Source organism: Streptomyces sp. NPDC056231, from assembly GCF_048270745.1.
Classification (GTDB): Bacteria; Actinomycetota; Actinomycetes; order Streptomycetales; family Streptomycetaceae; genus Streptomyces.
Genome location: NZ_JBLVKW010000013.1, coordinates 1 through 95,299, shown reverse-complemented (window position 1 = coordinate 95,299; position 95,299 = coordinate 1). Strand labels below are relative to the sequence as shown.

The window sequence follows — 95,299 nt, the reverse complement described above, 5'->3', positions numbered from 1 at the left end:
CGTTGTCGGGGCGCCCCTAACCGCCGGTTATGGGGGCGACCCTCCGCCTTGCGATCGCACGCACCAGACGCCGCCCGGCCCGCCCTACGGGCGGACGACGCTCCTTTCGAAACACGCCCTAGCGCTGCGCCCCCGGCCACGGACCCGGCGTGGCCACCTCGGGCTCCAGCTCCACCTTCGTGTCGAAAAGCCGGAACCCGCGCCGCAGGTAGTTGTCCATCGCGTGCGGGCCGTCCTTGGAGCAGGTGTGCAGCCACACCCGCTTCGTCGGCGTCCGCTCCGGCCAGCGCTCCGCCAGGTCCCAGGCGCGCGCGGCCCCGTAGGCAAGCAGATGGCCCCCGATCCGGCGGCCGCGGAACGCCGGGATCAGTCCGAAGTACATGATCTCGACGACGCCCTCGTCCTGCGGGTCCAGTTCGATGTACCCGGCCGGGGTCCCGTTCTCGTACGCCACCCAGGTCTCCGCACCGGGCCTGTCCAGCGCCTCCTGCCACTGCGCGTACGTCATCGAGAGCCGGTCGGTCCACTGGATGTCGCCCCCGACCGCCGTGTACAGGAACCGGCTGAACTCGGGCAGCGGTACGGCCGACCGTACGATCCGGATGTCGCCCTCGGGGGCTGCGGCGGGCCGCAGGTCGTCGGGGGAGGTCTGTTCCAGGGACCAGACGGTCACTTCGGCGGCGGCTGTGCGTTCCGTGTTGCTCATGGCTGTCAGGGAATCATGCCGTGCAGCTCTGGCCAAAGCCTGTCCCGCGGTATGGGCTGGAGGACTCCGGTTCGCCGGTCACCCCGTCGTCCGGGCCCTGAACACCATCGGAGCCGTCGAGTGCGGCAGCAGATCGGCCGGATGCTCCGGGTGGATCACATGGCTCGGTGTGCACAGCACGGAGGGTGGTGCCGTGTCGGCGCAGCACCGCCCTCCGTCGCTTTTCCGGGCGGATCAGTGGGCGACGGGCCGTGCGCGCTCCACGATCGACGCCAGGTCCAGGCTGTGCGGCAGGGTCCCGAACGCCGCCCCCCAGTCCCCGCCCAGCCGCGACGCACAGAACGCGTCGGCGACCTCCGGCGGCGCCCAGCGGACCAGCAGCGAACCCTGCAGTACCAGCGCCATCCGTTCGACGAGCCGGCGGGCCCGCGCCTCGATCCCGTTCAGATCGGCGAGCTCGGTCAGCATGTCCTTGATCGCCCCGTCCAGCCGGTGATCGGCACCGCGCGCCCTGCCGACCTCCTGGAGGAACGCGTTCAGCGCCTGCGGTTCGCGCTGCAGCGCCCGCAGGACGTCCAGGGCCTGTACGTTCCCGGAGCCCTCCCAGATCGAGTTGAGCGGCGCCTCGCGCAGCAGCCGCGGCATCCCGGACTCCTCGACGTAACCGTTCCCGCCCAGGCACTCCAGTGCCTCGCCCACCATGGGGGTGCACCGCTTCGTCACCCAGTACTTCGCCGTGGGCACCGCGATCCGCAGGAACGCGGCCTCCGCCTCCGTACCGGCGTCGTACGCGGCGGCCAGCCGCAGTGCCAGCACCGTCGCCGCCTCGGACTCCAGCGCCAGGTCGGCCAGTACGTTCCGCATCAGCGGCTTCTCGATCAGCACCCCGCCGAACGCGCTGCGGTACGTGCAGTGGTGGACCGCCTGGGCGACCGCCTGCCGCATCAGCGCCGCCGAACCGGTCACACAGTCCAGCCGGGTCGCCGCCACCATCTCGATGATGGTGCGGACCCCGCGTCCCTCCTCGCCGACCCGGCGTGCCCACGTCCCGTCGAACTCGACCTCGCCCGACGCGTTGGACCGGTTGCCCAGCTTGTCCTTGAGGCGTTGGATCGCGAACACGTTGCGGGTGCCGTCGGGCAGCACCCGGGGCAGCAGGAAGCACGTCAGCCCGTCGGGTGCCTGCGCCAGCACCAGGAAGCCGTCGGACATCGGCGCCGAGCAGAACCACTTGTGCCCGGTGAGCAGATACTCGCCGTCGGCGGACAGCGGCTCGGCCCGTGTCGTGTTCGCCCGCACATCGGTGCCGCCCTGCTTCTCCGTCATGCCCATTCCGAAGAGCACACCGGCCTTCTGTGCGGCGGGCCGGAGCCCCCGCTCGTACACCGGCGACGTCAGGCGCGGCTCCCACTCGGCGGCCAGCTCCGGATCGGTCCGCAGCGCGGGCACCGCCGCGTGCGTCATCGAGAGCGGGCAGCCGTGCCCGCCCTCGGCCTGTGTCCACACCAGGAACCCGGCCGCGCGCCGCACATGCCCGCCGGGCCGCCCCCAGGCATCGGTCAGCCCGGCGGCGACCGCGTGCCCGAGCAGCCGGTGCCAGGACGGGTGGAACTCCACTTCGTCGATGCGATGCCCGTACCGGTCATGGGTGCGGAGCTTCGGCGGATTCTCGTTCGCCTGCGTGCCCCACTCCTGGACCTGCGCGGACCCCGCGGCCCGGCCCAGGTCGTGCAGTTCCTCGCGCACCCCCGCCAGCCGTTCGGGCGCGAGATGCCGCTCCACGGCCTCGGTGAGCGCGCGGTCGGCCGCGAAGACGTCGTAGCCGACCAGCGGCGGGACCTGATTGGACACGGTGTGGGTGGTGGCTGCCATGCGGATACGGTAAGGATGTGCAGGCAGCAAATGAAACACCCGAGCGGCCACCGGGTCGGCTCCACCGGGCCCGAGTCCTCTACCGCAACGTATCCAAGCGGCAGATGGTCTGGCAGTTGCTCAAGGACACCGTCAATTCGTGCATGGAGTACCGCATTCTGGGACTCGCGGCCGAGGCGGCGTTCTTCACCCTGCTGTCCCTGCCGCCCCTGCTGCTCGGCCTGATCGGACTGCTGGGGTACGTCGACGAGTGGACCAGTACCACCACGGTCGCCTCCATCGAGCGCAATATCCTCAGCGCGGCGCAGACGGTCCTGTCCGAGCGGGGTGTCAACGACTTCGCGAAACCGCTCCTGGCGGACGTCACGACCGGTGCCAGGCCCGATGTCATCTCGATCGGATTCGCGATCGCGCTCTGGTCCGGGTCCCGCGCCGTGAACGTCTTCATCGACACGATCACCGTGATGTACGGCCTCGACGGCCAGCGCGGCATCGTCAAGACGCGGCTGCTCTCCTTCCTGTTGTACATCGTCGCGCTGCTGCTCGGCGCGGTCGTGCTGCCGCTGCTGGTGGTCGGCCCCGACCGGGTCGTGGAGTTCATCCCGTGGGGCACGGAGGTCATCAGCGTCCTGTACTGGCCGCTGGTGATACTGCTGACGATCGCGTTCCTGACGACGCTCTACCACGTGTCCGTGCCGGTCCGGTCGCCGTGGATAGAGGACATGCCGGGCGCGCTGGTGGCGCTCGCCATGTGGGTGGTCGGCAGCTTCCTGCTGCGGATCTATCTGACGAGTACGGTCGAGGGGCCGACGATCTACGGGTCGCTGGCCGCCCCCATCGCCGTGCTGCTGTGGATCGGCATCTCCGCGTTCGCGGTACTGGTGGGGGCGGCGGTCAACGCTGCCATCGACCGGGTGTGGCCGTCGGTGGCGACGGCGGCGGCACGTGCGGCCAACGACCGGGCGCGGGCCGCGCAGGCCGCGGAGCTGGTGGCGCGGACGAAGGCGGAGTGCGACGAGGACGGTGACAGTCCCTATATGCCGTCCGAGTTCCCGGAGCGGTGGTCGCGGTTCCTGCCGCCGGACGATGTGAAGTCCCGGCTGCTGCAGCCGAGGGGTGAGAAGGACAGCGCCAAGGACCCGGCCAAGGACGCGGCCAAGGACGCGGAGCGGGAGACGAAGAGGTCCCGGGAGTCCCGTTCGTAGCGGGGACAGCCCTTGGAGGGGCTCACAGAATGGCCGACACGTACGAGGAGTGGGAGTCCCGGTTCGGCGGGGCGGTCGTCTGGACCCGGCAGGTCCCCGAGGGGCCTGTCCGACCGGTACTGCCCGATGGCTGCATGGACCTGCTCTGGATCGACGGCCGACTGCTCGTCGCCGGGCCCGACACCCATGCGTACGAGCCCGCCGGGGCGACCGGCCGGCGGTTCACCGGCATCCGGTTCGCCCCCGGCACCGCCCCGGCGCTCCTCGGCGTACCGGCGGACGAACTGCGTGACCAGCGGGTCGAGCTCGCCGATCTGTGGCGGGCCGCCCAGGTGCGGGTACTCGCCGAGCGCATCGCCGATGCCGCCGACCCCGCCGCAGCCCTGGAGTCCGTGGCACTGCGGCGGGCGGCCGAGACCGGACCGGCGGACCCGCTGATGCGGTACGTCGCTGTCCAGCTGGCGCGGGGCCGGTCCGTCGCCGACACCGCGCACACGGCCGGTCTCGGCGCCCGTCAACTGCACCGCCGTTCCCTGGCGGCCTTCGGCTACGGGCCCAAGACTCTGGCCCGGATCCTGCGACTGCAGCGCGCGCTCGTTCTCGTACGGTCCGGAGCGCCGTACGCCGAGGCGGCGCTCGCGGCGGGCTGCACCGACCAGGCGCATCTCGCGCGGGAGATGCGCGAACTGGCCGGCACGACCCTGACCGCCTACTGCGAGGCGTTGGCGAACAGCGACACCGCGCAGCCGTCCGGGTCGAGGACCACCGCGTAACGCTGCCCCCACACGGCGTCCCACGGCTTCAGATGGCCCTGGTACCCGGCGCCGGTCAGATCGTCATACACCGCGTCCACCTCCGCCGGACCGTCGCAGCGGAACGCGAGCCCAACCCGGTCGCCGCCCCGCGTACCGGACCACTCGGGGTCGTAGGAGCGGACGACGTCCTCGGTGTCCCACATGAGGCGCTGCCCGCCCGGCAGGGTCACTTCGACATGGGGTGCGGAATCCGCCCCGGCCGGAATGTCGAGCCCGAGCCGGCGATAGAAGGCGAGCGATGCGGCCAGATCCGCGGTCGTGATGCCGATCGCGTCGATTCGTGGAGTCATGGTCCGAACGTAGAACGGACACGCGCCACGGGTCTTGTACGAATCGGTCATCCCCTTGTCCGGCTGCTGGGGCGTCGGGGCGGGAGACCTGGATTCTCGGTGAGGACCAGGGGGCTCCTCGACGGCCGCGTCCGCTGATCCGCCCCGGTCCCGAACGGTTGTCACATACCCCTGAGAGCGGGTTCGAGGCTGGGCTCGACCACCGGCGGCTGGGGGGTGTCGTGATGCCTGAACAGTCTGCTGGGCCACCACATCCACCGACCCACGTCCAGGGTCAGCGCGGTGACCAGCACCGAGCGGACGATCATGGTGTCCAGCAGCACGCCGAACGCCACCGCGAACCCGAGCTCGGCCGCGAACACCAGTGGCAGCGAGGCCATGGCCGCGAATGTACCGGCCAGCACCAGACCCGCTGAGGTGATCACACCCCCGGTGGTGGACAGGCCCAGCAGCGCGCCGCGCCGGGTGCCCTGCAGCACTGTCACTTCGCGCACCCGGGTGACCAGGAAGATGTTGTAGTCGATGCCCAGGGCGACCAGGAACACGAACGTCAGAAGCGGGAAGGAGGCTTCCGCCCCGGCGAAGTGGAATACGTGGTTGAACATCAGGCTGCTCACGCCAAGGGCCGCTCCGAACGACAGCACCACCGTCGCCATGAGCAGCAGCGGGGCGACGATCGCCCGCAGCAGCAGCGTGAGGATCAGGAACACCACGACCAGCACGATGGGGATGATCACCTTGGAGTCACGGGCGGCTGCTTCTTGCGCGTCGAAAGCGATCGCCGTGTTGCCGCCGACGCGGGCATCCGCCCCCTCGATCCTGTGGACCGCGGTTCTGACCCGCTCGACGGTGCGCATCGCGGCCGTGCTGCTGGGATCGTCCTCGAGCTCCCCGAGCATGATGGCCTCACCGTCCTTGACCATCGGCGCCGAGACGTCAGCGACTCCTGGGACGCCGGACAGTGCGGTCTTCACCTGCTCCGCCGAGGCGGCCTCGGCCACGACGTAGATGGGGTCGCCCGACCCGGCCGGGAAGTGCCTGGACTGGATCTCCTCGCCGACGGCCATCTGCGGCTTGTTGGTGAACTGGTCCTGGGCGGAGAGCCCGTCGGCCTTGAGCCCGAACACCCCGATCGCCATGACGCCGAGGACGAGCGCGGTGCCGATCCACACGATCCGCGGTCGGCCGGAGACGGCGGTGCCGACCCGGGTCCAGAGGCCCGCGTCGGTCGCCACCGCCGATCCGTACGACGGCTTCACCGGCCAGAAGATCCAGCGGCCGCAGATGACCAGCAGGGCCGGCATCAGGGTGACCATGGCGAGCAGCCCGACGAGGATGCCCACGGCACAGGCCGGCCCGAGCCCCTTGGTGGAGTTGAGGGTGGCCAGCATCAGCAGCATCAGGCTGACCGCGACGGTCGCGGCGCTGGCGATGATCGCGGGACTGGAACGGTGCAGGGCCTCCGCCATCGCCTCGTGCCGGTCCTCGTGCCGCCCCAACTCCTCCCGGTATCGCGAGATGAGCAGGAGTGCGTAGTCGGTGGCGGCGCCGAACACCAGCACGGTCAGGATGAAGCTGGTCTGCTTGTTGACGGTGAGTCCGGCGTTCTTCGCCAGCAGGTAGATCACCGCTTCCGACGTGACCAGGGCTACGCCCACGGTCAGCAGTGGCAGCAGTGGCAGCAACGGGCTGCGGTACGTGAGCAGCAGGATCACGACCACCACCAACGCGGTGATCGTGGTCAGGCCGCCGCCTCCGCTGAAGGCCTTGATCGAGTCGGATGCGTAACCGGCCGGTCCGGTGACGTGGAACCCGAGACCGCCCGCGTTCGCTTCGCCGGCCTTGGTCATCGCGTCGACGACCTTGCCGATCCCGTCCCAGCCCGACTTGTCCTTGTGAACCTGGACCACGGTCTGGATGGCCTTGCCGTCCTGGGCCTTCAACGGGCCCTGTGGCTGCCCCACGACGTTTGCGATGCCCTTGAAGGCTTCGGCGTCGGCACGGGCCTTGGCCATGTCGGCATTGGTGATGCCCTCGGGCCGGTCGTAGACCACAATCGCGGGCAGGGTATCGGCAGGCTGGAACTTCTCGGCTCGGTCGACGACCTTGGTCGACTCCGCGTTACTGGGCAGCCAGGCCGAATTGTCGTTCTCCTCGACGTCGCCGAGCTTGCCGGCCAGCATGAGGGCCGGGACCAGCAGGGCCACCCAGAGGGCGAGGATGACCCATTTCGCCACCCTGCCACTGGGCAGGGCCGCCATTTTGCGCACCATGTGGATTCCTCGGCGTTTCAGTCGACGTGAGAGAGCTTGTCGGGATTGGCGACGACGTAGATCCCGCTCACCTGGTCGCCGTCCGGGGTGAGGTCGAGGACGAGGACGGCGTAGAGGGTGTCGCCGGCGAACAGCAGTGCTGACGGGTCGCCGTTGACGCTGCGGTAGGCGATGTCGAGGCCCTTGCCGGAGTGGGGGGCGGCTGCGGCGAGCAGGCGCGCGACCTTGTCCCGGCCGTGGAGCGGCCGCCGGCCCGCCGGTGCTCTGCCCTTGCCTCCGGCGTCACCCCACAGGGTCACGTCCGGCGCCAGGGTCTGCAGGAGGGCGTCCAGGTCGCCGCCGAGCGCGGCGGCCAGGAACCGTTCGGTCACCTGCTGCTGCACGTGCGGGTCGGGCTCGTAGCGGGGGCGTCGGGCATGGACGTGCTCTCGGGCGCGATGGGCGAGCTGGCGAATCGCCGAGGGGCTGCGGCCGAGGATTTCTGCGATCTCGGTGTGGGCGTAGCCGAACACCTCGTGCAGGACGAACACCCCGCGTTCCAGGGGAGTGAGGGTTTCCAGGATCACCAGCAGCGCCATCGACACCGACTCGGCGTGCAATGCCGCGTCAGCGGCATTGCCGGGGACGGACGTGTCGGTGAGGGGGCTGACGAGCGGTTCAGGCAGCCATGGCCCGACGTAGGTTTCACGGCGACGACTGATGGTGGCCTGGTGGGCCAGGGCCCGGTTCACCGCGATGCGCACCAGGTAGGCGCGCGGGTTGCCGATCGGCTCCGCGCTCGGCGCCTGGTTTCTGTCCGTCCACGACAGCCACGTCTCCTGCAACACGTCCTCGGTGTCGGCGACGCTGCCGAGCATGTTGTAGACGATGGAGAACAGCAGCTCACGGTGGTCGTGGAACATCTGTGTCGCGGTGCTCGCCACCGGATCTGACGCCGGCTCCTGCGGGCTGCCTTCGCATGAGGCGGCCTGTGGGTCCGGCGGGGGGTGGTACATCGAAGGGCCTTCCGTCGCGGGTGCATTCCGGAATGGGAGCGATGGCGGCACCCGGAGTGTGACACCCATCGCCGAAATGCGATCTACATCACATCGATGACTTGCAATGTCACCTGTGACGTCCTAACGACTGCCGTCCGTCGCGACCCCCGTGCTCCTCTGCTTGCGCGTGCGAGGCGTCGTCCCGCCGCGGCAGCAGTCATTGATTGCTGGCCAGTACCAAATTAAGGTCGCATTGAGACGGCCGATTAATGAATCGGGTCGTGGGGCGGGTGAGTGGAAGGTCGGGTATGGAGCTGCGTCATCTGTTCTCGTTTGTCGCCGTGGCCGAGGAGCTGCACTTCGGCCGGGCCGCCAAGCGGCTGCAGATGGCCCAACCGCCGCTGAGCCAGCAGATCCGCCAGCTGGAGAAGGAGCTGGGTGTCCAGCTCTTCGAGCGCAACACCCGGTCGGTACGGCTCACCAGCGCAGGGGAGTCCTTCCTGCAGCCGGTGCGGACCGTCCTCGACGACCTCGACACCGCGGTACGGGCCGTCAAGGCCGCCGGGCGCGGCGAGTACGGGCGGGTCCGCATCGGCTTCGCGGGCGCCTCCAGCCACGGGACGCTGCCGCTCCTCACGAGGGCCGTGCGCGCCGCCCACCCCGCACTCGAACTGGTCATGAAGGGGCAGACGTACGCCAATGTCGCCCTCGGCAAGGTCGCCGACGGATCGCTCGACCTGGGGTTCGTCCGGCTGCCGGTGACCCAGCCCGGCGTGGCGTACCGGGTGATCGACGAGGAGGAGCTGGTGTGCGCACTTCCCTCCGACCACCGGCTCGCCCAGCTGGACAGCGTCCCCATCGAGGTCCTCGCCGAAGAGCCCTTCGTCTCCTTCCCGGCCGACACCGGCTCCACCGTGCGGGACGCGATGGTCGGGGCCTGCGAGGCGGCCGGGTTCAATCCGCGTGTGGTGCAGGAGGCCCCCGACTCGTACACCATCCTGGCGCTCGTCGCCGCGGGCGTCGGCGTGACGCTCACGGTCACCTCCGTCCAGCACATCCAGCAGAACGGGCTCGTCTACCGGCCCCTCTGCGGGCCGTCCATCCGGCTCCAGGCGGCGCTGGCCTGGCGGGCCGACAACCCGTCCGCCGCTCTACGGGCGGTACTCGCGGTGGCGGAGGACGCCCTGCCCACGCCCGCGCCCCCGGCCGCAGCCGATTGAGACGCGGAGCGTCTTGAATCAGGGCGAAGTGGGTATTGGACCGACTCAGTCGTGGGGTGCGAAGGTCGGCACACACCCTCGCCACCGGAAGGTCCCGCCGTGCCCGACCAGCAGCTCGACATCGTCATATGTGAACCGCTGCGCACACCCATCGGCCGCTTCGGCGGGGCGTTCGCCCAGCAGACGCCGGCCGCACTCGCGGCACGCGTCATCACCGAGATCGTCGGCCGCACCGGCGTCGACCCGGCCGCCGTCGACGAGGTGATCCTCGGCCACGCCTACCCGTCCGCCGAAGCCCCCGCCATCGGCCGGGTCGCCGCCCTTGACGCCGGGCTTCCGGAATCGGTGACCGGTGCGCAGATCGACCGCCGCTGCGGCTCCGGGCTGCAGGCCGTGCTAGACGCGGCGATGCAGATCCGGGCCGGCTTCAGCGAGGTCGTGATCGCCGGAGGCGTCGACGTGATGAGTGCCGCCCCCTACTACACGCACGACGGCCGCTGGGGCATCAAGGGCCCCGGCCTGCAGCTCCACGACTCGCTGGCGCGCGGCCGGGTCACGGCGGGCGGCGTCAACCACCCGGTCCCCGGAGGGATGATCGAGACCGCGGAGAACCTGCGGCGGGAGTACGGCATCAGCCGCGCCGACCAGGACGCCCTCGCGCTTCGTTCGCAGCGCCGCGCCGCCCGCGCCGCGGCGGAGGGGTGGTACGACGCGGAGACCGTCCCCGTCACCGTACGCACCCGGCAGGGTGAGACCACCGTCACCGCGGACGAGCACCCCCGCCCCGACACCACCGCCGAACAGCTCGCCGCGCTGCGGCCGATCATGGTGAAGTCCGACCCGGACGCCACCGTCACCGCGGGGAACGCCAGCGGTCAGAACGACGCGGCCGCCGCCTGTCTGGTGACGAGTGCGGCGACCGCCGAACGCCTCGGGCTGAACCCGCTGGTCCGGCTGGTCTCCTTCGCGCGAGCCGGAGTCCCGGCCGCGACGATGGGCATCGGGCCCGTCCCGGCGACCCGTGCGGCCCTGGCCCGCGCCGGACTCACCCTGGCCGACCTGGACCTGATCGAGCTGAACGAGGCCTTCGCCGCCCAAGTGCTCGCCTGCACGCGTGAACTGGGACTCGGCGACATCGACCACGAGCAGCGGATCAACGTCAACGGCTCCGGAGTCTCCCTGGGACACCCCGTCGGCGCCACCGGCGCCCGCGTCCTCGCCACGCTGACCCGCGAGCTGCACCGGCGCGAGGCCCGGTACGGCCTGGAGACCATGTGCATCGGAGGCGGACAGGGCCTTGCCGCCGTCTTCGAACGCATCGCGGCCTGACACGCACGCACGGCCGCCGATCGGCCGTTCCGCGCCCCGATCACGACGAGCAGGCAACGGTGGCGGTCTCCGTACCGGGCACGGGTCCGGGAGCCGGTTCAGCCGTGCCGGTAGGTCGAACGCGACCAGCAGCACCACGATCGCCGTGCCCACGGACGTCAGCGCCCGCCGACCACCGGCGCCCGCGCCGCACCGGTCAGCTCCGCCATGTCGACGATCCGGTCCGCCGCCTCCGCCACTGCTGGATCGTGGGTCGCGACGACAGTGACGCAACGGTCCCGGCGGGTGCGGTCGGCGAGGAGAGCGGCCAGTTCGCCCGCCTGTGAGCGGTCGACGGCCGCGGTCGGTTCGTCGACCAGCAGCAGCTTCGGCGCGAGGAACAGGGCGCGGGCCAGAGCGACGCGCTGGCGTTCGCCGCCGGAGAGCTCCTCCGGGCGATGGCGCAGGCGGTGGCCGAGGCCGACCTCGGTCAGCGCTTCCTCGGCGCGGGCACGGTACGCGCGAGGGCGCCTGCCGCTGATGTACACGGCGGCCAGGAGCTGTTCGACGGCGGGCAGCCCGGAGAGCAGATTGCCGCTCTGGAACATGTAGCCGATCCGTTCGCGGCGGATCGCCGCACGCTGTGCGTCGGTGCGGGTCGCCAGGTCCTCGCCGTCCAGCAGGACCTGGCCGGCGGTGGGCCGCAGCAGGGCGCCCGCGACGGCGAGCAGGGTGGACTTGCCCGACCCGGACGGCCCGACGAGCGCGGTCGTACGGCCGGGCTCGAAGGTGACGTCGAGGCCGTCGAGGACGGTGGTACGGGCGTCGGCGCGACCGAATTCAACGGTGACGCCGGTCAGTTCGAGGCTCATCGGTTGGCTCCCAGCATGATCAGTGGGTCGGCGGAGGTGACCCGGCGCAGGGTCAGGGCGGTGCCCGCGAGGCCGACGGCGGCGACGGTGCACATGGTGAGGGCGAGCGTGGCGGCGGGCAGGCTGAACGGCACCTGCTCACCGACCAGCAGCCCGACTGTTGCGGCGAGGACGGCGCCCGCCGCGGTGCCGAGGACGACGACCAGCGCGGCCTGGAGCACGGTGTGGGCGAGCAGCCGCCTGCGGGAGGCGCCGAGGGCGCGGAGCAGGGCCAGTTCGGGCCGGCGCTGCACGGTCCACACGGCGAAGAACGCGCCGACGACCAGCGGGGCGATCAGGTAGAGAAAGACCTGGATCGAGTTCATCGTGACGCGTTCGCCGGTGTAGCCGGGGGCTGCCTCGTACGCCTTCTCCTTGGTGAGCGTCGTGGTGGAGAGCCGCTGGTCGAGGGCGGTGAACGAGGCGCCGCCGGCATCGCGTACGGCCAGGGCGCTGAACTGGTCGGGGATCGCGGCGGTGGCGGAGGCCGGGGCGCCCGGGGTGCTGAAGCGGATGCGCTGCCAGGTGGTCAACGGGACGTAGGCGGCGGGAACATGCCCGTAACTGGACCGGTCGGTGAGGCCGGTGACGAGCAGCCGGATGCCGAGACGGTCGATGACGAGGGTGTCCCCGACCCGCACCCCCTCGTCGGCGAGCTCGGCGGAGATCACGATGCTGTCGGCGGCGGCGCCGTCGAGGCCCTTGCCCGCGGTGACGGACGGGGCGAGGAAGGAGCCGGGTTCGACGCCGAAGGCGGCGAGGTCGACCTCGGTGCCGCGGTCCGTCGTACCGCGGGTGATGGAGACACCCAAGGGGGTCGTGTCGGCGTCGGCGTCCTGGTGCCACGCGGCGGCCGCCCGGTCGTCGAGGAGGCTACGGGCGAATTGGTCGGACCGGGCGTCGGAGGAGAACACCAGGTGCGAGGCCGGGAGGCGGCGCAGGGCCGAGACGGTGTCGTCGCCGAGGCCGGTGGTGAAGCCGGAGACGATGCCGACGAGCGCGGCGACGAGCACCACGACGGACCCCATGAGCAGAAAGCGGCCACGGGCTGCGCGCAGCTCCAGCAGTGCGAGGAACACAGCGGTTCCCTTCGAGGATCGATGTTAGGGACAGTGCGTCGCCAAGATAGATGATGGCGACGCACCGTCGCCAAGTGGGTCTCCTGGCGGCCGGACGGCCTTCTAGACTGGGCCGGTGCCCAAGATCAGCGCCGCGACGGTCGCCGAGCACCACGCCCAGCAGCGGCTGGCCCTGGTGCGGGCGGCACGTGCACTGCTGGAGGGCGGCGACGCGGAAGCGGTGACCTTCACGGCGGTCGCCAAGGCCACGGGCCTCGCCCGCAACAGCGTCTACAAGTACTTCCCGGGCCGCCCCGAGCTGCTCGCCGCGGTCGTCGAGGACGCGATGCCGCGCTGGACGTCCGCCATCAGGGCGGGCATGTCGGCGGCCACCACACCGGAGCAGAAGATCGCCGCCTATGTGACGTCGCAACTGGAGCTGGTGCGCAGCGGCGAGCACCGGATCGCCCAGGCGCTGGCCGGGGTCCGGGACGCGGCCGTGGTGAGGGAGAGCGCGGCGCAGGCGCACCGGGAGCTGCTCACTCCGCTGACAGGTGCGCTGGCGGAGCTGGGGGATGACGATCCGCGGCGAACGGCATTGCTGCTTCAGGGGATCGTCAATGCCGCCACGACGGCGATCGAGTCGGGGGACGACGCGGCGGCGGTGACGGGGCGGGCCGTGCGGATGGCGGTTGCCGCCGTGATGGGGGGCGCCGTCTCCGCGTGAGGGGCGCCGGTGACGGGGATGCGCGGCCTTCGCCACCGCCGCAGGCCTCGGTGCGTTCACGACGGCGCTGATGCTGTGCGGCATCACCATCCATGTGATGGGCCCGCCGATGCGCTGTCTGGACGCCGCGGAGACCGCGAGGATCGCCGCGTGCCTGGATCGCGCCGGGCTGTCCCACCTCTGACGGGCCCTCCTTACGGAAACAGGTCCGGTAGGACAGCCGAGGCTGACCTACCGGACCTGTTCGCGATCCAGCGGTTACGTCACTTCTGTCCGGCGCGGGCGCGACGCATCAGCACCGCGCCGCCGAGCAGCAGGGCAGCGCTGGCTCCGGCCGCCAGGCCGAGGTCGGCGGCGCCGGTGTGGGCCAGCTGCGAGCCGGGGACATGCGGGGTGCGCGGCACCGTCGTATCGGTGACGGGCACGGTGGTGGTCGGGGGGACGGTGGTGGTCGGCGGGGTGACGGGGGGCACCGTGGCGGGGGGCACGGTCACGGGCGGCACTGTGACAGGGGGCACGGTGACGGGCGGCACGGTGATGGGCGGGACCGTGACAGGGGGCACGGTGACGGGGGGCACCGTGACGGGCGGCACCGTGACGGGCGGCACGGTCACGGGGGGCACCGTGACGGGGGGAACGGTGGTGGGCGGCACTGGCGTTGACGGCCGGTGCGTATGGGCGCACCCGTTGCCGGACGCGGGGTTCAGTGCACCGACGACATCGACGGAGTTGCCGCAGGCATTGACCGGGATATCGACAGGGGCCTGGATCAGGTTCCCTGACAGCACCCCGGGGGAGTCGCTGGTTGAACCCTTGGCGCTCGCGCCCTGGGTCCCGTTGCCGTTCGGACCGCTGTCGGTGTTCTCGCACTCATTACCGAAGGCCGGGTTCAGCAGCCCGACCACATTGACTGTGTTGCCGCAGAGGTTGACGGGAACGTGCACCGGCACCTGTACGGCGTTGCCGGAGCCGACGCCCGGCGAATCGGTGGCCGTCCCGTCGGCCGAGGCATCCGCGAATGCGTAGCCGCCGGCCGCGGTCAGGATTCCTGACGCCGCCGCCATGACGATCATGCTTTTACTCAAGGCTTTTCGCATTAGTTGCCCCTTCTTAGGACATCGTGCGCGGGCGGAATGCCCGCATTTCTTTCACTAAGCGGTGGCAGTTACCGCCCGGGGCTGTCGCCCGGACGGTTCTCCATGTCCGTGTTCGGCGCGCGGTGGTCGCGCCGCGACGGAATCGGCGAATCTCTGTCGGGCGCGTTCCGGAAGTGTGCTTGCCGACAGTCGTAACGATGGGGAATTGGTGAAGGAAACTCGAAAGTCCACGGGAATTGTGTGACCACCCGGACGGGTGACGCACGCGTGTTCTCCAGCCGTTTGTTCAGGCGGAACCGCGGATTTCCGGGGGCGCTCTCGTACGGGTGAATGAACAGAACCAAACGCCCTGCGCCGAGTTGGGCAGGGTGCGCTCCGGCATGGAGCGTCAAGTGCGAGAAGGGTTCGTCGTGATCATGATGGTTCTGGCTACGGGCGCCGTCGCCGCCTCCACTGCCGGCATCTCGGCCACGCGCGCTCCGCAGGCGATGGTCTTCGGCGACGGCACCACTTCGGTCAACGGCAACGGCGCCTCGCAGCCGTTCGGTTGCTCCGGGACCCGTGGTGCCTGGAGCCCGCAGTTCGGCCTGGTCCAGGGCAACCTGAACAAGGCCTGCGTCGGCCTCCCGGTCAAGGTCGACGCCGGTTCGCTGCCCGGTGTCGCCCCGGTCGCGGTCCAGGACGTCAACGTCCTGTCCTTGCCGCAGAGCCGGCAGCGCACCGAGAACTCCACCCAGGCCAAGGGTGACGAGCCCCTGTCGCGCATTCGGGACACCGTCCCGGTGCTCTCCGGCGGCGGTGCGTCCCATTGATCCAGCCGCACCGAACTGGCCCGGGCCGCCGGCGTTCCTCCCCTGTGCGGCCCGGGCCTGCTGCTGCCCGCGGCTATCTCGGCGCATCGAGATTCCGGAAGATTCCGGCGGTGGCGCCGGGCGATCGGGGGATTACGTCATTCGGGCGGATTCCCGAGAATTCTCTCTCTGAAGAGTTTCGCGCACGGACTTACATCGTTACGAATTACAGTGGCGGAGTTACGAGCGATCAGGACAGCGCTCGTGCGGCACGAAAGTCGTGACCGCTCCGGACTCCGTCTAAAGAAAGGGATGAAAGTGAAGTACACCAAGGCTGCTGCCATCGCCGCCGGAACGCTGATGGCGATCGGTGCCGCTACGCCCGCCTTCGCCGACACCGGTGCCGATGGCTCCGCTCTCAACTCTCCGGGCGTTCTTTCCGGCAACGTCATCCAGGTTCCGATTCACATTCCGGTCAACGCCTGCGGCATCACCGTGAGCGTGATCGGTGCGCTCAACCCGGCCGCCGGCAACGCCTGCGCCAACAGCTGACCGCTGTCGGCCGAGCCCCGTGCTCATGTCCGGTTCGCCCCGGATCGCATCTCCTGCGATCCGGGGCGTTCCTCTTTTTCTGCGTGCACCGTCCCGGAGGTGCGCGGTACTGCCCGGATGCGGTGGAACGACCGGAGACATTCCACCGGCCCGGGGCGCGGAGCGCCGGCGGCTGGAGGCTGACACCCGGACAGCTGCGCAGAACGGAGCACCTGACAGTGCACCACTGATTCCGTCCCCCGGAACCCGCGCGACACCCGTTCCGGTGATTAGTCATGCAATCCATCGAGTGTTCCGGCAGAAAAAGGAGACCGCGCAGTTGCCCGCCCGGAACCGGATCGTTATCCAGGGCGAAAGCGGCAGAAGCCACAGGTAAAGAAGGCCTGTGCGGTGCGGGGACGCGACCGAAACAGATGCCGCCGTAGAAGGGAACCCGAAAAGTGAAGTACGCGAAGACAGCTGCGTTCGTGGCCGGTTCCGTGGTTGCTCTCGGAACGGCTGCTCCCGCCTTCGCCGTTACCACCGCCGCGGCCCCAGCTTTCAGCCTCGACAGCGGCGTCAACCAGGTGTTGGAGGCGGCGCCGCAGGGTGTCGACCCGGTCGTCGGCACAGTCAGCGGCGCCACCGGCCCGGTGCAGAAGAAGGGCACCGTCACCGAGGTCGCCGGTCAGGCCGCCGACGCGGCCCAGGACGCTGCGCCGCTGCTCGGCGGCGTGCCTCTCGGCGGCTGATCCGTCGTACGGCGGAAGTTCCGCCGCCCATGGGCAGCTGCACGAACCCCTCGTTGGAGGGGAGTACTGGGCCGGTTGCCGCAGTTGCGGCGGCCGTAACCCGTCGAACCGGGTACAGGCGTCCCATGGACCAGTACGACAGCCAACGCCCGTGGGGCCTGCACCGGCACACGGAGGACGACACCCCGATCTATGACCGCCTGCTCGCCGAATGGCAGGCGGCCCGGCGGGACCGGGACCGGGACCGGGCACCGCGTCCCGAGCCGGGTCCGCCCCGCGCGGACGGACTCGTGCCCGCCGCGCGCACCTCCTGCGAGGACCTCGGTGAATGACCTCCGGATAGAACCCATGTGAGTGGTGCTGCGGAACTGGTGCTTCCGTATCCGGTGGCAAGGCGCTGCCGCACATCGCGGACGACATCCCGGTGCTGTCGGGCAGTGGCCCCCTCAACCACTGACGCCTCGTGATGTGCGGGCAGCCGCGCCAGAGCCCCGGACCGCCCGAACTCCCGTGTCCGTACGGGACCGCACGCGTCGATGCCCACCGCTCCACAGGGGGTGGTGGGCATCGACGCGTGCGGATCAAAAATGTGTTGACGCCGTCGGGCGGTCCCGGGCTATCGTGTGCAGCGTTCCGGACGGCGGGCATGAACCGCCGGTGTCGGCCCCGTGCTTGGACCAGGAGGTGAGGACATTGATGACTGTCGCCGCGGTGGGCGCTGCCCACAACCCGAAGAGCATCGTTCTCACTCCCGTGGTCGCCGGCTGACCTTCTCCGTAACTTCCACGCGCCCGTGTGCGCGTCGCCGGGGCCACCCTTTGAAGGGTTTCCCTTGTCTTTCTCCTCGCTTTCCCCGCTCTCCTCCCTCGTCGGCCCGTCCGCGTCGCATCCGCTGGCACCGTACGGCTGGGACGACGACTGGGCCGCAGAGTTCGCTCCCCACGCCGAACAGGGGCTGCTGCCCGGACGGGTGGTGCGGGTGGACCGCGGTCAGTGCGATGTCGTCACCGCCGACGGCACCGTGCGCGCCGACACCGCGTTCGTGGTGCCGCGCGACCCGATGCGGATCGTCTGCACGGGTGACTGGGTCGCCGTCGATCCCGAAGGTGATCCGCAGTTCGTACGGACGCTGCTGCCACGGCGTACCGCCTTCGTGCGCTCGACGTCGTCGAAGCGGTCCGAGGGACAGGTCCTCGCCACCAACGTCGACCACATCGCCATCTGCGTCTCGCTCGCCGTGGAACTCGACCTGGGCCGGGTGGAACGCTTTCTGTCGCTCGCCATGTCCAGCTCCAGCGGAGACGCACTGCTGCGGGACGGGGCGTCCGCGCAGGACGGCGCCGCTCAGCCGCTGGTGGTGCTGACCAAGGCGGACCTGGTGCCGGACGCCGCCGCGCTGGCGTACCTCGTCCAGGACATCGAGACCGTCGCCCCCGGGGTGCAGGTGCTGCCCGTCAGCTCCGCCACCGGGGAGGGGCTCGACGTGCTCGGCGCCATTGTCTCCGGCGGTACGAGTGTGCTGCTCGGGGTGTCCGGCGCGGGCAAGTCCACGCTGGCCAACGCCCTGCTCGGCGACGACGTGATGGCTGTCCAGGCAGCCCGTGACGTCGACGGCAAGGGCCGGCACACCACCACGACGCGCAACCTGCTGGTCCTGCCCTCCGGGGGCGTCCTCATCGACACCCCAGGGCTGCGCGGGGTCGGTCTCTGGGACGCGGAGGCCGGTGTCGGGCAGGTCTTCTCGGACGTGGAGGACCTGGCCCGGGAGTGCCGCTTCCACGACTGCAACCATGAGTCCGAGCCCGGCTGCGCAGTGCTCGCGGCCATCGAGGACGGCGCGCTGCCCGAGCGGCGCCTCGACAGCTACCGCAAGCTGCTCCGCGAGAACCAGCGCATCGTCGCCAAGACCGATGCCCGGGTACGGTCCGAGATCCGCCGCGAGTGGAAGCGCAAGGGGGCCGAGGGCCGGGCGGCCATGGACGCCAAGCGGGGCCGGCTGCGGTAGTCCACGGGGGCCGGGTCCACGTCCGAAAACCGCGAGTGCGCCACTGAGGGGGTGGCGCACACTGGGCGGTGTGATGGACGAACAGACCAGGTACGAGGCGGTGAGCAGCCGCGACGCGCGTTTCGACGGGGAGTTCTTCTTCGCCGTCGAGACCACTGGCATCTACTGCCGGCCGAGCTGCCCTGCCGTCACCCCCAAGCGGAAGAACGTCCGCTTCTACCCGACCGCAGCGGCCGCCCAGGGGCAAGGCTTCCGGGCCTGCAGACGATGCCGTCCGGACGCCGTCCCGGGGTCCGCGGAATGGGATGTACGCGCCGATGTCGTCGGCCGCGCCATGCGGATGATCGGCGACGGTGTGGTCGACCGGGAAGGCGTTCCCGGTCTTGCCCACCGGCTCGGCTACAGCTCGCGCCAGGTGCAGCGGCAGCTCAACGCCGAACTGGGCGCCGGACCCGTCGCCCTCGCCCGTGCCCAGCGCGCGCACACCGCACGGGTGCTGCTCCAGACGACCGGGCTGCCCGTCACCGAGATTGCGTTCGCGTCGGGCTTCGCCAGCGTGCGCCAGTTCAACGACACGATCCGACAGATTTACGCCCGTACGCCGAGCGCACTGCGGGCCGAGGCCGGCACCGGGCTGGGCGCGGCGGTACGGGAGGCGCGCACGACCGGGGTCCCGCTCCGGCTCGCCCACCGCGGGCCGTACGCCGCCCGGGAGGTCTTCGATCTGCTGGCCGGTGAGACGGTCGCCCGGATCGAGGAGGTCAGCGGCAAGCCAGGCACCCGTACCTACCGGCGCACCCTGCGGCTGCCGTACGGGACGGGCCTTGTCGCCGTCGACGAGCGGTCCGCGGGGGCGTGGCTGGACGCCCGGATCCACCTCACGGATCTGCGCGACCTGACGACGGCGGTGCAGCGGCTGCGACGCCTCTTCGACCTGGACGCCGATCCGTATGCCGTCGACGAGCGGCTCGGCGCCGACCCGCTGCTGGCACCGCGCGTCGCTGCCCGCCCGGGGCTGCGGTCGCCGGGGGCGGCGGACCCGGAGGAGTTCGCGGTACGGACGCTGGTGGGCCGGGACGCGGCGGAGCGGCTCGTGGAGACGTACGGGAGGGTTCTGGACGTGCCCTGCGGAGGGCTGACTCATGTGTTCCCTGAGCCGGGAGTGCTGGCAGGAGAGGCGGAGACGCCGGCACTGCGGGCGCTGGCGGCCGCGCTGGCGGACGGGGACGTACGGCTCGACGCCGGGGCGGACCGCGAGGAGGCCGAGCGTGCGCTGATGCGGCTGCCGGGGATCGGCCCGGCAGCCGCGGCGCTGATCAGGATGCGGGCGCTCGGTGACCCCGATGTGGATCCGGACGGACGCCCCGAGGCGGAGCGGTGGCGGCCCTGGCGTTCGTACGCCGTGCGCCATCTGGAGCTTCGGGGACCGTCTTCGGATCATGCCGGTTCGGCCTGATCCGAACGCGACCGCCCTCAGGCCTCTTCTCGCGATCGCGCCGGCCTGCCCACCTGGCGGTCAGGCGCTCCAAGCAGTGGCCCGCACCCGCCGGCCGACCGACGCCGTCTTCGTGTGATCCCAGTCAATCGGCCTAGCCGGCCTGCCTGTTGACGTCGACTAGATACTGAGTGTAGACACTGAGGTATGACTGTCCCTCTGGCACTCCTCGGACTTCTCGAACGGGAGTCGAGCCACGGCTACGACCTCAAGCGCGACTACGACACCTACTTCGGCCGAGGCAAGCCGCTGCCCGCCGGGCAGGTCTACTCGACCTTGGGCCGCCTCGCCCGCGACGGGAAGGTCGAGGCAGGCGAGACCGAGCCCGGGTCGGGGCCGGACCGCAAGCGCTACGTGATCACCGAGCTGGGGGTCACGCAGGTCGAGACCTGGCTGACCGAGCCGGTCGCGGGTGAACCGCACCTGCAGACGGTGCTGTTCACCAAGGTCGTGCTGGCGCTGCTGCTGGAGCGCGACCCCCGCGCGTACCTCGACATCCAGCGCGCCGCCCACATGGAGCGGATGCGGGAGCTGACCGAACTGCGCCGGACCGGCAGCACGATCGACTCGCTGCTCGCCGACCACGGCGTGTACCACCTGGAGGCCGACCTGCGGTGGATCGACCAGACCGTGGCGCGGCTCGCCGCCCTGACAGCCGAGGTGCGCTCATGAGTTCGGACGAAGGCTTCCTCGTAGAAGCGCGGAACGCCGTCCTGTCGTTCGGGCAGACGCCCGCGCTGCAGGGTGCGAACCTCTCCGCCCGGGCCGGCGAGATCCTCGCCGTCACCGGTCCGAGCGGCTCCGGCAAGTCCACGCTGCTGCACTGCCTGGCCGGGATCCTCGTACCCGACTCCGGCGAGATCTGGTTCGACGGCCGCCGCGTCGACACCCGGCGCGAGCCCGAGCGCAGCGCGCTACGCCGGGATCACTTCGGCTTCGTCTTCCAGTTCGGTCAGCTCGTCCCCGAGCTGACCGCCGAGGAGAACGTCGCCCTGCCGCTGCTGCTCGCCAAGTCCCGCAGGGCGAGCGCGCTGGCCGAGGCCCGGCCGTGGTTCGGGCGGCTCGGCCTGGACGGTCTCGAGGGGCGCCGATCCGGTGAACTCTCCGGCGGGCAGGCACAGCGTGTCGCCCTGGCCCGCGCCCTGGTCTCCCGGCCCAAGGTGCTGTTCGCCGACGAGCCGACCGGGTCGCTCGACTCGCTCACCGGCGAGCACGTGATGGACCTGCTGGTCGCCTCCGTGCGCGAGGAGGGCACCACCGTCGTCCTCGTCACCCACGAGCCGCGGGTGGCCGCCTACGCGAACCGCGAAGTCATCGTCCGCGACGGCAAGGTCACGCCGCTCTTCGTCGAACGGCTCGCCTCGTGATCCGCCTCGGCCTGCGCCTCACCCTGAGCGGCGGCAGGGAGGCCGCCGCCCGCCTCGCCGTCATCGCGGCCGCCGTCGCCCTCGGCGTCGGCATGCTGCTGAGCATCCTGGCGGCCATCAACGCCACCGCCACCCAGAACAGCCGGAACGCCTGGCTCAACACCGGCACCGGAAAGAGCGCGTCGAGCCAGTCGGCGGCGAAGGCGGACACGGACCCGCTGTGGTGGCTGCTCAGGGCGGACCACTTCGACGGCAAGACCATCGGCCGCGTCGACCTCGCCGCCACCGGCCCGAACTCCCCGGTCCCACCGGGGCTCTCACGCGTTCCCGGACCGGGCGAGTTCTACGCCTCACCGGCCCTCAGCACGATCCTCCACTCCACCCCGGCCGCCGAACTCGCCGACCGCTACCCCGGCCACCAGGTCGGCACGGTCGGTAAGGCGGCGCTCCCGGGCCCGGACTCCCTGGTCGTCGTCATCGGCCACAGCCCCGACCAGCTCGCGAAACAGCACGACGCCACCCGGGTCACCTCGATCACCACCGTGACCCCCAGCAGCTGCAACGGCACGAACTGCACGGTCAGGACGGGCATCGACAACCGCGGCATCAAGCTCATCCTCTCCGTCGCGGGCACCGCCCTGATCTTCCCTGTGCTCATCCTCATCGGCACGGCCACCCGGCTGGCAGCCGCCCGCCGTGAGCAGCGTTTCGCCGCGATGCGCCTGGTGGGCGCCACACCGCGGCAGATCTCGATGATCTCGGCTGTCGAATCGACGGTCGCCGCGGTCATCGGCACGGCCGTCGGCTTCGGCCTCTTCCACCTGTTCCGTACGCAGCTGGCGGCGGTCAACCTCACGCGTACGCCGTACTTCGCCGGCGATCTCACGCTCGGGACCGGCAATGTCCTTCTCGTCTCCGTCGCCGTCCCCGTGGGGGCCGCGATCGCGGCCCGGATCGCCCTGCGCCGCGTGCAGGTCTCCCCGCTCGGGGTCACCCGGCGCGTCACGCCGCGCCCGCCGCGGGTCTACCGGGTGATCCCACTGGTCGCCGGTATCGCCGAACTCTCGTACACCATCGGCCGGGTGCCCAGGAGCACCAACGGTCAGATCTGGGTCTTCGTCCCAGGAATCCTGCTGGTCCTGACCGGACTTGTCATCGCCGGCCCCTGGCTGACCATGGCCGGAGCCCGCGTCCTGGCCCGGCTCACCAGCCGGCCGGCGCTGCTCCTCGCGGGCCGGCGGCTCGCGGACGACCCGAAGGCCGGCTTCCGCGCGGTCAGCGGGCTGGTCCTCGCCCTGTGCGTCACCAGCGCGGCCGTCGGGATCATCGGCTCGCTCAACGCCGAGCGCAGCATCCCGCAGGCCGGCCGGACGGCCGCCGACGCCCTGGACGCCCGCTACACCCACGACTTCAACCGCACTACCGGACGTCGGATCGGCAGCGTGCCCCCGCTCTCGAAGGCCGCGCTCGGCGACCTGAACTCCGTACCGGGCGTCAAAGGCGTGCTGATGATCCACACGAACCCGCTCGGCACCACGGACCCGGCCTATCGGGGCACCCAAGGCTCCGTGACACCGCCGGTGGCCGGCCTGGCCTCGTGCACGGAGCTCGCGAAGATGCCGGCCCACAGCGCATGCGCCTCCGGAGCCGAAGCGGCGTCGGTCACACAGAACTACGGCAACCTCGGCACGTACTACTGGCAGCACTGGCCCACGGAATGGCCCGCCGCCAGTATCTCCGCCCAGCGCCTCGCCCGCCTCCCGGTCCAGGAGATCGTCGTGGCCACCAACGGGTCGACGTCGGCGATCGAACGCGCGCGCACCATCCTCGCGAACACGTATCCCGACCAGGACGTCCCATGGACCGTCGGTGAGGACCACGCCGAAAGAGGCGCACAGCTCGCCGGATACCGGCAACTGGCCAATGTGGTCATCCTGGTCAGTTTCCCCATCGCCGGCTGCAGCCTGGCGGTGAGCGTGGCCGGGGGCCTGCGCGACCGCAAGCGCCCCTTCAGCCTGCTGCGGTTGACCGGCACACAGCTCGGGGTGCTGCGGCGGGTGGTGCTTCTGGAGAGCGCGGTCCCGCTCCTGGTGGTCGCCGTGGTGGCGATCGGGATGGGCTTCCTGGCTGCCCAGCTGTTCGTGCAGGCCCAGTTCAGGTACTCGATCCGGGCACCGGGGATCCAGTACTACGCGATCGTGCTCGCCGGGCTCATCGCCTCGCTGGGGGTCATCGCATCCACGATGCCGCTGCTCAGGCGCATCACGGGACCCGAAACGGCACGCAACGAGTAGCAGGAACGACGACGGCTCGGCCCGGCTGACTGCAGCCGGTCCGAGCCGTCCCTCATTCAGGGCCGGGGCCGGGCTCAGACCGGCAGGCCCCAGCGCGGCGCGGTGGCGTTCGGGGTGACCGGGCGGATCGTCAGGTCCGGGCGGTCGCCCTCGGCCGTGATGAGCGCCGAGTCGCCCTTGCGGAGCTCGATCCGGACCGTGCCGTCCGCCACCTCCTCGTACCGCAGCGGCCGTCCGTGACGGTCCCGGATCTCGATCGGTCCCTCGATGCCGTGGCGTACGACGCAGGGGGCGCCGGCCTCGCTGGTCAGCCGGACCCAGCGGGTGCGGCCTTCCTCCCGTACCGCGCTGAGCAGAAACGCGCCCTGGGTGCGGAAGTCATGGACCGTCAGCTCCCGCCAGGCGGCGGGCAGCGCGGGGAAGACCCTGACCGTTCCGCCCCAGGACTGGCACACCATGTCGTGCAGCGACTGGGCCGCGGAGAGCGGGGTCTCGATGACCGGGCCCGACTCCTTGTACATGGTGTTCGCCTGGATGAACCGGTTCATCAGCTGACCGAGGTACTTCAGCGCGTCCTCGCCCTTGCCGAGGAGGGCCGACATGGAGGCGGCGCCGGTGAAGGTGTAGCCCTGCAGGGCGCCCTCGAAGCCGACCCAGTGGGCGAGGGACTTCTCGATCAGGTCGCGCTCGTCGGCCGTCGCCCCCGTCAGCTCGTACAGCGGGTAGACGGCGAGCATGTGCGAGTAGTGGCGGTGCGACTTCGCGAACGGGACACCGGCGCCGATCATGAACCCGTTGGCGTCGACCGGGTACGGAGCGAGCTTGGCCAGTACCTCCTGCCAGCGCGCGGTCAGCGGGTCGTCGACGCCGAGCTGCTGCGCCGAGTCCAGCAGAGTGCGGCAGCCCCAGCGCAGCAGCATCAGGTCGTAGTTGCAGTCCGGTGCATTGACGCCGTACTCGGGCGAGAACGTCGCCGGGAGATGCAGCCTGCCGTCCGCGCCGGGCGTCAGGAAGTGCAGGTAGTAGTTGACGGCCTTGCGCAGGAGCGGGAACAGCGTGTCGCGCAGGATCGACTCGTCCATGGTGTGCCGGTAGGAGAGCCACACGTTGTGCAGCGCCCAGGTGAGATTGCCGACCTCGGGGGTGGGCGGGTCCTGGCCGGGGATGCCGACGCCGTAGCCGAGGACGGGGGCGGTGGCACCGCCGTTGATCAGGTGCGGGTCCGTGGTGCGTGGCAGTCCGGCCGAATCGGCTCGGTAGGGGGTGGCCACTTCCTTGGCGAGGTTGTCGCGGAATTCGCTCAGGGACCGGGTGATCGCGTCGAGCTCCAGGTGGTTGGAGCCATGGATCAGCCAGTACTCCAGCTGGGCGTTGAGGTTCCACCACGTGTTGGGCCAGGGAGTGGGTTCGAGCCAGGGACCGGAAGTGGCCATCACGGGCGCGTCCTTACGCGCCGCCGATGCCGTCTTGTACAGCTGGATCCAGTAGAAGCGCTGCATCCGGGCGTCCGGGAGCGACAGGAAGCTCTTTCGGTAGAACCGGTCCCACCAGAGGTGATGCGGTCCGACGAGCCGGTCGTACGGGAGGGCGGCCGCGGTCCTCACGTGACGCAGCGCACGGTCGCGGGCCGTCGCCCTCGGGTGGGAGTGCGTGACCGTGACGTACAGGGTGCGTGCCCCGCCGCGGGTGACCTCACGCCAGGCGGTGACATGCTCGCCGCCCGCCAGCAGCGGCTGGACGGCGGCCGATGATCCCCCGTGCTCCTCGACGGTGGCGGGCGGATTGCCGGTGTAGCCGGCGGGAGGCTTCTGGAAGCCGGCTCGCGGGCTGATGGCATCGGCCGGGTGGAAGACCCAGCGGAAGCCCTGCTCGCCCTCGCTCGGGGTGATTTCGACGGCCAGTAGATCGCTGGAGGAGTGGACGAAGGCGCGCAGCTTCAGGGTGCCCGCGGTGGTGGTGATCGTGCCTTCGAGTTCGGCGGTGCGCAGCCGCATCCACCACTCGATGCCGGTGATGGTGCCGGCCGGTTCCAGGGTGAAGTGCCCGATCGGCAGGCGGGCGAGGCCGAAGAGGGAGCCGAACTCGGGGCGGTGGTCCTGGACCTCGGAGTGCTGGACGTTGAAACGGACGGCCGTGGTCGTGGCGCCCGGTTCGGCGTAGATGCCGGAGCCGAGGCGTCCGTTGCCCAGATACGGGCCCTCGTACCAGGTGGTCGGCAGTTTCTGCCAGAGCAGGTCGGCGTCGTCGAGGACGGTGCGCCAGCTGTCAGTGGGGGAGTGCACGACGGGCGCGGGGGAGGCGGAAGACGCGGTGGCCGGGGCGGGGACGGCTGCGCCGCCCACCACCAGCGCGCCGCCGAGCGCGGTACCGGTGGCGAGAACAGTTCTTCGGGAGGGGGACGGCGACGAGGGGGCGGTGCCGGGCGTGCGGGAAGGATCCGGTGCAGTGGGCAAGGCGTCTCCTGGCGACTCGTACACAGGCGCATCAATTCATCCGAGCTATTCCTTCACGGAAGGTAAGCAAGGGGCTCCTGGGCGTCAATAGCCCGGGAGAGATCCGATGTGTTTCCGTCCATCTGGTTGGAATCCACGCTGGCGGTCAAGGGAAAGGGGGCGGTCGGGCGGTCAGCCCCAGAGCACCGTTCCCAGCCACGCCCCCGTCACCAGGAGACATGCGAACAGCTCGACGAGTACGGAGTAGCCGGTGGCCCGCATCACCGAACGGAGCGAGGCCCGCGCCGCTCCGCCGCTGCCGAGCCGCAGGCGTTCCGCGCCGTAGATCGCCCCGATGTATCCCAGGATCCCGCCCACCACGGGCACCACGAAAAAGCCCACGATCCCGGCGATCCCGCCCAGCATCAGCGTCTTGCGCGGCGCCCCGGCCTCGTGCGGGCGGCGTGGCCGCAACAGCGGTTTCAACGCCTGGTTCAGCAACAGCAGTGCGGTGGCGCCGATCAGTACGCCCCAGGCGGCCGGGCTCCTGTCGGTGAGCGCCCACCACAGCACGGCGGCCCAGACGATTGCCTGGCCGGGCACCCCGGGCACCAGCACGCCGACCAGACCGAGCAGCATGACCAGGCCAACGGCGATGAGCTGCCACACACCCATCTCACCAGCCTGCCGGAGCCCGGCAGGTTCTGCCCGTCAGCTAAGGGCTGTATGAGGACGCCCCTCCGCCTTGCGATGCACCGCACGCCGTGCGCCCGCCAGGGATGACGGGACAGCCCTTGGGCTCGGGGCGGACGCCGTCGACGCAGATCAGAGGGGTGATGAGGCGGTCCCGAAGCCGTCGCGGACCCGACTTGCTCAAGCCCGCGGCGTACGGGCCACCCAGCCTCGTTCGTACGCGTGCCAGCCCAGCTGCAGCCGTGTCGACACCCCGGTCAGCTCCATCAGGCCCTTCACCCGCCGCTGTACGGTCCGCAGTCCCAGCTCCAGCTGTTTCGCCACACTCGCGTCCGTGAGTCCGGCCAGCAGCAGCGACAGAATTTCCAGATCGGTCGGATCGGGGCCCACGGAGTCCTCGTGAGCCCAGCCGCTCTCGCCCAGCCGCAACGGCATGGCCTCGCGCCACACCGCCTCGAAGAGCCCCATCAGCGACTCCAGCAGCCCGGAGGCATGGACGACCAGCGCCGCAGGCTCGGCCCCCCGGCCGGTCAGCGGAACCATCGCCAGCGAGGCGTCGGCGACGACCAGCTTGGTCGGCACCCGGTCGACGACCCGGCACTGTTCGTTCCGGCTCAGGGCCGCCGACAGCTCCAGGATTCCGGACGGCAGGGCGAGCACCTCCCGCTCGACCACCACCCGGAAGGACACCCCGCGGGCCGCCGCCTGCTCCTCGGACTCGTTGTCCATGCCGCTGACGGCGATCGGCTTCCCGGTGACGAGCGCGCACACCTCGCTGGTCGCACCCAGTTGCAACTGGTGGAAGCGGTGCGCCACCGCGCTCGCACCCGTGACCACCTCGACCAGATCGTGCACGGCGGGCTCGGCCGCATCCGCCCGGTACTCCTCGGCGAGCAACGCCGCCGCCAGTTCCGCCTGCTCCAGTTCGTGGCGCTGCTGGGTCAGCAGCGCGCCCAGGGCGACCCCCGGCGGCGCCGCCACCCACCGCCCGGTGCGGGCGGACGACTGGGCGGCGAGGCCCTGTTGCTCCAGTCGGCGAAGCGCCCGCTCGGTCTCCGACTCGGGAAGTCCCAGCCGGTGTGCGAGGTCGGAGACCTCCGCTGCGCCCACCGCGACGAGCGCGCGATAGGCGGACTCCTGCCTCCCGTCGAGACCTATGGCTCCCAGCACCCTTGGACCCCTCCCCGGACGCGTCAATTCCGCATCGTTCCGCCCTCTTCGGCCGGCCGGTCGTGGCGGAAAACAGCCACGGCGTAAACCCGCCGTGTACATCATCCCTGCTGTGCCCGTCGCCGTGCCAATGTGGCGCCCACCGCAGCACCAATAGCCTCCGGAATCAGCCAGCTTGTGCTGTCCTGATCCATATTCATCTGGGGAGAGCGATGCGCCCGATATCGCGTACGGCACTGGGAGCGGCGACCGCCGCAGTCCTGGCCGTCACCGTGGTCGCACCGTCCGTGGCAGCGCCACCGACGGATTCCACTTCGAAGAGCCCGCTGACCGGCAGCGCGGCAGCCGGTGCCGACGCTGTCGCGAAGGGCGGCAAGCCGGTCACCGTCACCCTGGTCACCGGTGACAAGGTCCTGGTGAGCACGGACCGTTCGGGGGCCTCGTCGGTCACCGCGCTGCCCCGCGAGGACGGCACCGTACCCCTCGTACAGACCCGGCAGTCCGGCAAGGACCTGTACGTCTACCCGGACACCGCGACCGAGGCTCTCGCTGCGGGCACGGTCGACGAGGAGCTCTTCAACGTCACCGGACTGATCCGCCAGGGCTACGACGACGCGAGCACCACGTCGCTGCCGCTGATCGCGGTCTACGGCCAGGACCTGGCCCGTTCCGCGCCCGCCACTCCGCGCGGCGCGAAGCGCGGGGTCTCCCTCGATGCCATCGACGGCGTCGCGCTCAAGGCGGACAAGGCGAAGGCCGCCGACTTCTGGTCGGACGTCACGCAGAACCGCTCCCGCTCGGCCTCCGGTCTCAAGAAGCTCTGGCTCGACCGAAAGGTTCAGGCCACCCTCGACAAGTCGACGAAGCAGATCGGCGCCGACCTCGCCTGGGCCGCCGGATACGACGGCAAGGGCACCAAGGTCGCCGTCCTGGACACCGGTGCCGACGCCGAACACCCCGACCTCAAGGGCCGGATCACCGCATCGAAGAACTTCACCGACTCCGACTCGACCGACGACCGGCAGGGCCACGGCACCCACACCATCTCCACCGTGGGCGGCACCGGCGCGGCCAGCGACGGCAAGAAGAAGGGCGTCGCACCCGGCGCCGACCTGCTCGCCGGCAAGGTCCTCAACGACAGCGGCTTCGGTGCCGAGTCCTGGATCATCGCCGGCATGCAGTGGGCCGTCGACCAGAAGGCCGATGTCGTCTCCATGAGCCTCGGCAGCCCGATGCCGACCGACTGCACCGACCCGATGAGCATCGCCGCCGAAGAGCTCGCCCAGAGCAAGGACACCTTGTTCGTCGTCGCGGCGGGCAACTCCGGCCCGACGCTGAACACCGTCTCCTCCCCGGGCTGCGCCCCCAGCGTGCTGACCGTCGGCGCCGTCGACCGCGACGACTCCACGGCCCAGTTCTCCAGCCGCGGACCCGTGATCGACTCGCACACCCTCAAGCCCGAGATCGCCGCCCCCGGCGTCGCCATCTCGGCGGCGGCGGCCGGTGGCCGCGGTGTCTACGCGTACCGGACGATGTCCGGTACGTCGATGGCCACCCCGCATGTCGCGGGCGCCGCAGCGATCGTGAAGCAGCGTCACCCGGACTGGACCGCACAGCAGATCAAGGCGGCCCTCGTCTCGTCCGCGAAGAGCGAAATTCCCGGTGACGTACGGGAGACCGGCGGCGGCCGCCTCGATGTGAAGGCCGCCATCGACACCACCGTCGTCGGTGCCCCCGCCGTCCAGGGCGGCACGTTCGACTGGCCGCAGAACAAGGCCGACCGCACCACGGTCGACGTCCCGTACACCAACTCCGGCACCGAGCCGGTGAAGCTGTCGCTGAAGGTCCAGCGCGTCACCGGTAACGACGGCTCGGCCGTCCATTCCTCCGTCGCGAAGCTCGACGCGAGCAGTGTCACCGTCCCGGCCGGAGCCACCGTCAAGGTTCCGCTGCAGATCGACCCGACCGCGCAGCTGAAGGCCGCCCAGTACGGTGATGTCACCGGGCGCGTGCTGGCCACCGGCGCCGACGGCGTCGAGGTCTCCACCCCGTTCTCGCTGTACGTCGGCGCGGAGACCGTCACCCTGCGGGTCAAGCTCGTCGACCGCACCGGCAAGCCGGCCGCGGGCTCCTCCTCGCTGGACGTCATCGGCACCGACACCGCCAGTGGTGAGCGCCGCTTCAACGACGGCTCGGCCGACCAGGTGTACCAGGTGCGCCCCGGTGCCTACTTCGTCTCCAGCTTCATCATGTCGCCGGACCCGAAGGACGCCACCGGCAGGCTCGTCGAGTCCGTCGGATACCTGGCGCGCCCGCAGCTGAACGTCACCAAGGACACCACCCTGGTGCTGGATGCCCGCAAGGCTCACCAGATCCAGGTGAAGACGGAGGACCGCGCGTCCGAGAACCGTTCCACGACCCTCGCCTTCGGCCGCAGCTGGGACGACGTCTGGCTGCACTCGGGCTCGATCACCGGAAACCGCATCGTCAAGAACTACCTGGTCGACATCCAGGGCAGGGCGAGCGACGGTGACTTCGAGTTCGACAGCGCCTGGCGTGCGTACGCCCCGCAGCTCGAGAAGCTCTCGGTCGTCGGCGGCGCCGAACTGCACCCGCAGGTCGCGAGCACCGGCTCCGTCAACCTCGACGGTACCGGCGAGGCCGCGCTCGTCGACGCCGGCACCGGCACCCCCGCCGAGCTGAAGGCTGCCGATGTCACGGGCAAGATCGCCCTGGTGAAGGTCACCGACGACGGATCCATGAGCACCCAGGCGCGGAACGCCAAGGCCGCCGGGGCCAAGGCGATCATCGTGCACCGGCCGTCCGCGGGCCTCTGGCAGCCGAGCGTGGGCTATGGTTCGGCGCCGCTGCCGTCCCTTGCCATCGAAGCGAGTGAGGCCGCCGACCTGAACGCCGCCCTGGCCGCCGGCCCCGTGAAGCTGAGTTGGAAGGGCACTGCCGCCAGCCCGTTCGTCTACAACCTGAGCTTCCCCGAGACCGGCCCGGTCACCTCGGACCGCACGTACAAGGTCCGTGACAGCAAGCTCGGCGTGTCCACCGCCACGTACGAGGCCATGGGTGTCGCGGCCGACTACGTCGATTCGATGATCTTCGAGGCGCCGTACGGCGCACGTTTCTCCGTCGCGTTCGACACCGTCGCCGTCCCGGGCAAGCGCACCGAGTACTACTCGGCGGGCGACGCCGCCTGGGAGCGCTACGTCTCCTCCAGCTTCCCCTGGGGCGAGTTCATGGTCGACCCGGCCCGTAGCTACACGTCCGGCTCGAAGCGCACGGAGAACTGGTACCGGGGAATCGTCGGTCCGTCCACGCCGCGCGACGCCCAGGGCAAGGAAGTGCTCGCCGCCGAGCGTCAGGGCAACCTGATCGGCGTCGCCCCGGGCTTCTGGGCCGACAGCGAACACGCCGGTCTCCAGGGTTCCTTCGGGGATCTGGGCAGCATGAGGCTCACCAGCGGTGGCAAGGTGGTCGGCGAGTCGGGGTGGCCGTCCGGAGTGTTCACCGTCCCGGCCGAGGACGCGGCTTACGAGCTCACCATGCAGACCTTCAAGTTCGGTCAGCCCGCCGCCGTATGGAAGCGGTCCACCCAGACCGAGACCACCTGGAAGTTCCGTTCGAAGCAGGACGAGAACGTGTACTCGCAGGGAATCCCGCTGCTCTTCCCGGGCTACGACCTGGACACCGACGGGCTCAAGACCCTTGCGGCGAAGGACGGTCAGACGATCGGCCTGAGCGTCACCGGCCACGCCGGCTACACGCCCGGCAAGCTGACCTCGGCAAAGGTCTCGTACTCGTACGACGGTGGAACGACCTGGACCCAGGCCGCCACCGCACAGCAGGACGGGCGTTGGACCGCGACCGTGAACCACGCGGGTGCAGCCGGCAAGCCGGTCACTCTGAAGACCGAACTGACCGACGACAACGGCAACTCCGTCATTCAGACCGTGAACGACGCCTACGCCGTGCGTTGATCACGCCCTGACCGGTCCGCCGGGCGACCTTCCCGTGGGGGGTGGAGTCGCCCGGCGGACCTCTTTTTTCCTGATGACCCGTTTCCGTATGCCCCGCGGGTGGACAATAAGGGCATGAGCCAGCAGGGGGAGAGGCCCGCCGCCCACGAGGACGACTGGTGGCGCAGGCTGTACGACGAAACCGCCGCAGACGCCGGGGCGAGCAGGGCGGCCGACAGTCTCGACGACCGCTTCGACTCGGCTTCGGCGGCGGTGGGTCCGGCGGGGCCCGGCGCGGACGCCGCCTTCCCGGAGCCACCCCATGTGGCGCCCGCCGACGGTCCGCCCGTGTCGCCTCCGCCGCCGGCTGTACCTTCGTCTGCACCTCCGCCTCCGCCTTTGTCGGCACCGGAACCTCCGCCGCCTGCTCCCGTGCAATTCGTGCAGGCGCGTGCGCCGTGGGAACCGCCGGTCGGCCCCACGCGGCCGAGCACGTTCGTCACACCGCCGCCGGCCAAGCCGCCATCCGTTGCCGAAGCGTCGCCGGTCCCCGTCGAAGCGCCGACCACAGCCTCCGTTCCACCGCTCCCGCGACGGCAGGTCTCCGCGAAGCGGGAGGCGCCCGGGGCGCGACCGGCCACCCCGCTCCCGGCCGCACCCATCCCCGGGACGGCCTTCGAACCCCCTCCCGCCCCCGCGGCCCGCCCCGGCCTCTCGTACGTGGGCGACCGTCCGCCCACCTACGACGCCGAGCCGACCGCTCTCCCCGCCACCGTCCCCCAGGAACTGGACGGACTCGTCCCCGACACCGTGCTCGACGGCGCCCGGTACGGGACATACACGCTGCGCGCCGCCTCCGTGCGTGGCGACTCCGCCCGGTTCCGGGGAGAGCCCCGGCGCGACGCCCTGCTCACCGTGCGGTTCGGTGCCGCCGAGAGCGCCCTCGTGCTCGTCGCCGTCGCCAGCGGCGCCCGTGCCACCGAGGGTGCCCATCTTGCGGCCGCTGACGCCTGCCGCTGGATCGGCGAAGCCGTCGGCCGCAGCCACCTGCGGCTCTCCGAGGACATAAGAGCTGGTCGCCGCGGCGACCTCAAATCCGGTCTGCACCGACTCACCGACCGCAGTTACGGCAAACTCCGCGCCCGCGCCGTCGAGCGGGGGCTCGAACCGGAGGAGTACACCGCAGGGCTGCGGTGTCTGCTGCTGTCGGCCGATCCCGCCTGCCGGACCCGGGTCTTCTTCGGGGTGGGCGGCGGGGGGCTCTTCCGGCTGCGGGACGGCGTCTGGCAAGACCTGGAACCGGACGTCCCGGATGCCGGGGCCATGACCGGGCAGGCCGTCGTCGGCTTCGGGTCCGCGTCCCCCGAGAGCAGGCCGGACAGGGACCTGCTGACCATGGACCTGGGGATCGCGACGCCCCCGTCCCTGTACGTCGAGAGCCCGCCACCACCACCCGCGCCGCCGTTCCGGTTCCGCGCCTCGGTAGCCCGCCCGGGGGACACACTGCTCCTGTGCAGTACCGGTCTCGCCGAGCCGCTGCGCGGTGAACCCGCCCTCGCCGAGGAGCTCGCCGAACGCTGGACGCCCCAGGAGCCGCCCGGCCTGGCGGCGTTCCTCGCGGACACCCAGCTCAGGGTGAAGGGGTACGCCGGCGACCGTACGAGTGTCGGCGTCTGGGAGGCGTAAGCGCACGCGCCATGGGTTGATGGATTCCTAGCGCGGAGAGGATACGCACCCATGCCCAAGCAGAACGTGTCGGAGCAGTTCGTCGACATTCTCGTCCGGGCAGGCGTCAAGCGCCTGTACGGCGTCGTCGGCGACAGCCTCAACCCGGTCGTCGACGCCATTCGCCGCAACGCCGCCATCGAGTGGATCCAGGTCAGGCACGAGGAGACCGCCGCCTTCGCCGCCGGCGCCGAGGCCCAGATCACCGGGACCCTGGCCGCCTGCGCGGGTTCCTGCGGCCCCGGCAATCTGCACCTCATCAACGGTCTCTACGACGCCCATCGCTCGATGGCCCCCGTCCTCGCCCTTGCCTCGCACATCCCTTCGAGCGAGATCGGCCTCGGCTACTTCCAGGAGACCCATCCGGGGCTGCTCTTCCAGGAGTGCAGCCACTACAACGAGATGATCTCCAACCCGCAGCAGATGCCCAGGCTGCTCCAGACCGCGATCCAGCACGCGATCGGACGCGGCGGGGTCAGCGTCGTCTCGATGCCGGGGGATATCGCTTCCCAGCCGGCGCCGGAGAAGTCGATCGAGCACGCCCTGGTCACCGCGCGGCCGACGGTCCGGCCCGGTGACGAGGAGATCGAGAAGCTCTGCCGGATGGTCGACGCGGCGAAGCGGGTGACACTGTTCTGCGGGAGCGGCACGGCGGGCGCACACGCGGAGGTCATGGCGTTCGCCGAGCGGGTGAAGGCCCCCGTCGGTCATGCGCTGCGCGGCAAGGAATGGATCCAGTACGACAACCCGTACGACGTCGGTATGAGCGGACTGCTCGGCTACGGTGCCGCGTACGAGGCGACCAACGAGTGCGACCTGCTGATTCTGCTCGGCACCGACTTCCCGTACAACGCCTTTCTGCCTACCGATGTGAAGATCGTCCAGGTCGATGTGCGCCCCGAGAACCTCGGCCGCCGATCCAAGCTGGATCTGGCGATCTGGGGCGATGTCCGTGAGACGCTGCGCTGTCTGACGCCGCAGGTGAAGGTCAAGACCGACCGCAAGTTCCTCGACCGGATGCTGAAGAAGCACGCCGACGCGCTGGAGGGCGTGGTCAAGGCGTACACCCGCAAGGTTGAGAAGCACATCCCCATCCATCCCGAGTACGTCGCCTCGGTGCTCGACGAAATTGCCGACGACGACGCGGTGTTCACCGTCGACACCGGCATGTGCAATGTGTGGGCGGCCCGCTATCTCACCCCCAACGGCAAGCGTCGGGTGATCGGTTCGTTCAGCCACGGATCGATGGCCAACGCGCTGCCGCAGGCGATCGGCGCCCAGTTCGTCGACCGGAGCAGGCAGGTCGTGTCGATGTCCGGCGACGGCGGATTCACCATGCTGATGGGCGACTTCCTCACCCTCGTCCAGTACAACCTTCCAGTGAAAGTGGTCCTGTTCAACAACTCATCGCTCTCCATGGTCGAGTTGGAGATGCTGGTCGCGGGGCTGCCGTCGTTCGGCACGACCAACAAGAACCCGGACTTCGCGGCGATCGCCCGGGCCGCCGGGGCGTACGGCGTACGGGTGGAGAGGCCCAAGCAGCTCGAAAGCGCTCTCAAGGACGCCTTCAAGCACAAGGGGCCGGCCCTGGTCGATGTCGTCACCGACCCCAACGCGCTCTCCATCCCGCCGAAGATCAGCGCGGAGATGGTGACCGGATTCGCGCTCTCCGCAAGCAAGATCGTGCTGGACGGCGGCGTGGGCCGGATGCTTCAGATGGCCCGCTCCAACCTGCGGAACGTGCCCCGCCCCTGACGGCCTCCGGTCGCTCAGGCCGGGGTCAGCCGCACCGTCAGGATCTGGAACGGCCGCAGCGCCAGGACGAGGCCGTCCGCACCGATGGCTGCCTCGTTCAGGGGTCGTTCCAGCAGGTCGGTGATCTGTGCCCGCACGACGGGGAAGCCGACCCGGAGCGTGGCCTCCGCCCGGCCGCCTGCCGACTCGTACAGCCGGACGACCACATCGCCGCTTCGGTCCTCGGCGAGCTTCACCGACTCCACGGTCACCGCCGGATGCCCGGTGGTGACCAGCGACGGCACGGCCGGGGCCACCGCCGCGCGCAGCGGCAGATTGAGTGCGAGCCCCTCGCGTACCGCGTCCGAGATTTTTGCCCCGGGCGCCAGCGCGTACCGGAACCGGTGCGTGCCGAGGTCGGTCTCCGGATCCGGGCTGTGCGGGGCGCGCAGCAGCGTCAGCCGTACGGTCGTGGCGAGCCCCGACCCGTGCGGGGTCCGGGTCACGTCGTGCCCGTACGTGGAGTCGTTGAGCACTGCGATCCCGTATCCCGGTTCGGCGACCCGCAGCCAGCGGTGCGCACAGATCTCGAAACGCGCCGCGTCCCAGCCGGTGTTCTCGTGCGTTGCGCGGTGGATGTGCCCGAACTGGATCTCGGACGTGGACCGTTCGGCATGCACGTCGAGCGGGAATGCGGCCTTGAGGACCTTCTCCGACTCCTGCCAGTCCACCTCGGTGTCGATGTCGATCTGCCTGCTGCCCGCCGCCAGCCGGATTTCCTGCACGATCCGCGACCTGCCGAACGAGCGCACCACGCGTACGGCTGCGCGCAGCGGTCCTTCCTCGACCAGCTCGACCGAGTCGGCATCGGTCAGATCGGTGTGGGACCGGCGGTAGTGCCGGTCGATGTCCCAGGCATCCCAGTGGTTGGGGTGGTCCGGGTGCAGCTGAAGGAGGTTGGCCCGGTGACCGGGGGCGAGGACCCCACGTCGTGCGCCGAGGTCACGGACGGCGGCGATCAGCCCGTCGCGGTCGACGGTGCAGCGCAGCAGGCCGTTGTCGAGGACGATTCCGTCGTCCGACGCGCGGCCCGCCGTGACCTCGTGTTCGGGCACCGCAGACCCGTCGAGGAGTCCTGCGCCCAGTCCCGGCGCCTCGGCGAGTACGGCCGTGCGCCCGTCGGCCAGCTGCTGGACATGGGCACCGGACGGCAGCATCGCGCTCGCCTCCGCGTCCAGCTCCATCACCTGACGTCGGTCGTACGGGGAGGAGTTGAGCGCCACCAGCCCCTCCGCGGCGCCGAGCGCGGTCACCGCCTCGGCCACCAGGTCGGCCAGCTCCGCCCGCACCTGTTCGTAGGTGTCGCGGGCCTCGCGGTGCACCCAGGCGATCGACGAGCCTGGCAGGATGTCATGGAACTGATGCAGCAGGACCGTCTTCCACACCCGGTCCAGAGTCTGGTACGGACAGTCGTAACCGGGCGCCCGGAGTGCTGCCGCCGTTGCCCACAACTCCGCTTCCCGCAAGAGGTGTTCACTGCGACGGTTGCCCTGCTTGGTCTTGGCCTGGGTGGTGTACGTCGCCCGGTGCAGTTCCAGATACAGCTCGCCGGACCAGACCGGGGCCTGCTCGGCGTATTCCTCCGCCGCCGCCGCGAAGAACGCCGAAGGCCTCTCGATCGTGACCCGAGGAGAACCCTCCAGATCGCGGAGCCGGCGCGCCTTCTCCAGCATCTCGCGGGTCGGGCCGCCGCCGCCGTCACCCCAGCCGAACGGCACCAGCGAGCGGGTCGCCCGCCCCTTCTCGGCGAAGTTCTGCTCCGCATGGGCGAGTTCATGGGCGTGGAACTGCGCGTTGTACGTGTCGACGGGCGGGAAATGGGTGAAGACCCTGGTCCCGTCGATGCCCTCCCACCAGAAGGTGTGGTGCGGCATCTTGTTGGTCTGGTTCCAGGAGAGCTTCTGCGTCAGGAACCACTTCACCCCTGCCAGTGCGGCGAGTTGCGGGAATGCCGCCGTGTAGCCGAAGGAATCCGGCAACCAGATCTCCTCCGTCTCCACGCCCAGCTCTTCCTGGAAGAAACGCTTTCCGTGCACGATCTGCCGCGCCAGCGCCTCACCGCCCGGCATATTGGCGTCGGACTCCACCCACATCGAACCGACAGGCGCCCACTGTCCGTCCGCCACCGCCTGCTTGACCCGCTCCCAGATGTGCGGCTGATGGTCACGCACCCAGGCGTACTGCTGGGCCTGCGAGCAGGCGAAGATCAACTCCGGATAGTCCTGGGCGAGCGCGGTGACATTGGCGAACGTGCGCGAGGCCTTCCGTACCGTCTCGCGCAGCGGCCACAGCCACGCCGAGTCGATGTGTGCATGGCCGGCGGCCGAGATCCGGTGCGCGCTCGCCGACGCGGGGCGGGCGAGTGCCTCGGCGAGCTCGGCCCGTGCTCCGGACGCCGTGCCCGCCACATCGTGCAGATCCAGTGCGTCGAGCATCCGCTCCAGCGCCCGCAGGATCTCGTGCCGTCGTGACCGGTCGGCGGGCAGTTCGTGCATCAGTTCCGACAACACCTCGATGTCCAGGACGAGATGCCAGACCTCCTCGTCCAGTACGGCGAGGTCTGCGGAGACGAACCGGTACAGCGGCCGGTCGCCCGCCGTGAGGACGTCCCCGAGCGGGGTCGGCGCGAAGCCGTGCTCCAGAACGGCCGGGTTGGCGGCCGCCTCCAGCAGCAAGGAGACCGGCCCACCGCCCGACGCCGCGGTCGCGACCCTCAGATGGCGATTGCGGGGGTGGATGCCCTTGAGCGGTACGCCTTCCGTGTCGTAGAGCATCCCCTCCGCCTGGAATCCCGGACCCTGACCGGAGAATCCGGGGTCGACCACCACCTCGACGTGGCGCCCCGCCCACGCCTCGGGCACGGTGCCCTCCAGCCTGAACCAGCTGGTCGACCAGGGCCTGCCCCACTCCGTGCCGGCCCGGAACGGCTCGTACGTCCCCCTCATCGCCTCCGCCACCGGAACCGGTTCGCCCGGCGCGTGCCACACGGAGAGGGTGAGCGGGGACCGGTCCGCGTACTGGGCGGGGCGGATGAATTGCTGGAGGGCGCGCTCCAGGCGGCCCTCCACCAGTGTGCGGTCGTCGTGCATCACGGCTCCTCGCGATCAGCGCTTCACGGTGTCCATGGCTCCACTTCCCCGGCGGCGGAACCGGCACCCCTGCGAGCGGCGCGAGGGAGTGACAGCTGCTCAACCGGCCCTGTGCGCACCCTTGGCGCCCCTGAAGCAATGTGACATATTACTGCCGTGCTCATGAGGCAGACTCTGGATGTCGTCATCGTCGGGGCCGGAATGGTCGGTGCCGCCTGCGCCTACTACGCCTCCCGGTCCGGGCTGTCCGTAGCAGTGGTCGGCCGCGGGCCGGTCGCCGGAGGCAACACCGGAGCCGGGGAGGGAAATCTTCTGGTCTCCGACAAAGTTCCAGGCCCTGAACTCGAACTGGCCCTGTTCTCAGCATCGTTGTGGCGTCGGCTGGCGGAGGAACTGCCTGCGGGCATCGAGTACGAGCACAAGGGCGGCCTGGTCGTGGCGGCGTCCGGGGAATCCCTGGCCACCCTGTCCGCGACGGCCGCCGGCCAACGCCTGGCCGGGGTCGAGGCGTACCACGTCACATCCGACCGGCTCCGCGACATCGAGCCCCATCTCGCGCCGCACCTCGCCGGAGGCTGCCACTATCCGCAGGATGCGCAGGTACAACCAGACCTGGCGGCCGCCGAGTTGTTACGGTCAGCCGGCCGCTCCGGGGCGCGCCTGCGCCCGGGGGAGGAGGCCGTCGCGATCCTCAGAGACCGAGCCGGCGCGGTACGCGGGGTGCGCACCGCACGCGGCGAACTGCTCGCCCCGGAGGTCGTGAACGCGGCGGGCACCTGGGGCGGCGACCTGGCCGCACTGGCCGGAGTGGACCTGCCGGTCCTGCCGCGCAGGGGATTCGTACTCGTCACCGAGCCATTGCCCCGGTTGATCCGGCACAAGGTCTACGCGGCGGAGTACGTGGCCGATGTGTCGAGCGGGTCCGCCGCGCTGCAGACCTCGCCCGTGGTGGAGGGAACGCCCTCGGGGCCGGTGCTGATCGGGGCCAGCCGCGAACGCGTCGGCTTCGACCGGACGGTGGACGTACCCGGCTACGGACCGATGCGCTACGACCTCTCCTACGGCCGCAACTTCTACGCGATGCTGCATCTCTCCGACCTCGGCCTGCCCTTCGACCGGGCGCGCAAGGACGACATCCTCGCCGCCGGACTTGCCCTGATGGACGCGGTCAACGCCGCCGACCGCCCCGTCCATCCGGAAGATCCGGACATTCACGGCCTCAAGCACGGGCTGGTTCGACCGGTCGCCTTGTGGAACCGGCACATCGGCACGCATGGCCCAACTGCACGCACGCGGCGAACTTCCCCTGGACACCGACTTCGTGAACGAGTCCTTCATCGGAACGTCGTTCACCGGACGCCTCGTCGAGAAGACCACCGTGGGCGGGCTGCCCGCAGTCGTCCCCACCATCACCGGCCGGGCCTGGATCACCGGTACCGCACAATTCTTCCTGAACCCGTCCGACCCATTCCCCGAAGGCTTCCTGCTGTGAACCTTCCCCTGCTCGGCGCCGAGGGCGTCACCGGCAACCCGGCCGACCTGGTGACCGGTCGGATCCCCGACGAGAAAGCGGCTCCCTTGGCTGGTTGAGGAGGTCGGCAACCTGCGCAAGCGATCGCGTCTCTTCGGGTTGAACCGACTTGCTGCGCAAGGGCAGTTGGTCACATCGGCGGAGGAGCATCTGCAATTGCTCGATCTGCTGATCGCCGGTGACGCCCAGCGGGCCGAGACCTGCATGCTGGCCCATATGTCACATGTCAGGTCACTCTGGGCCGAGGAGGAGGACGACACGGGCGCGGGAGGTGTCCGGATCAGAAGGGTGTCGCTGCCGGTCGCAGAGGCCTGAGCCACCGGCCTGATCCTGGAGGCCCGGAAAGGCGCTCCGCTCCGGCTCATATCAGCCGTAGCGTGCCGGGCGCCGTTCCGCTCGTCAGAGCGTCCACGAGCAGGTCGAACAGTGTCGGTCCCCGCCCAGCCAGGGCGTCGTCGAGCCGCCGCTGGACCGCGGGCCGGTTGGTGGGGTGCACCCGGCTCAGGCTCTGTCGCAGATACCGCGCCGTCTCTTCGTGGCCCAGGGCCTGTGCGGAAAGAGCGTGGTCCCGCCACTCGAAGACGAAGTCGCCGTCGTCCGGAGTGCCCATCCCGCCGCTGAGACAGTCCGCGAAGGCGTCGAAGTTGCGGCCGAAGTAGCCGCCGGGACCGTTCACCGCCTCGCCGATCACCTGCCAGAATCGCTCCAGGCCGGTGACTTCGGAGCCGTCGATCACATAGGTCACGGTCATGGGCGCAGGGTAACTCCCCGGTGGTCCGGAGATCCGCGCCGCAGGTGGGGGGCTACGGCGCGGATCGGACCGGAGGGGCGGGTCTTGCCTGTGTGGGCCGCCGGGACTCAGCAGCCGTGGTCGACGAGGTCGAACGTCGCGTAGTGGTCGGCGGTGTAGTAGTCCTCCTGTGATGCCTCGCCCGTCACGATCCGCCGCGCGCCGCGGGTCGGGGAGCCCGGGGTGATGACCGTGTACTCGTGGTAGTAGCCGGTGCTCCGGCTGGGCAGCACGCCTTCACGGTTCCGGAAGACGACGCCGTCCTGCGAGTACGGGAAGGGTCCGTCCGCCTCGATCAGATCGAGGGTGTCGTGCGCCTGGGACGGCAGGTCCGAGTAGCAGATGCTGCCGACCGACGTGGCCGCGGCGGTGGGGGACGCCGTGACCGGACCGCCGACGAAGAGGACGGACAGGAGGGCGGCGACGCCGCCGAGCATGGTGATCCGTGGGGGGATTCGCATGTCCACCATGATGACGCGCGTAGACATGGTCACGTCAACGCCAACCCGTGTGAAGGTTTTGGAAGTTCACCGGATCGGAGCGAATGCAACAGCTGTGTGTCACGCGAGTCCGGAGTGCGCCTGCCCTCTGTGTACATATTGATGGGTCGACAAGCGTGGCAGCCCCTGTGCGGGGCATGCATCCCGGGAGGATGTTCGACGAGAAGGGGGCGATCGACTGTGCACGCGGGGGAGACGATGGAGCGTCAGTACGATGTCCGGCTGCACCGCAGACTTGCTCGCACCGACCTGTCGGCCGTGGCCGAAGTGCGGTGTGCACTGAGGGAGTTCCTGCGGTATCGATGGCAGGAGGATTCTGCCGAAGTGGCGGAGCTCCTGCTCAGCGAACTGGTGACCAACGCACTGGTCCACACGGATCACGGAGCGGTCGTCACCGTGAAGGTGGCACCGGCGACGCTCCGCGTCGAGGTCCGGGACTTTGTCACCGGACTGACCATGTCGTACATACCGAACGCCGACGACGGTACGCACGGCAGGGGGCTGGTCCTGGTGCATGCTCTCGCGGACGCCTGGGGAGTGACGGCGCACGCGCTGGGCAAGGTGGTCTGGTTCGAGCTGGACGGCGAAAAGCCCTGAGAGCCCGGAAGGGGCCGGGCCGTCAGGGCCTTTCGCGACGGATCAGCCGAACTGCTGCTCCAGATCCTTCAGTTTCCGCTCCAGCGAATCGAGCCGGGGCAGTGCCTGGGTGTCGTCCTCGGCGGTGAGGTCGACTGTGACCAGGTCATTGGAGTTCCGGTCCGAGGCGCTGGAGCCCGGACCCGTCACGGCCTGCAGGGATGGCCGGGGGAGCAAGGGCAGTTGTCCCGGCTCGGACAGGGCGGGCTCCATGGCGGACTGTGCAGAGACCGTCGAGGGGGCGATGGCCTGGACGTCCACCTGGGTGCCGCCCCGGCCGACCCGGCGCCAGGCCCGGTTCTGCCGGTTCAGTGCCTTGATGTGGGCCCGGTCCAGCTTCTCCTGGTCCTTCCTGCGGAGACGGCGCTGCTCCTTCTCGCGCCGGTCCTCACGCACCTCCTCGACCGCTTCGTCCAGGGTCCGCACGCCCTCCAGCAGCATCAGTGACCAGGCGCCGAAGGTCTCACGGGGGGCGCGCAGCCACCGTACGATCCGGATCTGCGGCAGCGGACGGGGCACCAGGCCCTGCTCGCGCAGTGCGGCCCGGCGGGTCTGCTTCAGCGCCCGGTCGAAGAGCACGGCTGCCGAGAGCGACATCCCCGCGAAGAAGTGCGGAGCGCCCGCGTGGTCGATTCCGCGGGGTGCGTGTACCCAGTTGAACCAGGCGGCCGCGCCGGCGAACGTCCATACGAGCAGCCGTGATCCGAGCGCCGCGTCACCGTGGCTGGCCTCGCGCACTGCGAGTACGGAACAGAACATCGCGGCCCCGTCGAGGCCGAACGGGACGAGATACTCCCAGCCCCCGGAGAGACCGAGGTTCTGCTCGCCGAAGCCGACGAGTCCATGGAAGGACAGGGCGGCGGCGACCGCCGCGCAGCAGAACAGCAGGACGTACGAGGCGGTGGCATACAGCGCCTCCTTGCGTCTGCGACGTTCCTCGCTGCGTTCCCAGCTGTCGTCGGCCGCGGAATTGTCAGTGGCGCGCTTGCCGCGTGCGACCACCGTCACCGCTGCCAGGACCCCCACGAGCAGCACGGCGCCCGGAAGCAGCCAATTCAGCGATATGTCGGTCAGTCTCATGCGCGGTCCCTTGCATCGCGTAGGGCATTTCGGGCGCCATGATTGCCGAAACGCCGTCATGCTCAGGGGGTTTCGGGGCAAGAGAACGCCATTGGGTTGGCAGGGCACACGGATAGCCGGGATCTGATCGAATATCCGTACACGGCCAGTGATCTGTGTTCGAATAGTACTACTCGTACGAGCCGCGTGGATCAGTGAGTGGACGTCAGTTTCCTTACCCGCTCCGTGTCGCAGGTGCGCGGGCAGGTGACGCAGGTGTCCTCGGGGCGCAGCGTGTAGAAGAGGCAGCAGCTCGCCCGGTCGCGGGTGGGCAGCGACTCGCCGTTCGGCCCGGTCAGTTCACGGAAGCCCGCCGAGCCGACGTACGGCTTCGTGGTGCCCGGCAGGAGCGCCTCCAGTTCGGTCATCGCGCGCCGCTCCTCGCCGAGCAGATGGGCGATGTACCAGAGGCCCTCGACGACCTCGTCCGTCGCCATGCCCCACAACGCCCGCCTGCCCCGCCGCATCCGTGGTCCGAAGCCGTCCAGTACCGGGCCGATGTGCTCGGCCACGGCGGCGAGCACTTCGGCCCGCAGAGCCGCCTCGTCCGGGACCACCCGGGCGCCCGGCAGCCCGGCCGCCGGATCGTCCGGAAGGCAGGCGAACTCCCTCACGCGGACGGTCAGATGGCCCAGTGCCCGCTGGAGCGCCACATCCTCGACGGGGATCCGGGGCACCCGCCGGTGCAGGAACCACGGCACCGTCACCAGTAGGCAGGCGGGCCAGGCGTACCGGTGCAGTCCGAAGCTGGCGACCACATCGGGCCGGGGCTGCTGCCCGTAGTCCCGCAGCACCTGCGCGTGGTCCCGGGCGAGGAAGGCGTCGAGGGCGGCACCACCCGCCGCGAGCTCGTCCGCACCCACCCAGCCGGCACCGCGAGGGGTGGCCTCGTCGTCCGCCAGCACCTGCGCGCGCAGTCCGGGGAAGACCTCGGCCAGACGTGCGTACGCGCCCGTCACGGCGGACGCGGTGGTGCCGGGAAGCAGGGTGGGGAGGGTCATGCAGGGACCACCGAATCGCGATCGTTTGCAGGTAAGGCTTACCTTACCCGAACCGTTCGGTGTTTGAGCTGCGGCGCCGTCCGCTTATCGTGCACACCGGGCATGGCGCGTGCGAGCCGGCCCACGGCCGGCCGAGGAGGTCCGAGTGGAGCAGGGCAGAGCGCGTGAGCAGGGGAGGGCGCCGTACACGTCCGCCGCGTCCTCGTCCGCGGCCATGCCGCCGTCGGTACCGTCCGTCCGGATGCCGGACCAGGCGCGTGGTAATCAGCCATGTGCCGAGCGGGTCGGTGCCGACCCGGTGCGTGGTGAGCACACCCACAGCGAGCCGCCCGCGCCCCGCGTCGTGGTGCAGCGGCACTCCGTGCGCGGCCAGATCCTGGACGCCCTGCGCGCCGCTCTCGTCGACGGCGAGCTGTTGCCCGGGCAGGTCTACTCCGCCCCGGTGCTCGGCGCCCGCTTCGGCGTGTCGGCGACGCCGGTCCGTGAGGCGATGCAGCAGCTGGCGGTCGAGGGCGCCGTCGAGGTCGTGCCGAACCGCGGCTTCCGGGTCGCCGAGCGCGGCCCGCAGCAGCTCGCCGAGCTGGCCGAGGTGCGGGCCCTGATCGAGGTGCCGGTCATGCTGCGGCTCGCCCGCACCGTGGAGCAGGCCAGCTGGGCCGCCCTGCGTCCGCTGGCCGAGGCCACCGTCGCGGCCGCCGCGGTGGGGGACCGGGCGAGCTACGCCGAGTCCGACCGCGCCTTCCACCGTGCGGTCCTCACGCTCTCCGGCAACCAGCAGCTCGTGATGGTCGCCGACGATCTGCACCGGCGCTCCCAGTGGCCCCTGGAGCACAACCCGGCCACCCGCCGCGCCGATCTGCTCGCCGACGCCGCGGAGCACACCGCGCTGCTCGACGCGCTGATCGCCCAGGATCTCGCCGTCGTGCAGTCGCTCGTACGCGAACACTTCGCGGGCGCGGACCGCTGACACCGCGGTCGGGGCCGCCGACGAGGAGGCCCGCACCGCCGAGGTCCCGGGTGGCACCGCCCCGGCGCGACAGCAGCGGGCAGAACGGAAAGCCCGCCGCCGCGGCGCCGCAGAACCCGAACCGTGGCCCGAACCCACCGCCCGCACCGCCGCGTCCGACGCCGACCCCCGAATGGAGCGACGCGGGATGGCAGCCCGGCGATCCGGTCGAGGACCGTGCCTGACGGACCATTGCGGCGGACCCGTGCTCAGTTCGCCTCGGCCGTTCCTGGGGCCGGCGGCTCCAGGTGCGGGGCCAGCCAGGTCGGTACGCCGCCCAGCAGGCGGAAGAGGCGCCCCGCCTCGGCACGCAGGCGCGCCGCCGCCTCCGGTTCCGGTTCGGTGTCCGCCAGAGCGATGAGCGCCGGGGCCGTGCCGACCAGAAAGCCCAGCTCCTCCCTTATCCGCAGCGATTCGGCGAACCCGCGCCGGGCCTCGGCCAGTTCGCCCTCGCGCAGCGACAGCTGCGCCAGCTGACGCCAGGTGGAGGAGAGCAGCAGCTCGTCACCCTGGGCCGTGGCGCCGGCGTGCGCCCTGCGGTACGCGGCGCGGGCGGCCTGCGGCGAGTCGGCGATGTTCTGCGCGATCAGGCCGCGGCGGAAGTCGAGCAGCGGGCGGCCCGGGGCCGCGGGGGAGAGCAGGGCGGCGGACCGGCTCAGCGCGACCCGAGCCTCGTCGGCCCGGTCCCGTACCCCGAGGAGGGTCGACGCGTACGCCAGATGGCCGCGTTCGCAGGCGGCGGCGCCGCGCTCGGCGTCGTCGTGGGCGAGGGCCTCGGCGGCTCGCAGGGCGTCCTCGGCGTCGGTCCAGCCGTCGCCGGTGTACAGACAGCGTTCGATCAGCAGAGCCGTCCGCTGGAGTGCCGCGGCCGGATCGGTCGTGGCGTCGCGTTCGAGCAGAGCGGCGGCGTCCGTCCAGCAGGCGCGTGACCGCAGCCGCCATACCGCTGTCTGGAGCGGCGGATCGTCATCTGCTGTCGTTCCGGAACCAGACATGGCGGTATGCGCCACATTGCCCTCCCCGAGCACGCCATTGAGCTGTTGAGGACCCGTCCTCGAACCGGGACCCGACCCGGGTTCGACGACAGGCATTGAGTCTGGCGGCATCTCAGCACGGAATGGCACGCCGGGCCAAGGGGTCAGGTGAATGAATTCACAATCGGCCGGTCGCGGGGAGGGCTGTGGTAGACGCGTGGAGTCAGCTCATACGCAGGGCGAGGAAGAAGTCGAGCTTGTCCTCGAGGCGCGAAAGGTCACGCCCCGTCAACTGCTCGATTCGCCCGACCCGGTAGCGCAAGGTGTTGACGTGCAGATGCAGTCGGGCCGCGCAGCGGGTCCAGGAACCGTCGCAGTCCAGGAACGCTTCCAGGGTCGGGATCAGTTCGGCCCGGTGGCGCCGGTCGTAGTCGCGCAGCGGGTCGAGCAGCCGTGCGGTGAACGCGCGGCGCACATCGTCCGGGACGAACGGCAGCAGCAGGACGTGCGAGGCGAGCTCGTGGTGGCCGGCCGCGCAGACCCGGCCCGGACGGGCCGCCGCCACCCGGCGGGCGTGCCGGGCCTCCTCCAGGGCGCCGCGCAGCCCCTCGGGGGAGTGCACCGCGGCGCTGACACCCAGTGTCAGGCGGCCGTCGTCGGCGAGGCCTGCGGACAGCGGTTCGCTGACGGCGGCGAGCAGCGCGTCGGCATGCAGCGCCGGATCGTCCTCGGCGCCGGCCGCGGCGTCCCCGGCGTCCGTGAGGTCCGGCACCGGTGCGGCGGCAGCAGGCAGCGGTACGAGGGCGACCGCCTCGTCGCCCGCGTGCGCGACCGCGATCCGGTCGGCGGAGTCGGGGCCGGTGACCGCCGGGTCGACCAGGATCTCCTCCAGCAGCGCCTGGGCGACGGGGCCGCCCGCGATGCCGGATGTGCCCGCGCCGCCCGTGGAGCCCGGTGCGCCCTCGACGTCCCAGTCGACCCGGGCGACGACGATCTGCCAGTGCGGGGCGGTGCCGAGGCCGGGCAGCAGGACCGGGGCTGCGACCCGCAGCCTGGCCGCGATCTCGGTGGGCGCGGCGCCCGTCTGGACCAGCTCCAGGACCTCCTGGGCGAGCCTGCGGCGTACCGTGCGGGCCGCGTCGCGCCGGTCCCGTTCGACCGCGATCAGCTGGGTGACGCCCTGGAGCAGATCCAGCCGGGCAGCCGGCCAGTCGCTCGCGTCGGCCTCCACTGCGAGCAGCCAGTCGGAGAGGAACGACTCGCGGACATCGCGGGACGCGGGAGCGGCACCCCTGCCGGTGTTCCGGATCGGGAACAGCGAATACGTGGTGCCGTCGACGGTGGCCCGGTGCGGACCCCGGCGGCCGGTGCGGGTGGCGGCCAGATGCCGGCCGGCCAGTACCGCGCCGACCGGGCCGGGCAGCGGCGCACCGGCGCCGGCGATCTGCCGGCCGGTGGGAGAGAGCACCCAGGCGTGCAGATCGAGGTCCGAGCCGAGCAGATCGAGGACCACCTCCGGGCCGCCGCCGGCCGGACCCGAGGTCATCAGCCTGCGGTGCCGGTCCACGACCGCCGCCAGGTCGCCCGCCCGCTCGCCGGACACCTGGCGCACCACATGCTCGGTGATCGTTGCGAACGCGACGGTCTCATGGACGGCGAAGAGGGGGAGTCGGTGCCGCGCGCACGCCTCGACCAGATCGTCGGGGATGTCACCGAGCTCCGCCTCTCCGGCCGCGAGTCCGGCGACCCCGGCGCCCGCCAGGATCCGTACGAACGGCTCCGAGTCCGCCGCGTCCCGGCGCCACGCCAGGCCCGTCAGGACCAGCTCCCCGCCGGCCAGGTAGCGGCTTGGGTCCCGCAGGTCGGTGGTCATGACGCCGCGGACGGACCGGTCGAGCTCGTCCTCGCCACCGAGCAGCCGCAGGCCCAGCGCGTCGGTTTCCAGCAGTGCGCGCAGCCGCATCTCGTTGCCGCCGATCTCTTTCGTTGGTGCGGGTGAAAACTGGGTATTGCGGTGAGGTTACTGATCCCCGCTATTCGTTCGAATCTACAAGACGAGGACGGAGACCAGCCAACTCCTTCATGGTTTCGGTGACTGCACCGTGTGGAGTCACGGCTGTGTACTGAGTCACACATTGCGTCAACAGCACATGAACAAGCCGATCGAGGGCCGGCCGTCCCCAGCCCCAGCGAACGACCCGAATGAGAAGAAGAGAGCCACTCATGGACTTCCTTCGCCCCGCCAGCTGGGAGGAGGCGCTCGCCGCCAAGGCCGAGCACCCGACGGCTGTGCCCATTGCGGGCGGCACCGATGTCATGGTCGAGATCAACTTCGACCACCGGCGGCCCGAGTACCTCCTGGACCTGAACCGCATCGGTGAGCTGACCGAGTGGGAGGTGGGCCAGGAGAACGTGCGGCTCGGCGCCTCCGTGCCGTACAGCCACATCATGGAGCACCTGCGGGCCGAGCTGCCCGGCCTGGCGCTCGCCTCGCACACCGTCGCATCCCCGCAGATCCGCAACCGCGGAGGCGTCGGCGGCAACCTGGGTACCGCGTCGCCCGCCGGTGACGCCCACCCGGCCCTGCTCGCCGCCGGCGCAGAGGTCGAGGCCGAGTCCGTACGCGGAACCCGGATGATCCCGATCGACGTCTTCTACACCGGCGTCAAGCGCAACGCCCTCGAACCGGACGAGCTGATCCGGGCCGTGCACATCAAGAAGGCCGACGGGCCGCAGCAGTACTCCAAGGTCGGCACCCGCAACGCGATGGTCATCGCAGTCTGTGCCTTCGGCCTGGCCCTGCACCCGGAGACCCGCACGGTCCGTACCGGCATCGGTTCCGCCGCCCCGACACCCATCCGGGCGAAGGAGGCCGAGGAATTTCTGAACGCCGCGCTCGAAGAGGGCGGGTTCTGGGACAGCCGCACGATCATCACACCGTCCATCGCCGCGCAGTTCGCCACGCTCGCCGCCGGCGCCTGCAACCCGATCGACGATGTGCGCGGCACCGCCAGCTACCGCAGGCACGCGGTGGGAATCATGGCCCGCCGCACCCTCGGCTGGACCTGGGAGTCGTACCGCGGCAACGGCCGCAGCACCGAAGGAGCTGCCTGATCATGCGCGTCAATTTCACGGTCAACGGCCGTAAGCAGGAGGCCGACGACGTCTGGGAGGGTGAGTCCCTCCTCTACGTGCTGCGCGAGCGGATGGGCCTGCCCGGCTCCAAGAACGCCTGCGAGCAGGGCGAATGCGGCTCCTGCACGGTCCGCCTGGACGGCGTCCCGGTCTGTTCCTGCCTGGTTGCCGCAGGTCAGGTGGAGGGCCGCGAGGTCGTCACCGTGGAGGGCCTCGCCGACTTCGCCGCCCACCGCTCCGAGGCGCACCCCGGCAGTGGCTGCGCCTCCGGCGCCTGCGGGACCACGCTCGACCAGGCCCGCCGGTGGGAGGCCAAGCCGACCGGTGAGCAGCTCCGCGACACCGGCGAACTCTCCCCGATCCAAAAGGCGTTCATCGACGCGGGGGCCGTCCAGTGCGGCTTCTGCACCCCCGGTCTGCTCGTCGCCGCCGATGAATTGCTGGAGCACAACCCGGAGCCGTCCGACGCGGATATCCGCGAGGCGCTCTCCGGCAACCTCTGCCGCTGCACCGGCTACGAGAAGATCCTCGACGCGGTCCGCCTCGCGGCCGCCCGCGCGGAAGAAACGGTCTGACGATGGGCGTTACCGGCTCCCCCACGAACATCAACCAGGGCACCCGGACCAAGGGCGGCATCGGCGAATCCACGCTCCGCCCCGACGGCATCCTGAAGGTCACCGGCGAGTTCGCCTACTCCTCGGACATGTGGCACGAGGACATGCTCTGGGGCCACACGCTGCGCTCCACGGTCGCGCACGCCGAGATCGTCTCGATCGACACCTCCGAGGCGCTCGCCACCCCCGGCGTCTATGCCGTGCTCACCCATGACGACCTGCCGACCTCGGTGAAGAACTACGGCCTGGAAATCCAGGACACCCCCGTTCTCGCCCACGGCAAGGTCCGTCACCACGGCGAACCGGTGGCGCTCGTCGCCGCCGACCACCCGGAGACCGCCCGCCGCGCCGCTGCGAAGATCAGGATCGATTACCGCGAGTTGCCCGTCATCACCGACGAGGCATCCGCCACCGCCCCCGACGCGATCCTCATCCACGAGGGCCGGACCGACCACCACGCCGGGCACGTCCCGCACCCGAACATCGTCCACCGCCAGCCCATCGTCCGCGGCGACGCGGACGCGGCAGCGGCCCGCGCCGATGTGATCGTCAGCGGCGAGTACGTCTTCGGCATGCAGGACCAGGCCTTCCTCGGCCCCGAGTCCGGCCTGGCGGTCCCCGCCGAGGACGGCGGCGTCGATCTGTACGTGGCCACGCAGTGGCTGCACTCCGACCTCCGCCAGATCGCCCCCGTCCTCGGCCTGCCCGAGGACAAGGTCCGCATGACGCTCTCCGGAGTCGGCGGCGCCTTCGGCGGCCGCGAGGACCTGTCGATGCAGATCCACGCCTGCCTGCTGGCGCTCCGCACCGGCAAGCCGGTCAAGATCGTCTACAACCGGTTCGAGTCCTTCTTCGGACACGTCCACCGCCACCCCGCGAAGCTCTGGTACGAGCACGGCGCGACCCGCGACGGCAAACTCACCCACATGAAGTGCCGTATCGTGCTGGACGGCGGCGCCTACGCCTCCGCCTCCCCGGCCGTCGTCGGTAACGCCTCCTCGCTCTCCGTCGGCCCGTACGTCATCGACGACGTCGACATCGAAGCGATCGCGCTGTACACCAACAACCCACCGTGCGGCGCCATGCGCGGCTTCGGCGCGGTCCAGGCGTGCTTCGCGTACGAGGCGCAGATGGACAAGCTCGCGGCCGAACTGGGCATGGATCCGGTCGAGTTCAGGCAGCTCAACGCCATGGAGCAGGGCACCCTCCTGCCCACCGGGCAGGTCGTCGACTCACCGGCCCCGGTCGCCGAGCTGCTGCGCCGGGTCAAAGCCAGGCCGCTGCCGCCCGAGCGCCAGTGGGAGGTCGCCGGCGAGCAGGCCGACGTGCGGGCGCTGCCCGGCGGCCTGTCCAACACCACCCACGGCGAAGGCGTCGTACGCGGCATCGGCTACGCGGTCGGCATCAAGAACGTCGGCTTCTCCGAGGGCTTCGACGACTACTCGACCGCCCGGGTCCGCATGGAGGTCGTCGGCGGCGAACCGGTCGCCACCGTGCACACTGCGATGGCCGAGGTCGGACAGGGCGGCGTCACCGTCCACGCCCAGATCGCCCGCACCGAGCTCGGCGTCTCCCAGGTCACCATCCACCCGGCCGACACTCAGGTCGGCTCGGCCGGATCCACCTCGGCCTCCCGGCAGACATACGTCACCGGTGGCGCCGTGAAGCACTCCTGCGAGGCCGTCCGCGAGAAGGTCCTGGAGATCGGCCGCCGCAAGTTCGGTACGTACCACCCCGCCTGGAGCACCGCCGAGCTGCTCCTCGAGGACGGCAAGGTCGTCACCGACGGCGGCGAGGTGCTGGCTGATCTGGTCGACGTACTGGAGGACGAGGCGGTCGACATCGAGCTGGAGTGGCGCCACCGGCCCACCGAGGCGTTCGACCTGCGCACCGGCCAGGGCAACGGCCACGTCCAGTACTCCTTCGCCGCGCACCGCGCGGTCGTCGAGGTCGACACCGAACTCGGCCTGGTCAAGGTCATCGAACTGGCCTGCGCCCAGGACGTCGGCAAGGCCCTCAACCCGCTGTCCGTCGAAGGACAGATCCAGGGCGGCACCACCCAGGGCCTGGGCGTCGCCGTCATGGAGGAGATCATCGTCGACCCGAAGACCGCGAAGGTGCGCAACCCGTCCTTCACGGACTACCTGATCCCCACCATCCTCGACACGCCGACCATCCCCGTCGATGTGCTCGAACTCGCCGACGACCACGCCCCGTACGGGCTCCGTGGCATCGGCGAGGCCCCGACCCTGTCGTCGACCCCGGCCGTTCTCGCGGCGATCCGGAACGCGACGGGTCTGGAGCTGAACAGGACACCGGTGCGCCCCGAGCACCTCACCGGCACCTGACCGACGGCTCCCGCCGAACTCTCCGGGCGGTGCGTGCCTCCCAGGAACGACACCCGTCCGCCGCCCGCAACGCCCGGAGAGCTCATGCACCGCACCGCTCGCGGTGCTCGGTACCACCGAGCGGTACCGCATCCGTGGTACCGCTCGGCCGGAATCACCCGCAAGACCCGCACATCCACTCTGCATGAACAGTTCGTCTCGGGCCGTCCCCCGGGTCGTGCAGCCAAGCAGTCATCCCAAATCCCGCAGCACGAGTCTCCATCGCGGGTGCCCCTGTGAACCTTGGGAGTCAGGCATCATGACCCAGCAGTCAGTGGAGTCCAGGACCACCGCGGAGGAGGCGGGCCCCGGCTCGCGCGTCCCCGCCGGCAGATCCTGGCTCGACCGGTACTTTCACATTTCCGAGCGTGGATCCACCGTGGCGCGCGAAGTGCGCGGCGGCGTCACGACCTTCATGGCCATGGCGTACATCCTCCTGCTCAACCCGCTCATCCTCGGCGGCAAGGACGTCGAAGGACATCTGCTCAGCCGGCCGGGACTGATCACCGCCACCGCGCTCGCCGCGGCCGCGACCACCCTGCTGATGGGCTTCGTCGGCAAGGTGCCCCTCGCCCTCGCGGCCGGGCTCAGTGTCTCCGGCGTCCTCTCGTCGCAGGTCGCCCCCGAAATGACCTGGCCGCAGGCCATGGGCCTGTGCGTGATGTACGGCCTGGTGATCTGCCTCCTGGTGGTCACCGGTCTGCGTGAGCTGATCATGAACGCGATCCCGCTCGCGCTGAAGCACGGCATCACGATGGGCATCGGTCTGTTCATCGCCCTGATCGGCCTCGTCAAGGCCGGATTCGTGCACGAGAACCCAGCCCCCGGCGGCGGTCCCGTCTCTCTCGGCCTGACCGGTGAACTGGCCGGCTGGCCGGTGCTGATCTTCTGCGTGACCCTGCTGCTGATCTTCATGCTGCAGGCGCGCAACATCCCCGGTGCGATCCTCATCGGCATCGTCGTCGGCACCGTGGTCGCCATGGTCATCAACGCGGTCGGTGCCGTCGATCCCAAGGCCTGGTACAGCGGTGCACCAGAGCTCAAGGGCAGCGCAGTCTCCTCGCCGGACTTCTCGCTCTTCGGAAACGTCGATTTCGGCGGCTGGGGCGACGTCGGGGCCATGACGGTCGGCTTCATCGTCTTCACGCTCGTGCTGGCCGGCTTCTTCGACGCGATGGCCACCATCATCGGCGTCGGCACGGAGGCCGGGCTCGCCGACGACAAGGGCCGGATGCCCGGCCTGTCCAAGGCGCTGTTCATCGACGGCGCAGGCGGCGCGATCGGCGGCGTGGCCGGAGGCTCCGGTCAGACCGTGTTCGTCGAGTCGGCGACCGGCGTCGGCGAAGGTGCCCGCACCGGCCTCGCCTCCGTCGTCACGGGACTCTTCTTCGCGGCCTGCCTGTTCTTCACGCCGCTCACCGCGATCGTGCCCGCCGAGGTGGCGTCCGCCGCCCTGGTCGTCATCGGCGCGATGATGATGCAGAACGCCCGTCATGTGGACTGGAGCGATCGCTCCGTTGCGATCCCGGTCTTCCTGACCGTGGTCCTGATGCCCTTCACCTACACCATCACCACCGGAGTCGCGGCCGGTGTCATCTCCTACGTGGCCATCAAGGTGGCTCAGGGCAGGGCCCGGGAGACAGGCGGCTTCATGTGGGGGCTCACGGTGATCTTCGTCATCTACTTCGCCCTGCACCCGATCGAGAGCTGGCTGGGCGTCAACTGACCACCCGCTCCACCCTCCGCACCTCGCTTAAGGAGACACGCCATGCTGGACATCGCCGAAGAGCTTCACCGGTGGGTCGGGCAGGGACGCGAGTTCGCCGTCGCCACGGTCGTGGCGGTCGACGGGAGCGCGCCCCGGCAGCCAGGGGCCGCCCTCGCCGTCGACCGCGACGGCAACGCGATCGGTTCGGTCTCCGGCGGGTGTGTGGAGGGTGCGGTGTACGAGCTGTGCCAACGGGCCCTCGACGACGGCATCACCGTACGGGAGGAGTTCGGCTACAGCGACGAGGACGCCTTCGCGGTCGGTCTGACCTGCGGCGGCATCATCGGCATCCTGGTGACACCGGTCCGCGCGGACCACCCCGCACGCCCGGTGTTCGCCGCCGCGCTCGCCGCCGCGGCGGCCGGGCAGGCGGCGGCGGTGGTACGGATCACCGACGGCCCCGCCGAACTCCTCGGTCGCCCCCAACTCGTCCACCCCGACGGTTCGTTCGAGGGTGGGCTCGGCGGACATCCGGAGCTGGACCGCACCGCCGCGGCCGAGGCCCGCGCCATGCTGGACGCGGGCCGCACCGGCCTCGTCACCATCGGCGCCGAAGGGTCACGCTGCGGCCGCGCCCTCGCCCTGCTCGTCGAATCGAGCGTCCCGCCGCCCCGGATGATCGTCTTCGGGGCCATCGACTTCGCCGCCGCCCTGGTCAAGGCCGGCAAATTCCTCGGGTACCACGTCACCGTGTGCGACGCCCGCCCCGTGTTCGCCACGGCGGCCCGCTTTCCCGACGCCGACGAGATCGTCGTCGACTGGCCGCACCGCTACCTTGCGGCGACCGCCATCGACGCGCGCACCGTGCTCTGCGTGCTCACCCATGACGCCAAGTTCGATGTTCCGCTGCTGGAAAGGGCATTGAGGCTTCCGGTCTCGTACGTCGGCGCGATGGGCTCGCGCCGCACCCATCTGGAACGCAACGACCGGCTGCGCGCGGTCGGCGTCACCGAACTCGAACTGGCTCGGCTGCACTCGCCGATCGGCCTCGACCTCGGAGCACGTACCCCCGAGGAGACCGCGCTCTCCATCGCCGCCGAGATCGTCGCCGACCGCCGCGGCGGCAGCGGCGTCCCGCTCACCGGCGCACACACCCCGATCCACCACGAGGCCGGCCGACCGGTGACGGGCCGCATCTCCTCGGGGGCCTGACCGGCCGCCCGAACGTTTCCGGCCCCCGCTCCCCTCCCATGCCTCCGGTCACCTCACCGGCAGGGGGCCGGTGCGCCCGTCGTACTGGCGGACGCCGCCCCCCGCTGCGCGGGTTCCGTCAGCGCATGATGGACGGGAGCAAGGCTGTGCCCCAGCGGGCGGACGAGCTCGAAGCGTGCCCGCGGGCGGGGGACCTCACCGGCGGGCCCTGCCGGCCGTGAACGCCGCGCAGAGCAGCACCGGTGCCGCGGCGAGGGCGAAGCATGCCGCGAGCGGCAGGTGCCCCAGCATCGGACCGACCACGGCTGTTCCGCCCGAGGACCCGGCATTGACCGCGGTGTTGACCCACGCGCCGGCCTGCGTACGGCTGCCCGCGCCGACGGACTCGTCCGCGATCAGATACGCCGTGGTCAGGGCCGGGGCGACGAAGAGTCCAGCGACGGCGACCGTGCCGACCAGCACGTACACGTTCGGTGACAGCCCGGCCGTGAGCAGGCACAGCCCCAGGGCGGCGGCAAGTGCCGTCAGTCGCAGCCGAGTCGACGCGCGCCAGGCGACGGCGCCATAGGCCAGGCCACCGACCGCGCTCCCCGCGGAGAGCGCCGCCAGCACCCATGCGACGGCCGCATCCTGGTCATGCCGGTCGGTGAAGGCCACCACCAGCAGATCCAGCGCCCCCAGGCACAGCCCGACGCCGGCCGCGACTGCCGCCGCGTCCCGCAACCCGGCCACGCCGAACAGTCGTTTCCTGGCCGGTGCCGCAGAAAGTGGCTTCGTCCTCGGTGGGCGGATGCCCGTACCGCGTACTGCCGGAGAGGTCACCAGGGCCAACGCCCCGACCAGTACCAGCGCGGCACTCACCGCCACCCCGGCCGCGGGTTCGGCGAACTTCACCAGCAGACCCACCAGCAACGGCCCGGTGACGAAGAGGAGTTCCTCGGCCACGCCGTCCAGGCTGTAGGCGCGCTGGAGCAGTTCCCGGTCGGGCATGAGGCTGCTCCACAGGGTTCGCATCACGGGCCCCAGTGGTGGTGTGCAGGCACCGGCGAGCACGGCCCAGACGCCCAGCCGGAAACCCGACGCACCGGGCTGCCAGGTGACGTGGGCCAGGACCGAGAGGAGCAGCGCATACGCCATGGCCATTGGCGGCAGTGCGCGTCGTGGCCCGTACCGGTCGACCAGCGCGGCACGGGCGGGGGAGAGGAAGACGCTGGTCGCTCCGAACAGGGCCATGACGGCGCCCGCCACGGAGTACGAACCGGTGGCGTCCTTGACCGCCAGCGTCAGGGAGAGGGAGATCATCCCGTACGACAGCCGCCCCAGCAGCGCGGCACCGAAGGTGCGGGAGGCATGACGGGTGCGCAGGACCGTTGCGTACGAGGGAGCGCGAGAGGGCGTGGGCGAAGGCGAAAGCATGAGGACCGTTCCTCGGAAAGGCAGCGCGGACCTGTCGCGCTGTGTGCGTCAGGGGACACCGGAGTGCCGCACCCGGCGTGACGGGCGCGGTCAGTACGGGGTCCTACGCACAGAGGAGGAACATACGAGCAATCCTAGTGCCCCTCATGGCAGGCTTCGCCCCGTCGCGCCGCCCAGCACGCACGCTCCTTCCGGGCAAACATTGCCGGTCACGGCGCCAACAGGAGGACGGCTAGCGGCACATGGCTCGGCCGACGTCCGCCGTGCGGCTGCTGTACCGGCTCACCCGGCGCTCGAACCGAACCCGTGCCGCTCCGCCCACGAGGTGAGTGCCATGGCGATCGCCTCCGGCTGGTCCTCCGGCGCCAGGTGACCGGCCGGACCGCAGTGCACGGTCTCCAGGCTCGCGATGTTCGCCGCGCACCGCGTCGCCGTCTCCTCCCTGAACCTGGACCACCATGCTCAGGCGGCGCGGCGGGCGTCAGGCGCACCGTCCGCCTGAGGCACTCTCCAGGATCTCCTCGGCGGTCCGTCGCAGCCGGGGCAGGAATCGGCCGACCTCCGCGCCGCGACGCAGGAGATCGCCGGTGGACGTGATGCCGAGATCGGCGACGGCGGCGCGGAAGGCCGGCATGCGCGCGGTGTGCAGCCCGGGCGCGTCCGCGGCCAGGACCGTGTGGCAGCGGGCGAAGGTAGCGATGATCCAGAAGACCGCTTCACGGTGGTCGCCCCGGTCGACGAGCAGCCGGCTTCCGTCGACGGCGATCGGCCGCGCCTGCGCGGTGAGGTCGTTGCTGAAGAAGAACGGCGTCCTCGCGACCGCGGCCGTGGCATCGAAGGTGCGGGTCAGCTCGGACAGGTGCTGCCGGACAGTGGGGGCGGAGAGCTGGGCGCAGCCCAGGAGTTCCAGGAGTTCCGGGTAGAGGGACGGGTGCCCGTACTCGGTCAGCACCTCGCGGGCGGCGAGGTAGCGCAGCCGGACGGTGGGATTGCGCACTGGGCCGCGAACAAGCCGTGGTTCGATGCCCCGGAGGCCGAGTCCGGCGCTGCGTAGCGCAGGTGTCGGACGGCGTCGGGCTGTACCTGTTCCGCGATGCGCCGCTTGGCCTCGGCCCAGGTGGCCGGCGGCTGCCCGACCGGACGGGCGGTGCGGGGCGACATCCGCGCCGCACCGCCCGTACCGGCGTCTGCTGCCGTTCTGCCGGGTCAGCGTCCTGCCTGCAGCGCCGTCCAGGTGCCGCTGCCGACGATCCCGTCCGGCGGCAGCCCGCGGTCGCTCTGATAGGTGCGCACCGCCGTCACCGTGTCCGGGCCGAAGGTCCCGTCGGCGTGCACGGTCGTGCCGAGCGCCGCGGTCAGCGAGCGCTGGAGCCGCTTCACGTCCGCACCCGAGCCGCCCTGCTGCAGCGTCGGCACGGTCCCGGCCGACAGCAGCGCCGTCCAGGTTCTCGCGCCGACGATGCCGGCGGCGTGCAGTCCGCGGGCCGTCTGGAACTTCTTGACCGCGGCCAGGGTGGCCGGGCCGAACTTTCCGTCCACTGCGTCCGCGTCGAAGCCCTGCGCGGTCAGCAGCTGCTGCACCGCCGTGACCTGGGCGCCCGTCGATCCGCTCTGCTGGGTGGCGTACGAGGCGAAGCTCAGCCTGTCACTGCTGCCGCCGCTGTCGGCGCCCCCGACGTAGCGCATGTAGCGGGCCCAGTCCCAGTACGGGCCCGGGTCGGTGTGGTCGTTGCCCGCTGCCTCGCTGTGGCCGATGATGTGCGCCCGGTCCTTCGGGATGCCGTACCTGTCGCACAGGGCGCTGGTCAGGGCGGCCGAGGAGCGGTACATCGTGTCCGTGAACCAGGACGGGTCGTCGATGAACCCCTCGTGCTCGATGCCGAGCGCCGAGGCGTTCTCACCCTTGACGTGGTACGCGGTGTCGCTGTTACGGACCATCTGGGTGATCTGCCCGTCGGAGGATCGGATCACGTAATGGGCGCTCACCTCGGCCGTGGGGTCCTGGAACCAGTTGATCGAGCCCGAGTACGAGCCCTGAGTGACATGGATGATCACCTTGCTGATCGGCGCCGACCGGCCCTTGGCGAAGTTGTTCGGGTCGGCCGGGACCCACAGCGCCGAGGGATAGTCGGGGCTATGGGTGCGTACCTCGCTGTCGGAGAGAGCTCCCTTCTCCGGGGCGACCGGGCGGGCGGTCACCGAGACCCGCTCGCCGCCGCGGACGGTGGTGACGATTCCGTTCTTGAGGAAGGTGTAGACGGCGTCGGCATAGAGGGCGGCGGCGCGGCCCGTCGTGCCGCTGTACCGCGCCACGGCCGGGTACCAGGCGTCGATGTCCTCGCGCTTGTTGCCGTCGAGGCCGATGCGGTCCGCGTACGCGCGCAGCACGGCCGCGCCGCCGAGGATGTTGGCCGCGGTGTCCCGACGGAGCTTCGACAGCGGCGTGCCGGTGAGTGCGGCCGCCTTCTCCAGCGTGTGGTTCCCGGGGTTGCTGACCAGGTGCATCACGCCGTACCCGTTCGCCTGACTGGGGCGCCCGGCGTGGCCGTCGAGGTGCGTCTCGCTGTAGCCGACGGCGGCGAGCAGATCGCGCGGTACGTCGAACTTCCGTGCCGCCTGCGCGAACGCCTGGTTCATGGAGGAGCCGGCGGCGACGGGAGAGGGTGCGGCGAGGACCGGCGTGCCGGTCGCGGCGAGCGCGGTGGCGGTGAGAGCCACCAGCACGGATGCACGGCCCCTCGTGTGGGCTGCGGCGCGTCTGGGCATACCTGCTCCTGCTGTGTGGGGGAGAAAGAACGGCCCCCGGACCCGAGTGGGGTGGGTCGAGGGCCGCGAAGCGGGCTCAGGTTATCCATGCGTCCAGAGCATGAAAGGCATTTGCCTGCGTGTCGAACTCCCCTTCACTCCAGCAGAGTTGACCAGCGAGACAGCAAGCAGCCCGGTGACGCGACCGGTCGCAGGACGGCGTGACTGGGTGTCAGATAAGTACCGTACCGCGCTCCCGCTCCACGAGGAGCTGCAGCGCGACGTCGATGACCACGTCATGGTCGAGCTCGTCGACGCCGGCCGGGCGGCCTCCGTGCGCCGCGAGCCGTGTGGTGCCGCGGCGCTGGTCACTTGTGCTCCGCGAGGAGGCCGGGCGCAAGCTCATGGAAGACGGCGGCCCGCTCCCACTGCGGCAGGTCAGACGCTACGGGAGAGTTCCTCGGCGGCGGCCAGCATGCCGGTGACCGAGGCGCGCGCCACCTCTTCCCGGGTGGTGATCAGGTTGACGCACAGCTGCATCGCCGGATCGGCCGAACGCAGCGGCACGGCCACCCCGAAGGCGCCCGGCTCCACCCGGCCGAACGTCATGGCGTAACCGCGCTCGCGCACCTCGGCGAGTTCGGCCGAATCGTCCGGCGACGGCGGCCGGAACGAGGCCAGCGCCAGACCGGCCGCGCCGACCCCGATCGGGTTGCGGCTGCCGACCCGGTAGGAGAGGCGGTAGTCCACCGACTGCGGCTCCGCCACCGCCACCGCCACCGCGTCGTCGCCCTCCGCGGCGATCAGCGCGACCGTGGCCCTCAGTTCGTCTGCGGTCCGTCGCAGTACCGGCAACGACGCCTCCCGGATCCCGGCCGCATAGCCACGCGCCAGCGCGGCCGTGCCGGACCCCGCCCGGTAGCGGCCGTCCGCGCCCCGGAACACCAGCCGGAACTCCGCCAGGGTGGTCAGGATGCGGTACGCGATGGTGCGATGGACGCCCAAGCGGTCAGCCACGTCCTGCACCGCGAGCCCGTGCGGCGTCCCGGCGACCACCCCGAGCGCGGTCAGGCCGCGGGCCAGGGTCTGGGACCCGGTGGTGTGGGAGGAGGTCTTGTCAGGGACCGGCTTGTCGCTCACCAGGGCAATCCTAAGGGCTGTCCCGTAATCCCTGGCGGGCGCACGACGACAGCTGCGGCACCTCGCTGCGTTGTCGGAACGCCCGCATACGCCCAGTATGAGGACGCCCCTCCGCCTTGCGATGCACCGCATCTGACGCCGCGCGCTGATCCACCAGGGATTACGGGGCAGCCCTTGGGGCGTGTTTCGAAAGGAGCGTCGTCCCCCGGAAGGGCGGGTGGCGGGGGCCGGCACGCACATCCTCCGGGGCGGCGGGCTGTCAGGAGGCGCACCTGATACCTGCCGATTCCTCGGGGCATGAGCGAGCGCGCCGTTCCTCGGTCAGATTCTGCCTCCGAGGTCGGCGCCTGGGGGGCGCGGGCGATTCGCCGTCGCACCCGCGTGTTCAGCCCGTCGTTGTCGTCGGAGGGTTCTGGACTGGGAGGTGGCCGTGCAGGAGGAGGCTGACGATCTGGTCCACCACCGCCTCGCCCGGCGGTTCACGGCTTACCGCGGCCAGGTAGACCACGGTTCCGGAGTAGATGTCGACCATCAGTGAGGTATCGGTGTCGGGCTGCAACCGGCCTTCGAGCCGGGCTCGCTCCAGCATTTCCACGACCGACGCGCGGCGGGGTTCGATGAGCTCGGCGAAGGCTCCGGTACCGGTGGGATCCTCGATCACATCGGCGAGCAGTGCCGGGAGGATCAGGCATGTGGGCATGGCGGAGACGAGCTCGATGGTCAGCCGGACGGCGGTTCGCAGGTCGGCTTCCAGGTTGCCGGTCTCATGGATGGGAGGAAGGGGGACGTCTCCGCTGAGGGCCTCGATCACCAGCGCGGCCTTGTTCGGCCACCACCGATAGATCGTCGCCTTGCTGACGCCGGCTCGCCGTGCGACGCCTTCGAAGGAAAGTCGCTGATATCCGACCTCGCCGAGCAAGGCTTTCGTGGCTCGGAGCACGGCTTCGTGAGACTCCCGGCGCCTCCGCCCGTAGCGAGGCACGATGCGGTCCCGCTGGGCGGCGTACTCAGGAGCCAAGGGGTCCTGACGGCCGTTCTGCTGCCTGGGAGTAACCACCGTGTGCCTCCTTTGTGAGCCACTGGTGCGCCCTTTGACTTTGCCCTATGTATGACCCTATCTTGGCGATACGAGGCGTTTCGTATCGTACGATCCCTCTTGTACTCAATAGTAAGATCCTGAGGCTCGCCGGAGAATCGCTGCCGGCAATTCCGGTGGGTGGATCACCGCGCACCAGACCCGCGCGCAGGATCTGGTGCGGATGGGCGTCCCCAGCGAACGCCCGAGATCTCTTTCTCGACCCCCCAGAAGGGGGGACATATCATGCGCGCGAATACGACCAGGATGCGGCGAATAGCCGCCGCAGTATGCGCGGCGCCCCTCCTCGCTATCGCGGCCGGAGCCGGCGCTGTCAGCGCGGCCGCTTCTCCCCCGTCGTCCGCCGTTGCCTCTGTACCGTCTCACGGCGGCGGCTGGGGTTGTGACGGCTGGGATTGGGGATTCAGCTGTCACGACTTCGACCATGGCTTCGGTTTCGACCATGGCTTCCGTTTCGACCATGGCTTCGGTTTCGACCATGGTTTCGGCGGTGACCATGGCTTCGGTTTCGATCATGGTTTCGGCGGTGACCACGGCTTCGGCGGTGACCACGGCGGCATGGGTGGTGACCACGGCGGCGGTGGCCATGGTCGCTGAGGCTCCAGCGTAGTGAGTTCGCGATCAACACGCGGCAGTTTGTGAGTGCCGCACCGGGTGCCCGAGCTGCTCGGGCATCCGGACGCGCTGGAGCGGAGGCGTTCGGCAACGGCGCTCTCGAGGCCGCCGTCAAGACCTCGCTCGGCTTCGGCGGCCACAACGCCGCACTCGTCCTCAGCGATACGACCGGTCGAACAGAGGGGGCCGCCCGTCGGCCGGGCGGCCCCCTCCGGCTTTACGCGATCACTTCGGTGCGTTCACGTCCACACGCACGACCTGCGGGTCGTGGTCGCTCGCCTGGTCGGCGAACTCCGCGTTGATGTGCACCACGTCGTAGTCGAAGCGGAGCACGCCGGGGCTGGTCAGGATGTGGTCCAGCGTCTGCGAGTTGCCCTCGTACACATAGCTGTACTGCTCGCCCGCCGGCAGCGTGGTGATCAGCGGCTTGAGCACCTGGCCGTCTGTCAGCGCGTCCATCGTCGGCGAGAACGCGAAGTCGTTGAGGTCCCCGAGGGTGATGACCTGCGCCGACTTGTCGGCCGCCAGCAGCGACTTGACGAAGGTGTTGACCTCCGTCGCCTGCTTGACGCGCTTCGTCTCCGAGCTGCGCTTCGGCTCCTGGTAGCGGCCGTGCAGGGGCTGGTCACCGCCCTTGGACGTGAAGTGGTTGCCGATGACGAACACCGGCTTCCCGTGGAAGCGGAACTCGCCGACCAGGGGCTTGCGACTGTCCGCCCATGCGTCGTTGGTGGGGGTGATGCGGCCGGGCGACGCCGAGAGAGCGACGCCCTTCTTCGTCTTGACGGCGGTCACGGCGGTGGTCGCATCGCCGCCCGCGCGGTCCACGAACTCGACGCGCTCGGGGTTGAAGAGGAAGACGTTACGGATGTTGCCGCCGGGCTCGCCGCCGTCCTTGCCGTCCACGGGGGCGATGTAGCGCCACGCGTACTGCGGACCGCCCGCCGCGACGATCGCGTCGGTGAACCGCTTGAGCGTCGCCTCGGAGCCGACCGTGCCGTCGTTCACCGCACCGTTGTCGTCCTGGATCTCCTCCAGCGACACGATGTCGGGGGAGGAGAGGTTGACTGCGACGCCTGCGGCGAGCGTGTCGAACTTGGCCTGCTCGTCGAGCGCGTCCAGGTTCTCCACGTTGTACGTGGCGACCGCGAGCTCCTTGTCCCGCTGCTTCCGGGTGACCTCGCGCTGCAGGTGGTGGTCGGTGAGCGTGCCCAGTTCGGTCGCCTGGAGGTTGTAGCCGCCGAAGGAGGCGTAGTCCATGACACCGGTGGTGGTGCCGGACAGCTCATCGCCCACGTTCGCGACGGGGAAGGGGCGGGTGGTGTCCAGCGACATCACCTTGATGCGACCGGTGTTCTGGTCGGTGTACGAGGAGTAGAGCGTGCCGCCGCGCCCCGTCGGGTTCTCGTTCGGCTTGACCGTCACCCAGACCTCGTTGTACGCGGTCGTCGCACCCGTGACCCGGGTGTCGGCGATCTGTACACGGGCGCCTTCGAGCGACTCGTACAGGTCGAGGGCGTACGCCGTCGGGTCGAGGGTCAGCCTGTCGACCGAACCGCCGCCTGCCGAGGGGGCGTATGCGTCGGGCACGGACGCCGCGTCGAGCACGACCGGCGCGGGCAGTGCGTTGCCCGACGACAGGACCGTGACTTTGGGGGCGGTGATCTCGGTGATCGACTGGGTGGTCGTCGACGGGTAGTACTCGTCCACCTTGCCGCTGACCAGCACGGAGTCGCCGACCGCGACGGTGGGTGCGGTGGAGCCGGTGTAGACGAAGACACCCTCGCTGGTACGGGCGTCCCCGTCCGGCGTGGTGTCCTGGATCCAGAAGCCGCGTGAGCCGGTGGTCCGCACGCCGGTGACGACGCCGGGGACCCCGGTCACCGACTGGCCGTTCAGCGGCGAGACGCGGGTGGTGCCCTGGATGTCGTGCACCCGCACGGTGCCGGGCTCGGTCGGGTTCCCGTCGCCGGGTTCCGTTCCGCCGGACGTCTGACCGGCCGCGTTGACCGGTGTCGGGGCGCCCGCGGCCAGGTCGGCGGCGTTGTTGTCGGTGTCGGCAAGCGACGCGCCGCGCGCCACGGAGGCGGTGGCGGAGGCGCCCGCAGCCGGGCCGCTGCCCTCCCGTACGACCGCGGAGCCGTAGCCGACGAGGTCCACGATGCGGGTGTCGGCGGCGCAGTCGGCCGCGGTCTTGCAGGTCAGCGGGGTGGTTCCGGAGACAAGGGCGACGGTTCCGCTGGTCGCGGACATCGCCACGGTGCCGGTCGCGTCAGGGGTGGGCAGGGCGACGGTGCCGCCGGTGCCCGCGGCCTGGGCGATCAGGTAGCGGCCGCCGGGCGCGATGGACCCGGTCAGCGCGGAGACCTGCCAGAGCGAACCTGCGGACGGTGTGCCGGGCAGGTACTGGACGCTGAAGCCCGAGAGGCCGTACGCGGACGAGCCTGCGTTGGCCAGTTCGATGAAGTCGTGGGTGAGCGTCGCACCCGAGTTGCCCCCGCCCCCGTACACCTCGGAGATCACGGCGGTCGAGGACGGGGCCGCGAAGGCGGCAGGCAGCGCGGTCGCGGAGAGGGTCACGGCGACCGCGCCGGCCAGCAGGATGGAACGAGGTCTGGATATGTGCACGGTGAGCTGCCCCTAGAAGTGTGATGAGAGGCCACAAGCTATGCGCGTAGACCTGGCTGTGACAAGGCATCAGAGGCTAATTCCAGAAAACGCTCCGACGATCCCCGGGCGTGCACTCGGACTACGGCCGGACCGCGGGTGCGCTGACCTTGGCGTCACTGGTCCTGATGTGGCTGAGGACGGTGCGGAACGCGGCGCTCCCGCCGGCGCCGGGTTCGGGGTCGCGGTGGTCGAAGACCGTACGGAGGGCATCCGCCCGTCACGGTCCTGCGTCGCTGCGGGCCCTCGCGTGGATCAGCTCCGGGCGCGCTCGGCGATCAGGACCTCCAGGCCGTCCAGGATGCGGTCAAGGCCGAACTCCAGGGCCTGGTCCTGCCCCTGGGTCCCGGAGCGCACCGAGGAGGCCGCCGCCGCGGCCAGGTGCGGGTAGTCCGCGCCGTGGTCCCGCAGCACCGTGCCGAGCGCGGCCAGGAGCTGGGCCTCCGGTGCGCCGGAGGGGGCGGCCGCGCGGCTGTGGAGCGTGATGCCCCGAACGTGGCTGGTGAGCAGCACCACCGCGTCCATGCGCTCCGCCCCCGTGAGCCCGGTGCCGTCCAGCGCGGAGAGGGCCCGCTCCGTCCAGCCGAGTTCCTTCGGGCCCATCAGACGCGGGCCGACCGTCGCCTCCAGTAGCCAGGGATGGCGGCGGAGTGTCTCGACCATGCCGTGCGACCAGGCCGTCAGGCGCGTTCGCCAGTCGCCCTCCCCGCTCTCCGGTGCGTCATCCAGTGCCGTTTCCACCATGACGGCGATCAGTTCCGCCTTGCCGGGCAGGTAGCGGTAGAGCGACATCTTCGTCTTGCCGAGCTGCTCCGCGACCCGCTGCATGGACACGGCTCCGAGGCCTTCCGCGTCCGCGATCTCGGTGCCGGTGCGGGCGATGCCGTCGAGGGTGAGTGCGGGCTTGGGGCCACGACGGGGCTGTGGTCCGGGTCCCCAGAGCAGACCCATCAGGTTCGTCGGGTCGTCCGTCACCGCTGCCTCCTTGCCGGGAACAGAAACTGTGTCTATCGTACACAACAAGAAAAACAGCGTCCATGGGACGCAATTCATGTGGATCGACGATCCCCGACACAGGAGCACCTGCCATGCCCCAGAAGGTTCTGATCTCCGGCGCGAGCATCGCGGGCCCCGCACTCGCCCATTGGCTCGGTGAGTACGGTTTCGACGTCACCGTCGTCGAGATCGCCCCGGCCCTCCGTGAGGGCGGACAGGCCGTCGACTTCCGCGGCGGGACCCATCTGACCGTCCTGGAGCGCATGGGCATCCTGGACGAGCTCCGGCGGCTGCGGACCGGCGGCAGCCCCATGCGCTTCGTCGACGAGACCGGCAGGCTCCGGCTCGAACTGCCCGCGGACTTCGCGGGCGGAGACATCGAGGTCCTGCGCGGCGACCTCGCCCGCGTCCTGTACGAGCGCAGCCTGCCCCGCGCCCGGTACCTCTTCGGGGAGTCGATCGCCGCGCTGCACGAGGACGACGACGGGGTGCGTGTCACCTTCCGCGGCGGCGCGACCCGCACCTTCGACCTCGTCATCGGTGCCGACGGGCTGCACTCCAACGTCAGGCGCCTCGCCTTCGGCCCCGAGGACGCGTACGTGCGCCATCTCGGCCACTACGCCGCCACCTGGAGCCTGCCCAACTACGCCGGCTTCGGCTTCGGTGAGGGCTCCATCGGCTGCAACACCCCGGGCCGCCTCGCCTCCGTCGGCACCGACAACCGCAGCCGGGACACCGCCCGCGCCTTCTTCGTCTTCGCCGCCGACCGCCTGGACTTCGACCGGCACGACCAGCAGGCGCAGAAGGCCCTCATCACCGAGGTGTTCGCCGGAATCGGCTGGGACGTGCCCCGGCTGCTCGCCACCCTGGACGACGCCGACGACCTGTACTTCGACTCCATCAGCCGCGCCGACGTGGACACCTGGTCCCGGGGCCGCGTCGCCCTCCTCGGTGACGCCGCCTGCGGGGCCACCATCGGCGGTATGGGCACCGGGACCGCGATCGTCGCCGCGTACGTGCTGGCAGGGGAGCTGGCCGCCCACCGCGGCGACCACGCCGCCGCCTTCGCCCGCTACGAGAGCCTGCTGCGTACCTACGCGCAGGGCTGCCAGAAGAGCGGCGACCGGACCGGCCCCTTCCTCGCCCCCGGCTCCGCGTTCGCGCTGCGCATGCGCAACTGGATGCTCAGCCGCACGTTCGTCCTCAACTGGATGCTGGAAGAGGGGAGGAAGGTCACGGGCATCGAACTGCCCGACTACCGGGCGCACCGAAAATCCGCACCGGTCACGCTCCGGGGACCCGGTCCAGGAAGCCGCTGACGGAGGTGATGCGCCCGTCCTCGTCGAGGGTGACGACGTCGGACCCGGCGACGGGCGCCGAGCCGTCGGAGGAGGAGACCAGGTCCCAGCTGAAGCGGACGATGTCGTGGTGTCCTTCGGGGGCGCCGGTCAGCTTGAACTCGAAGCCGGGGAACTGCTGATGGGCACCGCTGATCGTGGCCACCAGCTCGTCGTGGCCCCGCACGGAGGCCAGCGGGTCGGTGTACGTGGCGCCCTCGGTGAAGGCGGCGGCGACGGCCTTCGCCAGATCCTCGGGGGTGGCCGCGTTCCAGGCGGTGAAGTAGCGCTGAACGGCGTCCTCGTATGCGGTCATGGTGCTGTCCTCTCGGTCACGGTCCCGGCACTGCGGCCAGGCTCCTGTGCGGCTCGTGAGGAACACGATGTCCGACGGGGGAAGAAGCGTCGATTACCTCCCGGGTCATTGCCGGACGCCCCGGCGGCGTGCGGCGTTCAGGATGCTGTCCGGTTCAGGAACCCCATGAGAATCGCGTTGAGTTCCTCGGCGTGGGTCCAGCCGATGTTGTGCGGGCCACCCGGGATCTCGACGAGACGGCTGTTCTTGATCAGGCCGGGCAGCCGCCGACCGCAGGAGTCGATGGGCAGGATGCGGTCCTCGTTGCCCTGGACGATCAGCGTCTCCACGTCGATCCTGGGCAGGTCGTCGCGGAAGTCCGTCAGCCAGGCCGGCACGCAGGCCAGCGTGGCGTGGGCCGACGCACCGGCAGCCACCGTCCATTGGAGTTGCAGCGCCTGGTCACTGATCCGGGTGCCACCGAGCTTGTCGACGTTGTTGAAGTCATGGAGGAAGGTCGTCAGATACGCGGGACGGTCCGAGGCGATGGCACTCATGATGCCGTCGAAGACGCTCTGGTCGACCCCCTCGGGGTTGTCCCCGGTCTTCAGGAGGAACGGCGGGATCGGGGCGATCAGTGCCGCCCGGTCGACCCGCGCGGATCCGTAATTGCCCAGGTAACGGACGACCTCGCCGGTACCCATGGAGAACCCGACCAGGATGGTGTTCTGCAGGTCGAGCTTCTCCATGACGGCGTTGAGATCCGTGGCGAGCGTGTCGTAGTCGTACCCCGTGGTGGGCTGCGAGGAACGGCCGAAGCCGCGCCGGTCGTACGTGATCACCCGGTACCCGGCGCGCAGCAGGACCGGGAGCTGCTTCTCCCAGGACGCGCCGCTCAGCGGGAACCCGTGGATCAGGACGACGGGCTGCCCCATCCCGTGGTCCTCGTAGTACACATGGATGCCGGCAGAGTTCTCCTCGCCAACGATGATGTACGGCATGGCTCTCCCATCGCACCGCCCGGTCCCGTCGTGGTCCGGGCTCCTGGGGCCTCTCTTCGGAGCGTGCCCGGCTCGCCGGGTCCTGCCCGTACTCCTTGGTCGCAGCCTGTTCCGAAAAGAAGAGGTCCTAGCCCATTACGCCCCCATTCGATGATCCGCGCACTGCCGGCGGCCCTGAGCGGGTTCCTCGCACCGTTTCATGCGATTCTCACGGAGCGCCTCTACGGTGGGCGTCGTGACCGAGATGAGCCCTCCCGGCTGGCATACGGACCCCGGGTATACAGGAACAGGCCCTGTCCAGGAACGCTGGTGGGACGGGAGTCGGTGGACGGATCAGCTCCGGATGCCGCCCGCGGCCGTCCGACGCCGTCGGATCCGGATCGGCGTCGGCGTCACCGCTGGTGTGGTGGTGCTGGCCGCGATCGCGGGTGGCGCCGTCCTGCTGACCGATGGATCCGGCAGTTCCGAGAACGCCTCCCGCGGTGTCGAGTCGCCGGCGCCCAGTCCCCCCGACGGACAGAACGGCCAGGGCGGTCCTGGGGGTCCCGGTGGCCGGAGTCCGGCGCCCGACCAGCGGCAACCGCCGTCCGAGAAGGGGTATGCCACGGACGCCAGCACCGGTGTCAGCCTGCCGGTGCCCGACGGCTGGACCGGCCAGTCGGCCCTGATGGGTGCCTCGGTGAGCACGGGATCGTACACATGCCCGGCCGACGCGTCGCAGAAGTGCGAGCGCGGAGGGGTGTTCGTCGCCCCGGCCCAGGCGCTGAAGATCACGGCGAAGACGGCAGAGGCGGCGGCGAAGGCGGACATCTCCGTCAACGCCACGTCGTCGTACGGCGGCAAGGCCTACGGCGCCATCACCTCGCACGAGCAGCTCAAGTCCGAGGCGGTCACCGTCGCGGGCCACAAGGGCTATCTGGTGCGCTGGAAGGTGGTCACGAAGGAGGGCGACGACGGCTACGTCCAGTCGCTGGCCTTTGCCTCCCCGCACTCCGCGGACATGCTGGTGGTCGTACGATCCGGCTTCGACGCCAGCCCCAAGGCGCCCGCGCTCTCGGTGATGGACGAGATCACCAAGGGGATCAAGGCGGCGGCCTCGACCGGCTCGGGATCCGGGCAGACCGCCTGAGGCCTGCCGGAGACCGGTCGGCGCATGGGAGGCGGCCCGCGGGATTCCTTCCCCGGGCCGGTTCCGCGCGTCGGTCGAGCGTCGCAGGGGGCGGCGGCCGTAGGGCGTGTTTCGAAGCCCCGCTTGCCAGGCGACGGGCGTCGTCCGGGACCGTCCGGAACTTGCACTCTCCGCGTCGTGCCGGACTCAGCGGGCTCTCCGCCGAACAGGTGAGTACGGGGCAGGCCCACACCGCCACCGGGTGCACCGTCTGCCACCTCTTCGGCCCGATCGCCGTCGTGGCGTTCGCCGGCGTACCGGAACCCGGACGCCCGACCCCGGGGCCCGGTACGGGCCGTCACGCCACGCGGGTGCTGCGCCGCAGCCGTACGGCGTTCCCGGACGCCAGCGGCGAACGGGACAGTTCGATACAGCCCAGCGCGATGAGAGCGATCGCGACCAGCTCCGGCAGCAGCCACCAGCCCGTGCGCAGCTCCTCGCCGAACAGCGTCACCCCGTACAGGACGCTGATCAGCGCGTCGCCCAGCGTCAGCATCGGCTGGACGGCGACCAGGGTGCCCGCCTGGAGCGCGTTCTGAAGGAGGAACAGCGCGCCCACCCCGGCGGCGGCGGTGGCGTACAGCTGCCAGGACGTCATGAGCGCGGTCACCCCGTTGTCACCGAGTCGCCCCATGGCGTCCTTCATCAGGGCGGCGGTGAGCGAGTAACCACACGCGGCGGCGAGCCCGAGCAGCGCCGCCCGGGGGTTCCCGCGGGTCTTCATCGCGCCGGTGATCAGCGCGGCCTCGAAGATCCCCGTCAGGATCAGCGCCGGGACCCAGACCGCGCCCCGCACCGACGCGCTGCCGCCGCCCGGAGCGGCGGAGGTCATGCCGAGAGCCAGCCCGACGGTCACGGCAGCCACGCCGGACCAGACTCCGCCCGGCACCCGGACCCGGATCACGAACCCGGCCAACAGCAGCGTCGCCGGGAGTTCGATGACGAAGATCGGCTGGACCACCGAGATCGGCCCGGTGGCCAGCGCGACGGCCTGGCAGACGGCGGCGACGATCACCAGCCCGATTCCGGCCAGCCACACCTTCTGGCGCAGCAGATGCCCGATCAGCGACAGGTGCAACGCCTTCGTGTCGGGTGCAGCGAGGGCGGCACGGCGTTGCAGTACGGACGCGGCGCCGTTGCTGAGTGCGGTCAGGATGGCGAACATAACGCTGATCACCCGACCATGATGCGGGCGGCCCGCGCGCAATCCGGGGTCCTGCCGCGCTGCGGTGCGGCGGCCGCGGGAAAGAACGAGACAGTGCGATTGCGGACGGGAGTTGTCCGCAAAACCCCGTACCGTGCCGTTCATGGCCGCGAAGACGAACCCCGCCGCACGAACCGCATCCGCCCAGCCCTCGCTGCTCACGCCCCGCGCACTGGGCCGGGCCACCCTGGAGCGCCAACTGCTCCTGCGCCGGACCCCGATGTCCGCGAAGGAAGCCGTCGGGCATCTCGTCGGGCTCCAGGCACAGAACACCAAGCCGCCGTACTACCAGCTCTTCGCCCGGCTCGAAGGCTTCGACCCGGCCGAGCTCTCCGCGCTGATGGCGTCCCGGGAGCTGGTCCGCATGGTCACCCTCCGCTCCACCATCCACACCCACACCGCCGACGACGCGCTGACCCTGCGTCCGCTGGTCCAGCCGGCCCGCAGCCGGGAGCTGAAGATATTCCGGAAGGGGCTCGGCGGGGTGGACCTGGACCGGCTCGCGGCGACCGGCAGAGAGCTCGTCGAGGAGCGGCCGCGCACCCTGAAGGAACTCCGCGAGGCACTGGGCGCGCAGTGGCCGGACGCCGACCCGCAGGCCCTGACCGTGGCCGTCCGCTGCACCCTGCCCCTGGTCCAGGTCACCCCGCGCGGGCTCTGGGGGCGGAGCGGACAGGTCGCGCTGACCACCGTGGAGCACTGGCTCGGCCGGCCGTCGGAGCCGACACCCACGCCCGACGCAACTGTGCTGCGCTACCTCGGCGCCTTCGGACCCGCCTCCGTGAAGGACATGCAGATGTGGGCCGGACTGACCCGGCTGCGGGAGGTCTTCGAGCGGCTGCGGCCACGGCTGATCACCTTCCGCGACGAGCACGGAGTGGAACTCTTCGACCTGCCGGACGCCCCGCGTCCCGACCCGGACACCCCCGCCCCGCCACGCTTCCTGCCCGAGTTCGACAACGTCCTGCTCGGCCACGCGGACCGTACGCGCGTCATCCCGCCACGGTTCAAAGGGCGCAACGGGAACGGCAATCAGGCGTACGGATCCGTGCTCGTCGACGGCTTCCTCGCGGCGATCTGGCGGTTCGGTGCGCCCGGGCAGAAGGCCGGCGGCGAGGGGACCGTCACCGTGCAGGCGCTGGGGAGGCTGAGCCCGGCGGAGCGCGAAGCCGTCACGGAGGAGGGGCTGCGGATGCTCGCCACGATGGGACCTGCGGACCCGACCGCACACGACATCCGGTTCGCCCCGTTCGTCGACTTCGGGGACTGAGCGGGAGCGGAACTCGGACCGACCGGCTCACCCGGCCCCGCGACGCCGCCTCCCATGTGCCGGTCGGTCTCAGTCGGCGCGGCCCGTCGCCGCCACCGTCACGCCCAGACCGATCATCGCGAAGCCACCCGCCCCGCCGATCATCGACAGCCGCCTGTCCGACCGGGCGAACCAGCTCCGCGCCGCCGACGCGCCGAGCCCCCAGAGCGTGTCCGTCACCAGCCCGATCGCGATCGGCACCAGCCCCAACAGCAGCATCTGCACCGGGAGATGACCGGTCGACGGGTCCACGAACTGGGGGAGTACCGCGGCGAAGAAGACGATGCCCTTGGGGTTGGTGACGCCGACGACCACACCGTCCACCACCGTCCGCAGGTCACCGCGCGCGGGCCGCTCCGGCGACGCCTCGACGGCCCCGAGCCTCAGCTCCTTGCGGTGGCGGAACGCCTGCACTCCCAGGAGGACCAGATACGCCGCACCCGCCAGCTTCACCGCCATGAAGACCACCATCGAGCGTTCGACCAGCGAGCCGATGCCCAGCGCGACCGCCACGACCAGGACGTACGAACCGGCGACATTGCCCAGCACCGTGGTCAGCGCGGTGCGGCGGCCGTGGGCCAGCGCCCGGCCGATCACGAACAGGACGCTCGGCCCCGGGATCACGATCACCAGCAGGGACATCGCCGCGAAGGCAAGATATTGATGCGTGGACACCATGTCCGTCACCCCCTGGCCCCGACCGTACGGCACAGACCCCGGCGGACGTCAGGCGCGTGACCGAGGCGGATGCCCGGCGCGCACCTACGGCAGCAGACCCGCCCGGCGCGCCGCCACGACCGCTTCCAGCCGGGTGTGTGCCCCCAGCTTCCGCATCGCCGCGCGCAGATACCCCTTCACCGTCTCCGGCCGCAGCCCCAGCCGGTCGGCTGTCACCGCGTTCGTCGCGCCCGCGGCCACACAGGCGAGGACATCGATCTCGCGCGGCGCCAGCTGCACCCCCTGGGCGCCCGCCACCGTTGTCCCGGACGCCGAGGCCAGTCGACCGCACACCGAGAGGAGTTCCTCGCGAAGCGCCGGGTCGGTCACCCTCGGGACCAGCGCGCGCAGCTCGCGGTGCGCCTCGCGGACGTCCTCCCAAGCAGCCGGCGCCGCCCGCGGGTCCGCCACCTGGTCCCGGCTGAAGACCAGGAGCTGCTGCACCTCGTCGCGCACGGCGAGCGCCTGTTCCACGTCGCGGGCCGCCGCGACGGCCGCGTCGAACGTACGGTCCCCGAGGGTGAGGGGCTCGCGCAGCGCCCCGTACAGCACGCCCCGTACCTTGCGGCGTACGACGACGGGCACCGCGACCACCGAACGCAGCCCCTCCGCGGCGACCGCGGTGTCGTACTCGTGGCTGATGTGCCGGGACGACGGGTAGTCGGTCACCGCGCACGGCCGGGACAGGGCGATCGACTTGCCGCCGAGTCCGCTGCCCGCAGTGATGACAAGGCCGCGCAGCGCCGTGGTCTGCGCCCCGTTGAGCTCCGCGATCCTGGCGTGACGCGCATCCGACAGCAGTCCGCCGAACGCCACGGGCAGCCCGCTCGTCCGGCGCAACCGCAGCAGGGCCGCTTGCATCTCGAGCGCATCGACCGGTTCCGGCACGCTGTCGCCTCCCTGCCCGCCTGCGGTACCCCCGTTCGGGGGTGGTGAGACCTGGGTCACTGTTTACATGATGTTAAAGGACCGGTCCGGTCCGCAAAAAGGAGGGCACATGTCGGCAACCAACGCAACGGAAACGTTCCGGGCCGCCCGGGACTTTCTGCTGCAGCATCGCGAGGACTACGCGACGGCGTACGAGGGCTTCCGCTGGCCCCGGACCGACCATTTCAACTGGGCGCTGGACTGGTTCGACGCCATCGCCGAGAACAACGACCGCACCGCCCTGCACATCGTGGAGGAGGACGGCCGCCGCACCCAGGTGTCCTTCGCCGCGATGTCCGCCCGCTCCAACCAGGCCGCGAACTGGCTCCGCGCCCAAGGAGTGCGCGCCGGCGACCGGATCCTCGTCATGCTCGGCAACCAGGTCGAACTGTGGGAGACGGCCCTCGCCGCGATGAAACTGCGCGCCGTCGTCATCCCCGCCACCCCGCTCCTCGGCCCCGTCGACCTGCGCGACCGGGTGGAGCGCGGCCGGGTCCGGCACGTGATCGCGCGGGACGCCGACACCGCCAAGTTCGACGAGGTGCCCGGCGACTACACCCGGATCGCCGTCGGCGAGGACGTACCGGGCTGGCTCCCCTACACCGGCGCCGGCGAGCAGCCGGAGGGCTTCGAGGCGGACCGCGAGACCGACGCCGACGAGCCACTGATGCTGTACTTCACCTCCGGCACGACCGCCAGCCCCAAACTGGTCGAGCACACCTATGTCTCCTACCCCGTGGGTCACTTGGCGACGATGTACTGGATCGGCCTCAAGCCCGGGGACGTCCACCTCAACATCTCGTCACCGGGCTGGGCCAAGCACGCCTGGTCGAACCTCTTCGCGCCGTGGAGCGCCGAGGCAACCGTCTTCATCTTCAACTACACCCGGTTCGACGCGGGCCGCCTGATGGCCGAAATGGACCGCTCGGGCGTCACCAGCTTCTGCGCCCCGCCCACCGTCTGGCGGATGCTGATCCAGGCAGACCTCTCCCAGCTGAACACCCCGCCGCGCGAGGTCGTCGCCGCTGGAGAGCCGCTGAACCCCGAGGTCATCGAAACGGTCCGGCGCGAGTGGGGCGTCACGATCCGGGACGGCTTCGGCCAGACCGAGACCGCCGTCCAGGTCGCCAACACTCCCGGCCAGGTTCTGAAGACCGGTTCGATGGGACGGCCCAGTCCCGGCTTCAAGGTCGAACTCCTCGACCCGGTCACCGGTGAGCCCGGTGCGATCGAGGGCGAGATCTCCCTCGACCTTTCGTACCGCCCGGTCGGCCTGATGACCGGCTACCACGGCGACCCGGACCGTACCGCCGAGGCGATGGCCGGCGGCTACTACCGCACCGGCGACATCGGTTCCCGCGACGAGGACGGCTACATCACCTATGTCGGCCGCGCCGACGATGTGTTCAAGGCGTCCGACTACAAGATCTCGCCGTTCGAGCTGGAGAGCGCGCTGCTGGAGCACGAAGCGGTCGCCGAGGCCGCGGTCGTGCCCGCGCCGGACCCGGTCCGGCTCGCCGTACCGAAGGCGTACGTCGTCCTGGCGGAGGGCTGGGAGCCCGGCCCGGACGCGGCGAAGGTGCTGTTCGCGCACTCGCGGGCGGTTCTCGCCCAGTACAAGCGGATCCGCCGGCTGGAGTTCGCCGAGCTGCCGAAGACCGTCTCCGGAAAGATCCGCCGGATCGAGCTGCGCGAGCGCACGGCTCAGGGCGCCGGCACCGAGTACGAAGAGGGGGACCTGCGGTGACCGGGCGGACCGGGCTGTCCTACGCGCACGGCACCGGCACCACCGCTCTGCTCGGCGACACGATCGGGCGCAATCTCGACCGGGCTGTCGAGGCGTACCCGGAACGTGAGGCGCTGGTCGACGTCGCCTCGGGGCGGCGCTGGACATACGCCGAATTCGGCGCGGCGGTCGACGAGTTGGCGCGCGGACTGATGGGCTCCGGGGTGGCCAGGGGCGAGCGGGTCGGAATCTGGGCGATCAACTGCCCCGAGTGGGTGTTCGTCCAGTACGCCACCGCCCGGATCGGCGCCATCATGGTCAACATCAACCCGGCCTACCGGGCGCACGAGCTGCAGTACGTGCTCGGCCAGGCGGGGATCTCGGTCCTGATCTCATCGCTCTCCCACCGCACCAGCGACTACCGCGGCCTCGTCGGCCAGATCCGGGCGGAGTGCCCCGCCCTGCGGTCCGTGCACTACATCGGCGATCCGTCCTGGGACGAGCTGACGGCGGCTGCCGGGTCGGTCACGGCTGAGCAACTGGCAGCGCGGGAAGCCGAGTTGTCCTGCGACGACCCGATCAACATCCAGTTCACCTCGGGCACGACCGGCTTCCCCAAGGGGGCCACTCTCTCCCACCACAACATTCTCAACAATGGCTACTTCGTCGGGGAGTTGGTCGCCTACACCGAGCAGGACCGGGTCTGTCTGCCCGTCCCCTTCTATCATTGCTTCGGAATGGTGATGGGCAACCTCGGCATCACCTCGCACGGCGCCTGCATCGTGATTCCGGCCCCCGCCTTCGATCCCGCCGCCGTCCTCGCCGCCGTCCAGCAGGAGCGCTGCACCTCCCTCTACGGCGTTCCCACCATGTTCATCGCCGAGCTCGACCTTCCCGACTTCGCCTCGTACGATCTCTCCTCCCTGCGCACCGGGATCATGGCCGGATCGCCCTGCCCGGTCGAGGTGATGAAGCGGGTCGTCGCCGAGATGCACATGGACGAGGTGTCCATCTGTTACGGCATGACGGAGACCTCTCCGGTCTCCACCCAGACCCGCCGCGACGACGACCTGGAGCGCCGCACCGGCACGGTCGGCCGCGTCATGCCGCACATCGAGGTGAAGGTCGTCGACCCGGCGACCGGCGTGACCGTGGAGCGCGGGGAGGCGGGCGAGCTCTGCACCCGTGGCTACAGCGTGATGCTCGGCTACTGGGATCAGCCCGAGCGGACCGCCGAGGTGATCGACGCGGGGCGCTGGATGCACACCGGCGACCTCGCGGTGATGCGCGAGGACGGCTACGTACAGATCGTCGGCCGGATCAAAGACATGATCATCCGCGGTGGCGAGAACGTGTATCCGCGGGAGATCGAGGAATTCCTCTATGGCCACCCGAAGGTCGCGGACGTGCAGGTGGTGGGCGTACCGGACGCCACGCGCGGCGAGGAGATCCTGGCCTGTGTCATCCCCAGGGACCCGGCGGACCCGCCGAGCCTGGACGAGGTGACGGAGTACTGCCGCGAGCAGCTCGCGCACTACAAGATCCCGCGGAGGCTGCAGATCCTGGAGGCCTTCCCGATGACGGTCAGCGGGAAGGTCCGGAAGATCGAACTGCGGGAGAACTACGGATAGTCGGTGACGTGGGGGCGGTGCCCGGGGTGCGGTCAGGCGGCTTCGATGATGTCGCCGGTGCTGCCGCGGGTCGCCGCCGCCCACTCGATGAGCAGTACCTCGTACGCCGCGGACTCCACGGACGACCAGTCCTGCCCGGCCTGCGCGTCCACCAGCGCACGGATCGCCTCGTTCGCCTCGATGGCGGACGGGCGCGCCGGCTGTGCGGGGTGCAGCGGGTCGGAAGAGGGGGAATGCCGTGGAGTTAAGACCATGAGCGCCATCTTAGGGCCGCCCACTGACACAGCCCGAACAATTGTGGCCCCCAGGCGTGAACGTGACCGATTGCACTCGCTGTCGCCGACCGGTTCCGCTCCGGGGTCAGGGGATTGAGGCCCGGTCAGAGTTCGCGTCGCATGCAGACCCTCGGCCAGCGGTCCAGGCCGTGTTCCGCTTCCTCCGCCCTGATCTTCCGCAGCCCGTCGGTGAGTTCGGCCTCCGTGAGCGTACGGAAGCCGAGGCGCGTGTAGTACGGCGCGTTCCACGGGACATGGGAGAACGTCGTCAGAGTGAGGGCGGCGAGCTGCCGGTCGCCCGCCCAGCCGGCCACGTGATCGATGAGCGCGCGGCCCACGCCGCGCCGGGCGGCGGACGGATGGACCGAGACCTGCTCGACATGGGCCGCGCCGTCGACCTCGTCGGCGATCAGGTAACCGACGGGGCGATCGTCGGATTCGACGGCCACCCACGCGCGGCCGGCCCTGCGGTAGTCGTCCAATAGGTCGAGGGGTGGCGGCTCGTCGTCCGAGACGGCGGACATGCCGAGGGTGCGGAACGGTTCGCCGGCGGCGCGCTCGATGTCCTGGAGCAGCGGGAGATCGGAGCGGCGGGCGGGACGGATACGCATGCCGCCAGTATGGCGTCGGCGGCCGGTGCGCGGGGCAGGGGCCCTGGACTGCCGACGCGCGGGCGCCCGTTCGAGCACTGTTTCCCACGTCACTCGGTGTCCGCTCGGCCCGGAACACGCGACGCCTGCCGCGCACGGCGCATCAGGGGAAGGGGGCGACGGACATCAGGGATCACGGAATCCGGAGAGCCCGGTCTTGGGGGAGCCGGAACCGGCGATCGGGCTCGGCCTCGCGCGGCCCGGCTCCGTCGGGGACGGGCCGGACCGCGTAGGGCTCCTCGGCGGGCCGTCAAGCACAGCAAACGCCCCCCAAGGGTGATGCCGCTGGTACTGAGGGGGCGTGTGGAGGCGATTGTCGATTCCCGTGTGACCCCGATGTCATCTGTGGCCCATGCAGCCGATTGGCTACCTTCTGTAGCGAGTCGATTGCACATGGCGACATAGGGGTTGGTGTGTGCTGCGGCGGGATCGGAGAAGTGAACGTGAAAACTTGCAAGCGGTGGGCCGTGGGCCTGGCAGCCGTCGCGACCAGTGCCGCGCTGATGTCGGGCTCATTCAGTCCGGCCGTCGCCAGCGACTCCGCGGGGGCAGCCCCACGGTCCGTCGTCGCCAAGCAGCTGACCCTGAGGCTGGCCGCCGCTCCGGGCCAGCTCGCCAACGTACGGGGAGCGGCCCAGGGCAACGGCGTCCCGATCATCCAGTACCCGTGGTCCGACGCGCCCAACGAGCGCTGGGAAGCGAATGCGGTCGGGGGCGGCTACTACCGGTTCAGGTCCGTCAGCAGTGGCAAGTGCCTCAACGTCAACGGCGGCAGTAACGCCAACGGAGCCCAGATCATCCAGTACACCTGCGGCAACGCCGACAACGAACTGTGGAGGCTCGTGCCCAAGGGCATCGGTTACCAGATCGTCGTCAAGTCCAGCGACAAGTGCCTCAACGTCGCGGGGGGAGTAGGCGCCGGACGCCCCCTCATTCAGTACGACTGCGTCGCCCAGGGTGCGACCAACGACGTCTGGCTGACCGTCTGGGAATCCAACAGCCTCTGAGTCCTCGCGGGGGTCCGTGGGGCAGGCGTTGACCTGGTGTGGCTGGGCCCTCCTTCGGGGGACCCAGCCACGTTCGGTCGTGAACAGTGGCCAACGGGCAGCGCGACAATCTGGTACGTGGCTGGTCGCACGGACCGGTACGTCGGGCGGCCCGGCGGGGCGCCGCGGGCGACTGCCTACCGGCTGCTCCTCTGTGACGTGCCTGCCAGGCTGCCGATCCGGCTCCCCCCGCCTTCGCTCTGACGCCGCGCGCTGATCCACCAGAGATGACGGGACAGCCCATAGGCTGGCCGTGCCTATCGTGAAAAGAACCCCAGCGGCGGCGTCGAGGCAGGGCGGACGTGATGGAACCGGAGATCGATTACGCAGCGGTGTTCCAGGCCCTGCCCGGCGCGGTGGCGCTGCTGACCCCGCAGCTGGTCTACGCGGACGTCAACGAAGAGTTCCTGCGCGTGATGGGCCGCACCCGCAGCCAAGTCATCGGCCGCTATTTGCGCGACGATTTTGCCCACAGACCGAACGATGCCGGCGCGGCTGTGGTGCGCAACATCGAGGCGTCACTACGCCGGGCGGTGGAAACCGGTGAGCGCGACACCATGGAGCTGCAGCGCTACGACATGGAGGATCCCGACGGGCCCGGGATGCTGGGCGAACGCTACTGGACCATGATCAATATTCCCGTCCTCGGTTCGGACGGGCGGGTCACGCTGCTGATGCACCGCGTGGAGGAGGTCACCGAACTCATCCGCGCCCGCGTGGTGGCGCTGAGCCTGCAGGAGGCGATGCTGCCCGCCCTCCGTCCGGCCGGGCGCCACCCGGCGGCCGCACGCTACCGGCCCGCCATCGACGCGCTGGACGTGTGCGGTGACTGGTACGACCTGGTCGAACTGCCCGGCGACCGCGTCGCGGTCGCCGTCGGTGACGTCGTCGGCCACGGCCTGTCTGCGGCCCAGGTGATGGGGCAACTGCGCAGCGCGCTGAGTGCCGCCTCACGCGTCACCGAGGACCCCGCCCGTGCCCTGGAAGTTCTCGGGCTGTACGCCCGCTCGGTCGACGGCGCCGAGAACACCACCGTGGCCAACACGTTCATCGACTGGAACACCCACACCATCACCTACAGCAGCGCGGGCCACCCTCCGCCGGCTCTGCTGCACGGGGACGGAACCGTCGAGTTCCTGGACCAGGCCACCGACCCCCCGCTCGGCGCCCGCCTCGAACCCGCTCCCCGGCCCCAGGCCACCGTGCCCTTCAGTGAGGGGTCCGTCCTCGTGCTGTACACCGACGGCCTGATCGAGCGCCGCCGCGAAGACATCGACGCCGGCCTCGCACGGCTCGCGCGCTCCCTGGCCGGCCACCGGACAGCCGACCCCGAAACGCTCGCGGACGCCCTGCTGGCCGACCTGCTCCCGCTCGGTGGTGTCACCGACGACACCGCCCTGGTCGTCGTGCGGCTGTGACCCGGCCGCCGTGCCCGGACGCCCTCAGCCCCCGATGGAGAGCAGCTCGTCCGCCGGGCAGTTCACCGGCTGCGGGGTCCCGGTGAGGTCCATGACGAAGAGTGGGATACCGAGCCCGTCGGCGCGCCCCCTGGCGTCCTGCGCATACCCCGCCAGCGAGAAGAAGACGCTGGTCACCGATGCGTTGAGGGCGTTCAGCCAGAGACATTCGACGTCGCGCAGGGTGCTCGGCCGGGTGGTCGAGTCGACCTGGGCGATCAGTCCGGCGGCGCGCAGATCGATCCGGGACGAAGGCCGCTCCGCCGGTATGACGACGTCGCGGTAGCCCAGCCACCGCAGATACGTGGCGGCGGCTGTGACCGCGTCGCGGCCGGTGCGGATCGTCATCGGCCGGAACGGTGGGCGGGGCGCGGGCGCCGTGCGCGGCAGCGGGGTGCGGGTCGGCCGGACTTCGTCCGCCGGGTCGGTGTCGGCCGCTGTGACCGGTCCGACCGGGATCCGCAGCACCGTCCCGCACGGGCAGCAGAGCTCCGGCTGCGGCCACTCGTCGTGGCGCCCGCAGGCGCGGCAGCGCACGGTCACCCAGTCGTCGTTCCAGGTGCGGTGCGTGACCGGCTCGGGCGCGGCGCCGCGCAGCATCGGGGCGGCGGTGGGGGACCCGCACGGGCACGGGTGGACCGGTGTGAGGTACGTGTGCTCGCGGCGGCAGGCCGGACAGCATACCGGCACGGACTCCACCATGACCTTCCTCCGGCACTGCTGCCGCCCGGTGTCTGTCTTCGGGCGCGTCGGCGCTCCGTGGCCGTCACCGTCCGACCGCGCCCCGTGCCCCCATGTTCCACCACGAGCGAGGCGTGGGGGGAGCGACTTGGAGGATTCGCGGCTCTTCAGGCGGCGCGTGGCAGCGGCCTGGCGCCCTCTCTTGACGGCCGCCAGGCCTCCGTTTAGATTGCTTCCGTATAGTAGAAATGAATTTCCATAATGCGGAATTGGCGCTCTCAGGTGGCGCGACAGAGCCCGACTCCACCAGGTCTGAGCAGGAGTACTCAAATGCCTCGAATGACCGCTGCCCGAGCGGCAGTTGAGATCCTCAAGCTGGAAGGCGTCAGTCACGCGTTCGGCGTGCCGGGAGCGGCGATCAATCCCTTCTACGCGGCGCTCAAGGCCGGCGGTGGCATCGACCACACCCTGGCCCGCCATGTCGAGGGCGCATCCCACATGGCCGAGGGCTACACCCGGAGCAAGGCCGGCAATATCGGCGTCTGCATCGGTACGTCAGGACCCGCCGGCACGGACATGATCACCGGGCTCTACTCGGCGATCGCCGACTCCGTCCCGATTCTCTGCATCACCGGCCAGGCGCCGGTGGCCAAACTCCACAAGGAGGACTTCCAGGCCGTCGACATCGCGTCGATCGCCAAGCCGGTGACCAAGGCTGCGACGACCGTCCTGGAGGCCGCGCAGGTGCCCGGCGTCTTCCAGCAGGCCTTCCACCTGATGCGCTCGGGCCGCCCGGGTCCGGTCCTCATCGACCTGCCGATCGACATCCAGCTGACCGAGATCGAGTTCGACCCGGAGACGTACCAGCCGCTGCCCGTCTACAAGCCGGCCGCGTCCCGTGCCCAGATCGAGAAGGCGATCGGTTTTCTGCTCGCCGCCGAGCGCCCGGTGATCGTCGCCGGTGGCGGCATCATCAACGCCGACGCCTCCGAACTCCTCGTCGAGTTTGCCGAGCTGACCGGCACTCCGGTCATCCCGACGCTGATGGGCTGGGGCATCCTCGCCGACGACCACGAGCTCAACGCAGGGATGGTCGGCCTCCAGACATCGCACCGCTACGGCAACGCGAACTTCCTGGAGTCGGACTTCGTCCTCGGCATCGGCAACCGCTGGGCCAACCGCCACACCGGCGACCTGGCCGTCTACACCAAGGGCCGGAAGTTCGTCCACGTCGACATCGAGCCCACTCAGCTCGGCAAGATCTTCCCGCCGGACCTCGGTATCGCCTCGGACGCCCGGGCCGCGCTGGAGCTCTTCGTCGAGGTGGCCAAGGAGCTCAAGGCCGCGGGCAAGCTGCCGGACCGCAGCGCCTGGGCCGCCTCCACCCAGGAACGCAGGGCGAAGCTGCAGCGCCGCACCCACTTCGACCAAGTGCCGCTGAAGCCGCAGCGGGTGTATGAGGAGATGAACCGGGCCTTCGGGCCGGAGACCCGCTATGTCACCACGATCGGCCTCTCCCAGATCGCCGGCGCGCAGATGCTGCACGTCTACCGGCCGCGCCACTGGATCAACTGCGGCCAGGCCGGCCCGCTCGGCTGGACCATCCCGGCCGCGCTGGGGGTCGCCACCGCCGACCCCGAGGGCCAGGTCGTCGCGCTCTCCGGGGACTACGACTTCCAGTTCATGCTGGAGGAACTGGCGGTCGGTGCGCAGCACAACATCCCGTACGTCCATGTCCTGGTGAACAACTCCTACCTGGGGCTGATCCGCCAGGCGCAGCGCAACCTGGACATCAACTTCCAGGTCAACCTGGAGTTCGAGAACATCAACTCGCCGGAACTGGGCGTCTACGGCGTCGACCACGTCAAGGTTGTCGAGGGGCTGGGCTGCAAGGCGATCCGGGTCACCGGGCCGGACCAACTGCTGCCCGCGTTCGAGGAGGCCAAGAAGCTGGCCGCCGAATTCCGCGTCCCCGTGGTCGTCGAGGCGATCCTGGAGCGCATCACCAACATCTCGATGAGTGGCGCCGGGATCGACGCCGTCAACGAGTGGGAGGACATTGCCACCGAGCCGGGCCACGCCCCGACGGCGATCCGCCCGTTCGTCGCGAGTTGACGCAGCACTCCTCGGTACGTCTTCCAGGTGGGGGGGGGGGGTCCCCCCCCCCCGGTGAGCCCCCCCCCCACCCCCCCGCCCCCACCCCCACCCCCCCCGCCCCGCCCCCGGGGCCCCCCCCCCCCCGGCCCCCCGGCGTGGGCGTCGGCCCGGCGACGGTGACATGGGCGGGCCGCACGTGGTTTGCGCGCGGCCGGCCCGCGCGGAGTCACACGCGGCCGCGGCACAGCTCCAGCAGCGTCATGGCGAGCGAGGTGCCGGGCTTGCCGAGCGCCTTCCGGTACTGGCCGAGGATCTCCATCTCGCGGGAGAGGTTGACCCGGCGGCCGCCGGAAGTGATCCGCGCCTCCTGAATGACTGCCGAGACGGCCATCCGTTCCTGGACGAGCCCGATGATCCGGTCGTCGAGGGCGTCGATGCGCTCGCGGGCGTCACCGATCAGCCGAGCGGCCTCATTGGTGTTCGCACCGGTCTTCTCGATGAGGGTCTTCGCGGCGGCGGTGCTGTTGCTCATGGTGTGACTCCTGGGGGATGTGGTCCCCGGAGCGGTCGGGCCCCGAACGCAGAACGCCCCGGGCCTGTCGGCCCGGGGCGCCTGGAACGTTGCTTGTCAGTTGCTCAAGCAGCACGACCATGGCAGCCGGCGGGCCGGATGCCATAGGTAAAGACGAAGGTCGTGTGCTGACGCATGGCGCCAGTATGGACCCGCGCGGGGCGATGGGCCAACGCGCGGCCCGGATGCTGAGACGCCGCCGACGGTGCGGTCGCGCGCATCGCTCCGGCCGACGCCCGGAGGGTCATGGCCCGTACCCTGGAAGACGCAGAAATCCGTCTCCCTCGCAACCCCGGTAGAATCGGCATAACCGACCCCCCTTTCAACGCCGGAAGGCCGCCCCCGTGCCAGCAGCACCCCCCGCCGCCCCCGACACCACACCCGACGTGGTCCTTGTCGTCGACTTCGGCGCGCAGTACGCCCAGCTCATCGCCCGCCGCGTCCGTGAGGCCCGGGTCTACAGCGAGATCGTCCCGTCCACGATGCCGGTGGCCGAGATGCTGGCCAAGAACCCCCGGGCGATCATCCTGTCCGGCGGCCCCTCCTCGGTGTACGCGGACGGCGCGCCCAGTCTGGACCGCTCGCTGTTCGAGGCCGGGGTTCCGATCTTCGGTATGTGCTACGGCTTCCAGCTGATGGCCACCACGCTCGGCGGCACCGTGGACGACAACGGTGCCCGTGAGTACGGCCGCACCCCGCTGACGGTCTCCAAGACCGGCTCCACGCTCTTCGAGGGCACGCCCGCCGAGCAGTCCGTCTGGATGTCGCACGGCGATGCCTGCTCCGCCGCCCCCGAGGGCTTCACCGTCACCGCGTCCACGGACGTCGTACCGGTCGCTGCCTTCGAGAACGACGAGAAGAAGCTCTACGGCGTCCAGTACCACCCCGAGGTCCTGCACTCCACGTACGGCCAGCAGGTCCTGGAGCACTTCCTCTACCGCGGCGCGGGCATCGAGCCGACCTGGACCACGACGAACGTCGTCGAGGAGCAGATCGCGCTGATCCGTGAGCAGGTCGGCACCAAGCGCGCCATCTGCGGACTCTCCGGCGGTGTGGACTCCGCGGTCGCCGCAGCCCTCGTTCAGAAGGCCATCGGCTCCCAGCTGACCTGCGTGTACGTGGACCACGGCCTGATGCGCAAGGGCGAGACCGAGCAGGTCGAGAAGGACTTCGTGGCCGCCACCGGCGTCCAGCTGAAGGTCGTCGACGCCGAGGAGCGGTTCCTGAAGGCGCTGGCCGGGGTCTCCGATCCCGAGCAGAAGCGGAAGATCATCGGCCGCGAGTTCATCCGCGTCTTCGAGCAGGCCCAGGCCGAGCTCGTCGCCGAGGCGGGCGCGGCCGGCGAGGACGTCGCGTTCCTCGTGCAGGGCACGCTCTACCCGGACGTCGTCGAGTCCGGCGGCGGCACCGGCACCGCCAACATCAAGTCCCACCACAACGTGGGCGGCCTCCCCGACGACATCGAGTTCCAGCTCGTCGAGCCGCTGCGGCAGCTGTTCAAGGACGAGGTCCGGATGGTCGGCCAGGAGCTCGGCCTGCCGGAGGAGATCGTCCAGCGCCAGCCGTTCCCCGGCCCCGGTCTCGGTATCCGGATCGTCGGCGAGGTCACCAAGGAGCGGCTCGACCTGCTGCGCGAGGCCGACGCCATCGCCCGTGAGGAGCTGACCGAGGCCGGACTCGACCGCGACATCTGGCAGTGCCCGGTGGTCCTCCTGGCCGACGTCCGCTCGGTCGGCGTCCAGGGCGACGGCCGCACCTACGGTCACCCGATCGTGCTGCGCCCCGTCTCCTCCGAGGACGCGATGACGGCCGACTGGTCGCGTCTGCCGTACGAGGTCCTGGCGAAGATCTCCACCCGCATCACCAACGAGGTCGCCGACGTCAACCGCGTCGTCCTCGACGTGACGAGCAAGCCGCCGGGCACCATCGAGTGGGAGTGATCCCACCGCGGGGCCGATGCCGATGCCGTCGCTCGTTCATTCGGGCGGCGGCATCGCCGTGTCCGGGGCCGCCACTCCGGCGAATCGATGCGTGATCGCTCTGGCCACCTGCGGTGACCGGCGGTAGCTTCCGTCCGAATGCCCTGGGAGTCCCGAGGAGTCGTCATGCCCGAGCCCACGCCGATCCCCGTCGAACAGCTGCAGTTCGCGATGCCGCCCGTCCACGAGTCGCTCGGCGAGGAACGCGCGCACCGCAAGAAGCGGCTGGCCGGGGCGTTGCGGCTGTTCGGTGAGTACGGGTACGAGGACGGGGTCTCCGGTCACCTCACCGCGCGGGACCCGGAGTTCGCCGACTGCTTCTGGGTCAACCCGTTCGGCGCCCCCTTCGACGGGATGAGCCCGGAGGATCTGATCCTGGCCAACGGCGACGGTCAGGTCGTCGAGGGGCGCCACCACGTCAATCAGGCGGCGTTCGCCGTCCATGCCCAGGTGCACCGGGCGCGCCCGGACGTCGTCGCCGTCGCGCACACCCACTCCCTGCACGGCCGGGCGCTGTCCGCGCTCGGTGAGTTCATCGAGCCGATCACCCAGGAATCCTGCGCGTTCTACGAGGATCACGCGGTCTACCAGGCCTTCACGGGGGTCGTGGTCGACGAGGACGAGGGGCGCCGGATCGCGGCCGCGCTCGGCACCCGCAAGGCGATCATTCTGCGCAACCACGGACTGCTGACCGTCGGTGACTCGGTGGACGCGGCCGCCTGGTGGTTCCTCACCATGGAGCGCTCCTGCCAGGTGCAGCTGACCGCGCGGGCGGCCGGGAAGCCAGTGCTGATCGAGCACCGGGACGCCGTCGCCACCCGCGAACAGCTCGGCAGCGACCTGGTGGCCTGGATCAATTACCAGCCGCTGTGGAAGCGGATTGCTCGAACGTTCTGACGATCTGCGCGTCCGGACCGCCCCGATGCGGCATCTGACCGTCCCGTACGGCACAATTCGCAGAAATCGATGGTCAGTTGGCAGTATCGGGGCAGGAAAGGGCGGCGTTCTCCGTGGCGTTGGACGAGGCACGACAAGGCGCGCACGGCGGTGGCTGTACGTGCGGCGACTGCCCGCACGGAGCGCGCGAGGGGCACCGGCGCGCGGTGGCCGCCTTCCTGGCCAAACGGGACGGACTCGCTGAGGGCCAGGGCCTGCCGACCGGCGTCGCCCAGTCCGCGTCCGCGACCCGTCAGTGGGTCTCCGACGAGCTGACCGAGTCGGCCCGCACGGTCGCCGAACGCAGCCGGGAGGAGGGCGACGCCTGGCTCCACCGGGTCTGGCAGCGCACCCTGGCCGTCGTCTGGGGGAGCGTCGCCGTGCTCGTCATCGGCGAGTCGGTCACCGCGATCGGCGCGGGCTGGTCGACCGCCCGCACCGCCGGTCTGCTCGCCGGGGTCGTCACCGCGGCGCTGCTGACCGGCGCCGCCCGCTTCCACCGGGCCCGCGGCGGCGTTCTCGCCCCGCTGATCGGCGAGGACAACCGGCTCTCCACCTCCCGTGCGGTCGCCGTCGCCTGGGTGCTGCTCGCCGTCTTCTCCGTACTCGTCCTCGCGCTGCAGCTGGCAGGGGCCTCCGGCCACGCGGAGCGCGACGCGCTGATCGACGGTCTGGAACTGGCGCGTGGCGCCGGGGTGCTGACGGTGCTGGCGCTGGTGTGCGCCGTCGCCGTGCTCGTGCGCCGGGTGGTGACCGTACGCGTCCTCGCGCAGCGCCTCCAGAAGCTGCGGGCGGACCGGCCGCGCGCCGCCGATCTGCTCACCGACGACTCCGGGCGCGGCAGTTTCACGGATGTGCAGTACGTGCTGGTGAGCGCCGTAGCCGTCCTCTTCTCCGCGGTCCGGCTGGCCCGCCGGCCCGAGCAGCTTCCCGATCTGCCCTGGGGGCTGGCCCTGCTGGTGGCGGTCTCCGCGGCGACGTACTTCGTGGGGAAGCACGCGGAGGGCGGGCGCCCGGTTGTGCTGTCCGTCGTACGGGCCCGGGAGGCCGGTGACCTGGACGCGCCGATCCGTACCGGCGACGACATCGAGATCCGCGGCGCGGGCTTCGTGCCGCCCGGTGCCGGGGCTCCGGACCGGCTGGCCCGCATGGTGGTCCGGATCGGCCGGGTCCATGTCCATGTCCCGCTGGTCCCGGTCACCGGAGGCTTCGCCAACCCGACCGACACCGTGCTCACCGTGCCGGTCCCGGTGGAGGTGGAACCCGGGCGGGTGGACGTCCAGGTCGTGACAGCCGCCGGCGTGGAGACGAACCGGGTCGAGATCGACGTCACGGACTGAGGCCGACCGGCACATGGGAGGCGGCGTCGCGGGGCCGGTTGCGCACATCTGCGGCGTGGTCGTCGGTCAACAATGCTCCGCGTTGCCTCCCTCCTCCGAATTGCAGCCGCACGCACCCAGCCCCGCTCCTTCACCCACCCCCCATGTGCCGGTCGGCCTGAGGCCGGCCTGAGACCGACCGTCCTTCCTCCGGCCGCCGCTTGGGTCTGACCGAACCGCGGGGTAGCTGAGCAGCCCGTTCACCGCGTACGTATGGTCTGGTGACGGGTCGACGGAAGGGCGGGGTCTTATGTATGGGTATGGCGCGAATTCGCGAGGTCTGGGCGAGGCGATAAGCATCCGGGAGCTGGCGCGGGAGCATGCCATGCTGCCGCTGCGGATCTTTCTCGGTGCCACCTTTCTCTATGCCGGGCTCGACAAACTGACGGACAGTGGTTTCTTCAATGCCACGGGCCCCGGCTCCATTGGCGAGACGATGCACGCGGTGCGCGACTCCGCCGCGATCCCGGCCCTCGTCGACCTCGCACTGAAGAGCCCGGGAGCCTTCGGGTACGCCATCGCCCTCGGTGAGATCGCCGTCGGCATCGGCACGCTGATCGGGCTGCGGGCCCGGCTCGCCGCACTCGGCGGAGCGCTGATCTCGCTGAGTCTGTGGCTGACCGTGAGCTGGCAGGTCAAGCCGTACTACTTCGGCAACGACCTGGCCTACCTCATGGCCTGGCTGCCGCTGGTGCTCTGCGGCGCCACGTCGTTCTCCGTGGACGCCTTCCTCGCGTCGCGACGGCGGCGGATACGGTAGCCGATCCACGTCGTGGTCGCGGCCAGCCAGAGGCCGCCGAAGAACACTGGGAAGAAGAAGACCCAGGGGGCGTCCCAGGTGCCGGCCGCGTCCGCCGCGTAACCGGCGGCGAGGGCGAGCATCGCGATCCCCGCGACCGCCCGGCCCGGCCGGATCTCATGACGCAGCACGAATGACCTCCACCTGTCCGATACCGACTTCCAGATCCAGCTCGACCGTGCCCGCCGGGGTGACGCCCGCGGGCGGGGCGATCGTGCGGTGTTCCTTCTGCGACGGGCTGACGTCCACATTCCCCGGCGGATCGCCCGGCAGCCGGATGTCGCCGACCCCGGCGTGCGCCCGCACCTGGAGCGTCACCGCCTTCGGTACGACGACGACCGCCCGGCCCGCGCCGACCCCCAGCCGCGTACGGACCGTCTCACCCTTCAAGGCCGGCACCTTCGACAGGTCGAGTCTGCCGACACCGCTGCCCAGCTGGTATCGCGGCTGGACCGCGGCGACCGACGCCGGGTGCCATTCCTCCCGTACCCAATGGGTGCTGATGTCCTTCGGCAGCGCGGCCGAGCCCGCCAGCAGCGCCGCCGTGATCATTGCCAGCAGGACGGTGCCGAACCCGGTCCTGCCGAGAAAGGTGCTGACCAGCATCCCCGCACCGAACACGGCGAGTGCCGCGGCCAGGCCGAACTGCAGGCTCGTACCGAACGGATGCGTGTGCCAGCTGAGCCCCGTGCCCAGACCGCCCGCGATCAGGGCGAGCAGAAAGACCAGGCCGCCGATCGAGCGCGGCCCCCGGTTGGGCCGGGCCGGCGCGGGTGCGCGGTACGGGGAGTCCGCCGCCCTGCGGGGTACCGGCGGGCTGTCGGCCACCGCACCCGCCGGGCCCCACAGATATCCCGGTCCCGCCGGCCCGGACGTGCCGTCCTTGATGATCGGATCCCGCCACCAGGACGGGCTGCCCGGCGACGGCGGTGCTTTCACCTCCGGCGGGGCGTCCGCCACCGCCTGCGCGGCGGCCGTCGGGTGCAGCGGGTCCTCGGGCGCGGCGGTCCTGCGGTGCTGCGTCCACACGCTGAAACCGATGACCGCGAGCGTGAGCATCGCGGAGAACGCCAGCGTGCCCCCGTTGCCCAGCATGGACAGGAAGAGCCCGCAGCCGATCAGCGCGAACAACGCCGCGATCAGCGACGCCCCCTCGACCCGGCCGGACAGCAGCCTGCGTGCCTCGTTCTCCTCCTCGCCCTCCAGCGGGAGCAGCAGCCACGCGAAGCCGTAGAAGATCAGGCCGACCCCACCGGTGACCGACAGCACACCGATCACGATCCGGAAGATCACCGGGTCCACGTCGCAGTACCGGCCGAGTCCGCCGCACACCCCGGCCACTACTTTCTGCCGCGAGCTGCGCTGCAGCTGCGGTCTCGGTGCGGGCGGCGGTGCGACGCCGGGCGCGGCGTCCTGGGGAACGGTCATGGCTCCATGGTGACGGGCGGCCGGCGCCGACGGGACCCGGGCCGACCCTGGCCGGTCCCTGATATTCGTACCCCGGACCCTGAAGGGCGCCGTCGCGGCGTGCGGTGGGTGCGACTGCCCGTCTCAGGGTCGAAGTGGGGGCAGACCCTGATACCGCCGCTTACGCCGTCCATGTGACGATCGGGGCATGCCGACCGCCACACCCCGAGCCGCAAGCTCCCTCAGCGCCGACCCGGAGGAGCCACCGCTGCGCAAGCTGTACCGCAGCGCCGACGGACGGCAGCTCGGCGGTGTCGCGCGCGGTCTCGCCGGACATCTCGGGCTGCCCGTCGTCTGGGTGCGGTTCGTCTTCCTCGGACTGTTCTTCGCGGACGGCCTCGGGGCTCTGCTCTACGCCGTGTTCTGGATCGTCGTCCCGCTCGGCGTCGGCGGTGTCGAGGCGCCGCGCTCCGTCTTCGAGACGGCTCCCGACGGCCGGCGCCGGCTCCGCAAGCCCGACAAGGGGCAGGTGTTCGCTCTCCTCGCGCTCCTCATCGGCGCCGTCATCTTCGTCGGCAACGTCGACATGGGCAGCGAGGCCGACCGATACATCTGGCCGACGCTGCTGATCGGAGCGGGCTCCGTCCTGGTGTGGCGGCAGGCCGACAACGCCCGCCGGGCCCGCTGGATGGAGGTCGGAAGCCGTCGCCGGGTGCTGCATCTGGCGCGGGCGCTGGCCGGGGTCGCCCTGGTCGGCCTGGGGCTCGCCGTGTTCATGGTGGTACGCGGCTCCGCGGCCCAGCTCGGCAATGTCCTGACCGCGGCGATCGCCGTCCTCACCGGTATCGCGCTGCTGGCGGGTCCCTATCTCGTCCGCATGACCCAGGACCTGTCCGAGGAGCGCCTGATGCGCATCAGGGCCCAGGAACGCGCCGAGGTCGCGGCTCATGTCCACGACTCCGTGCTGCACACTCTCACCCTGATCCAGCGCAACGCGGACGACAGCAACGAGGTCCGCAGACTGGCCCGCGCGCAGGAACGCGAGCTGCGCAACTGGCTGTACAACCCCGAGGGCACCGGCAAGGACGAGGGTGACGAACCGGAGACCCTCGCCGAAGCGGTCAAACGCGCCGCCGCCGAGGTCGAGGACAAGCACGGCGTCCCGCTGGAGGTCGTCGTCGTCGGCGACTGCCCGCTCGACGAGAAGCTCGCCGCGCAGATGCAGGCCGCACGCGAGGCGATGGTCAATGCCGCGAAGTACGGTGGCGAGGGCGGCGCCGTGCAGGTCTACGCGGAGGTCGAGGGCCGCACGGTCTTCGTCTCCGTACGGGACCGTGGACCGGGATTCGATCCGGATGCCGTACCGGGGGACAGAATGGGCGTACGAGAATCAATCATCGGCCGGATGCAGCGCAACGGCGGTACGGCGCGGCTGCGTTCGGTGCCCGGCGGGGGCACGGAAGTCGAGCTGGAGATGGAGAGGGCGAGCGAATGACGGAGACCACCGAAACGGCCGGGGGCCCGGAGCGCCGGGTACGGGTCGTGCTCGTCGACGACCACCGGATGTTCCGCACCGGAGTCCAGGCCGAGATCGGCCGCACCGAGGAGACCGGTGTCGAGGTCGTCGGCGAGGCCGCAGACGTCGACCAGGCGGTCACCGTCATCACGGCGACCCGTCCTGAGGTCGTCCTCCTCGACGTGCACCTGCCGGGCGGCGGCGGCGTCGAGGTGCTGCGCCGCTGCACCCCGCTGATGGGCGCGGTCGAGAACCCGGTGCGGTTCCTTGCGCTGTCCGTCTCCGACGCCGCGGAGGATGTCATCGGTGTCATCCGCGGCGGCGCCCGCGGCTACGTCACCAAGACGATCACCGGCACTGACCTCGTCGATTCGGTCTTCCGGGTGCAGGAAGGCGACGCGGTGTTCTCGCCCCGGCTGGCCGGCTTCGTCCTCGACGCGTTCGCCTCGACGGACGCACCGCCGGTCGACGAGGACCTGGACCGGCTGACGCAGCGCGAGCGCGAGGTGCTGCGGCTGATCGCACGCGGCTATGCGTACAAGGAGATCGCCAAGCAGCTGTTCATCTCGGTGAAGACGGTCGAGTCGCATGTCTCGGCGGTGCTGCGGAAGCTCCAGCTGTCGAACCGGCACGAGCTGACGCGGTGGGCGACGGCCCGACGACTGGTCTGAGACCGACCGGTCCGAGTCAGCTGTTCTCCCTTTCGGGGTCGACGGAGATGTTGAGTTTTTCGCCGACCCTGCGGTAGCCGATGCCCGCGTAGATCCGTTCCACAGCGGCGTCGGCCGGCTCCAGCCACACCACCCGGCAGCCCCGCGCGAACGCGGCCGCGGTCAGATGGGCGGAGAGTGCGGCGCCGATGCCGCGGCGGCGGAAGGCGTCGGCGACGGCGAGACCGGTCAGTTCGGTGAGGCCGTCGACCGGGACCGAGCAGCCGCCCGCGCCCGCCGGGGTGCCGTCGAGGGTGGCGAGCGCCGCCACTCCGCCGTCCGCGACCGCGTCGCGCAGCAATGCGGCTTGGCCGCCCTCGGGCTCCCCGGTCCCGCCGTACCCGTGGTGCTGTACGCGGGCGGCGGCGTCGAACTCGGCGTCGGTGGCCGGTTCGGCCAGCACGAGGGTGTCGACGGGCTTCGGCGGCAGGAGGTCGCCGGGTGTGCACACGAGGATCGGCGGACGGTCCTCGACGGTGAACCCGGCGGCGAGAAGGGCGGGTTCGACCGCGGGTGCCCAGTCAGGCAGATACTCCAGGCGCGGCATCCGGTCGCGTTCGCGAAATGCGGCGATCAGCTTCTGCACGTCGGTCGCGGTCGGTTCGGAGTCCCGGTCCGGGATCGCGTAATTGGCGTACTTCAGCGACCAGTTCGGGTTGTGGCGGACAGTGAACGGGCCGACCCGGAAGTGGCCGGGTGAGCGGAGGGCGAGTGTCTGGGCGTAGGTCTGGACGTCGGTGTCCATGGGCATACGGGGGTCCCCCTTCGACCGGTCCGGTGGGGGCTCCGGACTCAGGACCGCGAACTGTGCAGCAAGGGAGCCTATGCGACCCGGGTCGCTCCCGCGAAGGGCATGCCGTCGATCGGCGCGATGCGGACCGGCGCTCCGGGGTGCGGCGCGTGGATCATCTGTCCGTCGCCGATGTAGAGACCGACATGGCTGATCCCGGAGTAGAAGAACACCAGGTCGCCAGGGGCGAGTTCGGAGCGGGGAATGTTCCGGCCGGCGTTGATCTGGGTGTATGTGGTGCGGGGGAGTGAGACGCCGGCGGAGCGCCAGGCGGCCTGGGTCAGCCCGGAGCAGTCGAACGAGGACGGTCCGGTCGCGCCCCAGACGTACGGCTTGCCGAGCGCTCCGTAGGCGAACGCGATGGCCTCCGCTGCGCGGGCGTTGGGGGCCTCGGCGGTGCCTAAGCGCGGGGCGCTGCGATCCGCGCGGGCGGCGGCGCGGGCGGTGTCCGAGCGCTCGAACTCGGCGCGCTCCGCGGGTGAGAGGGTGTCGAGGAGCTTCTGGGCCTCCGCCAGTCTGGCCCTGACCGTCGTCCGGTGCTTCTTCAGGTCGGCCCGGCGGGCGGTGAGGTCCGCCAGCTCGTCCTTCGCCTCCGCGCGCAGCTGGGCGATCTCGGTGACCTGACGCCGCACGTTGGAGACCTCGGCCGCCTGGCGGTCGGCGGCCCGGTCCACGTACGAGGCCCGTTGCAGATACTGGTCGGGGTCCGAGGACAGCGCCAGCTGCACGGCGGGGTCGAGGCCGCCGGTGCGGTACTCCGCGGCGGCGAGCGAACCGAGTTCGTTGCGGGAGGCGTTGAGGCGTTCGGTCCTGCGGGCGGCCTCGTCGCGCAGTGCGTTCAGGGACTTGGCGGCGGCGGCCGCCTTCTCCTTCGCGCCGTTGTACTGCTCGGTGGCGACCTCGGCGTCGTGGTACAGCCGGTCCACCGCGGCCTTGATCCGGGCGGGGGTGGGGTGTGGTCCGGCGTGGGCGGAGCCCGGCAGGGCGGCGGCGGTCGCCGCCGCGGCGAAGGCGAGGGTGGCTGCGGTGCGGGCGGCGGAGCCGGGATGCTGGCGCTGCCTGGGTTTCCGATGCGCTGCCACAGGGGCGGGGCTCCTTGCGTCGACTGCCCGTCGGGGCCTACCGGCGGGCCGCTGAGATCCGGTGGCGGGACGCCAACAGGGGGAGCGGCCCGCCGCCGGATTTCTCGGCTGGGTGACCGGGCCGCCGTCCGGGTGCGGAGCAGTGGTGAAGCCGGCCACCTGGACAGGGACGCTAAGCCCGGGGCGCGGGGAAGAGTCGCAATGACGGTTATTGCCCGAATTTGGCGATGCGTTGTCGTTGAGCGACTGGGAAATTGCACCAGAGTCAGGCAATTGGTGCAGATGTAAGCGAAATGCCGAGGAACCTCCCACCTCGCCGAAGAGGGGTGATATGGCCCCGGCTAGGCTGCTGCCTCATGGACGTACTCATCAATGTCTTCGTCGCGCTGCACATCATCGGCATCGCCTCCCTCCTGGGCGGCTTCCTGACCCAGATGAAGGCGATGGGCGCGGGAACGGCACGCTTCGTTCCGGCGATGCTGCACGGCGCGCTGACCATGCTGGTCACCGGCGTTGCGCTGGTCGGGCTCAACCAGGCCGACGGCCACTCGGTCAACAACATCAAGATCGGCGTGAAGCTGGCGGTCCTGGTGGTGATCCTCGCGCTGGTCTACATCAAGCGGGACGAGGAGAAGGCCGAGAAGGGCGTGTTCGCGACGGTCGGCGGACTGACGGTCGCCAACATCTTCATCGCGATGCTCTGGACCTGAGCCGGACCGCCCTCATGCGCGAGTGAGCCCCTGCCGGATCCGGCAG

The 95,299-nt window shown here is 70.6% G+C and carries 78 protein-coding genes and 3 pseudogenes; 42 read left to right on the top strand and 39 right to left on the bottom strand.

Annotated features, from left to right (window positions below):
• Positions 1 to 118: 118 nt before the first annotated feature.
• Entirely contained in the window at positions 119 to 706 is a 588-nt protein-coding gene (locus tag ACNPQM_RS13775) for a GNAT family N-acetyltransferase (RefSeq protein WP_358857136.1), read from the bottom strand.
• Between the two features lie 234 nt (positions 707 to 940).
• The gene (locus ACNPQM_RS13770; RefSeq protein WP_418084204.1) at positions 941 to 2,578 is read right to left on the bottom strand and encodes an acyl-CoA dehydrogenase family protein; all 1,638 of its coding nucleotides are present in this window, start codon (positions 2,576 to 2,578) and stop codon (positions 941 to 943) included.
• Positions 2,579 to 2,595: 17 nt separating this feature from the next.
• Here ACNPQM_RS13770 and ACNPQM_RS13765 point away from each other — a divergent pair, with 17 nt between their 5' ends.
• Complete coding sequence (locus ACNPQM_RS13765; protein ID WP_418084203.1) at positions 2,596 to 3,783, top strand: YihY/virulence factor BrkB family protein; 1,188 nt, start codon at positions 2,596 to 2,598, stop codon at positions 3,781 to 3,783.
• Between the two features lie 29 nt (positions 3,784 to 3,812).
• Positions 3,813 to 4,556 carry a helix-turn-helix domain-containing protein gene (locus ACNPQM_RS13760; RefSeq protein WP_418084202.1) on the top strand — a complete coding sequence of 248 codons (744 nt, stop codon included), beginning with the start codon at positions 3,813 to 3,815 and terminating at the stop codon, positions 4,554 to 4,556.
• Here the strand turns inward: ACNPQM_RS13760 and ACNPQM_RS13755 are convergent.
• The 3 genes from ACNPQM_RS13755 to sigJ form a co-directional block, all read right to left on the bottom strand.
• Positions 4,493 to 4,888: a VOC family protein gene (locus ACNPQM_RS13755; protein ID WP_358857140.1), complete on the bottom strand. Its 396-nt coding sequence runs from the start codon at positions 4,886 to 4,888 to the stop codon at positions 4,493 to 4,495. The genes ACNPQM_RS13760 and ACNPQM_RS13755 overlap by 64 nt on opposite strands.
• A gap of 161 nt (positions 4,889 to 5,049) precedes the next feature.
• Positions 5,050 to 7,161, bottom strand: a complete 2,112-nt coding sequence (locus ACNPQM_RS13750; RefSeq protein WP_418084201.1) for an MMPL family transporter — start codon at positions 7,159 to 7,161, stop codon at positions 5,050 to 5,052.
• 17 nt (positions 7,162 to 7,178) lie between these two features.
• Positions 7,179 to 8,156, bottom strand: coding sequence for an RNA polymerase sigma factor SigJ (gene sigJ, locus ACNPQM_RS13745; protein ID WP_418084200.1), 978 nt, complete (start codon positions 8,154 to 8,156; stop codon positions 7,179 to 7,181).
• A 290-nt stretch (positions 8,157 to 8,446) separates the two neighbouring features.
• Between sigJ and ACNPQM_RS13740 the strand changes: the two genes are divergently transcribed.
• Positions 8,447 to 9,358 carry a LysR family transcriptional regulator gene (locus ACNPQM_RS13740; RefSeq protein ID WP_358857143.1) on the top strand — a complete coding sequence of 304 codons (912 nt, stop codon included), beginning with the start codon at positions 8,447 to 8,449 and terminating at the stop codon, positions 9,356 to 9,358.
• Positions 9,359 to 9,457: 99 nt separating this feature from the next.
• Positions 9,458 to 10,687 carry an acetyl-CoA C-acetyltransferase gene (locus ACNPQM_RS13735; protein WP_358857144.1) on the top strand — a complete coding sequence of 410 codons (1,230 nt, stop codon included), beginning with the start codon at positions 9,458 to 9,460 and terminating at the stop codon, positions 10,685 to 10,687.
• Positions 10,688 to 10,845: 158 nt separating this feature from the next.
• On the opposite strand, the gene ACNPQM_RS13730 is transcribed toward ACNPQM_RS13735, so the two are convergent.
• Both ACNPQM_RS13730 and ACNPQM_RS13725 read right to left on the bottom strand, forming a co-directional pair.
• Positions 10,846 to 11,538, bottom strand: coding sequence for an ABC transporter ATP-binding protein (locus tag ACNPQM_RS13730; protein ID WP_418084199.1), 693 nt, complete (start codon positions 11,536 to 11,538; stop codon positions 10,846 to 10,848).
• On the bottom strand, positions 11,535 to 12,656 hold the full coding sequence (locus ACNPQM_RS13725) for an ABC transporter permease (protein ID WP_418084198.1): 1,122 nt from the start codon (positions 12,654 to 12,656) through the stop codon (positions 11,535 to 11,537). The genes ACNPQM_RS13730 and ACNPQM_RS13725 overlap by 4 nt, the downstream gene beginning before the upstream one ends.
• A gap of 115 nt (positions 12,657 to 12,771) precedes the next feature.
• Here ACNPQM_RS13725 and ACNPQM_RS13720 point away from each other — a divergent pair, with 115 nt between their 5' ends.
• Both ACNPQM_RS13720 and ACNPQM_RS13715 read left to right on the top strand, forming a co-directional pair.
• Positions 12,772 to 13,362, top strand: coding sequence for a TetR/AcrR family transcriptional regulator (locus ACNPQM_RS13720; protein WP_418084197.1), 591 nt, complete (start codon positions 12,772 to 12,774; stop codon positions 13,360 to 13,362).
• A 25-nt stretch (positions 13,363 to 13,387) separates the two neighbouring features.
• Positions 13,388 to 13,546, top strand: a pseudogene (locus tag ACNPQM_RS13715) (dihydrodipicolinate synthase family protein); the annotation flags it as partial.
• Positions 13,547 to 13,625: 79 nt separating this feature from the next.
• Here ACNPQM_RS13715 and ACNPQM_RS13710 read toward each other — a convergent pair.
• A complete protein-coding gene (locus ACNPQM_RS13710; protein ID WP_418084196.1) occupies positions 13,626 to 14,435 on the bottom strand; it encodes a chaplin in 810 nt (269 codons plus the stop codon).
• 434 nt (positions 14,436 to 14,869) lie between these two features.
• On the opposite strand from ACNPQM_RS13710, the gene ACNPQM_RS13705 reads away from it, so the two are divergent.
• The 9 genes from ACNPQM_RS13705 (at position 14,870) to ACNPQM_RS13665 (ending at position 23,694) form a co-directional block, all read left to right on the top strand.
• The gene (locus ACNPQM_RS13705; RefSeq protein WP_418084242.1) at positions 14,870 to 15,271 is read left to right on the top strand and encodes a rodlin; all 402 of its coding nucleotides are present in this window, start codon (positions 14,870 to 14,872) and stop codon (positions 15,269 to 15,271) included.
• Positions 15,272 to 15,568: 297 nt separating this feature from the next.
• Positions 15,569 to 15,802 carry a chaplin gene (locus tag ACNPQM_RS13700; protein ID WP_358857353.1) on the top strand — a complete coding sequence of 78 codons (234 nt, stop codon included), beginning with the start codon at positions 15,569 to 15,571 and terminating at the stop codon, positions 15,800 to 15,802.
• Positions 15,803 to 16,242: 440 nt separating this feature from the next.
• The gene (locus tag ACNPQM_RS13695; protein ID WP_358857150.1) at positions 16,243 to 16,533 is read left to right on the top strand and encodes a hypothetical protein; all 291 of its coding nucleotides are present in this window, start codon (positions 16,243 to 16,245) and stop codon (positions 16,531 to 16,533) included.
• A gap of 125 nt (positions 16,534 to 16,658) precedes the next feature.
• Positions 16,659 to 16,865: a hypothetical protein gene (locus ACNPQM_RS13690; protein WP_358857151.1), complete on the top strand. Its 207-nt coding sequence runs from the start codon at positions 16,659 to 16,661 to the stop codon at positions 16,863 to 16,865.
• Between the two features lie 500 nt (positions 16,866 to 17,365).
• Positions 17,366 to 18,538, top strand: coding sequence for a ribosome small subunit-dependent GTPase A (rsgA, locus tag ACNPQM_RS13685; RefSeq protein WP_418084195.1), 1,173 nt, complete (start codon positions 17,366 to 17,368; stop codon positions 18,536 to 18,538).
• A 73-nt stretch (positions 18,539 to 18,611) separates the two neighbouring features.
• A complete protein-coding gene (locus tag ACNPQM_RS13680) occupies positions 18,612 to 19,994 on the top strand; it encodes a DNA-3-methyladenine glycosylase 2 family protein (protein WP_418084241.1) in 1,383 nt (460 codons plus the stop codon).
• Positions 19,995 to 20,180: 186 nt separating this feature from the next.
• The gene (locus ACNPQM_RS13675; RefSeq protein WP_358857154.1) at positions 20,181 to 20,705 is read left to right on the top strand and encodes a PadR family transcriptional regulator; all 525 of its coding nucleotides are present in this window, start codon (positions 20,181 to 20,183) and stop codon (positions 20,703 to 20,705) included.
• The gene (locus ACNPQM_RS13670) at positions 20,702 to 21,400 is read left to right on the top strand and encodes an ABC transporter ATP-binding protein (RefSeq protein WP_358857155.1); all 699 of its coding nucleotides are present in this window, start codon (positions 20,702 to 20,704) and stop codon (positions 21,398 to 21,400) included. Before ACNPQM_RS13675 ends, ACNPQM_RS13670 begins: the two co-directional genes overlap by 4 nt.
• On the top strand, positions 21,397 to 23,694 hold the full coding sequence (locus ACNPQM_RS13665; RefSeq protein ID WP_418084194.1) for an FtsX-like permease family protein: 2,298 nt from the start codon (positions 21,397 to 21,399) through the stop codon (positions 23,692 to 23,694). The genes ACNPQM_RS13670 and ACNPQM_RS13665 overlap by 4 nt, the downstream gene beginning before the upstream one ends.
• 74 nt (positions 23,695 to 23,768) lie before the next feature.
• On the opposite strand, the gene ACNPQM_RS13660 is transcribed toward ACNPQM_RS13665, so the two are convergent.
• The 3 genes from ACNPQM_RS13660 to ACNPQM_RS13650 form a co-directional block, all read right to left on the bottom strand.
• Positions 23,769 to 26,147: a glycosyl hydrolase family 95 catalytic domain-containing protein gene (locus ACNPQM_RS13660; protein ID WP_418084193.1), complete on the bottom strand. Its 2,379-nt coding sequence runs from the start codon at positions 26,145 to 26,147 to the stop codon at positions 23,769 to 23,771.
• A 171-nt stretch (positions 26,148 to 26,318) separates the two neighbouring features.
• Entirely contained in the window at positions 26,319 to 26,801 is a 483-nt protein-coding gene (locus tag ACNPQM_RS13655; RefSeq protein WP_358857158.1) for a DUF456 domain-containing protein, read from the bottom strand.
• Positions 26,802 to 26,999: 198 nt separating this feature from the next.
• Entirely contained in the window at positions 27,000 to 27,989 is a 990-nt protein-coding gene (locus tag ACNPQM_RS13650) for a helix-turn-helix domain-containing protein (protein WP_418084192.1), read from the bottom strand.
• 212 nt (positions 27,990 to 28,201) lie between these two features.
• Here ACNPQM_RS13650 and ACNPQM_RS13645 point away from each other — a divergent pair, with 212 nt between their 5' ends.
• From ACNPQM_RS13645 to ACNPQM_RS13635, 3 genes are all read left to right on the top strand, one after another.
• Entirely contained in the window at positions 28,202 to 31,978 is a 3,777-nt protein-coding gene (locus tag ACNPQM_RS13645; protein ID WP_418084191.1) for a S8 family peptidase, read from the top strand.
• A gap of 114 nt (positions 31,979 to 32,092) precedes the next feature.
• Complete coding sequence (locus tag ACNPQM_RS13640; protein WP_418084190.1) at positions 32,093 to 33,643, top strand: protein phosphatase 2C domain-containing protein; 1,551 nt, start codon at positions 32,093 to 32,095, stop codon at positions 33,641 to 33,643.
• A 51-nt stretch (positions 33,644 to 33,694) separates the two neighbouring features.
• Entirely contained in the window at positions 33,695 to 35,437 is a 1,743-nt protein-coding gene (locus tag ACNPQM_RS13635; RefSeq protein ID WP_358857162.1) for a pyruvate dehydrogenase, read from the top strand.
• 14 nt (positions 35,438 to 35,451) lie between these two features.
• On the opposite strand, the gene ACNPQM_RS13630 is transcribed toward ACNPQM_RS13635, so the two are convergent.
• On the bottom strand, positions 35,452 to 38,565 hold the full coding sequence (locus ACNPQM_RS13630) for an alpha-mannosidase (RefSeq protein ID WP_418084189.1): 3,114 nt from the start codon (positions 38,563 to 38,565) through the stop codon (positions 35,452 to 35,454).
• A 162-nt stretch (positions 38,566 to 38,727) separates the two neighbouring features.
• On the opposite strand from ACNPQM_RS13630, the pseudogene ACNPQM_RS13625 reads away from it, so the two are divergent.
• Positions 38,728 to 40,057, top strand: a pseudogene (locus tag ACNPQM_RS13625) (FAD-dependent oxidoreductase).
• 90 nt (positions 40,058 to 40,147) lie between these two features.
• Positions 40,148 to 40,411 (top strand): annotated as a pseudogene (locus tag ACNPQM_RS13620) (FCD domain-containing protein); the annotation flags it as partial.
• A 46-nt stretch (positions 40,412 to 40,457) separates the two neighbouring features.
• On the opposite strand, the gene ACNPQM_RS13615 reads toward ACNPQM_RS13620, so the two are convergent.
• Together ACNPQM_RS13615 and ACNPQM_RS13610 are read right to left on the bottom strand one after the other, a co-directional pair.
• Positions 40,458 to 40,847 carry a barstar family protein gene (locus tag ACNPQM_RS13615; protein WP_418084188.1) on the bottom strand — a complete coding sequence of 130 codons (390 nt, stop codon included), beginning with the start codon at positions 40,845 to 40,847 and terminating at the stop codon, positions 40,458 to 40,460.
• A gap of 107 nt (positions 40,848 to 40,954) precedes the next feature.
• Positions 40,955 to 41,347: a ribonuclease domain-containing protein gene (locus tag ACNPQM_RS13610; protein ID WP_418084187.1), complete on the bottom strand. Its 393-nt coding sequence runs from the start codon at positions 41,345 to 41,347 to the stop codon at positions 40,955 to 40,957.
• 237 nt (positions 41,348 to 41,584) lie between these two features.
• On the opposite strand from ACNPQM_RS13610, the gene ACNPQM_RS13605 reads away from it, so the two are divergent.
• Positions 41,585 to 41,983, top strand: a complete 399-nt coding sequence (locus tag ACNPQM_RS13605) for an ATP-binding protein (RefSeq protein ID WP_358857167.1) — start codon at positions 41,585 to 41,587, stop codon at positions 41,981 to 41,983.
• 42 nt (positions 41,984 to 42,025) lie between these two features.
• Here the strand turns inward: ACNPQM_RS13605 and ACNPQM_RS13600 are convergent, their stop codons facing one another.
• Together ACNPQM_RS13600 and ACNPQM_RS13595 are read right to left on the bottom strand one after the other, a co-directional pair.
• The gene (locus tag ACNPQM_RS13600) at positions 42,026 to 43,102 is read right to left on the bottom strand and encodes a DUF2637 domain-containing protein (RefSeq protein ID WP_418084186.1); all 1,077 of its coding nucleotides are present in this window, start codon (positions 43,100 to 43,102) and stop codon (positions 42,026 to 42,028) included.
• Positions 43,103 to 43,293: 191 nt separating this feature from the next.
• Complete coding sequence (locus ACNPQM_RS13595; protein WP_418084185.1) at positions 43,294 to 44,142, bottom strand: (2Fe-2S)-binding protein; 849 nt, start codon at positions 44,140 to 44,142, stop codon at positions 43,294 to 43,296.
• A gap of 145 nt (positions 44,143 to 44,287) precedes the next feature.
• Between ACNPQM_RS13595 and ACNPQM_RS13590 the strand changes: the two genes are divergently transcribed.
• A complete protein-coding gene (locus ACNPQM_RS13590; RefSeq protein ID WP_418084184.1) occupies positions 44,288 to 45,109 on the top strand; it encodes a GntR family transcriptional regulator in 822 nt (273 codons plus the stop codon).
• Between the two features lie 248 nt (positions 45,110 to 45,357).
• Here the strand turns inward: ACNPQM_RS13590 and ACNPQM_RS13585 are convergent, their stop codons facing one another.
• Complete coding sequence (locus ACNPQM_RS13585) at positions 45,358 to 46,143, bottom strand: hypothetical protein (protein ID WP_418084183.1); 786 nt, start codon at positions 46,141 to 46,143, stop codon at positions 45,358 to 45,360.
• Between the two features lie 202 nt (positions 46,144 to 46,345).
• Positions 46,346 to 48,085 carry a PucR family transcriptional regulator gene (locus ACNPQM_RS13580; RefSeq protein ID WP_418084182.1) on the bottom strand — a complete coding sequence of 580 codons (1,740 nt, stop codon included), beginning with the start codon at positions 48,083 to 48,085 and terminating at the stop codon, positions 46,346 to 46,348.
• Between the two features lie 260 nt (positions 48,086 to 48,345).
• On the opposite strand from ACNPQM_RS13580, the gene ACNPQM_RS13575 reads away from it, so the two are divergent.
• The 5 genes from ACNPQM_RS13575 to ACNPQM_RS13555 all read left to right on the top strand — a co-directional run bounded on the left by ACNPQM_RS13575 (position 48,346) and on the right by ACNPQM_RS13555 (position 55,178).
• A complete protein-coding gene (locus ACNPQM_RS13575) occupies positions 48,346 to 49,236 on the top strand; it encodes an FAD binding domain-containing protein (protein ID WP_418084181.1) in 891 nt (296 codons plus the stop codon).
• Between the two features lie 2 nt (positions 49,237 to 49,238).
• Entirely contained in the window at positions 49,239 to 49,832 is a 594-nt protein-coding gene (locus tag ACNPQM_RS13570) for a (2Fe-2S)-binding protein (RefSeq protein WP_418084180.1), read from the top strand.
• A gap of 2 nt (positions 49,833 to 49,834) precedes the next feature.
• Positions 49,835 to 52,219 carry a xanthine dehydrogenase subunit D gene (pucD, locus tag ACNPQM_RS13565; protein ID WP_418084179.1) on the top strand — a complete coding sequence of 795 codons (2,385 nt, stop codon included), beginning with the start codon at positions 49,835 to 49,837 and terminating at the stop codon, positions 52,217 to 52,219.
• 298 nt (positions 52,220 to 52,517) lie between these two features.
• Positions 52,518 to 53,984, top strand: coding sequence for an NCS2 family permease (locus ACNPQM_RS13560; RefSeq protein ID WP_418084178.1), 1,467 nt, complete (start codon positions 52,518 to 52,520; stop codon positions 53,982 to 53,984).
• Positions 53,985 to 54,026: 42 nt separating this feature from the next.
• The gene (locus ACNPQM_RS13555; protein WP_418084177.1) at positions 54,027 to 55,178 is read left to right on the top strand and encodes an XdhC family protein; all 1,152 of its coding nucleotides are present in this window, start codon (positions 54,027 to 54,029) and stop codon (positions 55,176 to 55,178) included.
• A 195-nt stretch (positions 55,179 to 55,373) separates the two neighbouring features.
• On the opposite strand, the gene ACNPQM_RS13550 is transcribed toward ACNPQM_RS13555, so the two are convergent.
• From ACNPQM_RS13550 to ACNPQM_RS13510, 9 genes are all read right to left on the bottom strand, one after another.
• Positions 55,374 to 56,594 (bottom strand): MFS transporter, encoded by a 1,221-nt coding sequence (locus tag ACNPQM_RS13550; protein ID WP_418084176.1) that lies wholly within the window; start codon positions 56,592 to 56,594, stop codon positions 55,374 to 55,376.
• Positions 56,595 to 57,075: 481 nt separating this feature from the next.
• Positions 57,076 to 57,591, bottom strand: coding sequence for a hypothetical protein (locus ACNPQM_RS13545; protein ID WP_418084175.1), 516 nt, complete (start codon positions 57,589 to 57,591; stop codon positions 57,076 to 57,078).
• A gap of 209 nt (positions 57,592 to 57,800) precedes the next feature.
• Positions 57,801 to 59,360 carry a peptidoglycan-binding protein gene (locus ACNPQM_RS13540; protein ID WP_418084174.1) on the bottom strand — a complete coding sequence of 520 codons (1,560 nt, stop codon included), beginning with the start codon at positions 59,358 to 59,360 and terminating at the stop codon, positions 57,801 to 57,803.
• Positions 59,361 to 59,571: 211 nt separating this feature from the next.
• Positions 59,572 to 59,745: a hypothetical protein gene (locus ACNPQM_RS13535; RefSeq protein WP_418084173.1), complete on the bottom strand. Its 174-nt coding sequence runs from the start codon at positions 59,743 to 59,745 to the stop codon at positions 59,572 to 59,574.
• Positions 59,746 to 59,777: 32 nt separating this feature from the next.
• Positions 59,778 to 60,479: an IclR family transcriptional regulator gene (locus tag ACNPQM_RS13530; protein WP_418084172.1), complete on the bottom strand. Its 702-nt coding sequence runs from the start codon at positions 60,477 to 60,479 to the stop codon at positions 59,778 to 59,780.
• 385 nt (positions 60,480 to 60,864) lie between these two features.
• Positions 60,865 to 61,536 (bottom strand): TetR/AcrR family transcriptional regulator, encoded by a 672-nt coding sequence (locus ACNPQM_RS13525; protein ID WP_358857183.1) that lies wholly within the window; start codon positions 61,534 to 61,536, stop codon positions 60,865 to 60,867.
• 105 nt (positions 61,537 to 61,641) lie between these two features.
• Entirely contained in the window at positions 61,642 to 62,163 is a 522-nt protein-coding gene (locus tag ACNPQM_RS13520) for a hypothetical protein (RefSeq protein WP_358857184.1), read from the bottom strand.
• Between the two features lie 252 nt (positions 62,164 to 62,415).
• Positions 62,416 to 64,818 carry an endonuclease/exonuclease/phosphatase family protein gene (locus tag ACNPQM_RS13515; protein WP_418084171.1) on the bottom strand — a complete coding sequence of 801 codons (2,403 nt, stop codon included), beginning with the start codon at positions 64,816 to 64,818 and terminating at the stop codon, positions 62,416 to 62,418.
• Between the two features lie 294 nt (positions 64,819 to 65,112).
• Positions 65,113 to 65,832: a TetR/AcrR family transcriptional regulator gene (locus tag ACNPQM_RS13510; RefSeq protein WP_418084170.1), complete on the bottom strand. Its 720-nt coding sequence runs from the start codon at positions 65,830 to 65,832 to the stop codon at positions 65,113 to 65,115.
• 113 nt (positions 65,833 to 65,945) lie between these two features.
• Between ACNPQM_RS13510 and ACNPQM_RS13505 the strand changes: the two genes are divergently transcribed.
• A complete protein-coding gene (locus tag ACNPQM_RS13505) occupies positions 65,946 to 67,172 on the top strand; it encodes an FAD-dependent monooxygenase (RefSeq protein ID WP_418084169.1) in 1,227 nt (408 codons plus the stop codon).
• Here ACNPQM_RS13505 and ACNPQM_RS13500 read toward each other — a convergent pair.
• Positions 67,138 to 67,506: a nuclear transport factor 2 family protein gene (locus ACNPQM_RS13500; RefSeq protein ID WP_358857188.1), complete on the bottom strand. Its 369-nt coding sequence runs from the start codon at positions 67,504 to 67,506 to the stop codon at positions 67,138 to 67,140. The two genes, ACNPQM_RS13505 and ACNPQM_RS13500, sit on opposite strands and share 35 nt — an antisense overlap.
• Positions 67,507 to 67,643: 137 nt before the next feature.
• Complete coding sequence (locus ACNPQM_RS13495; protein WP_418084168.1) at positions 67,644 to 68,486, bottom strand: alpha/beta fold hydrolase; 843 nt, start codon at positions 68,484 to 68,486, stop codon at positions 67,644 to 67,646.
• A gap of 235 nt (positions 68,487 to 68,721) precedes the next feature.
• On the opposite strand from ACNPQM_RS13495, the gene ACNPQM_RS13490 reads away from it, so the two are divergent.
• Positions 68,722 to 69,615 (top strand): DUF2510 domain-containing protein, encoded by an 894-nt coding sequence (locus tag ACNPQM_RS13490; protein WP_418084167.1) that lies wholly within the window; start codon positions 68,722 to 68,724, stop codon positions 69,613 to 69,615.
• Between the two features lie 337 nt (positions 69,616 to 69,952).
• Here ACNPQM_RS13490 and ACNPQM_RS13485 read toward each other — a convergent pair whose 3' ends face one another.
• Positions 69,953 to 70,831 carry a DMT family transporter gene (locus tag ACNPQM_RS13485; RefSeq protein ID WP_418084166.1) on the bottom strand — a complete coding sequence of 293 codons (879 nt, stop codon included), beginning with the start codon at positions 70,829 to 70,831 and terminating at the stop codon, positions 69,953 to 69,955.
• A 130-nt stretch (positions 70,832 to 70,961) separates the two neighbouring features.
• Here ACNPQM_RS13485 and ACNPQM_RS13480 point away from each other — a divergent pair, with 130 nt between their 5' ends.
• Positions 70,962 to 72,128: a winged helix DNA-binding domain-containing protein gene (locus ACNPQM_RS13480; RefSeq protein ID WP_418084165.1), complete on the top strand. Its 1,167-nt coding sequence runs from the start codon at positions 70,962 to 70,964 to the stop codon at positions 72,126 to 72,128.
• A 69-nt stretch (positions 72,129 to 72,197) separates the two neighbouring features.
• Here the strand turns inward: ACNPQM_RS13480 and ACNPQM_RS13475 are convergent, their stop codons facing one another.
• Together ACNPQM_RS13475 and ACNPQM_RS13470 are read right to left on the bottom strand one after the other, a co-directional pair.
• Positions 72,198 to 72,845, bottom strand: a complete 648-nt coding sequence (locus tag ACNPQM_RS13475) for a LysE family translocator (protein WP_418084164.1) — start codon at positions 72,843 to 72,845, stop codon at positions 72,198 to 72,200.
• Positions 72,846 to 72,929: 84 nt separating this feature from the next.
• Positions 72,930 to 73,772 carry a response regulator transcription factor gene (locus ACNPQM_RS13470; RefSeq protein WP_418084163.1) on the bottom strand — a complete coding sequence of 281 codons (843 nt, stop codon included), beginning with the start codon at positions 73,770 to 73,772 and terminating at the stop codon, positions 72,930 to 72,932.
• A 109-nt stretch (positions 73,773 to 73,881) separates the two neighbouring features.
• Between ACNPQM_RS13470 and ACNPQM_RS13465 the strand changes: the two genes are divergently transcribed.
• The gene (locus tag ACNPQM_RS13465; RefSeq protein ID WP_418084162.1) at positions 73,882 to 75,558 is read left to right on the top strand and encodes an AMP-binding protein; all 1,677 of its coding nucleotides are present in this window, start codon (positions 73,882 to 73,884) and stop codon (positions 75,556 to 75,558) included.
• On the top strand, positions 75,555 to 77,168 hold the full coding sequence (locus tag ACNPQM_RS13460; protein ID WP_418084161.1) for an AMP-binding protein: 1,614 nt from the start codon (positions 75,555 to 75,557) through the stop codon (positions 77,166 to 77,168). The genes ACNPQM_RS13465 and ACNPQM_RS13460 overlap by 4 nt, the downstream gene beginning before the upstream one ends.
• Positions 77,169 to 77,200: 32 nt before the next feature.
• Here ACNPQM_RS13460 and ACNPQM_RS13455 read toward each other — a convergent pair whose 3' ends face one another.
• On the bottom strand, positions 77,201 to 77,422 hold the full coding sequence (locus tag ACNPQM_RS13455; RefSeq protein ID WP_358857197.1) for a hypothetical protein: 222 nt from the start codon (positions 77,420 to 77,422) through the stop codon (positions 77,201 to 77,203).
• A 125-nt stretch (positions 77,423 to 77,547) separates the two neighbouring features.
• Positions 77,548 to 78,054, bottom strand: a complete 507-nt coding sequence (locus tag ACNPQM_RS13450) for a GNAT family N-acetyltransferase (RefSeq protein WP_418084160.1) — start codon at positions 78,052 to 78,054, stop codon at positions 77,548 to 77,550.
• 482 nt (positions 78,055 to 78,536) lie between these two features.
• On the opposite strand from ACNPQM_RS13450, the gene ACNPQM_RS13445 reads away from it, so the two are divergent.
• Both ACNPQM_RS13445 and ACNPQM_RS13440 read left to right on the top strand, forming a co-directional pair.
• A complete protein-coding gene (locus ACNPQM_RS13445) occupies positions 78,537 to 79,100 on the top strand; it encodes an RICIN domain-containing protein (protein WP_418084159.1) in 564 nt (187 codons plus the stop codon).
• A 341-nt stretch (positions 79,101 to 79,441) separates the two neighbouring features.
• Entirely contained in the window at positions 79,442 to 80,557 is a 1,116-nt protein-coding gene (locus tag ACNPQM_RS13440) for a PP2C family protein-serine/threonine phosphatase (RefSeq protein ID WP_418084158.1), read from the top strand.
• Positions 80,558 to 80,581: 24 nt separating this feature from the next.
• Here the strand turns inward: ACNPQM_RS13440 and ACNPQM_RS13435 are convergent, their stop codons facing one another.
• Positions 80,582 to 81,295, bottom strand: coding sequence for a hypothetical protein (locus ACNPQM_RS13435; protein ID WP_418084240.1), 714 nt, complete (start codon positions 81,293 to 81,295; stop codon positions 80,582 to 80,584).
• Between the two features lie 312 nt (positions 81,296 to 81,607).
• Here ACNPQM_RS13435 and gcl point away from each other — a divergent pair, with 312 nt between their 5' ends.
• Positions 81,608 to 83,392, top strand: a complete 1,785-nt coding sequence (gcl, locus tag ACNPQM_RS13430; RefSeq protein WP_418084157.1) for a glyoxylate carboligase — start codon at positions 81,608 to 81,610, stop codon at positions 83,390 to 83,392.
• Between the two features lie 208 nt (positions 83,393 to 83,600).
• Here gcl and ACNPQM_RS13425 read toward each other — a convergent pair whose 3' ends face one another.
• Positions 83,601 to 83,906 carry a chorismate mutase gene (locus ACNPQM_RS13425; protein WP_418084156.1) on the bottom strand — a complete coding sequence of 102 codons (306 nt, stop codon included), beginning with the start codon at positions 83,904 to 83,906 and terminating at the stop codon, positions 83,601 to 83,603.
• 383 nt (positions 83,907 to 84,289) lie between these two features.
• Between ACNPQM_RS13425 and guaA the strand changes: the two genes are divergently transcribed.
• The 4 genes from guaA to ACNPQM_RS13405 all read left to right on the top strand — a co-directional run bounded on the left by guaA (position 84,290) and on the right by ACNPQM_RS13405 (position 88,999).
• Positions 84,290 to 85,885: a glutamine-hydrolyzing GMP synthase gene (guaA, locus tag ACNPQM_RS13420; RefSeq protein ID WP_358860533.1), complete on the top strand. Its 1,596-nt coding sequence runs from the start codon at positions 84,290 to 84,292 to the stop codon at positions 85,883 to 85,885.
• A gap of 165 nt (positions 85,886 to 86,050) precedes the next feature.
• Positions 86,051 to 86,821, top strand: coding sequence for a class II aldolase/adducin family protein (locus tag ACNPQM_RS13415; RefSeq protein ID WP_418084155.1), 771 nt, complete (start codon positions 86,051 to 86,053; stop codon positions 86,819 to 86,821).
• A 113-nt stretch (positions 86,822 to 86,934) separates the two neighbouring features.
• Positions 86,935 to 88,200: a hypothetical protein gene (locus tag ACNPQM_RS13410; RefSeq protein WP_418084239.1), complete on the top strand. Its 1,266-nt coding sequence runs from the start codon at positions 86,935 to 86,937 to the stop codon at positions 88,198 to 88,200.
• A 289-nt stretch (positions 88,201 to 88,489) separates the two neighbouring features.
• The gene (locus ACNPQM_RS13405) at positions 88,490 to 88,999 is read left to right on the top strand and encodes a DoxX family protein (protein ID WP_418084154.1); all 510 of its coding nucleotides are present in this window, start codon (positions 88,490 to 88,492) and stop codon (positions 88,997 to 88,999) included.
• A gap of 156 nt (positions 89,000 to 89,155) precedes the next feature.
• On the opposite strand, the gene ACNPQM_RS13400 is transcribed toward ACNPQM_RS13405, so the two are convergent.
• Positions 89,156 to 90,466, bottom strand: a complete 1,311-nt coding sequence (locus ACNPQM_RS13400; RefSeq protein WP_418084153.1) for a PspC domain-containing protein — start codon at positions 90,464 to 90,466, stop codon at positions 89,156 to 89,158.
• A gap of 187 nt (positions 90,467 to 90,653) precedes the next feature.
• Here ACNPQM_RS13400 and ACNPQM_RS13395 point away from each other — a divergent pair, with 187 nt between their 5' ends.
• Both ACNPQM_RS13395 and ACNPQM_RS13390 read left to right on the top strand, forming a co-directional pair.
• Positions 90,654 to 91,940, top strand: a complete 1,287-nt coding sequence (locus ACNPQM_RS13395; protein WP_358860529.1) for a PspC domain-containing protein — start codon at positions 90,654 to 90,656, stop codon at positions 91,938 to 91,940.
• Positions 91,937 to 92,632, top strand: coding sequence for a response regulator transcription factor (locus tag ACNPQM_RS13390; RefSeq protein WP_358860528.1), 696 nt, complete (start codon positions 91,937 to 91,939; stop codon positions 92,630 to 92,632). Before ACNPQM_RS13395 ends, ACNPQM_RS13390 begins: the two co-directional genes overlap by 4 nt.
• Positions 92,633 to 92,648: 16 nt before the next feature.
• Here the strand turns inward: ACNPQM_RS13390 and ACNPQM_RS13385 are convergent, their stop codons facing one another.
• Together ACNPQM_RS13385 and ACNPQM_RS13380 are read right to left on the bottom strand one after the other, a co-directional pair.
• Positions 92,649 to 93,422, bottom strand: a complete 774-nt coding sequence (locus tag ACNPQM_RS13385; RefSeq protein ID WP_418084152.1) for a GNAT family N-acetyltransferase — start codon at positions 93,420 to 93,422, stop codon at positions 92,649 to 92,651.
• A 71-nt stretch (positions 93,423 to 93,493) separates the two neighbouring features.
• Positions 93,494 to 94,543: an NlpC/P60 family protein gene (locus tag ACNPQM_RS13380; RefSeq protein WP_418084151.1), complete on the bottom strand. Its 1,050-nt coding sequence runs from the start codon at positions 94,541 to 94,543 to the stop codon at positions 93,494 to 93,496.
• Positions 94,544 to 94,899: 356 nt separating this feature from the next.
• Between ACNPQM_RS13380 and ACNPQM_RS13375 the strand changes: the two genes are divergently transcribed.
• Positions 94,900 to 95,253, top strand: a complete 354-nt coding sequence (locus tag ACNPQM_RS13375; protein ID WP_358860525.1) for a hypothetical protein — start codon at positions 94,900 to 94,902, stop codon at positions 95,251 to 95,253.
• Positions 95,254 to 95,299 lie beyond the last annotated feature (46 nt).

Bases quoted from the DNA above. Each gene is read 5' to 3' on its own strand.
- ACNPQM_RS13775 (WP_358857136.1), bottom strand. From the start codon at position 706: ATGAGCAACACGGAACGCACAGCCGCCGCCGAAGTGACCGTCTGGTCC.
- ACNPQM_RS13770 (WP_418084204.1), bottom strand. From the start codon at position 2,578: ATGGCAGCCACCACCCACACCGTGTCCAATCAGGTCCCGCCGCTGGTC.
- ACNPQM_RS13760 (WP_418084202.1), top strand. From the start codon at position 3,813: ATGGCCGACACGTACGAGGAGTGGGAGTCCCGGTTCGGCGGGGCGGTC.
- ACNPQM_RS13755 (WP_358857140.1), bottom strand. From the start codon at position 4,888: ATGACTCCACGAATCGACGCGATCGGCATCACGACCGCGGATCTGGCC.
- ACNPQM_RS13750 (WP_418084201.1), bottom strand. From the start codon at position 7,161: ATGGTGCGCAAAATGGCGGCCCTGCCCAGTGGCAGGGTGGCGAAATGG.
- sigJ (WP_418084200.1), bottom strand. From the start codon at position 8,156: ATGTACCACCCCCCGCCGGACCCACAGGCCGCCTCATGCGAAGGCAGC.
- ACNPQM_RS13740 (WP_358857143.1), top strand. From the start codon at position 8,447: ATGGAGCTGCGTCATCTGTTCTCGTTTGTCGCCGTGGCCGAGGAGCTG.
- ACNPQM_RS13730 (WP_418084199.1), bottom strand. From the start codon at position 11,538: ATGAGCCTCGAACTGACCGGCGTCACCGTTGAATTCGGTCGCGCCGAC.
- ACNPQM_RS13710 (WP_418084196.1), bottom strand. From the start codon at position 14,435: ATGATCGTCATGGCGGCGGCGTCAGGAATCCTGACCGCGGCCGGCGGC.
- ACNPQM_RS13690 (WP_358857151.1), top strand. From the start codon at position 16,659: ATGGACCAGTACGACAGCCAACGCCCGTGGGGCCTGCACCGGCACACG.
- ACNPQM_RS13680 (WP_418084241.1), top strand. From the start codon at position 18,612: ATGGACGAACAGACCAGGTACGAGGCGGTGAGCAGCCGCGACGCGCGT.
- ACNPQM_RS13675 (WP_358857154.1), top strand. From the start codon at position 20,181: ATGACTGTCCCTCTGGCACTCCTCGGACTTCTCGAACGGGAGTCGAGC.
- ACNPQM_RS13670 (WP_358857155.1), top strand. From the start codon at position 20,702: ATGAGTTCGGACGAAGGCTTCCTCGTAGAAGCGCGGAACGCCGTCCTG.
- ACNPQM_RS13655 (WP_358857158.1), bottom strand. From the start codon at position 26,801: ATGGGTGTGTGGCAGCTCATCGCCGTTGGCCTGGTCATGCTGCTCGGT.
- ACNPQM_RS13645 (WP_418084191.1), top strand. From the start codon at position 28,202: ATGCGCCCGATATCGCGTACGGCACTGGGAGCGGCGACCGCCGCAGTC.
- ACNPQM_RS13640 (WP_418084190.1), top strand. From the start codon at position 32,093: ATGAGCCAGCAGGGGGAGAGGCCCGCCGCCCACGAGGACGACTGGTGG.
- ACNPQM_RS13635 (WP_358857162.1), top strand. From the start codon at position 33,695: ATGCCCAAGCAGAACGTGTCGGAGCAGTTCGTCGACATTCTCGTCCGG.
- ACNPQM_RS13630 (WP_418084189.1), bottom strand. From the start codon at position 38,565: ATGCACGACGACCGCACACTGGTGGAGGGCCGCCTGGAGCGCGCCCTC.
- ACNPQM_RS13615 (WP_418084188.1), bottom strand. From the start codon at position 40,847: ATGACCGTGACCTATGTGATCGACGGCTCCGAAGTCACCGGCCTGGAG.
- ACNPQM_RS13610 (WP_418084187.1), bottom strand. From the start codon at position 41,347: ATGCGAATCCCCCCACGGATCACCATGCTCGGCGGCGTCGCCGCCCTC.
- ACNPQM_RS13605 (WP_358857167.1), top strand. From the start codon at position 41,585: ATGGAGCGTCAGTACGATGTCCGGCTGCACCGCAGACTTGCTCGCACC.
- ACNPQM_RS13600 (WP_418084186.1), bottom strand. From the start codon at position 43,102: ATGAGACTGACCGACATATCGCTGAATTGGCTGCTTCCGGGCGCCGTG.
- ACNPQM_RS13595 (WP_418084185.1), bottom strand. From the start codon at position 44,142: ATGACCCTCCCCACCCTGCTTCCCGGCACCACCGCGTCCGCCGTGACG.
- ACNPQM_RS13585 (WP_418084183.1), bottom strand. From the start codon at position 46,143: ATGTCTGGTTCCGGAACGACAGCAGATGACGATCCGCCGCTCCAGACA.
- ACNPQM_RS13580 (WP_418084182.1), bottom strand. From the start codon at position 48,085: ATGCGGCTGCGCGCACTGCTGGAAACCGACGCGCTGGGCCTGCGGCTG.
- ACNPQM_RS13575 (WP_418084181.1), top strand. From the start codon at position 48,346: ATGGACTTCCTTCGCCCCGCCAGCTGGGAGGAGGCGCTCGCCGCCAAG.
- ACNPQM_RS13570 (WP_418084180.1), top strand. From the start codon at position 49,239: ATGCGCGTCAATTTCACGGTCAACGGCCGTAAGCAGGAGGCCGACGAC.
- pucD (WP_418084179.1), top strand. From the start codon at position 49,835: ATGGGCGTTACCGGCTCCCCCACGAACATCAACCAGGGCACCCGGACC.
- ACNPQM_RS13560 (WP_418084178.1), top strand. From the start codon at position 52,518: ATGACCCAGCAGTCAGTGGAGTCCAGGACCACCGCGGAGGAGGCGGGC.
- ACNPQM_RS13555 (WP_418084177.1), top strand. From the start codon at position 54,027: ATGCTGGACATCGCCGAAGAGCTTCACCGGTGGGTCGGGCAGGGACGC.
- ACNPQM_RS13550 (WP_418084176.1), bottom strand. From the start codon at position 56,594: ATGCTTTCGCCTTCGCCCACGCCCTCTCGCGCTCCCTCGTACGCAACG.
- ACNPQM_RS13540 (WP_418084174.1), bottom strand. From the start codon at position 59,360: ATGCCCAGACGCGCCGCAGCCCACACGAGGGGCCGTGCATCCGTGCTG.
- ACNPQM_RS13535 (WP_418084173.1), bottom strand. From the start codon at position 59,745: ATGAGCTTGCGCCCGGCCTCCTCGCGGAGCACAAGTGACCAGCGCCGC.
- ACNPQM_RS13520 (WP_358857184.1), bottom strand. From the start codon at position 62,163: ATGGCCACCGCCGCCGTGGTCACCACCCATGCCGCCGTGGTCACCGCC.
- ACNPQM_RS13505 (WP_418084169.1), top strand. From the start codon at position 65,946: ATGCCCCAGAAGGTTCTGATCTCCGGCGCGAGCATCGCGGGCCCCGCA.
- ACNPQM_RS13500 (WP_358857188.1), bottom strand. From the start codon at position 67,506: ATGACCGCATACGAGGACGCCGTTCAGCGCTACTTCACCGCCTGGAAC.
- ACNPQM_RS13495 (WP_418084168.1), bottom strand. From the start codon at position 68,486: ATGCCGTACATCATCGTTGGCGAGGAGAACTCTGCCGGCATCCATGTG.
- ACNPQM_RS13480 (WP_418084165.1), top strand. From the start codon at position 70,962: ATGGCCGCGAAGACGAACCCCGCCGCACGAACCGCATCCGCCCAGCCC.
- ACNPQM_RS13475 (WP_418084164.1), bottom strand. From the start codon at position 72,845: ATGGTGTCCACGCATCAATATCTTGCCTTCGCGGCGATGTCCCTGCTG.
- ACNPQM_RS13465 (WP_418084162.1), top strand. From the start codon at position 73,882: ATGTCGGCAACCAACGCAACGGAAACGTTCCGGGCCGCCCGGGACTTT.
- ACNPQM_RS13455 (WP_358857197.1), bottom strand. From the start codon at position 77,422: ATGGTCTTAACTCCACGGCATTCCCCCTCTTCCGACCCGCTGCACCCC.
- ACNPQM_RS13450 (WP_418084160.1), bottom strand. From the start codon at position 78,054: ATGCGTATCCGTCCCGCCCGCCGCTCCGATCTCCCGCTGCTCCAGGAC.
- gcl (WP_418084157.1), top strand. From the start codon at position 81,608: ATGCCTCGAATGACCGCTGCCCGAGCGGCAGTTGAGATCCTCAAGCTG.
- ACNPQM_RS13425 (WP_418084156.1), bottom strand. From the start codon at position 83,906: ATGAGCAACAGCACCGCCGCCGCGAAGACCCTCATCGAGAAGACCGGT.
- ACNPQM_RS13415 (WP_418084155.1), top strand. From the start codon at position 86,051: ATGCCCGAGCCCACGCCGATCCCCGTCGAACAGCTGCAGTTCGCGATG.
- ACNPQM_RS13405 (WP_418084154.1), top strand. From the start codon at position 88,490: ATGTATGGGTATGGCGCGAATTCGCGAGGTCTGGGCGAGGCGATAAGC.
- ACNPQM_RS13400 (WP_418084153.1), bottom strand. From the start codon at position 90,466: ATGACCGTTCCCCAGGACGCCGCGCCCGGCGTCGCACCGCCGCCCGCA.
- ACNPQM_RS13395 (WP_358860529.1), top strand. From the start codon at position 90,654: ATGCCGACCGCCACACCCCGAGCCGCAAGCTCCCTCAGCGCCGACCCG.
- ACNPQM_RS13390 (WP_358860528.1), top strand. From the start codon at position 91,937: ATGACGGAGACCACCGAAACGGCCGGGGGCCCGGAGCGCCGGGTACGG.
- ACNPQM_RS13385 (WP_418084152.1), bottom strand. From the start codon at position 93,422: ATGCCCATGGACACCGACGTCCAGACCTACGCCCAGACACTCGCCCTC.
- ACNPQM_RS13375 (WP_358860525.1), top strand. From the start codon at position 94,900: ATGGACGTACTCATCAATGTCTTCGTCGCGCTGCACATCATCGGCATC.